We start from the raw sequence: 115343 nt of genomic DNA on the forward strand, positions 1-115343 counted from the left end.
GATTTCCTATTGAGGTCTATGACCACCTGAGGCGCTTTCACCCGCGTATTCTATCCACAGCACCGGATTTTCTCGTCGCGGATCGCGCGCTGTAATCATTGGCCTGACCCGCGTCGGCATAGCCTGATCATCGGACGTCCCGCCGGGTACGGGAGCTCACCGGCGGGACGGGATTGTCGGTGCCTTGCCTTACCTTCAAGCTAAGTGCCCTTCATTTGCCGGGGTTGGGGGATGTGTCAGGGCACATTACTCTGAGCTGAGTTGATGCTCGGCAGTCGCCGAAGATGGGGGAACACAATGGGGCATACCAACCGTGAGTACGTCGGCCGTGCTCTGGACACCTTGGCGGCCAGTCTGGGCTCGTACATTGAGTCCGCCTTGGCACCACTGGCGCCGGGCGTGGCTTGGCCCAGGATTCTAGAGCACAAGGATGTCACCGCGGGTAGAACTACGAGCAATTACTCACCCCACGACTTGAGCGTGCAGCTCCGGACGATGACTGAACCTTTGGGATCCCTTGGTTATCCATTCAACCTCTCCCACGACGCTCGGAGCTACACGTCCGAGCTCCGCCAGACCCGTAATCTCTGGGCCCATAACGAGGCATTCGACGACGCAGACACTTACCGTGCGCTAGACACGGCTGGCCGGCTAGCCAAGCACTTGGAATTAACGGGCACTGCCCAGGAGCTCGGCGCTCTCCTCGATGAGTTCGAGAAGCGAGAAGAATTTGTTGTAGTTTCCCAAAGGACGGATCCCATCAGTGGAAGTGAAGCCGAAGAATCCCCAGGCCAACCCGACCTTGAAGTCCACAAGTTCACGCAGCATGCGGTCACCGTTGAGATCACGGCAGCGGAGTCGCTGAGCTATGCCATGGTGCACAACGGCTTCAAGTTCGTGCGGCAAATCAAGATTACGAACCCTGGTGTCGAGATCCGCGGCGCCGTCGTCCGAATCGAGGTCCATTCCAGCGCCGGCAAGATTTCAGAAGACTTCCAGCAATACGTCGATCTTGCGGCAGGCCAGTCCATGGTCCTTGACGATGTCGACGTGCAGGTTGCCGCCACGACCGTGTATGAGCTCAACGACAAACAGCCAGGGCGCGTACTGGTGACGATCGAGTCCGCAGCTGCAGGAGCGGAAGCCGCCGAAATCGGCAAAGCCGAGGCTAGCCTGCAGCTCCTCCCTGCCCAGCTCTGGATCGCAGGCAAGGGCCTCGTCTCCTATGAGTTCCTTGCAGCATACGTCCAGCCGCATCATCCGGCGATCTCGACGCTTGTCTCCGAAGCTGCGGATGCCCTGGGAGAAGTCACTGGCCGGAGCAGCTTGGACGGCTACACAGAAGGTGCAGAGCGCGTGGACGAAATCGTCTTCGCTCTGACCCAGGCAGCTAGCAACCGCGACATCCGATACAGCATGCCGCCCGCGAGCTGGGGTGTGCAGGGCCAGCGGGTGCGTACGCCCGCCCAAGTCCTTGAAGGCCGCTTAGGCACCTGTCTGGACACCACAGTGGTGATGGCAGCGGCGCTGGAGTTCTGCGGAATCGCACCGCTCCTATGGGTCGTTAACGGTCACGCCTTCCTCGGATACTGGCGCGAAGACAGGACGTTGCCGACGGCAGCATCAGAGGACGTCCTCGAACTTGTGAGCCTCGTCCAGCGGGGCTTCATTGGCCTCGTCGAGACAACGATGCTCACCGGCGGCCACCCGATCACGCTCGCACTGCTGAGGAGTCGCCCTGAATCTGAGTACATCGAAGCGGGTCATGAGAAGATCCAAGCCAAGATCCAAGCCGTCACCGACGTCCGGCGTGCGCGATTGGACGGAATTTACCCCCTTCCCGCGCGGACAACCAACGAGACCGGGGCATCCGTAGTCACCAACTACGTTGCGGAAGCCAAAGCCGCGCCAGTGGTGCCCGAAAAACACGGCCGAGGCTCGGCGCCCGGCCGTTCGACGTCGAGCATTCCGCCCCGGGTTACCCAGTGGAAGAACGCGCTCCTGGACCTCAGCCTCCGCAACCGGCTGATCAACTTCACGGACACAGCCCGATTCCCGCTCGCAGTTCCCAGCTCGTGGATTGGCCGGTTTGAAGATCTCGTAAACAACGGCACTCCCATCAGCCTTCTTCCGTCGAACCAGCTGAGCGCCATCCATCAGGAACGGGGTATCCGGTTCGGCAGGGATCTCCCTCAGGACGAGCTGATTAGCCTGCTGAGTTCGAAGAAGGCAGTCTTCGCCGAGGTTTCCGAGGACGCCTACAACTCCAAGATGCGGGGGCTGGCGTACAAAGCCAAAACGCAGTTGGAAGAGACCGGTGCCAACAACCTCTACCTTGCCCTCGGCAGCCTTCTCTGGGAACTCGATGGCCGCACCCTGCGCTCGCCGCTGGTTCTGGTGCCAGTGAACCTGACTTCCGCTGGCAGGCAGGGCCTCTACCGCGTCACCCTTGACGAGACGGGTCAGTCAACGCCCAATTACTGCCTGCTGGAGAAGCTCTCCCAGGCTCACGGGCTTAAGATTCCAGGGCTCGCCGAACCCTCAGAAGATGGATCCGGCATAGACCTCGATGCCGCCTTCCATGCCGTAAGGGAAGCCGTCTCCGCCAAGGGCCTCGCTTTCCGGGTGGAGAACACGGCAGACCTGTCCATGCTGCAGTTCGCAAAGTTTCGGCTCTGGAAAGACCTGGACGAGAGCTGGGAGCAATTCGGGAAAAACCGCCTCGTGCACCACCTCATCACCAGCCCGACCGAGCTCTTTCACGACCCCATGACAACGGCCGAGGAGCCCGCCCTCGACGCCCTCGCCGCGAAATGCCCAATCCCCGCAGACTCATCCCAACTGCAGGCGGTTGCATCCGCCGTAGGGGGCCAGACCTTCGTGCTTGAAGGACCTCCGGGAACAGGGAAGTCTCAAACCATCACCAACCTCCATACGCGGGCCATCGTGGAAGGCAAGCGAGTCCTCTTCGTTGCTGAAAAACGGGCCGCGCTGGACGTCGTTCAGAAGCGTCTCGAAGAGGTGGGCATGGGTCCCTTCTCTCTCGACTTGCATGACAAGGGAAGTAAACCAGCCATGGTCCGCGCCCAAATCAAGCATGCGCTGGAGCTTAGCCTCAGTTCCGATCAGCAGCGACTGGATACGGCTTCCACAGACTTGGCCTCTGCACGCAGGGGACTGGTCCGCTACGCCAGCCACCTCCATGAGGAAAACGGTGCCCAACTTTCTCTGTACAGCGCCCGTACTAAGGCACTGACTTTCGATCCAACCGACCCCGTGCTCCCGCTGAGCACGGCCTTCACTTCCACGGCCAATGACAACGTGCTGGAACCGCTGCGGACGCTGCTCCGTGAGCTGCCCGAGTTCACGGACCGCGCACGTCCCGCGCAGCACCATCCCTGGCGCTTCATCGCCACTGTCCCCGATACAGCAGCTGCTGATCAGATTGTCGTTGCCGGCCGTCGCATTGATGCAGCGCTTGACGCCGTCCGTTCAGTTCATGAACTGCCTGCAGTGGTGTCGTCGGCGAGGTCGTCCGCAGAGATTCGCGTCCTTGCCGCCCTTCTTGAGGACCGCAGCGTCCCGATTGGCACGCTCGACGATGTTTGAACGGGGCAGTGGTCAGCTGGGGCGCAGCATCTTGAAAACCTGGTGGCAGCGTTCGCCGCTGTGAATCATCCCGGCTTGGATAAAGTAGGCCCAGAGGCCATGGATCTGCCCCTTCCGGAGATTCTCGGACGCGCGGAACAGGCGTTGGCCAGCGGTTTCTTTGGTCGGAAAAAGAGGCTGCTTGCGGTGGCTGCTGAGCTCGGCGCCGTTCTGCATCAGGGGGCGGCCATTCGGCATAAGGAACTTGTGCCCCTGCTGCAGAATCTTGCGAATGCGCAGCATCAGATCCGTGGGCTTCAGGCCGAGGCTCAGGGAGTCCCTGGTGTGGCGGTGCCGGAGGGCTGGAACCCGCTGACTGAATCCGGTCAGGAGGCTCTCAACCGGAGGCTCGGCTGGTTGCGTTGGGCCGCGCACGCTGTCCAGCCAGGTGCCAGCAACGAGGCGCCATTTCAGACCCGGCTGCGAGCCTTCCTCGAGGGTGGTCAACCGGTGCATGCAAACCTGATCGCGTGGCTGTACGAGCTGGCCGCTTCCTGGGACGCCCTGACGGGAATTCCTGCCGTTGACGCTGCGGAGCTGAACCGGTGGACAGGAACCACTCCGTTCTTGGAGGTCTGGGCCAGTTCGCGTCCCATACGGGCCATCGACGCCACAGGATCTCGGACCTTGGAGCGTTGGCTTGAACTGCTGCGCCATGTTGAGCAACTGCGTTCCGTAGGCCTCCACGATGTCCGCTCGACCATATTGAACGGCGAGTTGGAAGCCGACGACGCCGCCACAGCCTTCGAGCGCGGACTCGCCGAAAGCTCGCTCGAAGAACGGAAGCTGGCAACCGGTCTTCAGGACTTCGACGCCACCTCCCACGAGCGCACCATTGACCGATTCACGACGCGGGCCACGCTGGTACGTGAGCTTCTGAAGCGGAACCTGGCAGCCGGCGTCGTAAATTCCCGGAAAGTATCCTCGTCCTCGACCTCCGGCCGGATGGGGGAGCTGCAACGACAGCTGACTAGGCAACGCGGTGGCCTCACCGTCCGCAAGCTGATGGAAGGCTATGCCGACCTGATCACACAGATCATGCCGTGCACGCTCGTGAGCCCTGATTCGGTGGCGCGGTTCTTCCCCGCCCGATCCGATCTTTTCGACATCGTGGTGTTTGACGAGGCCTCACAGATCCGTGTGGCAGATGCTGTCGGAGCCATGGGGCGGGGCGCATCTGCGGTGGTCGTCGGGGACAGCAAGCAGATGCCGCCTACATCGTTTGCCGAATCGTCCAGCGATTCCTTGGATGATGTGGAGACTGAGATCACAGCCGTCGAGGATATGGAGTCAATTCTCTCCGAGTGCGTCGAGGCCCGGGTGCCAAGGCAGTGGCTCTCCTGGCACTACCGCAGCCAGGACGAGTCCCTGATTGCGTTCAGCAACCAGCAGTACTACGACAGCAAACTCTCATCATTCCCCGGTCCGTCGCATGGAGCACCCGAACCCGGGGCTATACGGTCATGGCGTGAACTTCGTTCGGGTCAACGGCCAGTTCCATCGCTCGGGTCCTTCCAAAGTGCTGCGCACCAACCCAGTGGAGGCAGAGGCCATCGTCGAGGAAGTGCGGAAGCACTTCAACGGTGCCGGCGATTCGCCGTCGGTTGGCGTAGTCACCTTCAATCTGCAGCAGCGGGCTTTGATTGAGGGGCTGCTACGAGACACAGACGACCTTCAGATTATCAAAGCCCTCGACGAAGATCCCGAAGGGTTGTTCGTCAAGAACCTTGAAAACGTCCAAGGTGACGAACGCGACGTCATTCTCTTCTCGACGGGCTTTAGCAAAAACGACAAAGGCTACCTCCCGCTGAACTTTGGACCGCTGAACCGTGCCGGGGGAGAGAGGCGGCTCAACGTCGCCGTGACACGTGCGCGCCGGCAGGTCATTGTGTTCTCCAGCTTCAGCCCTTCCGAGTTGAGAGCCGAGGAGACGAGTTCCGTGGGTATCAAGCACCTGCGCTCCTATCTTGATCTTGCCGAGCAAGGGACGGGTGCATTGCCCTATGACGGACGCCGAAGCCCTGCGGTGGACCTTCACCGGGAAGAGATCGCAGACGCGCTGCGGGACCGCGGTTTTGTAGTAGCCACCGATGTGGGTTTGTCGGACTTCAAAGTGGATATTAGTGTTGCCACTCCGGACAGGCCTGACCGACCGATGATGGCTGTCCTGCTGGACAGTCCGGCGTGGGCGGCCCGCCGAACGGCGGGAGATAGGGATGGCCTTCCGGGCGATGTCCTGACCCGGATGATGCGCTGGCCCGCTGTTGAGCGCGTGTGGTTGCCAGCATGGATCGGCGACAGGGACGCAGTATTGGACAAGCTGGAGGCTGCGTTTGCGAAGGCCGCCGTGAGCTCCACTGGCCACGCACGAGATTCTGAGGCCGGTGGGGACGACGTGCTTCAAGCCGAAGAGGTGCCTCAGATTCTGGGTTCTTCGGACTCTGTGGAGGCGGTTGGGGATCACGACGTCGTTGGCGGGGGACAGCTTTTGAAAGCGTCCGGGGGGCTCCGGAACGACGAGAACCTAACTGTGGAACCGGCACGTGCAGGCTACAAACCCTGGGTGATCGGGAACTTCGGAACTATAGACGTCCTGGACAATCTGCAGTCCCGAAGGTCCGTTGCGGCCCTCCGGGAGGCGATGCAGTCCATCGTCGAGGCCGAGGGGCCGATCCACGTCGAACGCCTGGCAAAGCTGACCTGCGCCGCGTTCAACCTCAACAAGGTGAATACACAGCGGATGAACTCAGTACTGCGGCTACTTGATAAGAACGCCCATCAGCGGGACGCTGACGGGTTCGTGTGGGATGCAGCAATCGACACGGAGGCCTGGGTAGAGTTTCGTCCCAACGGACCCGAAGAGGTCCGCAAACTCGAGCACGTGAGCGTCGTTGAGATCCGCAACGCTATGGTCGAAATTGTCCGGTTCTCCGGCGGAATATCGGTTGACGAACTTCACCGAGACACGATCCGTGTCTTCGGAGGGAAACGACTGACGGCGGGCATCACAGCACGACTGAACGAGGGGCTGCAGTACGGCGTAGACACAGGCCGACTTGAACTGCGCGGTGAGTTGGTGCACCTTGTGGGGTAGCTCAAGCGAGCGGCACTGGCAACCTCTGCTAGCCGTTGCCTTGGCATGTTTGGCCGGTTGGCTCTTCGGGCGCGGGCGAGAGCAGGCGGTATCTACGGCTCAACGGGCCTCCCCAGAGGATGTCCAACGGCTGGAAAGAGCGAAGCCTTCACCGGTGACGCCCGGTCCAGTATTGACGCCAACAACAGTGCCGACGGCAGGGTCAACAGGCGTCGAGGCGGCCAAGACGGTAGACGCCCCAGAGCCTCTGCGGCGGTTGGACAAGCCCGTACCTCAAGTGCCGCGGCTCCGTTCCTCGGAGGGTACAAAAAGGCCCAGCGCCCCGGCGATCGTGACGAGAACCTCGACTAATGACTCTGGCGCCAGGCTCCTCGACCCCTATGCCGGAACTGAACGTCGCTGGACTCGCAGTGACCAGGTGCAGCTTCTGGATCACTATGAGCGAGGACGTGACATACCCGGGATCGCCGCAGAAATGCGGATAGATCAGAAGGAAGTAGCCATTCGGCTCATTCGATTGCTGCTTTCTCCCTCTGGAAACATCGAGGACGAAAGCGGCTGTCCCCGGCACGGCAAAAAATACGCCACAGACGAAGTTCGAAAAATCGAAGATCTCCACAAGGGTGGCCTCAGGCTCCGCTCGATTGCAAATGAGGTCGAGCGAACCCAGCTGGGAGTTGGGTGGAAGCTATTGAACCTCCATATGCCGAGCGTCCCAGCAACTCTGCGAGGGGACGTCCGCTCCGACATAACAATCTGAATTTGCAGACGAGGTCGGGGTAGGGCGGCTTGCTGGGGCGGCCAAGACGGCGCAATATCTAGCTACCCACGAGTCCTTAAGATGTGAGGTTATTTCTTCCGTGCCCTCTTTATGATTTCAGCTGCCTGACGGTAGGCCTCTTTGGCCTCGGGGCTTGTGGCTGCTCGATAAATCTTTTTACCGTCTTCAAGCAGTTTCTTGGCTTTAGCGTGCGTGTCGGGGTCCTTCGCATAGGAGTAAACCTTGGCTCCGCTGGCTTTGGCTTTGACCTTGGTGTCTTTAAATAGGGCTGCGGCTTTGTTTACCTTTTCAGCCATGCATTACTCCGTATCGTCAGTCGTTCGTCAGGTGAGATTAGCACTGCGGGAGAATGTGCCTGGCGCCTTTAGATGTCGTCGCCGTTCGGGGAAGCTGTTGGTTTCACGTCATCACGACGAGACTCCACGGCCTCCACTTTTTCCGAACCGTTAGTCCGCTGCGCTTCAATCTGGCCAGCAACGCGGATAACCGCATCTCCACTAACCTTCGCGATGCCCACCGGCACGGCTCGGGCTCCTGAGGAGACCACCGTTGTGGTGGTTTTGGCGAAGTCCGTCAATGACTTGCGCCAGGATTCCCGTTCCACTTCTCCGGTAATCAGGCCGTCCAAACCGTAGATCTGAGCGAAGACGCCTATCAGCGCTCCAGCACTCTCGGCTGAGTCCAACAGTATTCTGGTTTTCTGCGGGCTGCGGACCCGATTGAAGTCACTCACATTGGCTGCTGAGGCCAAGGCATCAACCAGCTCCTGGATCCTGCCGGTGACAGCAACGGATCGATTGGCTGCAGCAGATCGGATGGCAGCAGCGTGCGCCTCAACTGCGTCGGCATCGTGCTGACGTACATGAACAAGTTCGAGGGTCTCGAGCCGCTGTTGGTTTGCCTGGGCTGCGGCAAGGATAACGAGCCACGAGCGCAGCTCTTTGGCGGCAATAGTTTCCGCAGCGGAGGCCTTTTCGGCCAGCGACTTGGCGTTGAGCGACTGCGTCATGGTATCGATCTGGGCCAGGGCATGAGAGCTGGCCTGGGCCAGAGACGTGGCGTGACCGGCAATCTGAGACCATGCTGTTTCGCTGATCCGTCCCGTCGCCTCATAAAGCTCGAATGCGCGAGTCAGAACCACCGTAAGGCCCTGCACGTCTCCCAGTGCTTTGGCTCTGTTGTCGTCGAGCAGCCGATCCAGCTTGACGTCCATGGCTTCCGCCAGATCTTCCAACCGGGCAACTGCGCTCCTCAACGCCATCGTTGCCGTCAACGTGGCGAGGTTCGCCATGGCTACTGGATTGATGCCGCCCCTGGTGAACTGCGCAAACGAATCAATGCGGCCCATGGAACCGCGAAAGACACCGGTGAACAAGCCATCTTGGGACAGATTAAACTGGGCAAGTTCTGCCAGCTTGCGGGTGGACTCCGGGGTGAGTTGCACCCAGCTTCCGTCTATGGCGGCTACTACTGCGGCCATCCCCGTTGCCTGGGCCAGGAGGTCAGCAGATCCTTGCCCCAATCCACTTGCACGCGTGGTGTCAACGTCCATCCTTGCCATCAGGGATTCCAACAGGGCACGGTCACCGGTCAGGACAGCTGCGTCGCCGGAGACATGGATGCCAACTTCAGTCGTTTCGTTCATGTGAGCATTCTGGCACAGCGAGCAGCCGACGACGGCAGGCCGGTAACAAGCCGGGAGAGCGGCGTCCACGTGAACGCGTTGGCGAAGCATTTTGCGATCCACCTGGCGCCCTTGACTCGGAGCCGTCCTGTTCCTAATCCGTTGCGCCTTTTGTTCGGGGGATGTGTCAGCCTGCTCTGACGGCACTGTAACCTCGGCATGCAGACGCCATTCGAGTCGAGTTCACGGGCTACACTAAGGCTGAATTAGCCCGCCCGGCACCCGCCGGACGGGCAAAACGGATCGGAACGGCTCCTGGGGCGTTTCAAGGGGGCAGGGGTCGATGATCGGCAAGCTTATTAAGGCGATCGCGTTGGTTGTGGTTGGTGCGCTCGCTGTGGTGCTGGCAGTTGTCGGTGCCAACATGAGTGGATTCAACCCGTTCCAGTCGCTTCAGACCGACCGGAGCCAGCCCGCGCTGCTGAAATCGATCAAGGACGTCAGTCAGTACCACGCAGCCGTCGGCAACTTTGAGGTGGTGATCGACGTCGAGGACGGCGTCGAGTGGATGCCCGAAATCATCGCCGGACGGCGAACGCTGTTTGTCGCGGCGGGCACAGTCAACACGTATGTCGATCTATCCGGCGTCGCCGACAAGGATCTGACGTTGTCCCCGGACGGCAAGTCGGTGACGGTGCGGCTGCCCGAGCCGCAGCTCGACAAGCCCAACCTCGACCACGACCGGTCCTATGTGTTCAGCCAGGACCGGGGCGTTTTAGACCAGATCGCCGACGCGATCGAGGTGCCCCAGCAAGCGCAGTTTTTCAAGCTCGCCGAAACCAAGATGACCACCGCCGCGGAGGAGTCGGAGTTACGGGAGCAGGCTACCGACAACACCAAAGCTATGCTGACCGGCATGTTCGGCGCTCTGGGAATCCAGGCCACCTTCCTCGATAATTAGTCCGGCTCGACCGTGTTGATCGAGTCTTCAAGTCGAACCCGGCCGGCACGGACGAGGGCCCGCAGAGGTATGTTCTCGTAGTACGCCACGCCTGGAACCACTCTGCTTTGTTCCAAAAACTTCAATGTCAGCGTCGTCAGAGACGGGCGTCTGCCCTCCTACGTGCCAGCCGATGATGTCTAGCGCACGCAGAGGTGTGATCGCCGGTGTCGGCGCTAGTGCCCCAACCTCTTTCCACTGATCCATCTGGCTTACAAGTAATGCCTGAGTGCGGGGATGAAGAGTCCCGCAAGTTCCTGCCAGCTACGTTTGCGCGATCTCGGGATCTTCCCCTTTTCTACGTAGCACGTCCATATATTCGTATCGTAGAGCGGTATGAGTTCCGGGCGTTTTCGGTGAAGTATCTTGGACAGCTTGATGAGGCTGACCTGGCGCGTGGGCTCGTCAAGGACTCGGAAGAGTCTGACCAAGGCCTTGATAGTTCTTTTCTCTGCGGTTGCAGGTGTTCCAGTCAGTGCTCGATCTGCGAGCCGCCCGTTGAGAACTGGGATAAGCGGCTGAAGCCCGTTGTACGACTCCATTGGGTGATGATGGGCATGTAGCAGTGCCGGTGCCCGTAGGTCGGCGGGCCCAAGGTTTGGGCCGGAATGGCCTGGATATTCGTCGTAGGCGGGATAAGCCCAGGCTTCACCTTTATTGGTGAGGTAACGACCTGCAAATGCCCGAATTCAATCCGTGCCCCACCCACTTGCAAGCAATCTGGCATGGAGTGATTTTAGCTAAGGGCTAGGGCTGAAACCCAGGAACTGGGAGTAAATTCCGGCGTTGAACGGCAGATAATCACGTGGTCGTTGAATAACCAGGTGCCATCGCCACAGACTGCGAACGTCGCTTGCGCGGCCATCAACTGACTGTTGGGTGTAGGGTCCAGTTCCAGAACCGGATCGGAGCGGATCCTCCCGTGGCCGCCTGCGATGCAGTGAGTGACCGAAACTGCCGACGACGCGAAGCTTGGGCCGGCTCCGGCTCTAGTTTGAATTGCATGTCCACGAGATCTCGACGGACCAATACGAGGTCACCCACCCTCCCCTCCGCACAACGCTCTCACGTCCTCAAGTGAACGCGATAGCGGTGCCGCCCGCGTGGGCGGAACGGTTCATCGTCGAGTTGGCACATGAATTACCTGCCTGAGTCGTGACAGTGGCAGCTGAAATCAAGTACAGGTACGTGTGGCGTACGGGCTGCCGACCTGCAAGGCTCTGAACATCGAACGTGTGGGGCCACGTTTTTTTGCTGGGAGGGACTGAATGCTTCTGTTACGGCTGCAGGGGTGGTCAAGCAGCGGACGCCGCTGGCGAGGCTGTCCACTGGAGCGACATCCAACCGTGGAACGAACGCGGCATATAAAGCCCTCTCGTGGTTCGCTCCCGATGCCGAGGTCGGATACCGCTAGGGGCACGAAGTGATGTCTCACGTTCGATGTCGTCGTGATCTGGGGGCAAGCTTGCATCGCAGCATCGATCGAATCAAAGTCGAAAGCCGCGCTCCATAGGGAAGGCACGAGGGAGACACCAGGCATGTCAAGCAGACCAGAATTGCACGGCGGTGCGGAGCAGTTTTTCGGGTATCACCCGGACTACGAAAATGTACAAGTCGCTCTTCATAGCGCCAGCTTTGCACGGGCACTAGTGATTGAAACGCCGGTGAAGGCGCTGGTGGATAGTGTGCCGGATTGTAGGATCCTCTGGAATCCCGACGTGGCACTGCCCGAAGGACTGTACTGGTTCTGTGGAATCCCCGAAGGTCCGATGTTGCTCCAAGTCGGCTCAGGCGAAATGCCAGGGGATGCGATGTTGACGGCCATCGCGACACTCACGGACGATCACCCACTAATTGAAGCCTGGAGATGGGCCGAAATTTTGTGGAAGTCGGCCAGCCAGGTACCACACCCTCAGTTCGCCCTACAAGAAGGTGTGGTCACACAGCCAACAGGGATCGATGCCATCGTCCGCGATCGAAAGTTCGCGGGCAATCGCTGGTCGTACACCGTATGGGTCGACGGGCGCGTCCAAGACGTCGTTGAAACGGGCCTCGTGCGCCGCCCAGAATTGGACGGCCCGCGTTCCTGGGTCGCAGCCGAGCCAACACCTGCCGCCCGGTTCAGCGCAACCCTAACGCGTGCGAAGCTGAACGGAAAGTTCTCCAATACGCTGTTCTCGTTCCGGGCAACGCGGACGACCTTTAGACCCTATCAATTCAAGCCGGTCCTGAAATTGCTGCAGACAGGAAAGGCACGTCTCCTGATTGCTGACGAGGTCGGTTTAGGCAAGACGATTGAAGCTGGCCTCATCTGGACAGAATTAGAGGCACGCCATGAAGCCGACAGCGTGCTCATCGTTTGCCCTTCAAGCTTGGTCGGCAAATGGCAGGAGGAGATGGAGGATCGCTTTGAATTCAGCCTGACAGAGTTGGACGGCACGGAGCTCGAAAGATTTCTCGAACGACACCGCGCCAACCGTCTACCCGAGCGGCGTGCCTACATCTGTAGTCTCGAGCGGCTGCGGACCTGGCAAGGCATTGACGAGCTGAAAGACTCTCCACCGACATTTGACCTTGTCATCGTCGACGAAGCTCATTCGATGAGAAATTCGGACACAAGAAGCTACGCCCTCGGCTCAGAAGTAACCGGATGGGCTGACAACGTCGTGTTCCTCACGGCGACTCCGATCAATCTGAGGCAGGAAGATCTCCTCAATTTGCTCGAACTGCTAGCCCCAGAGGACTTTGGCGACATCAACGATCTGGAGCTTCGTCTCGAACCTAACAAGGTGATCAATTCGGTCGCACGACGCCTCGTCGAAAAGGGAACTGCTCCAAGCCAACTCTTGAAAAGTCTTCAGGAGCTACGGACGAGCCGGATTGGCGCCACCTTGCTGGGCCGTCCGGAGTTTGCTCTGCTCACAGAAAAACTCTCGAAGGAAGCCCTCAGTCCGCGCGACGTCGTCGAGGCCAAGAGGTACCTAGCAGACCTGAACACCCTGTCCACAGTCATCACACGAACAAAAAAAGTCGAAGTTGATGACCGGAAGGCGAAACGAACGGAAGATCGCCGACAAGTCCACTGGACCGCTCCTGAGCAAACCTTTTATATGGAGTATCTGGCGTGGTGTCAACAACGAGCAGCGGAAGTCGGACGGCCTCTGCACTTTGCAATGCAAATGCCACTGCGCCTAGCAAGCGCATGCCTGCCCATGGCACGTCGTGCAGTCTTGGATCCGTATTCTTTCGGAGCACTCACTGACGCAGATTCGGGCGAATCCCTTCTGCGCGTCGAACCCCACGAGGAGCTCATCGCTGCTGCTCTTCAACTTTCTGAGGGCATTGACACAAAGTTGGACATGCTCGGCGAGGTTCTAAGTTCTCTCCACCACCAAAGGCGACAAGCACTGCTGTTCACCCACTCACGCCCGACTCTCGCATATCTATCATCCAAACTCTCGGCCAATTACCGGATCGCCCAGCTACATGGAAGTGTCCCGCGCAAAAGACGACGTGAGATCATGGCTGAGTTTCGGAATGGAATCTTCGATTTTGTCTTTGCAAACCGAGTGGCGAGCGAAGGTTTGGACTTCGAGTTTTGTTCTGCCGTGATCAACTATGACCTTCCTTGGAACCCGATGGAAATCGAGCAACGTATAGGTCGAATAGACCGTATCGGCCAGAAGGAAGAAGCGATTCTAGTCGTCAATTTCGTGAATGAGGCGACGATAGACGAACGCATACTCTCACGCCTCCTAGACCGCATCGAAATCTTTGAATCCTCGATTGGGTCGCTCGAGCCAATCATTGCGGCGAACGCACCCAAAGCCTTGCAAGTGGGGTTCGATTTCACTCTTTCTCCCAAACAGCGAGAGCAAAAAATCGTCGAGGTCCTGGCAGCATTGGAAGAACAGAAGGCCGGGCTGAAAGATGTCGCGGACTCGTCGAGCTCCCTGCTGATCAGCAATGACGTAGACGTTGCAGGCCTAGAGGACGAGCTGGTCCGGACTGGCCGATACATAGGTCAACGAGAACTCGCGCTTCTCTTGGATGATTGGGCTCACATCGATGAAGGGCCCGCCACTAAACTGGCGCCGGACGGCCAAACTCTTGAGCTCCGAGGCAATGCTCGCATGGCCTCACGCGTGGACGCTCTAAATCGAAGCGCACGGAGAACGCGCGCGGAGACGGGCAGACTATCCGCACAACTTCGCAGCGAGCTACCTATCCATCTCGTATTGGATCAGGAGCTGGCGCGCACCAGCGGCGGCACGCTCCTCACGGCCACGAGCCCTTTGGTGATGGCCGCTGTGAATGTTCCGGGTCATCACTACGCCCGGTTCGCGTCGCTCCGATTGCTGACGCCCGCTCACGACGTCCCATCCGGCACCTATATAGTTGTGCTCGCCAAAGCCGTGTCGGCTTCACGCGGAGGCGACGAGATATGGGGAGCTGCCGTCTCAGACAGTGGTCGTCACTGCGGCGACGGGCCCGTAGATGCGTTGCTTGCCGCACTTGCAAACGGAACGCTAGCGGATGCACCTCTCCCTGATCTTGAAAGGCTTCCACAGCTTGCCGAGCGGGCGCTGAATGATCTGCATCGGAGGCACGACCGAGAACAAGACACGCGAGACCGGGAATTCAAGGCCCTCCAGGAAACGCGCGTAGTAACTCTTGTTGAACAGCACAAGCGACGGGTGAACGCTATTCGCACTCGTGTGGCGACTGCTGAAAAGAGAGGCCGAGACCCGCGTATGATCGCACTCTTCCAGAGCCAGATCAACCGGGCTGAACAACGTTTCTCACACCTGTCCCAGTTGTTGGCAGAAGAGAGCCAGCCCGAAATCCGACTCGAAGCTTTTGCCGCCTGTGTCATAACGGTCGCTGCTCAAAAGGAGGGGAAATGAGGACAAGTCGAGAACTCGAACTTGAGAATGAACGCGCTGCCCAGAAACGGTACGCCCAAAAACTCGAAGAGGGGCGCCAATATCCCAACAGCTTTTCGGGGCCCCGCAACAATCAATGGACCGGGACTGGATTTCGTCCCCAGCCTCTAGTCTTTGACGGCCAGCTAGTTGGACGAATCGCATTGGCGCAGCCTCACCCGATAATCGACGGTAACTCCGAGTTCTACATTGGTGAGCGTCATTGCAGCGACCTGAATGGAGTTGAGGTTTTCGGTTGGGCTGCACCCGTGGCTTGCACGTTTTTCCGCGGAAAGGAGCACCATGCACTGTGCGATGAGGTTGCAGTGGTCCGGGCTTTCGTGCATCGCAAAGGCGAGATTGTGAACTTCGACGACGAAAAGGTCCGCGACGACGCTCCCGCCGAACCATTTCGCAGGCGTGGGCTATCCGTGCCGCTTGCGCCCAAGAAGCCAGGCTCCGGAGACTCTGAGCTTTCCGTCGGCAACTTGCTAAACCCGACCAGTCCCCCTGTAACTCCTGTGACGCGGGTGGACCTGCGTACAGGAGATCTGAATAGCCAAACCAGTCAGCAAACTCCATTGAGTGAACGGGGTATCCGAGTCGAGACGCTCCTCATGGGGCAGCTTCAATCTCCTCGTACTGAACGCCTTGTTCCTGTACTCAGTACGCTGCAACCGGACCAATACGAACTTGTAACCCTTGCTGCTGGAGAAAGCATCATCGTGGAGGGGAAGCCGGGAACAGGCAAGACAATCATCGCTTCACACCGGGCCGCCTACTTGGTGAACGAAGAGACCCCCACTCAAAGCGCGCTCGATGGCGACGTCCTGATCATCGGACCTACACGGGAGTACAGCAGCCATGTTCGAGAGGCCATCCACCGCTTGTCGAGAAACTCTTCGCACATAAAGATTCTCGCCATGCCCGAGCTAACACAGCAGATTCTCGGACTACGAGGGGAACTCCAAGGGCGGGTATCCCGTAATTGGCGTGAAGTTGATACACAGCTGGCGAAGTACGCGTGGTCTGCAATTGAAGAGCTAATTAGAGGCGGCGGCAAGCCCTCGGTGCAGGCCGTTTATGAGCACCTTCGTGTGAACGGGACAACGAATAAGAGGATCACTCACGATGACGAGTGGTCTTCTTATCTAAAATCGATCCCTGTTTACAGCGAGGCGATCAGATATCGGGCACAAAATGCGTTGCTGGCCTTCATTCAGTGGAAACTTCAAGCAATCAAGGACTTAGTCAACATCCAGCACATCATCGTGGACGAAGCTCAGGATGTCACCCCTCTCGAATGGTATCTGCTTGCTGCAATCAATGACCACGGCTCTTGGACCATCATGGGCGACCTCAACCAGAGGAGATCCGATCACACCTGGTCGAGCTGGCAGCACGTCATTGACGTGATAGAAAAGGACTCGAGCGAGGTACCTGTTCGAACTCTCGACCGCGGCTACCGTAGCACCAAACCAATCCTCGCTTTCGCCAATCGTCTCCTGCCACGGTCCGAGCGAAGGCTGCTCGCTTTCCAGCACGAAGGACCACCCCCGTCCGTTCACAAAGTGCGCGCCGAAGACCTGGGCACGTCCAGCATTGTCGAATGCGAGCAGCTGCTGACCAATTATCCTCATGGAACTGTCGCTGTCATCGACTGCAATCCGAGGCGCGTGCCGGATGGTTTTAGAAAGGCTGGCTGGGTTTTGTCCCGAAATAACCCTTGCATCTGGGAACTCGGTGAGAAACGTGTTGTCGTCCTCCAGCCCGATGCCAGTCGCGGCCTTGAATTCGACGGCGTCGTTGTCATCGAACCAGCGGACTTTCCTGAGAATTTTGGGCGGCATGGGTTACTCTATACCGCACTTACCCGGGCAAACCGAGCAGTCAGCGTGGTGCATACCAAGCCGCTACCTCGGCCACTTCGGTAATCTCCAGCATGCCGAGCAGTCACTGCACTCTGCCGCTTTCGCCTGGCAGCATATGCAGATTGGAGATGCGTAGCCCTCTGCGCTACTCCGGCCCGTCCGGTGAGAGTATGCGTGACTTAGAAGCGACATCCGCCACCTCACCCGTGACACTCACGTCCCGGAACTCTACCTGCTCGGGGTCGGAGCCGTGGTCCAGAGTCTACCGGTGCGCCAGCCGGCCGAGGCGTGGAACGGCCGCAGCCCGAGCTTGGAGGAGTCCCAGGACGTATACTGACAGGCTGTGGCGGGCAATGTGTTCCTTGAGGGCGGGCCTAGGCGTGGTCGACTTCGCGGACACCGTCCTCTACACGCAGGAAAGCGCGATCAAGGCTCACCCGCCCCAGCGTGGACTAGGCTAGGCCCCGGCAAAGTTTTGACTTGACGCTGAGGAGCCAGCCACACCGGCAGCCCATCTTGACGCCCTCGGAGTCGGCCAGTTCCTGGTTGGTGTTGATGCTCGAGTGGTGACGGACAGCTTCTCGAAACCGAAGTTCATGAGCCAGGGCACCCACGATGGAGCTGGTGTCGAGGAGGATATTCTCCTCGATGGTCGTGGTACATGGCCACCACCAAGGTTGTAATCGCCCCAAGCCGGCGACTTTGGGCCGATGGTTGACCCGATAGAGGGTGTTGCGCTGGTGCTGTGGTGGACGGCCATTACCCCGTCGTCGGTGGGGCCCGAGCCGGCTGGGTCTGGCGATCAAGAAGTGTGATTTCGAAGGGCTCACCCCACGTTCCAAGCCTGCACCCAGACTCCGTTCAGGGGAGTTACCGAAACGTTATGTAGGCTGGACGGATGGATTTTAGGTCGAGCAGCGGAAAATTGTCAGTCCAAGAACGTCCTGTATCCCCTGCAATGGGGCTGATCTCGGGGCGGAAGCATGCCCTCGACGGGCTTCGCACGGTGGCTGTGGTCGGTGTCTTCTTCTTTCATACGGCAACGGAACTCGTTCCGGGCGGCTTCATCGGTGTGGACGTCTTCTTCACGCTCAGCGGCTTTGTAATCACTCTGCTGATCATGAAGGAGCGGCTCGCCACCGGCCGTCTGCGGCTGCGCGTTTTCTATGCCAAGCGGCTGGCACGGCTCTGGCCCGCACTCCTGGCGTTGTGCGCGGTGATCCTGGTTGTCGGTTTAGTATTTCCGGACTCCGGGTGGGGAGGTCAAGCGGGGTTTGTCCTGCCAGCGGCCGCGTACGTGATGAACCTGGCCCACGTCGGCGTGTTCGGAGGCTCCATCACCGGGGAAACCCTAGGTCCCACCTGGACGCTCGCCGTGGAGGAGCAGTTCTATCTGCTGTGGCCGCTGCTCCTGCTGGTGATGCTGCGGTTCTGGAGGGTCCGCACCGTCGCCTGGGCTACTGCCGGCCTGGCCGCAGCCTTCCTGCTGGAACGGTCCCTGCTGGTTCTGGCCGGTGCACCGCTGGGGCGCTTGTACAACGGGCCGGACACCAGGGCCGACGAGTTGCTGATCGGATGCGCGTTGGCCCTCCTGTTCACCAGTATCCGCCCAGGCTCCACGCTCCACCTGTCCTTGCAGTCTGCCGCACGGTGGGGTGCGCCGCTGGCTGCCCTCACGCTGGTGGCAGCGCTGTTCGTACTCAAGGAACCGGACACGCCCGGCCGCTGGTTCAACGCCTTTTGGACCGCCGGGCCCACCGTGCTTTCGCTGTTGACCGCGATGCTGATCGGCTCGCTTGTCCTGCAACCCGCCGGCTTCATGGCACGGGTCCTCAGCCACCCCTGGCTTGCCGGACCAGGCCGTGACCTGTCCTACGCCATGTATCTCTGGCACATTCCGGTGTACCTTCTGCTGATTCCTTTGATCCCGGATTTGCCGCTACGCATCGCGCTGGCTGCGGCCCTGACCGTGCTGATGGCGTGGGCGTCCTTCGGCCTGGTGGAGCAGCCCCTGCGCCGCTGGGCAAACAAAAGGCTGGAGCCCGAGGGCGATCGCCCGGCCCGTGAGCGCGTGCCGGAGCGTGAACTGGTGTCTGCGGGCCGCGGCGCGTAGGTTTCGACGGACTCACCCACCGGATGGCCGCACAGGGAATTTGGTCGCCCTGCTCGATCCCATGCTGCAAAACGACAACGGCGGGGGTCCGCCGTCCTGTGAAGTGCCTCCGGGTAGGTCAACCCGCCCCGCATGTCGGGACCGCGCCGCTGCTGACATCCAACCTGTGAATTCGGCCGTGAGGATTGTCCAAGCAGTCCAAATGTCAGCCCAAGACCTGAGTGACGCCCCTCATTTGGACCAGGTTTGGATCTGGCTGTTTGCCGTCAAGGGGAGCCACGAAGGCCAAGCGGCGGAGGGTGGCAACAAAGCCAGCAACCGCCGTCGTCATGAGCGCGCCGTCGTCACGTGGATTGTCGTGGCGGTATGTCTTGCGGTGAGCTGATGGCAGCAACGAGCCCCTCTTTTCGCCACTCCCACCTGGTCAGTTCAGACCGGCACCAAATGAAATGTAGGTGGAAGTCTGATAACCGCGTGCTTCAAAGTCAATTTCACGAAATGTTGCGCCATCAATGGTCGACGCGGCAGGCACCAGAAAAGCCCAGATCATTGGAGATTCGAAACCCGGCTGCAGTTGGGCATTGCACTCCGGATTGCCCTTGATTTTATAGAGTTCCTGAACCGGACTGTAAACCTGCGAGGAAGAGTTGACCACTTTGAAGTCGATGGGGTAACTGCAGGTCAAATCTATCGGCGCTGTCGCATTGTTAGTCACCATCGCCTCAACAATTACGTATTTCCCGCCGGCCTGTGCAGGCACATTTTCATAAGTTTCACTGCCAGTGCCCGACCTATAGCGGGAGGTATTGAGTGTCACAGTAGGGGAAGCCACAGCCGAAATGATCTTGATGTGGATTCCTCCATTGATCGCAACGTCCCCGATCCCCGCCATCCGAGTGAAGGTGGGAGTGGGCGTCGGAGCAGATGGACGCGTCGCGGTAGTCGTCGGCGTAGGTGTAGCAGGAACCGTCTCCGCCGTGGTGACCGCAGATGACGTGCCAGAGGCGGACACCGAACCTGAGACGGGCGTCGCAGACGTGCAGCCTGTCAGTGCGAGAATGACAGTGAGCAGGGCAAGAGCTTTGTGATTCAATTTTCCCCCAAAGGATTGACGCCCCGTTCTGGTAGACGGCGATATGCCTGGACGCTGATTCATCCTAGGGATCCCGTGGGAAATAAATAGGAAAGAGTCATGCAAGTACTCGTCAAGATTCGTTCTGCACCGGAAAAGGGCTGAAGACGAAAAAGGTTTCTACCGCTTCGACATCAGTGCAGTATTCCGGCATGCTTGCCATGATGAACGACCAAACACAGCTCGGGGTCACCGAAAGGAATCCCTCCGAACTTGGTCCTGGCGCGCTGCGCGGTCATCACCGGGCGCGCGCTCCAATCGAAAGTTTTTGCTGGGCCCAGTCCCACCGGATCAGCTCCTGCTCCAGCCGGACAGCTTGGCCAAAGGTGCGATTGCCCAACGCCTGGTACAGTGCGGACTCATCTTCGGTCAGCCGGGTCAGTGCAGCCGTGGTGGGTTGCGGCTCGTTGCCCCACACGTTCCGGTGCTCCAGCAAGGTGGCCTCATCCATCAGGACACTCACCACGTGATAGTGCACCGCCCGAAGCTCATCCAGAATGCGAAAGCCGTGGGTATCCAGGTCACCCCAGTACAGGACTTCGCAGTCACGCAGCCAAGCCGCATCGCGCAGGGAAGAGAATCCGTAGCCCCCGCCATAGATTGCCAGCGTGCCTGTTCGCTCCGGCAGGGCCAGGAAGTTCACCAGGTTCTCGGTGACGATCACGGACGCCACCGGCAGCCGCAGCGAGCTGAACGCCGCCGCTGTAACAGTAATGTCCCGGGCACCACCGAGCATGGGAACCGCGGAGTCAAGCATCCGGAAGCGGACCAGCTCGGGTGGATGCAAGAACCCGTGCCGTACCGCGAAACGGGCAGCGGGAGTCCGGGCGGCAACCTGCCCCAGCAGGGAATCCGATTCCGCCGGGAATTCCGACAGGTCCTCGCCAACGGGCGTTACGTCCGGGGGCGCCACAGGACGCAGGGCCTCCGCCAGTTCATCGATCACCCTTCGGTGGTTCTCGATGAACTTGGTGTGCACTCCGGGCAGGCTGAGCTGCCGGACGTATACCCCTGGATCAGGATTGCCCCGCAGCCACAGCGCCACCCGGGCGGCGGTCAGCGCATCGGCTCCGAGATCCAACAGCTTGAGCGGCCGCCGCAGCACCCACTGACGAAAGGCGGGGGCCAGGTCAGCCATGCGCGCGGCAAGCTCCAGGAACCGGGCAGCGTCTTTTGACTTCCCGGCAAACCCAACCTCATCGCCGACCGATGCGAAAACTGCAGCGGCCGGCAGCTGATTGGAACCGATCGTGCTTCGGCCCACTTCGGCGGTCTCCAGGCTGAACGGACGGGCGGCGGCAACCAGCTCGCCGGCCCATGCGCGGGCCGCAGTGTAGTCATTGAGGAGGGCCGCCGCCGTCGGACGCTTCAACGGACGGCGCCGGGGATACAGGCCGGTGGGCTCCAGCAGCTCGCGGAGGAGCGAACCGCTGTTCCACGCCTTCAGGGACAGGGCCCTCAGGTCCGCTAGCGTGGTCCAGGATTCAGCCGACATACCGGTCCTTCTCCTCGCGGTACTCCTGAATGGTCATGTTGCGGAGCTGGGAATCGTCGCCATTGGTGTTCGCCACGAACCCCACATGCGAAACGAACGGCTCGATCACGTGGATTTTCTGCAGGGGAGTGACGATCAGCAGCTGCAGTTTCATCCGCTGGAACAGCTCCAGCCCGTACCGGGCGGACTCGTCAGAGCCGCGACCGAACGCCTCGTCAATCACCACGAACCGGAAGCTCCTGCCGCTGCCGGCATTCCTGCCCGCTCCCTTGCCGGACCCCAGCCCGAACTGGAACGCTAGGGCCGCTGCCAGGATGGTGTACGCCAGCTTCTCCTTCTGTCCGCCGGATTTCCCGCCGGAATCCGTGAAATGCTCGTACTCCTCGCCGGTTTCCGTCCACTTCTCCGAAGCCGAGAACGTGAACCAATTCCGCACATCGGTCACTTTCGTCGTCCACTTCCGGTCGAGGTCCGTCAGCCCTTCGCGGCCGCGGAACCGGTCAATCAGCCGCTCCACCTGTAGGTACTTCTGCTCAGAGTACTGGTCCGTCTCGCCGATGGTCCCCTCCGAGCACGCACGCAGATCGCTGCCAAACTCGCGTACGTCCTGATCCGAGGTGGCCTGGTGCTCCAGCTGAATATGCCGGCCCGTGTTGTAAGGAATACCTGCCAGGGACTCGTTAATCTCACCAATCCGGTCAATGATGTTCTGCCGCCGATTATCCAGGAACGCATTGAACGCGACCACCTCGCGGATGGTGTTTTGGTTCAGCAGGTCCTTGAACTGATTCTCGAACCTGGGCAGGTCGTTGCCCACAAGCTGCTCCAGCAGCTGGTTGTAGTCCGACGCGGCCTCCAGAGAAGCGTCGATGTCAGTGGTTTCGTTCGGGTACTTGTTGCGGAAGTCCGCCATCAGCCGGACCGTGCTCTCCGCTGCACGGGCGATCCTCTTCGACAGAGCGTCGATGGTGTCCGTTAATCCGTTCCGTACGGTGCTTTCCACGGTCGCCGTGTTCTTGTACGTGAGCGGCTTGGCGTCGAGCGCTGCTTCGGCGAGGCGTTCGACGGCGGCCAGCACCCCGGCGTCGCCCGTCAGCGGCGTTTCACCCAAGCTGGCCCGGCAATCATCAATTGCCTCGCCGATGTCCCTGGCGTCCTTCTCATTGGCGCCCAACCGCTCCCGCAGCTTGCCCGCCTTGTCCTCTAGCCGCTCCAGCTCGCCCGTGACCTGCTGTTGCTTGGTCATGAGCTGCTGCAGGACGTCACTGGTGGTTTCCAGTGCCCGCTTCTCCGCCTTCAGGTCCTCGATGCTGCGGGCCGTGGCCTGCCAGCTGATCTCGCCGAACTCCGTGACGGAACCCACCATGCCGAGTTGCCGGTTCCGCCGGCCCAGCGACCCCAGCTCCGCGGTGACCCGGTCCAACTGCCGGGCCACGACCTTCAGCTTGCCCTGTACCTCGTCCTGTTCGGCTCGGAACCCAGCGATCTTGTCGTGGTTGTCCCAGCCCAGCACGTACGTGCGCCGGTCCGCCAGGTCCTTGCGATCGTCCTTCTCATGGCGGCCGCGCCCACCTTTCAGCTGGCCGTTGGCCGTCACCGCTTTGGGGTAACGGCGGAAATCTGCCAGGTTCTCGCAGCAGAAGTAGTCGAACCGGCTGTTGAGCTCGTTCTGCAGGAATTCGCGGAACGGAGTGCCCTGCTTGATAGCGATCTTCGCAGCCAGGGTCCCAGGCTCGGGTTGATGGCGGTTGTGCCTGTCCGAGCCTGTATCTGACTCGCCGATTCTCAGGTACACCAGCCGGCCGCGAAGGTTATTGGCGTCCACCCAGCTGCTGACGGCGGCATAGTGCTCCGCGGGGACCAGGAGGGAGAGGGCGAACCCGTGGAGCGTCCGTTCAGCAGCACCCTCCCAGCCGGCCTCGCCGTCGCGGATCTTGAGCAGCTCACCCACGTAAGGCAGGTCGCTTTCGGTTATTTCGGTGCCTTCGCAGAGGCGGCGGCGAATATCCAGCTGGGGGAGCGGGATCAGGTTGCGCCGGGCCTGGAGGCTGGTGAGCTCAGCTTTAATCTCCTCCGACCTGGCCGTGCGTTCACCCTGCTGCATTGACAGCGGGGTGAGCTCCTTGTGCAACGCGTCCGACCGGGCCGCCAAATCCTGCTCCACCCTGGCGAGCCCGGCCCGGTTCGCGTCGAAGAGGACACGGTCTTCCGGGGTCTGCAGGCCAAGGTCCGCTGCGGCCGAAGAGTAGGCATCGAACCGCTGCTTCTGCTCGGCGGACTTGGCGGACAAAGCGGCCAGCTCGGCGTCGATCGCAGCAAGCCGGCCGCCACCGTTGGTTCGGATGTCCTCCTCTACCCCAGCCAGGTCCCGGCGCAGTTGCTTGATCTCACAGGTCAGCCGATCCGAATCCTCCTGCAGCCGCACGCCCGTGCGCTCCAGCTCGGTCTGGTGCTCCAAGCTCAGCTGAAGCTTCCGTTCCGTGAACCAGGGGTGCAGCTGGTCGCGCTGTCGGCGGGCCAGTTCGTCGTTTGCCGTCAGTCCGGCGTGCAGCGCTGCGCCCTCTTTGATGGGTGTCAGCAGGGCGACCTGGTCCTTGGCCCGGAGGACGGCGTCGTGTGCTTTCTTCAGATCATCGAAGTGGTGGATCAGGTTGGTGATCCGGGAGGCGACGTCGTCGTCCTCCAGCATGTTGCCGCGCACGAACGAGGTGATGTTCTCCACCTGCTTCATGGACACCGTGCGGTGGAACAGCTCCATGGCCTGATTACCGCTGATCCCGAAGTGGCGCTTGAAGGCCGCGGCATACGGATCGAATGAGTCATGGACTGACACACCGGCGGCGCGCAGCTTCTTCTTCAGCTTCAGGGGGTCCTGGCCGAAGTTGCTGAAGTCGACAGCGATGCTCTGGTCCGTTTCCGCCAGCGAGTAGAAACGGTTGGGCTGCCCCGCCTCCCGCGTGGCCCAGAGTGTTATGCCTAGCGTGACCCACTTGCCCAGCACAGCGTTGTGGAAGACACCCAGCACCACTGTCAGCTGCCCCGAACCGCGCAGTGCCACCGGCTTGGAGTACTCCCCGCCCGCACTCCGGGCGCTCTTGTGGAAGCCTTGGACGTACGACATCAAGGAGCGTTCCTTCTTCTGCGCTCCCGCGGCCTTGTTGTACTCGATTTTGTGGGCCGGAAGCAGCAGCGTGGTGATCGCATCCACCACCGTGGACTTTCCCGAACCGATATCGCCCGTGAGCAGACTGTTGGCGCCGTCCAGCCGGAACGTGCGCACCCCCTTGTGGAACGTGCCCCAATTGAGCAGTTCCAAGCGGTGCAGCCGGAAACCCGGAGGAGTGCCGCCGTCGGCTGCCGTGTCGTCGAGACTGAACAGGCTCTCCTGCAGGTCCGATGTGAGATCCGCCATTACTGGCCCTCCCCAGTGCCGCGTCCGGCTTCGCGTGCTCCGGCGGTCTCCGCTGTGGTGGGCGGCTCACCGGCGAGCGTCGCACGATAGTCAGCAAGCCGCGCGTCGAACTCTTCCAGCCACTGCGCATCCACGTACGCCTTCAAGATCCGGGCCACCTCGTACGTGTCCGCCTGCCCTTTGAGTTTGCGCAGGAAGCCGAGTTCCACGACCTTCTTGATGTCAGCACCCAGCCGGTCCAAGACACGCGCCTCGTTGCTGGATTCAGGCAGGAACACGGAGACGATGTCCGCGATCTCCTGTTCGGTCATGATGAGCCGGACCTCACTGCTGTTGATATCGAACTCCATCATGCGGCGGCGGAGCAGGGCCAGCAGCAGGCTGACGTTGAAGGTCAGGGTGCGGCGGGCGATGAGCCGGGGGAGCGTGCCGTCCGGATCATCCTTGGACCGCAGGAACGCGTAGCCCTCAGATTCGTCCAGGACGAGGTCCAAACCCAGCACCGAGACGTAGTCGCGCACATGCGAAGTCAGTCCGAGCAGGGACTGCCACACCTTCTCATCGTTCTCCGCGTACAGCACGCCCTTGAAGAGCCGGGTGACGACGGACGGAAGCTCCTCCGGCGTGCGGGATTCAGTGTCAGCTGTGGCTGGGGTGGCGGGGTTCATGCCGGCCTTCCGAAGATGATCTGTTCGATGGTGGCTTCGCGGAAGGTGCCGTCCGGAAGCTGCCAGGACAGCTCCTGGGTCTGCTCTGGATTGATGGTGGCCCAGTCCGATTCGGTGGCCAGCTGGTAGTACCCCACCACTTCCGCCAAGCCTTGGGAGAGAGGGTAGACCTCGGTGATTTCGGTCAGGGTGGCCTGCTCCGCCTCGGCAAGGACTGCGTCAACGTTGGCCCGCAGGCGTTCTTTGTCCACGAAGAACTGACCGAACAATGCCGATGCGTCCACATCGGTGTCGTCGGCCGTTTCGACGGCGTCGTATACCATCACTTTGCGGCTGGGTTCATAGAGGGGCCGTTCAAAGGGCAGCACAACGTCCACCGACGGCGCCTCAATCTCCATAAAAGTGCCTGACGGCCGTGCCTCCCGGAAGCCCAGTGCACCGGATTCGATGCGGCGAATCAGCTGCATGATGCGCTTGTTCTCCAGAAACACCTTGTCGTCCAGGAGTCGGCGCATTTGCTGGGAGAGCTGGCGGACCGTGGCCTGGGTCTGTTCGACGGCGGGCAGCCAGTCCTGGTGGAGGTTGGCTACCGCGTTCAGGCTTTCCGTTTCGGCCAGGGCTTCGATCCGAGTGGCCCGCTGGAGCAGGTCCTGCAGCTCGTTGCGCAGCTGGGGGGACATAAGGTAGTCCCAGAACCCTTGAAAGGTGCGCCCTTGGAGGGAGCTGCTGATGTCCTGCTGGTTGTCGAAAATCGATTCCAGCAGTTCACCTTGGGTACCGTCCCACGTGGCGATCTGCTCGCGTACCTGTCGGTCCAGCTTACGGAAGTTCTGCTCCACCTCCCGGAAATCGGAAAGCAGGTCCTTGGCCAGGGCCGTGAGCTGCTGCAGGTGGTCCAGCGCTTCCGGGCCGGTCATGACGCGGATGTTGCCGTCGCGGATCCGCTGCATCTCGTCGTCTATCCCGTCCCGCTGGCGCTGCAGCTCAGCGAGCCGCACTTCCGGGTCCGTCTCAGACTGCTGCACGAGCTGCTTCAGCACCGCGAAGATGCTGGTGAGGCGGGACTGCGTGGCAACGAAGTCCCGTCCGCGCAGGTTCTCCACCCAGCGGACCACGTCCTCCGCAGCAGCCGTGAGATCGTAATGCGGTTCGTCCTCGCCGGGGACGTAGTACTTCCTTAGCCATTTGCGTTCGTCCGCGGCCCAGTCGTCCAGGTATTCTGCTGCGGTGCGGGGGAACCTATCCTCGCCCTCACTGTCCCGGAGGCCGAACAGCACGTCATCCAGGACATCGATCAGCTCCTGCCGGCCGAGATTGCGCTGATTGGGTCCCGTGAACGCCGCCATGAAAAACGTCAATGCCAGGGGCGCATTCTGGGCACGGAGCAGCGACCAGCCTGCATGGTTTTCCCGGAGGGAATTGATGGCGTAGAAGTCCATTGGGTTCCCGTGTTTAGCGCGTCACGTCGTCCAATTCACTCTAGGCGATGGCTACGACATTCTTTTCCCAATTGCCGGGCAGTACATCCATTAGCTCATTGAACACGATCGGCTCGACGTCGCTGGCCGCTGTGGCCCGCGGCAGATGCTGCTCCTCTTGGGCAGCGCTTAGCCCGCACGCTGACGGCTACAGCGTCTCCGGAATCGGGCGCCCGGGAAAGAGCGTCGCGTACTGTTTCCGGAACATCCTGCGCCCGACGAGACGGTAGCCCAGCCGCACCGGGGCGGGGATGTCCTTGATCATTTCCTTCTGGTCCTGGCGTGGATTCGTGGCCAACACCATCCCGAGGTAGCCAACCAGGAACTTCTTGTCGAGCTGATCGATCCCGTGCGTCGCGCCCTCCTGCAATTCCTTCTCGGTCAGCACCCTGTCCACCACCGGCATCACCTCGGTGACTTCGCGGCGCAGGTGAACGTTGAGGACGGTCTTCAAGTCCTCGTAGCGCTCAGCGAGTTCCCGGGCAACCTCTGCATCTGCCGTCTCCATCCAGCGGAGGCGCACCGGCTCAATGCGTTCGAGCCGCTGGGTCACCTGCCGGTGCTGCTCAAGCATCTGCGCCACGTGCAACGCACATGCCGGTGCCCTTTCCGCGAGTTGCGGGTACATGAGCTGGTCCTCGCCATCGTGGTGCAGATGGAGTACCTTGTCGAAGTTCCCCAGCACGTCGCCCACGTAAGCGGCGCGGGCGGTGTCACCGGCTGCAGCGGAGCGCACCAGTCCCGGCGCCTCCTCGTACGCCCACAGAAAAAAGCGGTGGATGCGCCGCATGCCGGCCGTTCCCCTACACAGGACGGGCCCCGGTGGCAACGGCGCTGCGGTCTCGCCGGGCTGCATGGTGAAGAAATCAGTCATTGGACGTCCCTAACGGTCGATGTGCGAGACAAGGACCTCTCCCCGCCAGCATCGTATCGCCGGGCCCAATCCCGCACAATGACCGGTTCGCCAGCCACGGCTGACTGAACAACAGCGGCGGGACGGCAGCTGAAGAGCCTGCCGTCCCGCCGTCGTCGGCTCCCTATTACCGCGCCTGCAGCCCAGGCACACCGTCCCGGATCTCGAACGACGCTTTCGTGCTGACGGGGGAGCCGGGCGTGGTGACGTAGTCCAGCACCCTGAAGTCGGCGGTCATCGCATCCTTCATGATGCGGGTGTTCACGTAGCCGCGGTTGTCGTTGTAGAACTTCAGGTGCGGGTTCCAGGCCATCACTGGGTCCGTGGTGGAGCCGGTGCCATCGCCGGTGGAGGTGATGGAGGTGCAGACGAGTTCCGAGCCGACCACGGGGGAGGCCGGGTCCTTGTAGTCCACCTTGAGGTCGTTGGCCCAGTTGCGGTGCACGTCGCCGGTGAGGACCACGGCGTTTCGCACGTTGGCGTCCACCCAGCCCTTTGTGATCCGGCGGCGCGACGCGGCGTAGCCGTCCCACCCGTCCATGGAGACGTCGTCGATCTCCGGAGCCTGGTTCCTGTCCCGCTCGGCGAAGAACACCTGCTGGCCCAGGATGTCCCAGCGCTGGGTGGAGTTCCTTAAGCCGTCCAGCAGCCACTTCTCCTGCTCCGCCCCGGTGATGGTGCGGTCCTCGGCCAGGCGTTCGGCCACGTTCTTCCTCCAGCCGTCCCCGGCGAGCTGGTCGTCGCGGTACTGCCGTGTGTCCATCATGTGGAAGTTGGCCAGCTGGCCCCACTGGATGGTGCGGTAGATTTTCATGTCGAACCCGGCTGGCACGGACGAGGTCCGCAGCGGCATGTTCTCGTAGTACGCCTGGAACGCCGCGGCGCGGCGCTGCCGGAAACGCTCGGTGGTGTCGTTCAGCTGGGCCGCGTCTGTGTTCTCGGGGACCTCGTCCGCCCAGTTGTTGTCCACCTCGTGGTCGTCCCACACCACCAGCCACGGTGCGATGGCGTGCGCTGCCTGCAGGTCGGCGTCGGACTTGTACTGCGCGTGCCGCTGTCGGTACCCCTGCAAGGTGGAGGTCTCCGGACCCTGGTGGTCGCGCGGGTTGCCGCCGCCGATCACGTAGCTGTCCTTCTTGTACTCATACAGGTAGTCACCCAGGTGCAGCACCAGGTCCGGGTGGTCCTGGGCGAGCCGCGTGTAGGCGGTGAAGTAGCCGTGCTCGTACTGGGAGCAGCTGGCGAACGCCATGGCCAGCGCCGCAGGGGTTTCGTGCGGCGCCGGGCTGGTGAGCGTGCGGCCCACAGCGCTCATGTGCTTGCCGGTGCGGAACCGGTAGAAGTATTCGCGCCCGGGCCTGAGACCCTTCAGCTCCACGTGGACGGAGTGGGCAGTTTCGATCCTGGCCTGCTCGACGCCGCGGGCTACTACCGTGCGCATGCCTGCGTCTTCGGCGACTTCCCAGGCGACCGCGACGTTGCGGGAGGGCATTCCGCCCAGCCCGTCCTCGGCAACAGGATCCAGCGCCAGCCGGGTCCAGATCACAAAGCCGTCCGGCCACGGCTCGCCGGAGGCGATGCCCAGCAGGAAGGGATCGGTGCGGAGACCGGCGTCGTCCGCTGTTGAAACAGCGACGGCGGCACCCGGCAAGGCGGCGACCAGTCCGGCCCCGAGGCCGACGGAAAGAAGGGACCTGCGTGAAATGTTGTCCATGGCTTCAACCGTAGGAAGGCCGGTTGGACGGGTCCTAAGGATGATGTGAATGATCGGTTAACTGCGTGGCAACTACGCCCTTGTCAGGAATTCCGCCCACGAGAAGACTTGCCCTACATCGTCCTCGATTGCTTTCGGGGCAAGGGCGGGATGAGCGGTTCCCAGCGGGGGCGAGTTGCCCGTGGGGTCGGCAGAGCGGGGCAGCCATGGACGGGCCTGGTTTCAGGAATGAGTTCATCGTCGTCAACGGTGAGGCGGCGGGGAGCAGGATCATCATTCCGCACGGGAACATCACCATCGGAAGCGGGGAAGGCTCCCGCCTCCGCCTCCCCGTCTCCGGAGTCAGCCGCCGCCACGCGCTTCTGACATCAACGGACGGCCGGACCATCCTTGCCGATCAGCAGTCCGGGAATGGCAGCTGGGTCAACGGGCACCGCATCACCCTACCGACAGAGCTCGCCCACGGGGACCTGGTGCAATTCGGGCAGGTCCGGCTGCGACTCATTGACAGGAACGCGACGGCGCCCAGGGCGCAGCCTCCGGGGGCGGCCGAATGAAAACGAAGAGTCCGGCTCCGCAGCCGCCCCGGGAGCGGCTGGGTACCGCACTGCTGGTCGCCGCCGGTATCAACGTGGTGGGGATTTTAGGCAACAGCCTCGCAGCGTTCCTCACTGAACTGACGCCCACCTGGACGTGGTTCATCACTCCCTTTATGGGATTGCTGGTGGCCTTGGGCATAGAAATGCTGGACTATTACCGGAGCGTTCAAGGCGCGCCGCCCGGGCCTTCAGGTCACCCCGACCCGAAACTCCCTGTCAGGCCCGCGCCCCGGATGCCGGTGGGGGTGACAGTCCTGGTCACGTTGCTGGTGCTGGGCGGCGGCGGCTGGCTGGTCACCGCGGGGGTGAGCTACGCCGTCGGCTACCTCTCAGGGAACGAAGACAGGGTGCAGCGGCTGGAAAGCCAGGTGGCCACCGAAGACCAGGGAGTTACGGTGACAATCCTGGGCGTCCAGAGCACAGCCCACTTCACCAGGGTGGAGATCCGCGTCCGCAACGGGACCAGCAGTTCGATGTCCCTGCCCCTTTTTGCCAATGCTGTGCTCACCGCCCCTGACGGCACCACCTTCGACGCCGATCCCTTCCGCAGCAACTGGCAGCCCCGGATCCCGGCAGGTGGCCAGCGAAAGGGAACAATCAACTTTCCGGACCAGCTGCCTGGCGACGCGACCTCGATCTCACTCAGCTTCGGCACAGTCTTTAGGCCGGGCTTCGACGGACCAAGGTCCATCAAGGTTGAGTACATCCCGTTGAGGCCCCTGGCCAGTCTGGCCCGGGGGTCTACCTTGTATTTATAGTTGTTTCGCTTCAGAGGCTTCGGGCGTTGGCCAGCACGGGCAGCTTTGCGCGGACGTCTTCCACCACCGTCGGATCGATGTCTATAACGGCCAGTTCCGGCTGCTGGCTAGGTGAGGATTCGCCGGTGGAGGTTTCGGGGCGTCAGGCGTCAATCGGTCAGGGGAGCGGCTGCCGTTCGCCCACGCTAACCGCTTCCTCCAGCGCGAAGTACGTCCGCCGTCGTCCTTCCAGTCTTTCCTGCCGGCCGGGCGAGGGAATCCTGGCGCTCTTCGCCCGGTTGCACCGACTGCAGGCGGCGACGAAGTTCTGCAGGCTGGTGGACCCGCCTTTTGACCATGGATAGAAATGGTCGCCGTGCTCAGCGGGCCGGGAACAACGACGGCGGAAGCCGGCTTCCATCTCGCACTGACCGCCCGCCCGGACCATGCCTTCGCGGCGCTGCTGCCGGGTGAAGCGGCGGACAGGATCCCGGCGTCGGACGTCTTGGAAACGGATGATGACCGCCGCGATCGTCAGGACGACGGCGAGTATGCCAGGAAGCGCGACGGCCGCCAGCACGCCGTCGAACATCCCTGTAAAAACGGCCGTCACGGTACCAGGCCGTCCGCCCGCAGCTATGTTCCCGGAACGCGGCGCGAGCGACAGGATGACAGCGGCGAAGATCCACACTGTCAACGCACCCCTGGCCAACAGGAGTAACTGGCGCGTCCAGTAGATGCGCTTCAATTCAAGCATTTGGTCTCCCCCAGAAGACTCCGCAAAGTGACGTGTGCATTTGTCCCGCTCGCTGAGACAGATCGTACCTTCACCGGCGCCAGGGGGAGGCGGTTCCGGTCCACGTGGAGTGTTCGCCGAGGGTATTCAAGTTCAGGACTGACTGCACTACCTTTTTCCTATGGCCATGGGCAAGCAACGGTGCTCTGACCGCCGGCAGGAATTTCTACTCAGAAGGAGTGGGAAAGGTCATGAATCAACGAACCAGAATAATCTTTGCTCTCGTCGTCGTGCTGCTGCTGATTGGTGGCGGGACGGCGCTTTTTCTCTTTGACAACACCAAAAGGAGCAGGGCCGCGGAGTACACCCCCCAGATCAACCCTGCCGATTTCACCACTAACATCACCAATCAATACTTCGCCCTCCCTGTCGGCAAAAAAATGACGTACGAGACCACCGAGCAAGGAAAAGTCACCGAGAGGATCGAAATCGAAATCCTGGCGGAGACCAAGACCATAGAGGGCGTTGAGGCAGTGGTCTACCTGGATAAGGAATACAAGAACGGGCAGCTCGTGGAGGAAACCCGGGACTACCTGGCGCAACACAAAAACGGCGATGTGTGGTACTTCGGCGAGGACGTGAACAACTACTGGAACGGGATACTGCTGAACCGCGCCGGCAGCTTCCTCCACGGAAAAGACGGGGCAAAAGCAGGCATCTGGATGAAGGCCGAACAGCGCATCGGCGATTCATACAGGATGGAATTTTACATTGGCCATGCCGAAGACATCAGGGACACCGTAGCTACCGGCGAGACCGTCACCACGAAAAACCGCACCTACACCAACTGCGTCAAGGTTTATGACTGGACGCCGCTGGAAAAGAATGCCCGGGAGCATAAATATCATTGCCCCGAGGTCGCTGCGCTGGTCCTTACCGAGGACCTGGAGACAGGAAGCCGGTCAGAGCTCGTGAACGTGGTCCAGCCCTAACCCCGCGCCACCAGCCCCGGCACTCCGTCCCCGATCTCAAAGGAGGCCTTCGTGCTGACGGGGGAGCCCGGCGTGGTGACGTAGTCCAGCACGCGGAAGTCAGCGGTCATCGCATCCTTCGTGATGCGGGTGTTCACGTAGCCGCGGTTGTCGTTGTAGAACTTCAGGTGCGGGTTCCATGCCATCACCGGGTCCGTGGTGGAGCCTGAGCCGTTGCCGGTGGAGGTGATGGAGGTGCAGACGAGTTCCGAGCCGACCACGGGGGAGGCGGGGTCCTTGTAGTCCACCTTGAGGTCGTTGGCCCAGTTCCGGTGCACGTCGCCGGTGAGGACGACGGCGTTGCGCACGTTCGCGTCCACCCAGCCCTTCGTGATCCGGCGGCGGGACGCAGCGTAGCCGTCCCAGCCGTCCATAGAGACGTCGTCGATCTCCGGCGCCTGGTTCCTGTCCCGCTCGGCGAAGAACACCTGCTGGCCCAGGATGTCCCAGCGCTGGGTGGAAGTCCTGAAGCCGTCCAGCAGCCACTTCTCCTGCTCCGCGCCGGTGATGGTGCGGTCCTCGGCCAGGCGTTCGGCCACGTTCTTCTTCCAGCCGTCCCCGGCGAGCTGGTCGTCGCGGTACTGCCGTGTGTCCATCATGTGGAAGTTGGCCAGCTGGCCCCACTGGATGGTGCGGTAGATCTTCATATCGAACCCGGCTGGCACGGACGAGGCCCGCAGCGGCATGTTCTCGTAGTAAGCCTGGAACGCGGCCGCGCGGCGCTGCCGGAAACGTTCCGTGGTGTCGTTCAGCTGGGCTGCGTCCGTGTTCTCCGGGACCTCGTCCGCCCAGTTGTTGTCCACCTCGTGGTCGTCCCACACCACCAGCCACGGTGCGATGGCGTGCGCTGCCTGCAGATCGGCGTCGGACTTGTACTGCGCGTGCCGCTGTCGGTACCCCTGCAAGGTGGAGGTCTCCGGACCCTGGTGGTCGCGCGGGTTGCCGCCGCCGATCACGTAGCTGTCCTTCTTGTACTCATACAGGTAGTCACCCAGGTGCAGCACCAGGTCCGGGTGGTCCTGAGCCAGCCGCGAGTAGGCCGTGAAGTAGCCGTGCTCGTACTGCGAGCAGCTGGCGAACGCCATGGCCAGCGCCGCCGGGGTTTCGTGCGGGGCCGGGCTGGTGAGGGTGCGGCCCACAGCGCTCATGTGCTTGCCGGTGCGGAACCGGTAGAAGTATTCGCGCCCGGGCCTGAGACCCTTCAGCTCCACGTGGACGGAGTGGGCAGTTTCGATCCTGGCCTGCTCGACGCCGCGGGCTACTACGCTGCGCATGTTTGCGTCTTCGGCCACCTCCCAAGCCACCGCGACGTTGCGGGAGGGCATGCCGCCCAGCCCGTCCTCGGCGATCGGGTCCAGTGCCAGCCGGGTCCAGATCACGAAGCCGTCCGGCCACGGCTCGCCGGAGGCGATGCCCAGCAGGAACGGATCGGTGCGGAGACCGGCGTCGTCCGCTGGTGAAACAGCGACGGCGGCACCCGGCAAGGCGGCGACCAGTCCGGCCCCGAGGCCGACGGAAAGAAGGGACCTGCGTGAAATGTTGTCCATGGCTTCAACCGTAGGAAGGCCGGTTGGACAGGTTCTAAGGATGGTGTGAATGCGCGGTTAACGGCGCGGCAAAAGCTGCTAACCGGGTACTGGCCCATTTGGGGTGCCATCAATTCTTATACGCGGTTAGATACTATTCAATTCGTTGCGTGAATTATAAGTACCGCATATAAACCATATCAGAATAAATTCTGATACTCCAGTCACATGCTTTTGTGATGCAGCTGGTTTTGCAGTAGCCAAATAATGGGCGATGTCCAATTGGCCAGTGGTATGAATATGTGTTTGCCTGGTAAGGTCAAATTCTGTAATTGGGGGTACTATTTTGTCGAAATATATCAAAGCCGGTCTCGTAGCCATTTCTCTGTCCGCCTTGATGGCGGCGGGGACAGTCGCTCCCGCGTACGCAGACACCTCGCGGGAAGCAGCTGGGAAGGTTGCAGCAGCTCCGTCGGGGGTGGCAGCAGAGAACCAGGTTATTGCTGAGCTGAGGCAGAAGCTGACTTCAGCGGCGAATACAGGAGACGCGGCAGCTACAAGCTCCCTGGCAGCGCTGGACAGCCTCGGGAAGGACAAGAAATCAGAACTCGCCAGGATCATCCTGGGTGAAGGAGTGGTTCAAGCCTCACAGCGTGCTGGTAGCGGCGTTGAGGTTCTGCGGACGGGCGACTGCACATCCCCTGCTGCAAGGGCCAGTGGGATGTTCTCGATCCAGTCAACATACAGCGTGACCGCCAACTGCGACGCCGACTTCAGCTTTGCGGGAGTCAGCGTGACCAAGGTACGCCTCACCGGATCGTACGTCACGGGAAGCGGTGTGGTGTTGTCAACAAGCAACGCAACTGCCTATGTGATGCACTCCTACGAACCCGGGTCGAGTGTCTCCTTTAGCAACTTCAGCCACTCTGCTTCCGGCGGACGAGGTCAATTCCAGACCACCGTCACCGTGACCCGGAGCCTTTTCGGGTGGAACCACTCCACACGGTCCGGTAACCTCAGGCTGGTAACCAGTGGCCCCGGAGTCGTCTCCTGCGGATGGGTGTGATTTAGAGTTATGGACCCTGTAGTTCCTACTTTCTCGGAAGCAGTCCTTTCCTTTGGCCCGCTGATCTTGATGTTTCTGGCGGCACTGGCCATTGTCTTTTACTACGTCTCCAAGGCGTATCGAAAGGCTAAGTCTAAGGCGCTTTTATCTAGCCCTCATGGTGAGACTCCACCGCAGGACGACAAGAATCTGAAATAGGCTGTCTGTCTATTCTTGAATTTCAATGTGGCAAGGATCCCATTCTGTAAAGGCTGGAATCCTTGCCGCATTTTTGTTTAGCTCGCCCCTTTTGCGCCCTCCCCGAACTCCGACTTTCCCGTGCGGACGATCAGTGTCTCAATACGTCGTCATCTCCAGGGGCTTCCGCACCCTTGATGTGTCTCAGAGGAGCGACCGCCGTTCGCCCACACGACCACCGCTAAGTACGCCAGGCGGAGGCATAGCCTGGTCCAATAGATGCGCTTCAGCTCCAGCATTCAGTCGTCCCCCCATGGAGTCGTGAGTGACATGCAGTAAGCAGGGCTAGGGGGCCTGGGCGGACTGGTGCGCTGCCCACAGCAGGATGATGCCCCCAAGGAAGTACGCGAGCAGCAACACGTAGCCGATAACCAAGGCGACGATGGCCACGCCTCGTCCGCGTTCACCAGTGGTCTTGATCTGGCTCAGGGCGATGTGCCCCACGACGATGCCCACCGGGTAGATGAACAGCACTGAGATCAGCCCTATGATGGCCAGCGCATTGGTTTTGGCCGGCGTAGGGGCGTAGCCCTGGTATTGCGGCCGGTACTGGGGTGTGCTCATGGGCGATGCCTGCCTTGTCCGAATATGGGTCCCCCGGCCCGCCATCGCGGAGCGGCAAACACAACGTACCAACACAAAGGTCAAGAAAGTTGGTTTGTAAAGAACAAATCCGTTGGACGGCAACGCTGCGACACCATTAGGTGGCGGCGCGGGAAGTAGCCGCCAGGTCCACTGCCGGGAAGACGCAAAAACCCCCGTCCGGCAGATGCCGGACGGGGGCGTTTGAAGTACGGTCAGCGCTGGGAAGCCGCGGCTCCGAGGACAACGATGACGACGATGATCCCGACGACCACGGACAAGTAACCGATGATCAGAGCGGCGATAGCGAGGCCGCGACCCCCTTCACCTGTGGTCTTGATCTGGTTCAGGGCGATGTGCCCCAGGATGATCCCGAGCACGTTGATGAAGAACACTGAGATAAGTGCCACGATAGCCAGCGTGTTGGTCTTGGCCTGCACGGGTGCGGGCGCGTAGCCCTGGTACTGCGGAGTGCTCATGAATAGTGCCTTTCAATTTCCGAATGGTGGGTCCCCCCGGCCCGCACATTGCGGAGCGGCAATCAAAATTTATCAAACAATTAGGCGAACCCGAAGATCAATCAGGCGGGGGAAGATGGTTGTGCTTGATATTTCTCAGGGAACGGTGCAACGGCCGCCCGCTTCTTACGGGCGGTTCCCCGCACCCGGTGACAGGACGCTGAGGCCCACCTCAACGGCCACGTCCAACAGCTCAGCGGCGTAAGCCACCAAAAGATCTGACTGCAACCGTATCGCCGTGGACAGATGGATCGCGTCCGCGCTTCGAAGTCCGCTCGGCAAGGCGGCTGCGTACATGAGGTCCGATCGTGCAACGTCTAGGAGATTGATGCCGCCTACGACCGCATTTACGAGCTCGCCGGGAATCCCGCGGCGATGCCCTGCGCAGTGGAGCTCTGTGTAGAGAAGCATCGACGCCACCAGCTGATGGCCATCGGCTGCGGCATTTGTGAGATACTCCGCGGCGGAGGACGATTCCTTTTCCTCGACTACCAGTTTCAGGACAGCTGACGTGTCCACGTAAATGATCAACGGTCCCCGCGAAGATCATTCAGAATCTCTGCCGTCCTAGTTGCAGACGTGATTCGTGGCAGAACTCTGAAGTCCACGGCGTCCTTAGCGGCTGGCCGTATTTGTCCCGCCTGCAAAAGACGTTCAAACGGCGATGCTGAAGGCGGGATCAACGTTGCCGCTATTTCACCGTTGTTCGTTACATCGATCGTCTCGCCGTTCTTGACGCGGTCCAGGATCTTGCTGCTCTGGTTGCGCAACTCACGGTGCGGAATGGTTGTCATGGCTGCCTCCGTAGCAATCGTAGCAAGCGGAAGGCTTGAAAGAAACGATCCGGCAGGGAGGCGGATGCTAGGTCCGCATGTCAATGTGCCGGCAGGCCCTATTTAGCCGATGGTGTCAGGGAGCAAAATGATGAGATGAAGAAAGTTGTCCTGGCCGGATTCGCCGCTTTGACCATGGGCTTTGGCGCGATCACTTTTGCAGCCCCGGGCAACGCGGCGGTTGCGCCGCCGCCCGTCGACGGGCAAATCATCGTCAAGTTCCGCGACGATCATGCTGCGGCAGGCGCCCTCCGCCAGCACGGCCTTAGCGAGGGCAAGAGTATTGGCAGTACCAGGGCGAAACTGATCAACGTACCGGCGGGCAAAGAACGTCAATTGATCGAAGCTCTGAGCCGCAATCCGGCAGTTGAGTACGCCGAGCCGGACGAGCTAGTGACCGCCGCCACGGCTGACGAATACTTCCCCCGCCAGTACGCGCTGCAAAACACCGGCCAGTCATTCACTAATACCGCGGGCACGCTGACTCAGCCAGGGGGCAAAGCGGACGCCGACGTCGACGCCGTCGAAGCGTGGAACGTCACCACCGGTGCCGGCATCAAAGTTGCCGTCCTCGACTCGGGTGTAGCAAACGACAACCCCGACATCACGCCGAAAGTTAACGCAAGAGCCAACTTCACCAGTGGCGAAACAGGTGACGACAACTACGGCCACGGCACGCACGTTGCCGGCATCGTCGCCGCCACCTACAACAACACCCAAGGCGTAGCCGGTACGTGCCCCGGGTGCAGCATCCTGGACGGCAAAGTACTGAACGACAGCGGGATCGGATCGACGTCGGCCCTTGCCAACGGGATCAACTGGGCCGTCAATAACGGGGCCAAGGTGATCAACATGAGCCTCGGCGTGCGGGCATCACGCACCCTCGAAGCTGCCGTCAACAACGCCTGGAACAAAGGCGTTGTGCTGGTTGGCGCAGCAGGCAACGGCGCCAATCAGACCAAGATCTACCCGGGCGCCTACCCCAACGTTATTGCCGTCGCAGCTACCGACAACAACGACGCCAAGGCATCGTTCTCGACCTACGGCGCCAGCTGGGTGGACCTCGCAGCGCCCGGCGTGAACGTCTACTCCACCTTCCCGAACCACACCTTCGTCCTCGGCACACAGAACAAGCGCTCATTCGGTTACGACGTGGGTAACGGAACCTCGATGTCCTCACCGATCGTCGCTGCCACTGCCGCGCTTGCCTGGAGCTCCACTCCAAGTGCAACGCACACGATAATCCGCTCAAAGCTTGAATCAACCGCCGACAAGATTGCCGGCACGGGCACCTACTGGGCAAACGGCCGCGTGAACGCTGACAGAGCCGTTCGGTAGTTACAGCCACCGCGCGCCGCGTGAACGGCGCGGCGCACGGTGCCGTGCAGGCTAGATCCGCGCGGATTCCTTCTCGGCGCGGGCCGTCTTGTAGGACTCCCAGAAGGTGGCCCCGGTGATGTCGAGGGGCTGCGGGTCGAAGACCGGGTCAAGGCCGAGCTTCTGCTGCCTCTCGAAGTCGTTGAGCGCCTTGAGGGCAGGCTTCTGCAGGATCAGGATGCCCACGATGTTCAGCCAGGCCATCAGGCCGACGCCGATGTCGCCCATCACCCACGCGTCGGCTGCTGTGTTCACGCAGCCGTAGGCGACGGCGATAAGGATCAACACCTGCAGGGCGGTGGTGGTCACGCGGCCGATGCTGGCCCGGACACCCGGAATCATCTTGTTCGAGGAGTTGCCTACGAGGAAGCGCAGGTTGGTCTCCGCCATGTAGTAGTAGGCGATGACCGTGGTCAGGCAGAAGAAGATCAGCGTGATCGCGATGAATGCCGCGCCGACGCCGGGGAAGACGGAGTCGAACCCGGTCTGCACGAACTGGGGGCCCACAGTGGCCGTGGCCGAAAGCAGCCCGCCCTCAGCGAGGATCTCGCCGTCTTCAGTGCCTCCGGAGAAGACGCGGTAGGCGCCGGTGGAGAGGATCAGGAAGCCGGTGGCCGAGCACACAAACAACGTGTCGATGTAGACGGCGAAGGCCTGGACCAGGCCCTGCTTGGCGGGGTGCGACACCTCGGCGGCGGCCGCGGAGTGCGGACCCGTTCCCTGGCCGGCCTCGTTCGAGTAGACGCCGCGCTTGACGCCCCACATCACTGCCAGGCCGATGATGGCGCCGAGGGCGGAATCCATACCCAGGGCGCTGCGGAATACCAGGGCGAGGATCTCCGGCAGTTGGCCGGCATTCATGAAGACGACGATCAGGGCGAGGACGATGTAGCCGACAGCCATGAACGGCACAACGAATGCCGCGACGCTGGCGATCCGCTTCACGCCACCGATGATGACAAACGCCAGGAGGATAACGGAGCCAACGGAAACCATCCACGGCTCAATGGTCCAAGCGCCGCCGATTGCCGTGGCCATCGAGTTGGCCTGGACACCGGGCATCAGGACGCCACAGGCCAGAACGGTCACGGCGGCGAAGACGTAGCCGTAGACCTTGAAGAACCCGGCGCCCTTGGTGTGGGCGAACGCGCGGGAGAAGTAATAGGCCGGGCCGCCGCGGTACTCGCCGGTCAGCGGGTCGCGGGTCTTGTAGATCTGGCCGAGGGTCGACTCAATGAACGACGTCGACGCGCCCAGGAAGGCGACTACCCACATCCAGAACAGGGCGCCCGGTCCGCCGAAGGCGACCGCGGTGGCGACGCCGGCGACGTTGCCGGTGCCGACGCGGCCGGACAGGGACATCGCCAGAGCCTGGAACGAGGAGACGCCGGAGGCGGACTTCTCACCCCGAACCAGCTGCTGGATCATTCCCTTGACGTGCCGGACCTGCAGGAAGCGTGTGCGGATGGAGAAGTAGACGCCGGTGGCGAGGCAGAGATAGACAAGCCAGTCGCTCCAGATCACGCTATTGATGGCTGATAAGACATCGCTCATAAGTGTGGGTTCCCTCCAGGAAGAGCGCGGGTGATGCGGTTGGTGCTGCGCGTGGCCGGTGGACGCAGTGGCGCGCACCACACCAAAACCTGTGAAGCTTCTCACAACGTAAAGGTGTTAGTCCATTTGGCGTTGCCTGGGAAACCCCGCTTACACTTCCGGGTTTGCTTCCTCTTTTACGGCGGAGCCGTCTACTTGGGAGCCTTCGGGGGCAGTCGGGACACATGGGCGTAGGCCTTCGAAATCCATGCCCTTTCCCTTGCGGAATCATCGCCGCCGTCGCCGTTCCACATTTCCGGCAGCCCGACATAGCCGCCCATCGGACGGTCAGCCGGACCAAACGGAACAGTCCGCTCGGTGCCTTCAAGCTCGGCACGGTCGGCGTCGGAAAGCCTGACCCCGATGGTCGGGCCGAACAGGCCGGCGAACATATTCCCGTTGACGAAGGCGCCGAGATTGCCGAACATCGGCTTGACCACAATGTCGGCGTCCTGTGGCAGGACGGAGCGGAAGTGTTCCTTGTCGGCGTCGGACGCTTTGGGCATCTGCATGTGAACTTCTCCCCGGGTCGCGAAAAGGCGTGATGGCTGGCTCTGACTTGCTTGCAGAATATGCCTGTTAGCCAGGAGGGGCTAGACCGTCAGGAGTCAGGCAGAGGCCGCTTCCGCCTGTTCCCAGTGCCTCCGCAGCAATTCAGCCAGCCGCTGGGGCTCGATCCGGTGGGGCGGGTCGAAGTGGTGGCGCTTGGGGAACACCTCCAAGTGGAAGTCCGGGAAGAACACTCTTGCCAGACGGCTGGCAATCTCACCGTAATGATCCGGGTTGCTGAGGCCGCCAAGGGCGAAGAACACGGGCCGGCTAAAGGAAGCCAGACTGGGCCTGTCCAGGTCGTAGCTCTTAAAATCCTGCAGGAACGCCCTGATCCCCGCCGGCCGTTTGGCCATCCACGGCGGCGGGTCACCCACTGGCGGAGGCGGAAGGACGACGTCGGGCCTCACTCCCAGCCTCACAAAGGCGGGCATGAACTGCTCGGGCGGAAGTGTTTCCAGCGCTTCGAACTTTTTCCAGAACTCCGCATGCGCCGGACTCCAGTCCCAGTTCCCGGCCCACGCCGGTTCGAGCAGGGTCAGGCTCAGCAGGCGTTCGGGATGCTTCGCAGCCAAGGCCAAGGCAGCCGCCCCGCCGCCGGAGTACCCGGCGAGATGGAACGTCTCCCAGCCCCGCGCGTCGGCTTCGCGCAGGACGCCCTCGATCTCGGTGTCCAGGCTCCAGCCGGGTGGAGGCTCGTCGTCAGCGTAGAGTTCCAGGTCCTTGGCAACCGCCTCGACGTCGGATCCCAAGGCCCCAATCAGCGCTTCGTAGGCAGGCCGGGCGGGGAGCACGCCCCCAGGAAGCAGGATGGCCCTAATCGGTCCCATGGAAGAACCATACGCCCGGCCGCTCCGTTTACAAGGGGAGCTGGGAGGCAGATTAAGAGGGGCCGCTTGGCAACTTATAAACCTGCACGACGCGCCCGGGCGGAGAGGTTTTAAGCGTTACCGCAATATCTCGTGTAGAGTCGTTTTTGTTGTTGTGTTTTTAGCAGTTCGTAGTTCAGGCAGTACGCGCGGTCGAAAGTCCGCGTTCTTCTGAAGTAGCGGTTTTGAACACCCCACACCGGAGGACCCGAAAGTCGGGACTTTTCCTCCACCTTCACGAAGGACAAAAATAATGGCTACTGGTACCGTCAAATGGTTTAACGCTGAAAAGGGCTTCGGCTTCATTTCCCCCGATGACTCCTCACAGGACGTTTTCGCACACTACTCTGCGATCGCTTCCTCCGGCTTCCGCTCACTCGAAGAGAACCAGAAGGTCTCCTTCGAAACCGAGCAGGGCCCCAAGGGTCCTCAGGCCGTAAACATCCAGGCTCTCTAAGACTTAGCTTTCAGCTAACTCTTCTGAGTCCGGAGCCGTAAAGGTTTCGAGCAGGGCCGGTCATTGACCGGCCCTGCTTTTGTTTAACCCGCGGGTTCCACGACGGCGGCTCAGGCGGTCTTGAAGTCCAAGCTGAGAGACGCAGGGAGTGGGCCCTGCAGCATGTCATCCGTGATGCCATGAATTGCCTGGATTTTCTCCCTGAACCACTGATCGTGCGGATCGTCTGAGTTGGCCACCGCCTGGAAGGACCTGGTGAGGTCCTCGCCCTCATGGAACAGGCAGGCAAAGTCCCCCTGCGGCGTCTGCATGTGGCTCACTACTTCCCGGGTCAGACCCATGCGCTCACGCGAACGCCGGTGATCCTCCCCACGGGGGCCGTGAATCTCCTCGATGAGCGACTTCCACTCGTCCATCCTCCCGGGCAGGATCGGAGCGAACCAGGTGATGCATTCCATGACAATGTCCTTCCATGAAGTTGCTTCGGCAATCGCCGCTGTGCGGTGTCAGCACCGCACCTGCATAGTAGTCCTGTGAAATGCGGCAGGATAGAGCCGCTGTAAAGCGCTGCGGGCGAAGCCCCCCGGAACGAAATCAGCTATCGAGCAGCAGGGAAAGTTCGACGTCGACCTCGTCTCCGGCGCGGATGCCCGCCGCCGTCCTGACCGCCTTTTTCACCGGAAGCAGGTACGAGCTGGTCTTGGCGTCCGGGAACACCGAAGTGGACCAGCGGTGCCCGCCGATGGAAGCGTTGACCCTTACAGAACCGAAGCCCTTCCGGAACGGTGCTGAATCCTCCCTGAGCTGCTCCGCCAGGTCCTGCGGCAGAGTGACGAAGTGCCATCCGGCTTCCTCGGGAAGATGCCATAGCTCGCCCCGGAACCCGTAAGTCACAGTCACGCGCTACTTCTTCCTCTTCTTCCGGTGCGGCTGGACGCGCTGGTGGCCCTTGGCATGCGCAATGGCAGCTGCAGCGGCGGTCTCAGCGTGAGGGTCTTTTTTTCCTCCGGGGTTGGGCACGGGCGGAAGCCCCTTAGCAGCACGGCGCTCGGCGAGGGCCTTCGCGGCGGGGGATCCCGGCGTCGGCATCCGGCGGATCACAAAGAACTGCTGCCCCATGGTCCACAGGTTGGTGGTGGTCCAGTAGATCAGCACGCCGATGGGGAAGTTGATGCCGCCCACCCCGAACACGATCGGCAGGATGTAGAGCAGCATCTTCTGCTGCCGCATGAACGGGCTGGCCATGGCCTCTTCGGACATGTTCTTGGCCATGATCTGCTTCTGCGTGATGAACTGCGTGGCCGTCATAGCGAGGATCATCACAATGGTCAGGATCATGACCGCGGTGGGGTTGCCCTCTGGATTGTGAAGCAACGTGGCAGTCAGGGGCGCGCCAAAGATGGTGGACGCATCGAACTGTGCCACTTGCTCAGGGCTCATGGCGCCGATGCCCTCACCGGCTTGTTGGGCCGGGCTGATGCCCGCGAGCACAGTAAAGAGCGCGAAGAAGAACGGCATCTGGATCAGGAGGGGGAGGCAAGCCGAGAAGGGGTTGGTGCCGTGTGTCTTGTACAGGGTCATCTGCTCCTGCGCCATGGCCTGGCGGGACAGCTGGTCCTTTTTGCCTTTGTACTTGTCCTGCAGTTTTTTCAGGTCGGGCTGCAGGAGCTGCATTCCGCGCTGGGCTTTGATCTGCTTGACGAACACCGGGATCAGAGCCGCGCGGATCACCAGCACCAGCCCGATGATGGACAACGTCCACGTCCAGCCGCTGGCCGGCGGCATCCCGATGCTGCTCAGGCCCTCGTGGAAGCCGACCATAATGACGGACACCAGCCACTGGAACGGAAACATGATTGTTTCAAACAGGTCCATACATTATCCCTAATCGTTAGGCCGCAGGCGGCCGACGGAAGGCGTCATAATGTGAGCCTAGCCCAGCAGCGATCCGCATGGTTGGACTGGGGCCGGGGGAGAGGCCAGCGGCTGTGATCAGCAAGCGATGTCCTCGAGGAACAGCGCGCCTGTGCGGGCGCCGTCGGCCCTCCTGAGCCGCCGCCCCACAGTCGCGGCACCAAGATGCAGGCTCGCCGACTCCGCAGCTGTCCATAGGGCAGTGGCAATCTCCTCCGCAGACGCCGAGGGTTTGATCAACAGCCCTGCCCCGGCATCCTGCACAGCCTGGCCCACCATCCGCTGATCGAGCAGGGGATGCATCGGGGCGATCACCAGAGGCAGATTGTGCGCCAGAGCGAGCATGGTGGTGGCGTGCCCGCCGTGCCCGAGCACCGCAACGCACTCCGGCATGACCTCTCGGTGCGGAAGATAAGCGTGCGCGGTGACGTTCGGCGGTGCCCAGATTCTGGCGGCGTTGATCGCCGGTCCGGTTGTCAGGATCACCTCGAGCGGCAGGTCCGCCACCGCGTCCAGCGCCTTCTGCATAAACGCTTCCTGCCCGTTGAAGGCTGTGGTGCTCAGGCTCACCAGTACACGCGGTGTGGAACCGGGGGCGGGAGCAGATACCGGGCGTTCGACGTCGACCACTGCTCCCGACCACACCACCCTCCCGTTCTGGTCCCCTGCGCCCTTCCTGCCGGGGCGTCCGGCCGGATCAAGCCGCCGGTCGGTGCACACCAGGATGCGGTTGGCGCGGCTCATCACCCGGCGCGGGCCCAACCCGCGCATCGCCAACATCGTCGTGATGGGAGTCCGTCGGAACGGGCCGTCGAAGAACGCGTAGAAGCTGTGCACCAGCGCCACGGTGAAGAGCCCGGCCCTGGCGGCGGCGTCGAGGGCTCCCAGCAGCAGGCAGTCCACGATCACCACGTCAGTCCGTTCCCTCCGGGCTTCCTCCACCACGTCCTGGGCGATGCCGGCGTCGGTGAACACCGACACCAGCATGGAGATCTGCTGCAGCGTGGGCATCTGCTCCGCCAACGCCATCCTCGGCGAATGGCTGTAAGGCCGGAATTCCGCGCCCGATGCCTCAATCGCAGCCTCCTGCCGGGGATGGCCCAGGAAACGCACCCGGTGCCCGAGCCTCACCAGTTCGCGGGTGATGCCGACGGCGGGCGGCAGGTTCCCGCCGGCGTCGAGCGTTGCAAAGAGGAAGGTAGACACAGCATCCTCCTGGCGTCAGGAACGGCACATCCGGTGGGCTGGATTCTAGTCCTCCGCGCGCTTCCTGGGCAGAGCTCTGCGAAATCGGCGGATATGATCGAATCATGCCCGGACCCGTAGAAGTTCTTGGACCCATCCTGGAACTGATGACCTGGGTGGGCTTCATTCCCGGTATCCCGCTGCTGATCGCCGGCTGGGTGCTTGCGAGACGCCGCTGCCCGTGGACTGTGACCACTGCGGAGGTTGTCGAAGCCGGAGGGTTCAAGGGCTTCCGCTGGTCCGACGGGGACAACACCTCCCACTATTCCCTTCTCACCGCAGAGGAAACGAAGGGCCTCGAAACCGGCAGCGAAGTGGCGCTCCATTACGACGTGTGCCACCCCGGCAGATGGAGCCTCGGCCCGCACCGGCCCGACAACACCGTCATGACCATCGGGTGGATCCTAACCGCGACCGGGTTGGTCTGCACCCTGGGCGGGTTCGTTCTGCTGATGTTCTGACATTCCCGAAGATAAACAAAGTATGAATGTCGAGCGAATGAATTCTTGGCTTAGTTTTCCTTGCACGTATTGGGCGAAAATCATATGCACCTTTGCGGGAAATAAAAAACCGGTCGGTCGGAACGTTAGAGCGCACCTAAGGAACGGTTAGCGGGCAAGAGACCCTCCCTACTCAAAGACTGTGTGACCGAACTCTGGGCGCATGAGTCCTGCCAAACGGGCCCAGGCTGCAGCTTTGTTAGGACAAACCTGTGTTTATTATAAGTAGCCTTATTTTCCCAGAAGTGCTAAGCAGCCTTACATTTGTGTCTCGGTTGTTAGCGTTAATCAAGATAATTGACATGGAACTTTTTGCATCTACTATTCATACATGGGGGGGAGCAAATTCCAGCGCGTTCAGCTGCGAATGGTGTGACCCAAAGAACCATTGGGGTCGAGTTGTACCCTGATCCAACCGTCAGGTGGTAGTCCGTTGAACCTTTTACGCAAGTCGCTGAGTTTTGGGAAGTTCCGGGGTGGTGTGCCCCGTGCGGACGGTCCTCCCAAGGGGACAGGAAAGCAACGCGGACTCGCAGCCGGCGTGGTGACGGTTATTTCAGCTTTGACTCTGGCGTTGCTTCCGGCGGGTGCAGCGAATGCAGCCCCGGTATATGAGTTAACGGCTGCCTGGGAGGCTGGAACTCCCGCCTCGGTCACTTCTGGAGATGTCGTCACCGGCATCTGGCGGTTGAACGTCAATGACGACGCCGCCGCTCCATCGAATGCCCCAGTTGAGAACGTCACTTTCACGGCGACAGTCGCCAATGGGCGGTTCGATGCCGTTCCAACCCTGTGCCTGACCACCGGCGTCACCCCCGTCTCATCCATCTCGGCTGACGGAACTACACTTACCTGCAACCTGGGAACCCTTAACCAAGGCACCGCCGTCGTGATCCAGACGCCTATAGTGGCGGAAGGCCCCACGGGCAGCCAAGTCACCGCGGCAGGCACTATCGACAGCCAGACTGCCGACTTGAGCCCGATCAACATCGTCAACACCTTCGGGATGGACATGCGCTGGGGCGTTGGTACGCCGAACTTTTCCTTTGGCGACGGTGGTTTCCTGATTGACTACGAGTGGACGCTAAGTAAGGCGAAGGCAAGTGAGGCCGGGCCGCAGTCAATCACCTATAACCTGATTATTGCCTCCCCTCAGGGTGGTGCGATCTCCGTTGATCCGAAGGGCTGCACGCCTTTTGAAGGCCCGGGCGTTGCAGACGGTCACCCATGGTCCGGGGGCACCCATCCCGCCAATCAGATGACGGCGCCCGCGGGCACCTGCAACATCATTCAGACAGGTCCGACAACGTTCCAGCTGACGATCTCCGGTATCGACTATGCACCGGCCAATCCACCCACGCTTGATTCGGCCGGCAATCGGCTGCCCGTGGACCAGGTCGCGCTGGCGTCCGGTTCGATTTGGCTCCGGGTAAATACGGCGTCTTCAGGCTCAGCACTCCTGACGTCGGATGCGCCCACGTACACGTCGGTTTCCGGGCAGATAGCGCAGGATGACACGTCGAACAACACAGAGTCGAAGGCGTGGACAACGCCCGGGAGTTACTCGTCAGGCTGGGGCCGCGGCTACACCGGCAGCGGTGGCACCCAATGGGACGACACCTACCGCGTGGCCGCAGGTACGACAGTTGGGCAGTACATGGACACGGCCATGCAACTGCACACAGACCGACCTGACGACAGGATCGTGGGCATGTGCTCGGCCCTCGACACCAAGTACGTAACCTTTGCTGGATGGCATTGGGGACAACCCGCCGCCGCGGGCATCGGAACGACGACCGAGTACTACGTCGGCAACGACCCCACCCTGGATCCAGCCAGCCTCTCCTATGACCCGAACGTGTTCGATTGCGGTTCCAGCAGTGGCTGGACGACCAGCCAGCCGGCAGACCTCACCACTGTCAAGGCAATGCGCATCACGGGCACCCAGGGACAGTTCGAGCAATTTTCGAGCTACCCGCACATCACCCCGGTGGTCACCCAGACGATCCGGCCGGGCACGCCCGCCGGGACGGACGTGTGGTCGTTCTTCTCGGGCGTTCTCGATGCCCCGCTGAATAACTGGTGGAACGGGACCGGGTGCATTACGCCCACGTCGGGATCGCGGTACCCCTGCACCACGGGCTTCCGGGACGTGCTTCGGATCGTGACGGCTGCGCCCGCGATCGCCAAGTCCGTTGATCGGAGTGTGGTGAGCCCGGGTGCCGCGGCGACCTACACGCTCACGTATTCGGCGAACGGTGCAGGTGCTATCCCGGCGACTGTGGATGGCTACCAGATCGTGGACACCCTCCCGTCGGGAGTGACTTATGTTGCCGGATCAGCCACTCCGGAACCTGTTGTGAGTGTTAATGGTTCGGGACAGCAGGTGCTGACATGGACGCTGAACGGGGTGGGCACGAATGCTGATCACGCCCTGACCTACCAGGCTGTTGCTGACAGCACGGTCACGCCGGGGCAGACGCTCACGAACTCTGCAACTGCCTCCCTTGGCGGCATTACAACCGGGCCGGCAACGGCGCAGGTCACTGTTGCGACAAATGGTTTCACCTCGATAGGCAAGACCGCTGACGAGGCGTTCATTCCGAACGTGAACGGCGACGGCGTTGGCGAGGGCTCGTGGACTGTCACGATGAAGTCTTTTGACCCGTTGCCGCAGTCTTTCACCGACACCATCGATATCCTGCCCTACAACGGTGACGGCCGCGGCACCTCCTACAGCGGCTCGTACGCGGTAACGGGAGTCACCGCCGTCGCCGGTTCCACGGTGTACTACACCACGGCTGATCCGGCCTCGCTGAGCGATGACCCGGCACATGCGGGAAACGGCGCTGCCGGAAACGTCACCGGCAATACCGTCGGGTGGACCACAACCCAGCCGGCCAACCCGACCGCGGTCCGCGTGATCGGTCCGGAACTGGCACCCGGGGCTACCCAGGCCTTCACTGTTGCCATCGAGACCGCCGGTGTCACCGGCGGGGATGTGCTGGTGAACCGGGCCCAGGGCCGGGCCGAGCACACCGAACTGGTGATGCGCACCTCAGCGGCGATCACGGTCGCTAACTACTACTCGGCATCGCTGAAGAAGGAAGTCAGGGACTCCAACGGTGTCTGGCACGACGCGAACGACGCGGTGGACTACCCGACCTTCCGTACCGGCGATACGGTCCCGTACCGGATCACGGTCACGAACATGGGCCAGGGCACACTGACAAACGTTGTCGTCTCCGATGACAGGTACCCGGCGGAGGGCGGATTCACCATTGCTTCCCTGGCTCCGGGCGCGACCCAGACCCATGAATTCGAAATCACCCTGGGAGCAGGCGTGGCGTCGACGTTCGTGAACACGGCCTCGGCGACCGCGGACACCCCGGCTGACTCGCAGGTGCCTCCCACGATCAACTCCGACTCCGCCGGGATTGAGGTTGCCAACTACACCACGGTGAAGACCTCTGACCCGGCCACCGGATCCACCGTTGTCCCGGGCCAGAAAGTCACCTACACGGTCACGGTGACCCAGACCGGTTCTGTTCCCGCGAACGCCATGCTCACGGACAACCTGACCGCTGTTCTGGATGACGCCACCTACAACAACGACGCCGCCGCTTCCGTAGGCGCTGTCTCTGTTGCTGACGGCGGACTGTCCTGGAACGGCACCATCCCTGTCGGCGGCACGGCCACGATCACCTACTCCGTGACGGTCAATACGCCCCCGGCAGGAGACCAGATCCTGACGAACGTCGTGACCTCCCCGGGATGCGTTCCGGTCAACGGTCAAACCCCGGACTGCACCACCACCCACCCGGTGGGCGCTTACACGGTGGACAAGTCCTCGGACCCCGGTTCCGGCGCCACCGCCACCCCCGGTCAAAAGATCACCTACACGATCACTGTGGCCCAGACCGGACCCGGGGCTTTGACCGGGGTGAGCATCAGCGATGACCTCTCAGCCGTTTTGGATGACGCCACGTTCAACAACGACGCCACCGCGTCCGCGGGAACCGTGAACCTCACCTCACCCACCCTGGCCTGGACCGGGGACCTCCCGGTCGGCGCCGTGGTCACCATCACCTACTCCGTCACCCTCGCCCCGCAGGGCACCGGCGACGGAACCATCACCAACACGGTCACCGCCGAAACACCCGGCGGGACCACCCGCAACCGGAGCACCACGCACTTTGTCTCGGACCTGACTGTCACAAAGAGCGTTGATCCGGCATCCGGCACAGCCGCAGCCGCCGGAAACAAGCTGACCTACACGCTGACGTTCAAGAACACCGGAACCGGCCCGTCTGCCGTGGACTACACCGACCTGATCGCCGGTGTGCTCGACGACGCGGACATCACCACGGCCCCCGTATCCTCGGATCCGGCCCTGGCTGCTTCGGCCATAACGAACGGCGCGTTCACCATCACCGGTGAACTCGCAGCCAACCAGACCGCGACCGTGACCTACACCGTGCAGGTCAAGCAGGACGGCGCCCGCGGAGACAACACGCTGGCCAACTTCCTGTTCCAGACCGGCGGCCAACCAGCAACGGCGTGTGTGACCGGCGATCCCCTCTGCACCACCAACCCGATCAGCACACCGCCCGCACCGGCACCACTGGCCAACACCGGAGCCACCATCACCGGCGCAGCGCTGTTTGCACTGCTCGCACTGCTCACCGGTACCGTTCTGGTTACCGTCAGGCGGCGCCAGGCAACACAAACAAAGGAAAGGGCAACCCCCACAATCTAAAACTTCGGTTCACCGCTACCCCCGATATAGCGGTGACCGGAAACGGCGCTGATAAGAAGCGGCCGTAACAACAGATGCAGGCTCCCCCTGAGACAGGGAGCCTGCATCTGCTTTAAAACGCCTTTTCCGGATGACATGGCCAGGGCTCATGGTGCCCGTCTGTGTCCTACGTTACGAAGAATTTTTCGGTGACAGACCACTTTTGATAATCTGGACGTGGTTATGCAGGCGGCCACCCGGTTTTCCTTGAGGTATTTTCTATGGCCACCAAGCTTGCTGTCACTGTTGCAGTTGACCTGGATGTTACGGCTGTCACGCTGAAAACTGCCGGCACCCTGACTCCCGAAAATGTGCGTGGACTCATTGCAATTGCACGCCGCGCTCGGCGCATGCTTCCAAGCCTGACCGTCCACGTTGATTTGGGCCGGCTGCGTGCCGTTTCCCCTGAGGCACTTCAAGCCCTGGCTGACGCTGGCCTGAGTACGCTTCGGCCAGGTCCAGTGGAGACGCGTCATGGCTCACGGTTCCTTCGACGCGAGGGACGGCTGGCCGCATGACCGGCAACGGCACGGCCTCGCAGGGCCAGCGCATGTTCCACAAATACAGAAGGTGGCCGCTGTTGCCCACCGGAGACCTCCTGAAGTTACAGCGCTGCCTGCGGCAATCCCAGGACCTGTACAGACCGGATGCGTCACGGGACCTTCTGCGCATCATCGATGACGAACTCCAACTCCGCGCATATTGTCACGACATGGAGCAGCAGTCAGATGGATGCGTGGGCAACAACTAGGCTGCGCGGACATGGCGTATGGGCTGTTGGGGGCCATGTCCGCGCTTACTATGGCTTCCTCAGTGAGTCCGCCCTGCGCCACGTTTGAGGAAGATGCCGGTGGTGAGCTTGGCGGGTGCGTCGAGGTTGGCGCCGTCGTCCACTCCCACTCCCAGCCGGCTGACAAGCTCGCCACCCAGCCAGGCCGTGCCGGTGGCGATAACAATGGCCACCAGTTCAAGCACGAAAGGCAAGGCGGTTGGCACGTAGTCCTGGGTGCCGCCACGGAGGAACCAGCTGACTGCGAATAGCACCAGCATCAGGGCGTTGCCGATTCCGTGGAGCCGGCCGACACGTTTGGCCCGGGACTCGCCAGGCACTGCGAGGTAGTCGATGAGTCCGAAAACCGCTGCAAGAAGGCCCATCAGGACACCTGCCGCGATCATCAGGTACCCGGCTGTGGTGAAGCGGCCGTCGTTCAGCACCAACCCGATGATGTCGAAGACAACCGCTCCCGTGAGCAACCCCAGCGGGAAGACAACCAACTGCTGGTGAATTGCGTGGCCTGCTGCCTTTGCCCTGCTCTCCATGCCCGCCTCCCTGGAACCATACCGTGGGAGGCGAAGACGATCCCGGCCTCCAACTCCAAGACTAGCCTCGGCTGCTTTTAGAATCTAGGGTGGAGTCACAACGGAGGGCCTGCCCCTAAGAATGGAGAAATCGTGAACGCCAACCCAACCACTCCTCTCAAGAACAGGGCGATCACGCACCTCACCGCAAGCTCTCTGGGCGGGCGCTTGAAGGAGCACTACGACAATCTCCCGCTGCCTTTGCCTGTCGTGGTGGCAATGTCCTTGGATCTTCTCCTTCACCGGCTCCGCCCGCTGCCGCTTCCCGGCAGCCGCTCCCTCCACCGAACAGCCGGGGCAGGATTAGTGCTTGCCGGCGTCGGCCTGAATGTCTGGGCGCTGGGGGAACGGCGACGTCATTCAACGGGCCCGTTTGCATTGGAGCGGCCGGAGGAGCTGGTGATCACCGGCCCGTATGCAATCACCCGCCATCCCATGTATGTGGGCTGGTGGCTCATCCAACTGGGGGCGGGAGTTCTTGCCGGGACATCCTGGGTCCTCGCGACGCTACCGGCGGAACTGTTTGTGGAGCACCCCAGTGTCCTCAAAGAAGAGGCCGACGTCGCCGGGCTCTTTCCAGAGTCCTACCCGGAGTACGCGGAAAGGGTTCCGCGCTACCTCGGGTTTCTCAAACGGCACGGCTAACGAGGAGCGAAAGCTGCACTGACGTTCACGCCCCATCCACCGGCGGTTCACTCCGGCGGTCAAGGATGAACCCATGACTGCTTTCACCCGCCGAAACATCCTCAAGGGTGCCCTTGCCGCTGCCGGTGGTGCCGCCGTCGTTCCCACCACGGCTGGAACCGCCGCTGCGTACGCTCCCCGCCCGTCCGCCGTCGCACTGGTCCGTAACAGGCTGCTGCTCCCATGCGGGATTGCCACCGGCGATGTCACCGCCGATTCCGGTGTCCTCTGGTCCCGCGCGTCGGGTCCGGGCCGGCTGGTGGCCAGACTGCTGGCGGTCGACGACGGCGGGTCGCCCCTCCGCGGCGGCCGCGCCTTCCAGCGGGTGCTGCGGGGGAGTACCGCCAGCGAAGCCACGGACTTCACATCGAAGATCAACGCGCAACAGTTGCCCAGCGGTACGCGGTTCGCGCTGACCATGCACTTCGAGGATCCCGAAGGTAACGCCGGGGAAGCTGCGCAGGGCTCGTTCAGCACGGCCCCCGGTCCCAACGTGAACGGCCGAGGCGTTGGCGGCGGGGTTGGCGGCGGCCGGGCGAGCCGCGGGCAGAGCTTCGTCTGGTCCGGCGACACCGCCGGCCAGGGCTGGGGCATCAACGAGGACATCGGCGGGATGCGCGGCTACGCGGCCATGCACGCCACCCGCCCGGACTTCTTCATCCATGCCGGCGACACTATCTACGCAGATGGACCCATCGCCGCCCAGGTGACCGAACCGGACGGGCAGATCTGGCGGAACCTGGTTACCGAGGAAGTGTCCAAGGTGGCCGAGACGCTCAGCGAGTTCCGCGGCCGGCACCGCTATAACCTCATGGACCGAAATGTGCGGGCGATGTACGCGGAGGTTCCGGTGATCGCCCAGTGGGACGACCACGAGACCACCAACAACTGGTACCCGGGGGAGATCCTCACCGACGCCCGCTACACCGAACGCAGGGTGGACGTGCTCGCGGCGCGGGGCCGCCAGGCGTGGCAGGAGTACCAGCCGATTGCTGCTTTGAGCGACGGGAGCACAGGCTTCGAGCCCGCCCGCATCTACCGCAAGATTTCCCGTGGCCCGCAGCTGGACATCTTCTGCCTGGACATGCGCACCTTCAAGGACCCGAACACGGACGGCAAAGAAACGCACCTCACCCACATCCTGGGCCAGGAACAGGCCGACTGGCTCGTCAAGGAAGTCAGCCGCTCCAAGGCCACCTGGAAGGTCATCTCGGCAGACCTGCCGCTCGGACTCATCGTGCCTGACGGCCCGGTGAACCAGGAATCTCTCGCCAACCGCGACGCCGGAGCCCCCTTGGGCAAGGAGCTCGAGATCGCGGGTGTGCTGTCGGCGTTCAAGCGCAACCGGGTTAAAAACGTGGTCTGGCTGACGGCCGACGTCCACTACTGCGCCGCACACCACTACTCTCCCGAGCGTGCGGCCTTCCATGATTTCGATCCGTTCTGGGAATTTGTGGCTGGCCCTATCAACGCCGGAACCTTTGGCCCCGGCCAACTGGACGGCACCTTCGGGCCCGAGGTGGCCTTCTTCAAGGCAGGCGCCTACGCTAACGAATCACCTCGAAGCGGCGAGAGCCAGTACTTCGGGCACGTGGAGCTGAGCGAGGACGACGTCTTCACGGTCAGCCTCCGCAACGCCAACGGCGGTGTCCTGTGGAGTAAGGAGCTGCGCCCGGAGCGGTGAACGCCGAGAGTCATTGCCGGCTAGACGATATGAGGCAGGAGGGGCTCGCTGCCGAGGGGCGGTCCTTCTGAATGCCATTGTCGCCGGGGCGGATCCGGATCGCCAGGTTCGTGGGGGCGCTTGTAAAAGTGTAGTGGCGTTCCGGATCCTGGTCCCGGCGCTGATGGCCTCTGCCAGAAGGACCAGGAAGTGTGGCCCGAAGGGGCTGGAACCTCCTTTTCAAAGCAAGGCGTGGGTTGCCTGCCACACTTGGCGGACAGGTAGAGCCACATTTGAAAATTGGAGGTTCCAGCTATGTTCGAGCGTACAAGCGTTGGCTTGGATGTCCATGCCCGTACCGTTGTCGCATGCGCGTTGGACGGGCAGACCGGTGAAGTCATTCCGCACCGGATGACTCCGGACCATGGCGAGATTCTTGCCTGGATCGTATCCCTGCCTACCCCGGTGAGGGTGGTCTACGAGGCCGGCCCGACGGGTTTCGGTCTGGCCCGGTTCCTGCTCGCGGCGGGGATCGACACGGTGGTCGCGGCTCCGTCCAAACTCCAGCGCCCGTCCGGGGACCGAGTGAAGACCGATGCCAAGGACGCACTCCATCTGGCCCGGCTGCTGAAACTCGGCGAGATTACGTCGGTCAGGATCCCGTCAGCGGACCAAGAAGCGGCACGGGACCTCGTGCGCGCCCGGGAAGATGTCCGCGGGGATCTGATGCGGTCCCGGCACCGGATCTCCAAGCTCCTGCTTCGCCAGGGCATGGTGTATTCGGGCGGGCAGGCCTGGACCGGAACCCATCAGCTCTGGTTGGCCCGGCAGCATTTCGATGCCCCTGCCCGGCAACTGACCTACGAGTCTTCTCTTGAGGCGATGCACGAGATCTCGGACCGCCGCGACCGCCTCGATGAGGCGATCACTGCGATGGCGTACGGGAGCGAATACACATCCGTTGTCCGGGCGCTGCAGTGCCTGCGGGGAATCTCGACCCTGACTGCCTTCGGATTGGCTGTGGAGATCGGTGACTGGCATCGCTTTACCGGCGCCACGATCGGGGCTTACCTCGGGCTGGTCCCGACAGAGCATTCATCGGGAGCGTCCCGGTCTCTGGGCTCCATCACCAAAACCGGCAACACACACGCCCGCCGGCTCCTCGTTGAAGCCGCTTGGCACCACCGCAGACCATACAACAATCCGTCACGGCTGATGCGGTCACGGTGGGAAGAAGCCAGCTCTGAAGCACGGACCCGCGGCCATGCCGGGAACCGGCGCCTGCACAACCGCTGGATCAACTATCTCGAACGCCGTAAGCGTCCGGTCATCGCCAACGTCGCCGTCGCCCGCGAGCTCGCCGGCTGGTGCTGGTCCCTGGCCACCGGCGCACATCAGGCCGAAGTCGGCCCCCGCTCGACAGCTTCCGGCCCCTGATCCAGGGGGCAAGGAAAAACCCGGGAAGTGAAAGTCGTGAGAGGTCCTTGCAGCGCGTGGAGTAAACCCGCGATACACCTATGGGCAACCGGAAACGGACCACGCCCGTCATTGCTAGACCAGCGGTAACCTCCAGCCGAACACTTCGTCCTGCGGTAACCAACCCGCGCATATCAGTCTGACCGCGCCGTCGCCAACGACACGCTGACCACCCATCGGCTGCCCATCCCGGCCAAAAAGGAAGCGGTCCCAGGCAACTCAACCCCGGGACCGCTTCCCCATGCCTATTGACAACGCAGGACTACATATCAGGTGTAGTCTTTGGTTTCGGCGCGCTATCGGGTTGGCGACCTCGCCTTTGTTGATGCTGATCGTTGCCCCGGGAGTGAGACTCGCACAGTACTCCGAGTTGGCGCGGATGACGTAGCTGTACTCGCTACCGTCAGGCAAGCGGACGTCAATGATGATGCGCGCCAGAAGTGTCTTGCCCTTCCTCGGCGGGTGTTCGGGGGCCAAGGAATTGCTCATGCACGCGGTCCTTCTCAAGTCGGAACGCAAGGGCAAGGTGGCGGAGTCATTAGCCCAGATTACTGGGGGTCCGTGGCTATCATTCCTCGCTCGGAGCGCTGTGGCGTCGTTAGCCGGGGATGTTCTCTTCGCAGAGCCCGTACAGGGCCTCCAGCAGGGCTGACTCCAGTTGGTCCGTCCATAAGCCGCGCTTGTTTTCAGCCTCCGGGTCCTCAAGGGGTGATGGCAGGGGCGGAGGGACCATAGTCATTGTTGCCTGATACCGGCCGTCAGCACTGCTGATGGCAACCGTGCGGTAGGTCAGGTAGCCGCCCCTGCCGCCATATCTGTGAGCGCCGGTACAGTCCCGCGACCATTTCCAAAGGCCTAAACCGATGGAGGGCTCACGGGTGGTCTTCTTCATCTCCTCCAGCGAGCCGGGCGACACCACCTTGCCCTGGAAAAGTGCCGCGAGGAACGTATTGACGTCCGCCATGGTGGAAACGACGCCATGGGCCGGTGAACCGAGCTGGTCAGGTGTTGGTCCGCCGCCCACGCGCTCGCCCCTGATCGTGACATATCCCTGGATCATGTCGGGAGCCCCATCGAGGGGGTTATCGACAGTTGTGTGGGTCAGGCCCAGCGGCTTGATGATGTCGTCGTCGAGAACCTGGGAGAAGGGCTTGCCTCGCAGCTTCTCCAGAAGCTGGCCAAGGGCCAGGTAGTTCGAGTCTGAATAGCGGAAATTACCAACGTACTCCCATGGGAGTGTGCCGGTGATTTGAAGGCCCCGCTGCAGGCTCAGCCTCTGTTTGGTTGCGGGAAGGATGTCGTCGACGGTTTTGAACATTGCGTCCTGGTACGAGGGCATCCCTGACGTGTGGCCGAGGAGTTGACGGACCGTGATCGGACGCGGGGGCTTCAGCACAGTCGTGAAGCTCTCCAGGATGTCATTGACAGGGTCATCGAGTTTGATCAGGCCATCATCGACCAGCTTCATGACCGATACCGCGGTCATTGTTTTTGTGACACTTGCTATGGACACCCTGTCCCCGGGCTGCGCGGGGCTCCGGGAATCCAGGTCGCGGACGCCGTAGGCCTTGGACCATTCCCCTCCAGGCCAACGGACCTGTGCAACGACAGCAGTCGCGCCCTTTTCGACGACGGACCGCATGGCCATATCGAGGGACTCTGCCTCTGCCGGGGGTGGAGCTGCCGGCGGCGTCGGAGACGGGCTGGGACTGGTGCAAGATGTCAGCGTCCCCGCGAGCACCAGTACGGTTGCCGTGATGAATGCCGGGAAGAAACGTGTCTTGGGGTGCATGGCAACCGCCGGGGATCGACACGAACAGGGAAAGACCGCGCGACGCCGCCCCCGGTCAAGGTTCGCCCGGCGCCCTAGCCCCAGCATCACAATCTTAGGGTTCACAACCGCACAGGTCGAGGGCCCAGAAGGACCCCGCTGACCCGCTAGGCTTGGCTCCGGACACTTTGGGGGTTGGCAATGGACATTTGCGGTTTCTCAGACATCAGGACGTGCGGGTCAAAGGGCTGGGGAGTTGCTGTACTCGCAATTTTCCTGGCATCAGGACTGGCAGCGTGCACGTCCGCTGGGGCCTCTCCGGAACCGACGACGGTGACACCCACTGCCACCGCTGCAGGGACAGCACCGGCCCATCCTGGAAAGCCGTCACTGGCCGGGCCCACAATTACTGATTCCTTCGGCAACGCGGATTTCTACACCACCGTCTCCGGGGACACCTTTGCCGTGGTTGCGGCGGCCTTCGGGATCTCCGAAGCGAAACTTAGTGAGTTCAATGGGATGGAGCCAGGGACCCCGCTGGCGCCGAATACGAAGCTTCGCCTCATCCCCGCACCAAGCCCGATCCTCGGCGCGAAGGGGGCCGCTACATTTGACGCCAATGGCATTCCCGTCACCTATGTGATCGAAGCCAATGACACTCTTGACGGCATCATCTACCGGTTCGGACTTACCAAGGAGCAGTTGGCAGAAGCGAACAAGGTCCCATTCGTCTATGAGCAGGGCAACCAATATTTTGTCCGCGCCGGTAAGCACATCCAGCTGCAGAAGAACCCTGTGGACAGCAGGTCCGGCAAGGGAAAAATGGTCAATAACTCCTTTGGCCACACCATCTTTTACACCACCGTGGATGGCGACTCATTCGACAGTCTCGGCTACCAATTCAGATCCACTACTGCGCAACTGCTGCAATACAACCCCTTCCTCGTGGCTGACAAGCCGATTCCCGCGGGCACCAAAGTGAGTCTGATGCACGGCGATCAAAAGATCGATGGCGCCCAAGGCACCTTCACTGCCGATGCCGAGGGGACCCCGCTCACCTACACCACCGCACCGGGGGACATCGAGAAGCAAATAGTGTTCCGTTTCGGCCTGACGGGCCAGGCGGACCTGGGATGGGCGAACCGTCCACTCACTGGCCACGGCAGAGTCTGGTACGACTACAATGACGTGCCGTCAGGAGAGCTCGCACCAGGACAAACCATCAGCTTGGCTTTGAATAAACCGATCAACAAGTAGGCCCTAGCCTCGAGGATTCCAGTATCAGTGCGTCGAGTACTGAGCGATGATGACGCCCGTCGTCGTCGTGATTGAACGTTCCAGAATCAGATCGATCCGTTCGCCCTGATCAAACAGCTTTGTGCCGGAACCGAGCAGGATCGGGTGGATCTGCAGAATGTACTCATCGATCAGCCCGTCCGCCTGCAGCGTCCGGACGAGCTCCCCGCTGCCCAGGATGGTGAGATCGGCGTCGTCGTTCTCATGAAGTGCCGCAACAGTCTGGGCGGCCTCGCCGGCGAGCAGAGTCGAGTTGGCGTATTCCAATTGAGTGTTTAAGGACCGGGAGACCACGTACTTCTGCGAGTTCAAGAGGACGTCTGTAAACGGATTTGGCTCCGGCGTTGTCGTCCATAAGCCGAGCAGGTCTGCGTATGTGCGGTGGCCGAACAGCAGAGCACCCCCGGCCGCCATTCCCTCCGCCGCGAACTCCATCGAAACCGAATCCTGGTAGCCGTTGGCCCACCCGCCATGTTTGAAGCCACCCCGGGTGTCCTCATCCGGCCGTCCGGGAGCCTGCATAACGCCGTCGAGGGTAATGCTCTGGAAAACACTGATCCTTGCCATGCTCTTCTCCGTCTCAACCGGCTGGGCCCCGCGCGAAATCCGGGGTTTCCTTCAGAATCTGAAAGGGACGGGTCCTTCCCCCGTGCAATGAGGAAGGGCCCGTCCGGCTTCGATCACACCTAAGGCGTGGGGCTGCCGCCGTTGACGTTAAGGGTCTCGCCGATCACGAAGCTCGACTCCGGTGACGCCAGGAACACATAGGCAGGGGCGAGTTCCGCCGGCTGCCCGGCACGGCCCAGGGGAGTGCTCTGCCCAAACTCCGGGAGCGCCTCCTTCGGCTGGCCGCTGCTCACCTGCAGTGGCGTCCAGATTGGCCCGGGCGCCACAGCGTTCACGCGGATGCCCTTGGGGGCCAGCTGTTGCGCGAGGCCCTTGGTGAAGTTGTTGATGCTGGCCTTGGTGGTGGCGTAATCAAGCAGCGTGGGCGACGGGTTGTACGCCTGGACCGACGTCGTGTTGATAATCGTGGAGCCGGCAGGCATGTGCGGCACCGCGGCCTTGGTGAGCCAGAACATGGCGTAGACGTTGGTCTTCAGCGTATGGTCGAACTGCTCGTCGCTGATCTCACCGATATCTTCCTGCGCCACTTGCTTCCCGGCGTTGTTCACCAACAGGTCCACTCCGCCAAGTTCGCGGAGGGCCGTCTCCACCAGATCGCGGCAGACCGTGGAGTCCTTGAGATCCCCTGGCACCTTGACCGCCTTGCGGCCGGCCTTCTCGATCAGGTTGGCGATTCGGGTTGCGTCCTCTTCCTCTTCGGGAAGGTAGGAAAGTACGACGTCGGCGCCCTCCCTTGCGAAGGCAATGGCGGTCGCTGCTCCGATGCCAGAGTCCGCACCGGTGACGATCGCCTTCCGGCCGTCCAGGCGGCCAGTGCCGCGGTAGGTGTCCTCGCCCAGGTCGGCCTTCGGCTGCAGCTTGGCGTCCAAGCCGGGTTCGGGCTGGTGCTGCTTGGGCGGTTCGATGTGCTCGTAGGCGGTGACAGGGTTCTGGAACGTGTACTGATCGGTCATGGTGCTCCTCCGCAAAGATTGGTCTGAACACGGACTATGGCTGGAATCCAGCGTTTCGGCATGACGCTAAGCATGCTTACCTTTCCAGCGTAGCGAGAGTGCTTCCATGCCGCAAAGAGGGTGGGCGAAGCTTTTGGTTGTGTGAACATTCGTGCACGCCGCGTGAACGGCGCGCGCTGCCGCGCTGGCCACACTAGGCTCTACTCGCCAGTAACTTAGCCGCCAGAGGTCGAGCGGGCTGTCGAAGCGGGCGCCCAGGGCTTGGTCATTTCTTGCCGCACGTTCGTGCAAGTGGCATCGAGAAAGCGGCCGCCCTCCCTAATATCGAAACACCCAACCTTCGATGACGAGGCTCACACTCCCGCCCGTCCTCAGTTCTCACCCCGGCACCAATAGACACTAAAACGATGAGGTTTCAATGTCGCTGTCAAAGCAGACCCAGGCCAGCAAATCACCGCTGAAGAAATCACCGCTGAAGAAGATCACGTCCCTCGCCGCTGGCCTCGTTCTGGCTGCCTCCCTGACGGTGGTCCCGGCCCAGGCCGCCGTCGTCGAGATTTCCCCTCCTGGCGCCAATGATTGGTCCTGTAAACCGAGTGCGGAGCACCCCTATCCGATCATCCTGGTTCCCGGAACGTTCGAGAGCATGGCGAAGAACTGGATCACGTTGTCGCCCTATCTCAAGAACGCTGGCTACTGCGTTTTCGCCCTCAACTACGGCGAGACGAATGGCGTCTACGCAACGGCGCCGGTGGCTGACTCAGCCAGGGAACTGGCCCCGTTCGTGGATGCCGTCCGTGCCGCAACCGGAGCCAAAAAGGTGAATCTGGTGGGCCACAGCCAGGGTGGAATGATGCCCCGCTACTACTTGGGCTTCCTCGGCGGAGCGAAGTACGTTAATCAGCTCGTCGGCATTGCCCCCTCCAACCACGGCACTGAGGGTGTGATCGTGCCGCCGCCAAGCTTCCTCCCGGAGGCGGACTTCGACGCCCTCGACTGCGCCGCCTGTGCCGACCAGCAGGCCGACTCGGCGTTTATGCAGAAGCTGAACTCGATCGGCGATACCGTGGCGGGCCCGTCATACACAGTGATCTCGACCAGGTACGACGAGATTGTTATCCCCTACAACAGCCAGTTCCTCACAGGCCCCGCCCGCCAGGTCACCAACATCACCATCCAGGACAAGTGCCCCGCCGACGTGTTCGAACACGACCAGACACCGAACGATCCTGTAGTCCACCAGCTGGTCACCCATGCCCTCGGCAGGACTTCCGGACCAGCGGATCCGGCCTACCAGCCACGCTGCCTCTGAGGATGCGGGTGCCCGTTCCGCCCGCCCGGCGCCAGGGGAGGCGGAACGGATCCGGCGGCGCCGTCGTTGTAACAGCGCCAGCACGCCCGGAAACCCATCCCAAAAGCCCCAAATAAAAGGACCCCATGAGTCAGCACACCATCGTCATCACCGGAGCCAGCGATGGCATCGGCGCAGCAGCCGCGCGGGCGCTGAGCAGGGCGGGGGAGCGGGTTGTCGTCGTCGGGCGTTCACCGGAGAAGACACAGGCGGTGGCCAAAGAGCTCGACGCCGACTACTTCGTGAGCGACTTCGCGGACCTTTCCCAGGTGCGGGAGCTCGCCGCGGCGTTGAGGAGTAACTACCCAAGGATTGACGTCCTGGCCAACAACGCCGGTGGCATCATGGGCAGGCGGGAACTCACCGTCGACGGCTACGAGAAGACCTTCCAGGTGAACCATCTCGCCCCGTTCCTGCTGACCACCCTGCTGATGGACGTGCTCACGGCCAGCCAGGCCACCGTCATCAACACCGCAAGCGCAGCCAACGGCTTCGGCAAGCTGGACCTCGCCGATCTCGACTCCTCCCGCAACTACTCCACCAACCGCGCCTACGGCTCCGGCAAGCTCGCCAACATCCTCTTCACCAGCGAGCTCCACCGCCGCTTCGGCGCTCACGGAACCGCATTGGAAGGAACCACCACAGGAATCACGACGGCGGCGTTCCACCCCGGCGTCGTGGCCACCAACTTCGCGGCGGAGTCCACCAGCCCCTTCAGGCACGCCTACAAAACCATCCTGCACCGGTTCCTGCTCACGTCCGAGCAGGGCGCGGACACGCTCGTCTGGCTCGCGACGTCAAAGCCGGGGGAGGACTGGGTCTCGGGCGCATACTACGCCAAGCGGGCGCTGGCGAAGGCTAACAAGCAGGCCTACGACGCCGACCTGGCTCGCGAGCTTTGGGACCGCAGCGAGCGCATGGTCAGGCTGGACAGCTAGCGCCGAACTCAAGGGGATCTCAGGGAACCGAGAACGCGTGACAGAGCACGTTCCGCCGATGCGATCGGAAGATTTCGGGCAGCGTCACTTCATCCTTATAGGACCCGATCAAGTACTCATCGACGTGATCCAGCCCATTGAGCCCTCAGCTGAGTTTTCTGCCCAGTACGTTCAGAGCTGACGCGTAACGGCCAGGGAGCGTCCCAGGCTACGGCTTCACCCGCAGCTTGTGGATCAACTCGAACGCGTGCAGAGTCCGCAGGGTGGCCATTTCCAGGCCGGCCTCCGGCTCCGGGTGCGAGAAGTAGAAGCCCTGGAGGGAATCGCACTTCAGATCCAGCAGGTACGCGGCCTGCTCCGGGGTCTCGATGCCTTCGGCAGTCACCAGGAGGCCGAGGTTATGCGCCATGTTGATCATGGAGCTCAGGATGGGCAGCTTCTCCGCCCCGGTGCGGACCATGGACACAAACGACTGATCGATCTTCACGGCGTCCACGGGAAGCTCCTGCAGCCGCCCCAGCGACGAGTACCCTGTACCGAAATCGTCCAGCGCAACCTGTACGCCGGCGTCGCGCAGTTGGTTCAGCTGCTCCAGCACCCCGCAGTCAGCATCGAAGAACACGCTCTCGGTGACTTCGATGACCATCTGCCCAGGATCCACGTTGCAGGAGGCAGCAACGCGTAGCACGCCTTCGGCGAAGTTCGGTTCCTGGATCTGCACGCCGGAGATGTTCACGGCAAGGGAGCGGGTACTGTCCTCGGCCAGCCACGGGCCCATCTCGGTGCAGGCACGTCGCAGCACGAGCGCTCCGATGGCCCCGATCAAACCGCTGCGCTCAGCAAGGGGGATGAACTGGGTGGGCGGGATGATCTCGCCGTCGCGGTCCCAGCGGGCCAGCGCCTCAAACTGCACCACAGCGTCAAGCCGCGGAGTCAGCACCGGCTGGTAGTTCACATAGATATCGCCACGGTCCACGGCCAGCCTCAGGCTTGCTTCCATGTCGGTGCGCTGGACGAGGGCCGCCATCATTTCCGGCCGGAACCGCATGTAGCGGTTCTTGCCGGCAGCTTTCGCCGCGTACATCGCGACGTCGGCCTGCCGGAGCAGGTCTGAGGGCTCAACCGGCTTCTCGCTCAGGGAAGCCAGCCCCAGGCTCAGGCTCGGCCGGAGCATGGTGCCGTAAAGGAAGACGGGAACATTGAGGGAATCGACAATCCGCTCGGCCACGTCCTCAGCGTTCTCAACATCGGTCAGCAGCACCACAAACTCGTCACCGCCCAGCCTGGCCACGGTGTCGTTGGGTCGCACACAGAAGCGAAGGCGGCGCGCCACTTCAATGAGCATCTGATCCCCGGCATGGTGCCCGAGGATGTCATTAACTTCCTTGAAATCGTCCAGGTCAATCAGCAGGACGTCCACGGAACTGCCTGCCCGATCCCGCAGGGCTTCGGTGAGCTGGTCGTTAAACAACTGCCGGTTCGCCAGCCCCGTCAGGGGGTCCTTGAAGGCTAGATCCTTCAATTGTGCGGCCTGTTCGGCCAGGTCATTCATAGCCTTCCTGGCCTGCTCCTGCGCCTTCCGCCGGAGCGTGACATCGCGGAAACTCCAGACGCGTCCGACAACCTCATTCGCGACTTTTTGTGGGCGGGAGTACCTTTCAAAGGTCCTGCCGTCGAGGAACTCCAAAACGTCGTGGCTTTCAGCATCCGGATTGGTGTAGAGCTCCTTGACCTTCTCCAGGAAACTCTCTGGTTCGGAAAGCTGCTCCAGCACAAACTTCATCACGGCTTCGTCGTCGTGGGTGTCCAGCAATTCACGGGGGATGCCCCACATGGACACAAACTGATCGTTAAGCCCGGCGATCTGGCCGTCGCTGGTGACCACCAGGATGCCGTCCGCCGTCGACTCAAGCGTAGCCGTGAGCAGCGACATCGCTTGGCGGAGGCTGGCGTCCGTTTCCTTCCGGTGGCCGGCGTCGCGGACCGTGACCGTCATATAGGTCCCGGTCGAAGTTTCAAAGAGGGAACATGCCACCTCGCCGGCGAACTCGCTGCCGTCAGCCCTTAGACCGTACGCCTCGAACGGCTGGAGGGGAGTATCCGGCGAGCTGCGCCGGAGGGCATCGAAAACTTTGAGGAATCCATGGCGGTAGTCTTCAGCCAGCAGTATCCGGTGATCTGCGCCAATCAAGTCAGCCCGTGAATGACCAAACATGCGTTCAGTTGCCGAATTCACCAAACTGATGGTGCCGTCCGCGGACAGGACGAGGACCGCGTCCGGGCTAGACTCCAGCACAGAGCGGTGTTCAATCCCCGAAATGGGAATTACCTCACCGCTGATATCGGCAGCTCGGCGTAAAGACGGTTCCATAGAGCCCTTTTTTTGAGACCTAGAATTATTCATAATGCGCCTTCCCCCAAGCACATCATAAGGTGCAAAGGTCAATTATCAATGGCGGCGAATCAATTCTGCGTTCCATTTCTTCGGGTTCTCCTGTAGCCATTCCAGCTTCACCTAGGGCCACCAACGCGCAGCCCCCGCACAGAAGCCATGGCCGTCTCTGCCCTCGTCATGGCCATGTCCAATCTGTTGTCAGAAACCGGGCGCGAGAAGAGATAGCCCTGCAGGAAATCACAGCCCAGGTCCATCAGGTACTCAGCCTGTGCAGGGGTCTCGATGCCCTCAGCAGTGACGGACAGGTTCAGGGCGTGCGCCATGGTGATCATGGAACTGAGCAGCGGAAGTTTCTCCGCGCCGGTTCGCACCATGGAGACGAAACTGCCGTCGATCTTCACTGAATCAACCGGCAGGTCCTGCAGCCGACCCAGTGACGAATAGCCCGTGCCGAAATCATCGAGCGCCACCCGCATCCGTGCCCGGCGGAGGTGCTTCAGCTGGTCGATCACCTGCGTGCCAGGATCCAGGAAAACACTCTCCGTCACCTCGAGCACCAACTGTGCAGGATCAACCCGACAGGAGGAAGCGATCCGCAGCGCGACGTCGGCGAAATCCTGCTCGTGCAGCTGGCCGCCGGACACGTTGAAGCTCAGGGAACGGGATTTGTCCGCGGCAAGCCACGGCTGCAGCTCAACGCAGGCGCGCGCCATCACGCTGTTGCCCAGATCGCTGATCAGCCCGCTGCGCTCTGCCATGGGAATGAACTGCCCCGGAGGAATGAATTCGCCGTCGCGCTCCCAGCGGGCCAACGCCTCCAGCTGCACTTCCCGCCCTGAACCTGTGGCAACAACAGGCTGATACTGCACCTTCACTTCGCCATGAAGCACCGCGACGCGGAGCCTGGCTTCCATGTCGTTGCGCTGGGCCAGGACCATAAGCATCTCGGGCCGGAACCGCATGTACCGGTTTTTGCCCCCGGCCTTGGCTGCATACATAGCCACATCCGCCTGCCGAAGCAGGTCCGAAGGCTCCATGGTGGTTTCACTCATGGACGCGAGGCCCAGTGAGAGGCTCGGCTTGAGGTGCGCCCCGCCGATGCTCACCGGAGCGTTCAGCGTTTCCATGATGCGTTCCGCCACTGCAGCCGGATCCGCGACGTTGGTCAGGAGCACCACGAATTCGTCCCCGCCAAGCCGCCCCACCGTGTCATTGGGCCGGACGCAGGAACGCAGCCGGCGGGCCGTTTCGATCAGCATCTGATCGCCCGCCTGGTGGCCATGGATGTCGTTGACCTCCTTAAAGTCGTCCAGGTCCAGCAGGATGAGATCGACGGCGATGTGCCGAGGCCGCCGCATCGCCTGCGCCAGCTGGTCGTTGAACAACTGCCGGTTGGCGAGCCCCGTCAGTTGATCCTGGAATGCCATCGCCCGCAGCTGGGACGCCTCCTCTGCCAGCGCGTTGCCCGCCTTCCGGTACGTGGCATCCCGCACGGATACTGCCAGCGACGGCGCCGCATTTCCGGACGGAGTCGGCAGTTGTGATGCCGGCAGCAGTGAGCAGACGATTTCGGCCGGAAACTCGGAACCGTCACCGCGCAGGCAAACGGGCTCGATCGGCGGATTCCCGAGAACCGCATCAGAGCTTTTCCGCAGGACGTCGTATTCCCAGACGATGGCTTCAAGGAACCCGTCGGCGAGCAGGATCCGGTGGTCCGACCCCACTAGCTCTTCCCTGGACCGTCCAAACAGCCGCTCCGCCGCCAGGTTCGCCCGGCGGATGGTGCCGTCACGGCCAAGAATCAGCAGCGCGTCCGGGCTGAAATCGAGCTCTGAAGCGGACGCATCCCCTTGGGCATCCGACATCATTCGATAGAAACAAGGTATTCGGTACTAAATCGAGCCATCTTGTTTTCCTCCCCCTTGTGGAAATCATAGGGGGCAGAGACTAAAGCGCAAGGGAAGAGCTCTTCAGCCCTGCATTCCTCCCCAAACCACGAAGGGTCCACCCTTCCGCCTGCCACAACCCGGGGTCCAGGACGTTGCGCGCATCCAGCACCACCCGGCGTCGTACGAGCTTTCCGGCGACGGCGGGAGACAGCCTGCGGTATTCATCCCACTCCGTGAGCAGCAACACCAGCTCGGCATCATCGAGTGCAGCTTCGAGGGAAGGCTCGAAACGCAGCTGCGGGTAGCGCATCCAGGAGTTGTTGATGGCCTTTGGATCGGTCACCGTCACGTGGGCTCCTGCCACCGCGAGCTGCAGGGCCACGTCCAGGGCGGGGGAGTCACGGATGTCGTCGGTGTCGGGTTTGAAGGCGGCGCCCAGGATGGTAACGGTCCGGCCCGACAGGTTGCCGCCGCACAGCTCGCGGGCGATCTCCACGGTGCGGGCGCGCTGGCCGACATTGACGGAATCCACCAGCCCCATCCACTCGTCCACAGAGTCCACGCCCAGCCCCACGGCCTGCGTCCGGAAGCTGCGGATGTCCTTGGGGAGGCAGCCCCCACCGAAGCCCAGCCCGGCATGCAGGTACCGGCCGCCGATCCGCGGGTCCATGCCCATCGCTTTGCTGAGCTCGTTGACGTCAGCGCCGGAGGCATCACACAGCTCGGCCATGGCGTTGATGAAGCTGACCTTGGTGGCCAGGTACGCGTTCGACGCCGACTTGATGAGCTCCGCCGTCGCGTAGTTGCAGACGAGCCGCGGGATCCCGGCGCAGAGCAGGGGTTCGTATACGGTGTCCAGGGCGGCCGTTACGCCCCGGCCTTCCACGGAGTTCTTCCCGCCAGGCACGCCGTACACAAGCCGGTCCGGCACCAGCGAATCCTTCACCGCGGTTCCCTGCCTCAGGAATTCAGGGTTCCAGCCGAGGAGCACGTCAGGGCGTCCGGACAGGATACCGCCGAGCACGTCGACAGTGCCGACGGGCACGGTCGATTTACCGACGACGACGGCGCGTCGGGCCAGATGGGGGAGCAGCGCCTCGGTGGCGGCGAGCAAGTAGCTGAGGTCGGCGTCGCCGGATGTTTTGGACTGCGGTGTCCCGACGCAGAGGAAGTGCACCTGGGCGTCGGCGGCGTCCGCGAAGTCGGCGGAAAACCTCAGCTTGCCCGTGGTGAGCCCGTGCTGCAGGAGTTCGTCCAGGCCGGGTTCGTAGAACGGTGCGAGGCCACGCCCCAGGTGGTCAACTTTTGCGGCGTCGACGTCGATTCCCACCACGCTGTGGCCCATTGAGGCCAGTGTGGCGGCGTGGACAGCGCCAAGGTAGCCGCAGCCAATCACGGAGATATTCATGCCGGGTTCCTTACTGTCGGAGTGGTTGGAGTGCTCTGCCCGGCCATGACCTGCCGATAGTGGCGCACCAGTTCGGCGCTGAGCGCGGGCCACGTCCTGCCTTGGACCGAAGAGTGGGCTGCCGCTGAAAAGGCGCGGCGCTTGGCGTCGTCGCCGGTCAGGTCCACCACCCGACGCCGCAGCTCCGCGAGGTTTCCCGGCTCATAGAGCCAGCCGGTGCGGGAGTTTTCCACCAGGTCCAGGGGCCCGCCGCGGCCGGTAGCCACCACCGGTACTCCCGAGGCCATGGCTTCCTGGATGGTCTGGCAGAAGGTTTCCAGCTCGCCGGGATGGACGAAAAGGTCAAAGGAAGCCACCACGCGGGCCAGCTCGTCGCCGCCGAGAAATCCGGTGAACAGAGCTTGGGGGAGGGCGTCCTGGAGGGTTTCGCGCTGGGGGCCGTCGCCGACTATCACCAGCCTGCAGCCGGGGATATCGGCCAGGACGGCAAGGTCTTCCACCTGTTTTTCGACCGCCAATCGCCCCACATAGCCGATGATCCTCTCACCGCCGGGTGCCACCGAAGCCCGCCAGCCGTCGTCGCGCTTTTCAGGGCTGAACCGCGCGGTATCCACACCGCGCCGCCACAAATCCACCCGCGGAATCCCGCGCCCGCGCAACTGGTTCAGCGCGAAAGTGGAAGGCACCAGCGTCCTGCTGGCGAGGAGATGGATGTTCTCCACGCGGTTCCAGGCCCAGTTCTCCATAAACGGGACGCCGTAGCGGGCTGCGTAGCTGGGGACCTCAGTCTGGTAGATGGCCACTGACGGGATGCCGAGCTGGTGTGCCGCCTGGACGGCCCGCCAACCCAGGACAAATGGAGAGGCGAGGTGGACGACGTCAGGCGCGTAATCGGCAAGGATTCGCTTGACCCGATTCACACCTCCCAGCGCCACCCGCACGTTGGTGTACCCGGCCAGCGGTACCGAGGGAAGCCGGTGAACATAGGCGCCATGGACAACATCGAGGACTTCCACGTCCTGTGTTGACGGCGCAATGACCAGCACGTCATCCCCCCGTTCCTGCAGATGCTCCAGCACCCGCAGGATGGAGTGCGTAACCCCGTTCATCAGCGGCAGGAATGATTCGGCAACAATTGCGATCCTCACCCCTCCACCGTGCTGGCGGCGGCTTACCCGGCGGGGGAGGGAGCGTGACGGCGAGGGGAAGATTTGGTTAACAAGGTCTGCTGCCGACCGGAATGCGTGACTTTTAGGGCTGTGCCGGAGAGAGTTCCGCGCGATCTAGGGGTTGGCCTGGGCCGCCGGGCTCAAAAGTTACGCATAAAGAGTGCCGCTTATTCTCTGCGTCTAAGGGCCGTCAGCTTTTTGGGCTGGTTATGGATACGTTGCCGCCGCCCGAGCTCTGTCGAAGGCAGTCTGCGATTCGCTCAGCGTCCTCCTGTGTCGCTGCTTCCTTGAACTTGATGCTCAAGTGCGTCGATGGCAGATTCGCGCTTTCAATTGATTCTTCGATAATTGGATCTTCCAAACACTGGTCTATTGGCCCTATACCCCTCGAGTCGAACAGGCTCACGAACCAGCGGTCAGAGGTTCCGGGAGTGATGTCTGTTTCGCCTGGAGCAGTTCCGCAGCCTCCCAAGGCAAGGGTCAACAGGCACAAACTCAGCAATTGATATCTCTGACGCTTCAAGGTGAGGCCCCTTCTTTGGAACTTCCAGCGTGACCAGAGCTCATCGGAAACGGCTGGGGTTGGTTTCCTGCTATACGCCGACGACGGCGTACAGGCCGTTCAGTTCCTTGGCCAGGTGTTCAATGTCCCTCGTCGACGGCTGGCCGGTCGACATTTCGCTGTGATCCACAACCATCCAGTTCTTGCCGTGCACGAGATGGACTTTGCCCTGATTGGAGTCAGACAACATCCTGTAGCTCTCCTGAAGGGCCTTCTGGTCCGTGTAGACGTCTATCTGGACATTTTCAAAGCACAGTTTCTGCCCTGACGTCAGCGGGACGCCATCGCCCATCGGGACAATTGGCTCGCCAACAGGATCCGGCGTGCAGTCCAGTAGCTCATCGACGGCGGCGTAGGCCTCATCGATGGAGCTGAATGCCTGCAGGTTTTCGCCTGGCGTTTGGGCTTGGGCCGCACACCCCGTGAGTGCTACTGCTACAAGAAAAGTCGGTACTGCGATGTCCAGCCAACGCCTGCGTTTCTTCATTTTTATTCCCCCATTTATTGATGGCACTATTCCACATGCGCACGAACAGGTGAAGCCCAAGCTTTACGAAATGCACTGTACAGCTTTGCGTGAATCCAGCCATCCCTGTACGTTTGGCTGTCATGGAGACACTCACGCACTCGGCAGTATTGGCAAGATTCGGGTATGCCTTGTCGGACCCGACACGGGCGAAGATCCTGCTGGCGTTGCGGGAGGCTCCTGCCTATCCGAGTGACCTTGCCGAGCTGATTGGGGTCAGCCGCCAAAGCATGTCGAATCACCTGACCTGCCTGCGTGGATGCGGGCTGGTGGTTTCAGCCCCCGAGGGCCGCAAGGCGAAGTATGAACTGGCGGACCCCAAACTGGGCCACGCGCTCACCGACCTGCTCGGCGTCGTTGCCGTGGCGCCCGAGTGCAGCTGCGGCGGCGACTCGAAGGACTGCTGCTGATGAGCGCTGAGGCACTGCACCCGCCGGCATCCACCGTGGAGCGCCGCGCCGTCCTGTCCCGGCGGATCAGGTTCTTTGTCGCGGCAACAATCACCTACAACATCATCGAAGCGGTGGTGGCCATCAGTGCGGGAACGGTGGCCTCTTCTGCCGCCCTTGTGGCCTTCGGTCTTGACTCCATCGTCGAGGTTCTTTCCGCGGCCGCAGTTGCCTGGCAGTTCGCCGGCCCGGACTCAGAGGCCAGGGAGAAGACGGCTCTGAGACTCGTTGCCTTCTCCTTCTTCGCGCTCGCCGCCATCGTGACGATCGATTCATCGCGCAGCCTGCTGGGCTTTGCCGAACCGCAGCATTCGCCAGTGGGTATCGGCCTGGCAGCCGTGAGCCTGGCTGTTATGCCCGTGCTTTCCTGGGCTCAGCGCCGTGCCGGACGGGAACTGGGGTCCAGATCCGCCGTGGCCGATTCCAAGCAGACACTGCTGTGTACCTACCTCTCGGCGGTCCTGCTCGCCGGACTGGTTCTGAACAGCACTCTCGGCTGGACCTGGGCCGACCCCATCGCTGCCCTGGTCATCGCCGGAGTTGCGATCAAGGAAGGCCGTGAAGCCTGGCGCGGCGACTCCTGCTGCCCACACTGAAATGTGTCGCTAAGGCCGGTACGGCTACCGCCGGTATAGCCAAGGCGGGCACGGCTACGGCGGGCCGAGGATTCGCCTGGCCTCGTTCTGCGCCTCCAGCTCCTCGGGGGTCAGGGTTTGGCCCGCGAGGAAACCGGCGCCGGAGATGATCCTCCTCAGCTCGGCGACTGTACGGGGGATGCCCACACCGTGATGGGCCATCGCATGGCAATTGGCACACAGCGGAACGAGATCTGTCACCGGATCCAGCTCGTAGTCCACCCCGAGCTGCGAGACCGGAACGATGTGATGGACGTGGATGAAGTCCTTCCCGATCTCGCCATACGTGATTTCGAAAGAGAACCCGCAGGCGGCGCAGGCCGTGCCGTGATGGGCAAGGCAGGCACGACGGGCTTCCGGGTCCCTCTCGTAGCGGTTCACCTCGACCCGGCTCAGGGCCTCTCCCGGATATGTCCCAGGCGCAGGAAGGGTGGGATCGGCGATTGGCGGCGGCCCCAACTCGCTCCACAGCAGACGGACTTTCAGCTCCTCGGACGGCTCGATGGTGAGTCCGGAACCAGAAATGCCCTCCCAGGGCACACCCTGGACTGCATCCAGGAGTACCTCCGGGGCAATTTGCTCACCGAAAGGCAAGAACGCGTCGAAGGCGACGTCAACGCTGAGGGACGCCTCGCCAGCAGTGGCGTACGGCTCAGAGAGGATTCTGCCGTGACCAATGAGCCCCCGGCCGAGGCGGCCCTGCAAAAGAAGCCACGCGTCTGCTCCCAGGGGAATGTCCTGGTTCCCGCCCACACTCCAGCTGCGCAGGAACTGGCCCGTTTCGGTCACCTGTTTCCTGACGGCCTCATAGTCCCAGTCGTGCCAGCGATCCGGATTCCATGCCAGGATGACGGCTGTCATGGCTCAACTCTCCACTGCCTCAAATCCAACTCTGCCCCTGATTGAACGCTTCCCCTAAGCGAAACCGGGGCGCCTATTCGAACCGGGATGGATCGCCTGCTCCGCGCCGAACAACTTCCGCGGTTCCTCCCGAAAAGTCCACCACCGTCGTCGGCTCCGTTCCGCAGTCGCCGGAATCAATGACGGCATCAACTTCATTGTCCAGGCGTTCCTTGATTTCCCAGCCCTGGGTAAGCGGCTCCGCCTGGTCCGGCAGCAGCAGCGTGCTGGTCAGCAAGGGTTCCCCCAGCTCGGCGAGAAGGGCGTGGACAAACCTGTGGTTCGGGATCCGGACGCCTACCGTCTTCTTTTTCGGGTGCAGGAGACGGCGGGGAACCTCCCGGGTGGCGGGAAGAATGAAAGTGAAGCTGCCAGGCGTCACAGCCTTGATCTGGCGGAAGACGTCGTTGCCGATGTTCACGAACTGCCCCAGCTGCGCGAAGTCGCTGCACACCAGGGTGAAGTGGTGCTTGCTGTCCAGTTGGCGGATGGTGCGGATCCGGTCCAATGCCTCTCTATTGCCCAGCTGTGCACCAAGGGCATAGCAGGAGTCGGTGGGGTAGGCGATGAGCCCACCGTCCCGGAGCATGTCCACTACCTGGTTAATGGCGCGCGGTTGGGGGTCCTCAGGATGAACATCAAAGAATCTGGCCATGGCACGAGCTTACGGCTGCGCCGCAGTTACGGGCAGGGGGACACGATGGGCCGGCCACGCAGGAAAGAGGACGCTCAGGCTCCGCTGATGCCAAAGAGCCCGATGATGAGGGCCATAACCAGGATGGTTACCAGTTCGTGGGCGCAGTTCAGTACAGTCAGCCCGGCTGGCCGGTTGTCGAAGGCGTCGTGGGTGATGAAGCGGGCAGCGGTGAAACCTGCCCACAGAATCGCGGCGGTGATCAGTGAGTTGGCCAGGAAACTGCCGCCGTAAAAACCCTGGGCAATGGCAACCGAACCGGCCAGAACCCAGGCCGTCACGAAGCTGACCACGAGGGTTATCGCGATGGGCCGGATGGCATCCCGCGAGTTCCCGCTGGGTTTGACGTTTGCCGTCTTCATCCAGTAATTGCCGAACACCTTGGGGGTATACCAGACGGAGCCAACCACCATGCTGGAAAGCGTGGCCAACAGCACGGCCCAAAAGTTGATCTCTGGAATCATGGCTTGCTCCTTGGATTCGATCTGTATTCGACAACTGCCAAATTCAAACGATGGCGCACTTGCTACCCCGCATAACCCTCATTGTGACTTATTCGGAAGTCTATCCATGCACACACAAAGTCGGTGCAGTTGCCTGCGGGAATCGCAGAACAACTGCACCGACCGGTAGTTACGAACATTTCAGATTGCTATGAATCTTTCCTCATTCGCGGCTCCTTATTCCCGGCTTACGAATATCCGGGTTACCTGCGGTCCTCGGCCAGATGCCGGGAGAGAATCCAGCCGGCGCCAATCATCAAAAGACCCAACACCATGAAGGTCCAGTTGTCAGGGGTGTTCAGCGACAGGAAATTGGCCGCCGAATCCACTCCGACACTAAGCCCGTAAATGCTGAGAACGATGTACAACGCACCAAATCCCATCAGGAAGTTCCGGGCGCCCATACCGCTGCGGCACATTCCCAAACCAATACCGCCGATAACCAGGTGCACGATATTGAGCAGCATGGAAACCTGGAACAGGTTAAGGAACATCGCTTGCGAATCGGGTCCAAAGAACCTTAGTTCGTCGTACTGCGTGGTGATACCCGGGATAAAGCCCAGGATGCCGACCACGATCAAGAGGATACCAACACCCATGCCCACGTTTTGGACGTCTGTTCGTCCAAAATGCATGCCGTGGGCATGTGGGGATGCGGTAGTCATTTCTGCCTCCAACCACTGACTTGCGGACACTACAAGTTTACGGCGCGTGGACGTAAAAAGCGCTGGATAGCGCCTCCTTCGGGACTGCCCGATGGGTACCTTTGCCCAGCGACAGATCCGGTCTCTTCTGCTGGACTGGCGCCGTCACCTGCGCCCACCTGCGGACCGGCCATGGATTCCTGATCAGGGGTGGACACTTACGAACTCTGGTAGTTGCCGGGGTGCCTGTCGAAACCGGGGGAAGTGCCCCCTACATGGCACGATGGAACACGATGAAACTGCGCGCTGATCAGACCGGAGAACGTGGCCTTCCCATGCCATTGTGGATGCAGGGAGCGCTCGAGTCGGCGCAGGCAGCCATCATTTCAGCGCTGGTGGTGGTTGCACCCATCGTGGCGGTCTGGGCTACGTCCGGCTTCCAAAACTCCGGCTTCGAGGTCCTGGCCCGCCTCGCAGGACAGGCATGGTTGTTGATTCACGGAGTGCCGCTGCACCTCACAACCGTTGAAGGTTCTGTAGCAAGCCAGGCCGACGGCGGTACGCTCTCCTTGACGCCCCTGGGACTGACCCTCATCCCGTTCCTGCTCGCCTGGCGTGCAGGACGCCGCCTCGCCAGAGCCTCCTACACCGATCAGCTGTGGCAGGCTCTGCTGGGCTCCTGGTTGGTATACGGAGCGTTCGGAGCCGCCACCGGTTTCGTGTGCCGGACTGCCGACGTCGCGATCAACCTCTGGTTCGCTGCCCTGATACCGCTTGTGCCTTTCGCCCTGGGCATGGTGGTTGGCGCCCGCCGGGAAGCAGGCTCCTGGAGCCGGCTGATCGGCGTCGACGCCGTGGCCTGGATCTCGCGGACCAGCCAGCATTCCCGCTGGGCGGGCTCGTACGTTGCATCAGTCGTCAAAGCAGCCACAGTGGCAGTTATTGCCGCCTTCGCCCTCTCCTCGGCGCTGCTGGCTGCGAATCTGCTGATCCATTGGGACCTGATCATTGCGGTGTATGAAGGGCTCGACGCCGGGGCGATCGGCGGTGCCGTGCTCACCATTGCGCAACTGGGATACCTGCCCAACCTTGCCATTTACGCGCTCGCATGGACGTCCGGCTCGGGCTTTGCCCTCGGGGTGGGATCCCAGGCCGGGCCGCTGGCCACCGCCGTGGGTCCCTTGCCGTCCATTCCCGTTTTCGCCGCCCTGCCTGCGGGCTACCTCGAGTACGGGTTTGTGGCGCTTGTGGTGCCTGTCCTGGCGGGGGTCCTGGGTGGTTGGTGGTTCCTGCGGGCAGGGGAGAACCACTTCGATGAATGGCTGGCTATCAAGATCCGGGCGCGTTGGTTTACTGCCACGGTTTCCACCCTCGCCCTGGGGTCCATGATCGGTGGCGTGGCCGGAGTCCTGGCAGGCGCATTGGCCTGGCTGGCACGCGGTTCCGCCGGGATGGGACGGCTCACCGACATCGGCCCGGACCCGCTGTGGACGGCAGTCTGGCTGGCAGCGGAAGTGGGCGCCGGCGTCGTGATCGGTTACGCGGCAGGACCCTGGCTGGAACGGCAACAGAACGTGCCGGAAGAAGATCTGCAAAGCGCTGTTTAGCGCCTTTTCCCTTCCGGCGATTTGTGCACCAGCAGCTCGAGCCGGTCAGGACATCCCGGGCAGCTTGTTCTCCAGCTCCGTGCGGCACTCAGAGGTGGCCCGCTGGGTCAGGGCTTCACGCTGGCACTGCTGGAAATCGCTGAACTGATTGAAGAACGCGCCCACCATGAGGAGCACCATGACCATGACGCCGGAAACCAGCAGCCCGGTGATGACCCCGAACAGCACCAGCTTGGATTCCTTCCGCGTGATGGCGCGGATCAACACGATGACACCCAGCGCAAGGCTGGCCGCCGTGAGGATGGCCGACAGCCAGACGTAGGCGATATCCAGCTGGATCACGAAGAGGGACCCCAGGACCACCACGATAAAAAGGCGGAAGAGGGTGTGCGTCTTGGCGAGCGAGGCCTGGGCGGCCTCGCTGAGCGGCTGCCTCGCGCGCTGCATGCTGCCGGGATCCTGTGTGGGGTTCATGTTTTCAAGCCTACGCGAGCGGCCCCTAAGCTAGAGCCATGCGCATCGTAGTCCTCGTTTCCGGCACCGGCTCCAACCTCCAGGCAGTCATCGACGCCGTCAAGGCAGGCGAGCTGGATGTTGAGATCGCCGCTGTGGGCGCAGACCGTCCCGGGACCTACGGCGTGGAACGCTCAGCCGCAGCTGGCATCGATACTTTTGTGGTCGATTTCAAGGCCTACTCCGACCGTGCTGAATGGAACGCGGCGCTGACTGACGCCGTCGCCGCTTACAACCCGGATGTTGTGGTCTCCTCGGGATTCATGCGCATTGTGAGCCCGGGATTCATCGAGGCGTTCGAGGGCAAATACCTCAACACCCATCCTGCCCTGTTGCCCGCTTTCCCGGGTGCCCATGGAGTGCGCGATGCCATGGCCTACGGCGTGAAGGTTACGGGCTGCACTGTTCACTGGGCCGATGCCGGCGTGGACACAGGCCCCATCATCGCGCAGGAGGCCGTGGCCATCGAGGACGCCGATACCGAAGAGAGCCTCCACGAGCGGATCAAGCTGGTGGAGCGACGGTTGCTGGTGTCGACCCTGGCCATGCTGGCAGCCGAGCACAAGACCGGCCAAGTGGCGCCCCGCAGCTAAACAGCGGGGTTTTCACTCACAAGGGCGAGCCCAGGCGGGCGAAGCGATCCAGGACTTCCAGTACCGTTTCGACCATGGCTGGATGACCGGTACCGTGACCGGCCTCGTCGATCAAATGGAGTTCGGCGTCCGGCCATGCCTGGGCGACGTGCCAGGCGATATCTGCCGGGCCGCTGATGTCCAATCGGCCATGCACCAGTGCGCCCGGGATTCCGGCCAGTTTCCCCGCTTCCCGGATCAGGACGCCATCCTCAAGCCAGGCAGCGTGGCGCCAGTAATGAGTGACCAACCGGGCGAACACCATCCGGAAATGGGGATCTTCATACCGCGCGTCCGGTCTGTAATTCGGGTGGGTTGCGACATGCGTGTCCTCCCAGCGGCACCAGTCCTTTGCCGCCTGTTTGCGGACCAGAGGGTCGGGATCCTCCAGCAGTCTGCTGTACGCGTCGACGAGGCTTCCGTCGCGGTCTTCTGCCGGAACGCCGTCGCGGAACATAGACCACTCGGCTGGAAAGATGCGGCCCATATCCCGCGTAACCCAGTCCACCTCACGACGGGACGTGCTGGTGACACTAAAAAGCACCATCTCAGAGACGTGGTCCGGATGGGTTTCGGCATAAGCCAGGCCGAGAGTCGCACCCCATGAGCCTCCCAGCACCAGCCACTTGTCGATGCCGAGATGCACGCGCAGCTGTTCGATATCCCGGATCAGGTGATGGGTTGTGTTCACGCTGAGGTCGACGCCGTACTCGCCCGCGTCCGGCTCGCTCCGGCCGCAGCCACGCTGGTCGAACAGGACCACCATGTACGCAGAGGGGTCGAAGAACTGACGCCAGCCAGGGGTGCAGCCGGAGCCAGGTCCGCCATGAAGAACGACGGCGGGTTTGCCGGCCGGATTGCCACAGACCTCCCAGTAGACCCGGTTGCCGTCGCCGACGTCGAGCAGGCCATGGTTGAAGGGTTCACTCAAGGGGTACATAAGGCCGCTCGCTCAGATTGGAGATGGGGGAGAGGGGGCGCTTACTCCAGCCGGCGCTGCTTCGTCTCGGGGGAGAAGAACACCATCCACAGCACGGCCAGCACCACGAGCCCGCCGGCCAAGGCGAACGATGAAGCCAGCCCCAGCTCCGGCCAGAAGTAGCTCGCGAAGATCAGCGGACCCAGGCCTGCCCCCACCCGTGAGAACGTGGACGCCCAGCCGAAGCCGCTGCCGCGCAGTTCCGTCGGATAGAGCTCGGATACGTAGGCGTACAGGACGGGGATGGCCACCTGCACCACAAAGCCGAAGGCCAGCAACCAGAACACCGCCGCCGAGGGAATGTCCACCACAAACGCCACAATCACCAGGATCAGAGCCGACAGCGGCCCCGTGATGGCGAGGATCCATTTGCGGCCCACCTGCTCGACGAGCGCTGCCGCCACCACTACACCGAGAAGTCCGACGGCGGCCATTCCCGCCGTCGTCAGGAACGCCTTGTACTCCTCGAAACCGGCGCCGATCAGGATCCGGGGCATCCAGGTCAGCGACAGGTAGTACACGAGGAGGATGCTGAAGAACAAAGCCCAGGCCGCCGTCGTGATTTTCCAGTTGAACTGCCACACCAGGCGCAACTGCTGCCAGGCGCTGCCGGCGGAAAGCCGTGGAGCTTCCTGGGCATCCGGAAGGCTGTAGGCGCGCTGCTCCGCGCCGGTTGCGAGCACTAGGTCGTCGATGACCTTTGCGGCTTCCTCGCGCCTGCCCTTGCGGATGAGGAACAGCGGGGATTCGGGGACGCTGCGGCGGACCCAGAACACGAGGAGCGCCGGCAGCACCATGACAAGCATGGTGAGCCGCCAGTCGGCGAAGAGGGCGATCAGTCCGGCCGAAACAAAGCCGCACAGAGCCGCGCCGATGGGCCACCAGCCGTCCATGGCCGTGAGGACCTTGCCGCGCTGCTTCCGGGGCGTGAACTCACCCACCAGCGCGTAATCCACGGGAATGCAGCCGCCCAGGCCGAAGCCGGCCATAAACCGGAACGCGCAGAACCACACGAAATCAGGGGAGAAGGCGCCCAGGACGGTGAAGAGCGAGAAGATCAGCAGGGTCGCGGTGAAGGCCTTCTTGCGGCCGATCGTGTCCGCGATGGTGCCCCAGGCGAAGGCGCCCAAGGCCATGCCGATGAGGTTGGCGGTGCCGATCCAGGCGGCTTCACCGGGAGCCAGGGCCCAGTGCGTGGAGAGGAGCGGAATGAGGATTCCGTTGAGAGTGACATCCCAGGCATCGAACATAAAGCCCAGGCCGCCAATCAGGAAGATCCGGCCCTGTACTTTCCAACGCCACGGCAGTTCCTGGACCACCTGTTCGCCGCTGGGCACAGTGGTGTAAGTATTCATCTCTCGGCCTCCTCCAAGGAGAACTTTACGTTGCAGATGAGCGGGCCCCGCAACACGATAAACTGGCTTCATCCCACCCACATACGACGGAGACTTTTGTGAGCTTCACGCAGCTTGACCGTGTTCCCATCCGCCGAGCCCTCATCTCGGTCTACGACAAAACCGGTCTGGAGGAGCTCGCACGGGGCCTGCACGCAGCAGGCGTCACCCTCGTATCCACCGGCTCCACCGCCAAGAAGATCGCCGCCGCAGGCATCCCGGTGAAGGAAGTCGAAGAAGTCACCGGTTCGCCGGAAATGCTGGACGGCCGCGTCAAGACCCTGCACCCCCGCGTGCACGGCGGCATCCTTGCCGACCGCCGGGTCCCGGCCCACATGGAAACCCTCGCGGGCATGGAGATCGAAACCTTCGACCTCGTCGTCGTGAATCTCTACCCCTTTGTGGAGACCGTGAAGTCCGGTGCGGCACCGGACGACGTCGTGGAGCAGATCGATATCGGCGGTCCCGCCATGGTGCGCTCGGCCGCGAAGAACCACGCCGCCGTCGCCATTGTGGTTGACCCGAAGTTCTACGGCGAGGTGGTGGCCGCGGCAGCCGACGGCGGTTTCGACCTGAAGACCCGGCGCCGCCTGGCCGCCAAGGCCTTCGCGCACACCGCTTCCTATGACAACGCGGTGGCCACCTGGACTGCCAGCCAGTTCCTCGATGAAGACGGCGACGGCGTGATCGACTGGCCTGCCTACGCCGGCCTTTCCCTGGAACGCTCAGAGGTGTTGCGCTACGGCGAAAACCCGCACCAGCAGGCCGCGCTCTACGTGGACAAGGCAGCTCCCGCCGGCATCGCCCAGGCGGACCAGCTGCACGGCAAGGCCATGAGCTACAACAACTTCGTGGACGCCGACGCCGCCCTCCGCGCCGCCTACGATTTCGCCGAGCCAGCCGTCGCCATCATCAAGCACGCCAACCCGTGCGGTGTCGCCGTTGGTTCCGCCGATTCGGCTGACCCGCTCGCCGACGCCCACGCCAAGGCCCACGCCTGCGATCCGGTGTCCGCGTTCGGTGGCGTAATCGCCGCCAACCGCACCGTAACCGCAGGCATGGCCAAGACCGTCGCAGGCATCTTCACCGAGGTTGTCATCGCTCCGGGCTTCGAGCCGGAAGCCGTGGAAATCCTCTCCAAAAAGAAGAACATCCGCCTGCTCGCCCTGCCGGAGGGCTACGGCCGCTACCCGAGCGAAATCCGCCAGGTTTCCGGCGGCGTACTCGTCCAGGTCACCGACAAGGTGGACGCCGACGGCGACAACCCCGCCAACTGGACCCTCGCCGCCGGTGAGGCAGCCGACGAGAAGACCCTGGCCGACCTCGCTTTCGCCTGGACGGCCTGCCGCGCAGCCAAGTCCAATGCCATCCTGATCGCGTCCGACGGTGCCGCCGTCGGCATCGGCATGGGCCAGGTCAACAGGCTCGATTCCTGCCGCCTCGCCGTAGAACGGGCCAACACACTGGGTGTCAGTGTGCAGTCGGATGTCGAAGGGGCCGGGGGCGCCTCAAACGCCGACGCCACTGGAGCGCCGGAACGTGCCCGCGGGGCCGTGGCTGCTTCAGACGCGTTTTTCCCCTTCGCTGACGGCCTGCAGATCCTGATCGACGCCGGCGTCCGCGCCGTCGTCCAGCCCGGCGGTTCCGTCCGGGACGACGAGGTCATCGCCGCGGCCAACGCCGCCGGCATCACCATGTACTTCACCGGCGCCCGCCACTTCTTCCACTAATCCCCACCGCCTCCCTAGCCTCGCTGCGCTCGGCTAGGGAACCCGGGCGGCGTGGGCCCAGCACCGGGCACCACCCGGGAACAGTACGACGGCGACTGCCCCTTCGCGGGACGGTCGCCGTCGTCGTATGTTCAGTTGTTGACCTCAGCGTTCCGTGCCGTCCTGATCCTGGGCCTGATCATGGGCGGAGCCGTTCGCAGGGTCGGGTACCTCAAGGGTCCGCCCTGCCGGCTTGGCTTGCGCCATCCGTTCGGGAGTCCAGTACTCAAGGACCTCCTCAGGCGTCTCCTCTACCTGATGGGAAGTGACCTGGGGATGGCCTGAGTCGTTGGACTCACCTGGCTGATGAGGCATCCGAGTACGCCTGACGGATGACTGATCCCCAGTACGGGCCGTACATGATGGGGTACTTCTTCCCGTAGCCGTAGCTGTTGACTGAGTTTTGGACGCCGTCGGACCCCGAGCCGATAAACCAGGGGCCGCCTGAGGACCCGCCGGTCATGTCACAGGAAATGCCCTGGGAGTTGAACTGCGGGTTGAAAGGATCATCGCTGGCTGTCCCGGTGCAGCTTACCAGGGACGTGCCGTCGAAGGGCTTTGCGGCAGGGTAGCCGTAAGCCGTGTAGCTCAGGCCGCGGGGGGCGTTGAATTCGACGCCAGAGGCTCCAACGGTATCCGCCAGGGTCTTGCCATTAACAGGGGCGACGACGGCGAACCCGGTGTCGTACTGCATGTCACCTGCAGAGCTCCACTGGGTGGGCGTGTGCAGGGAGGTGGCAGCGAACCTGCCGTACGGTTCCGCGCCGTTCAGATAGGCGGGAACGAAAACGAAGTTAGTGGCGAAAGCGCCGGGGCCTTCGTTAAGGCAGTGGCCCGCGGTGGACACAGTGCTTCCGTTGGCGGACGCCACGGAGTTGCCCGAGCAGACATAGTTCCCGCTGGGCAGAGTGAAGAAAACCTTCCCGATGTGGGACACCGGCGCTTCGTCAGTGTGCAGGCTGGACTTGCTCGGCGCCTCCTGGCCGGAGATTTTGGTGCTTGAGCCCCTCTCCACGGTGGCTGCGCTGGACCTGTTGCCCCGGGCCACGGCCTTATTCGCCAGAACGTCGCCAGGGATGGCATTACGCATCCGCTCCGGGGTCCAGTATTCGGCGGCACCTGAAGCATTAACCGCTTTGCTTGTTACGCCGCTCGAACCGCCTTCGTCCACCGCGGCAGGTGCAGCCGTAGCCGCCCCTCCGGCTGATATAACAAGGAGCGCTGCAGCCGAAAGGCTGAGCAAACTCGTGGCGAGAGACCTGGACCTGTTCATCATTTTCCTTACACCCGTGGAAGGGCGGCCCCCAAATAGCCGCCCGAGTAGTGAGCTTGAACCTATCCAGATATGACCACTTTGTAAACGAAGGTTTCGCGCCTGTTTGCTCAAGCAATGCTCAAGGAAGCTTCCGCCCCATATTTCAAAGTCGGTCGTTGAAGAACTCTTCAGGGTGGAAGTCACGAACTCCGCCGCTCCACATACGCCTGGCGCAGCAACGGAGTGGCTTGGGCTTCACGCACTGTCTCCGCGCACTACTCCGCCATGCATTCCACCGGAACCAGGATATCGGCGAGGGCGGGATCGTGGCGGCTATCAACTATAGGATTCAGCAATGACCCGGCCCCGCACCACGGAGATCCCGCCGCCCGGAGGCCTCGAGCGGCTGTTGGGAAGTCCCCTCGTAACCGAGATCGAATTCCTGACGGCGCGTGCACGGGCGCTGGGGAGTGCCAAGGCCAACGCGCTGCTGGCGCCACTGGACCTGAAGATCAGGTCGTACGCCGTGCTGTCATTAGCTTGCAGCGCCGCGGCGCCGTCACAACGCGAACTCGCTGAATTCCTGCTGCTGGATCCGAGCCAGATCGTGGCCCTGGTGGACGGGCTGGAACAACGGGGGCTGGTCAAACGGGAAACTGACCCCCAGGATCGCCGCTCCAAGGTCATCAAAGGCACGGCCAAGGGCCGGCGGCTGCTTGCCCAGGCGGCCGTGGCCACACAGCAGGCGGAAGACCAGGCCATGGGTAATTTCACCGCAACCGAACGTACCCAGCTCAGGGACCTGTTGCGGAGAATTGCTTTCTAAACGAGGTCCTTCCGGGCCCAGGCGGCCGCGCGGCGGTAACGCAAGTGCTTTTGGACACAGGCGTGGGCGCCAACCTCGCGTCCTCGGGTAAGTTAGACCTGTTGAAATAACACAGACTCCAGCTATACGCATACACCAGGGAGACACCTGAATGGCCAAGATTATCTATACCCACACTGACGAAGCGCCCATGCTGGCCACCTATTCGTTCTTGCCCGTGATTGAAGCGTTCGCTTCGACTGCCGGTGTGGAAGTGGAGACCCGGGACATCTCGCTCTCTGGTCGTATCATCGCAGCATTCGGAGACTTCCTCGCTGACGAGCAGCGCATCAATGATGATCTCGCCGAACTCGGCGCGCTGGCAAAGACCCCCGAAGCAAACATCATCAAGCTCCCCAACATCAGCGCGTCACTGCCGCAGTTGAAGGCCGCCATCGCGGAGCTGCAGGGTAAGGGCTACCAGCTCCCGGATTACCCGGACAACCCCACCTCGGACGAAGAGACCGACATCCGGTCCCGCTACGACAAGATCAAGGGTTCGGCAGTAAACCCGGTCCTGCGCGAAGGCAACTCGGACCGCCGGGCTCCGCTCTCGGTGAAGAACTATGCCCGCCAGAACCCTCACTCCATGGGTGCCTGGAGCCCCGACTCGAAGACCAACGTCGCTCACATGGAAGCGGATGATTTCCGCTCCAACGAGAAGTCGGTGGTTATTCCTGCCGACGGCACCATCCAGATCCAGCAGGTCCGCGAAGACGGCACCGTCAAGGTACTCAAGAAGGCCTTCCCCGTCCTCGCCGGCGAGGTCATTGACGGTACGGTTATGCGTGCGGCGGCCCTGGACGAGTTCCTGGCTGCCCAGGTAGCCCGCGCCAAGGAAGAGGGCGTGCTCTTCTCCGCCCACCTGAAGGCCACCATGATGAAGGTCTCCGACCCCATCATCTTTGGCCATGTAGTGAAGGCCTACTTCGCAGAACTGTTTGAGACATACGGCAAGCAGCTCACAGCCGCCGGCATCAACCCCAACAACGGTCTCGCGGCTATCCTGAACGGGCTCGAAAACCTCCCCGAGGACGTCCGTGAAGGCGTTCAGGCTGCCATCAAGAAGGGCCTGGAAGATGGCCCTGCACTGGCCATGGTCGATTCGGACAAGGGCATCACCAGCCTCCACGTTCCCAGCGACATCATCGTGGACGCTTCCATGCCTGCCATGATCCGCTCCTCCGGCCACATGTGGGGCCCGGACGGCAAGGAATCCGACACCCTGGCGGTCCTGCCGGACAGCTCCTACGCAGGCATTTACCAGGTGGTCCTGGACGATTGCCGTGCACACGGCGCCTTCGATCCCACCACTATGGGCACCGTTCCGAACGTAGGCCTCATGGCCCAGGCCGCCGAGGAATACGGCAGCCACGACAAGACCTTCGAAGTCCAGGCTGCCGGCACCATGCAGCTCGTGGACGGCGAAGGCAACGTCCTGATCGAACACCAGGTATTTCCCGGCGACATCTGGCGCGCCTGCCAGACCAAGGACGTGCCCATCCGCGACTGGGTCAAGCTCGCTGTCACCCGGGCCCGTGCCTCAGAGACTCCCGCAGTGTTCTGGCTGGACGAAACCCGCGCCCACGATGCAAACCTGATCGCTAAGGTACGGGAGTATCTGCAGGACTTCGACACTGAAGGCCTGCAGATCGAAATTATGTCGCCGGAGAAGGCCACCGCCTTCACTTTGGAGCGCATCCGCAAGGGCGAGGACACAATCTCCGTCACCGGAAACGTCCTCCGCGACTACCTCACGGACCTGTTCCCGATTCTCGAACTCGGTACGAGCGCCAAAATGCTGTCCATCGTTCCGCTGATCAACGGTGGTGGCCTCTTCGAAACCGGGGCCGGCGGGTCCGCCCCCAAGCACGTCCAGCAGCTCCTGAAGGAAAACCACCTGCGGTGGGACAGCCTTGGTGAGTTCCTCGCCCTTGCCGTCAGCTTCGAGCACCTTGCCACGAGCACGGGCAATGCCCGTGCCCAGGTGCTGGCTGACACCCTGGATCGGGCCACCGGTACGTTCCTGCTGGAAAACAAGTCCCCGAGCCGCCGCGTAGGGGAAATCGACAACCGTGGCAGCCACTTCTTCCTGGCTCAGTTTTGGGCCCGTGAACTGGCAAGGCAGACCAACGACGCCGAGCTCGCCGAGTCCTTCATCTCGATCGCCGAGGCGCTGACGTCCAACGAGGACGCCATCGTAGGCGAGCTGCTCGCTGTGCAGGGTTCTCCCGTGGACATCGGCGGTTACTACCGCCCCGACGTTGAGAAGGTAGCCGCCGTCATGCGTCCCTCTGCCAAGTTCAACGAAGTCCTCGCCGCGCTGAAGTAGCCCGGCCGGGTTAATAACGAAAAACGCCTCGCTGCTCCTTGGGAAGCAGCGAGGCGTTTTGTTGTCTTAGTACCTTTTAGCGGTCGGTTGGCCGGCCGTAGGGAGCGTCTGGAGCCATATCCGGATCAGTGTTCACAGGACGCTCGGTTGGGACGGCGCCGTAGCCCATCTCTTCCTCCATGGGCACGGTGGTTCCTGATGTGCTCGAGGCGGATGTCATGCCGGAAGCCGAGGCGGAAGAACCGCTCACCTCGCCACCGCTTACACTTTCGCGCCATGCACCGGTTTCCACTTCCCGTTCCTCAATGAACTTCTTGAAACGCTTGAGGTCTGCAGCTACCTGGCGGGAATCCAGCCCGATGGCTGCGCCAATGTTCTCGGCGGCTGAATCCGGTTCCCAGACGAGCTCAACGGTGACCTGCGTTTCTGTTGGGCCAAGCGCCTCAAACCAGACGGTTCCGGCATTCCTTGGCTGGTCCAGGCTCTCCCAGGTGACGCGGTTGTCTGGTTCCTGGAGCGTGATCGCGGCATCGTATTCCCGCTTGACGCCGGCGATGCTGGTCTTGAAATGGACGGTGGTGTCGTCAATCTGCGTGACAGAATCGACGCCGCTCATGAAATGCGGGAAGTCCTCAAACTGCGTCCATTGGTTGTAGGCCTGGCTGAGCGGGACGTTGACGTTGATGGATTCCTGAACTGTTGCCATGCGTAGTTCACTCCTTCAGCTGGCGGACCTGCGGTCCGCGGTTCTGATTCCGCAGGCTTCATGGGCCTGCTTAACCAACGTAGCCGGAATGAGAAAAAATAGTAAGCTAGCTGAGCAAAAGTGCCAGGCTGTAGCCGGAGGACAAGGCTAGCCGTCCTTGCCTTTGCCCTGGTCGCCGCCCTTATTATCGTTTCCGCCGTCGTCCTTCTTGGGCCCCTCTACTTGCGCGTCCTGCGGGGGAGCGGTCGGTATGGGAGAGGACGATGCTGCAGCCGCAGCAGCATCGGCGGCGGCCTTGGCTTGAGCGGCTGACTGGGCGGCAAGAAGATCAGTCCGCACAGCCTCTATGGCGGTAGTAATGCTTTGATGCCGTTTGAAGGACACCTCACCGTTGGCCCCGGCAGCGTCAAGCTGCTCTTCCAACTCCGCCAAGGCGACGAGGGCACCAGCCGGGTCGTTGGCAGCCGCAAGATCAGTCACGGTGAGGACCCGGGCCTGTAGCCGCTTGGCGGCGTCGTGCCCCAACTCAGGCTCTGTGGGTCCGCAAGCCGCCAGCGAGAACACCAGCAAGCAGCCTGTGACGGCGGCGCAAGCCCGCCGAAGTGCATGGCGGCTCATGGTTCCACGCTCTTCTGCAGCTGTTCGAGGTGTTCGCCGAGCGTTCCGGTGACGGTCGGGTACGGGACGACGTCGGGAGCCTTGGGGGCGGCGAGGGAAAGTCCGACGGCGGATACTGCGGCGATGACTGCCAGGATAAGCAAAGCCAGGGCAATCCGCCCGCGCTTCCCCAACTGCCGGATCCTGGACTTACCAGCTTCACGGTTGTCACCATTCCCCATCGAGGCAGGGGAGGGTGAGATATCGGAGACATAGTCCTGCGAATCCCCCTGCAAGGACAGCGGCGCGCGGGACGGAATGGCTGGGAGCATGCGGGTATGTTCTTCCACCAGCGGTCCCGGAACGGACTCAGTGGAGTAGAGGGCCTGCCGCAAAGCTACTTCGATGTCGGCGGCAGTAGGCCGCTCCAAGGGATCAAGGGCAGTCATTGCCCTCAGCAGATCAGCCCATTCCTTAGGAACATCCGGCGGGATTTCTGGTGCGCGGTAAAGCCGCGCCACAGCGGACTCCACAGCGCTGCCGGGATATTCCACGGTGCCTTTGATGGACTCCAGAAGCACCAGACCCAAGGAGTAAATATCGCTGGCCGGGCCCATTTCGGCGCCCTTGGCTTGTTCCGGGCTGAGGTATGCCGCGGTCCCCACCATGGTCCCGGTGGCAGTCAAACGGGTGCCGTCGACGATGCGGGCAATGCCGAAATCTGTGAGCTTCGGCCGATCTGGCTCGCCCGGCCGGCCTGGGACCAAGAGGATGTTTCCCGGCTTAATATCGCGGTGGATGATGCCAAGGCCATGGACGTAAGCAAGCGCATCGGCAATGCCTGCTCCGATAACGGCAAGTTCATCCAGCGTCACCGGGCCGCGTCTGATCCTTGTCCGGAGGTCCTCGCCCTCGATGAGCTCCATGGTGAGGAAGGGCCTTGGTTCGTCCGGGATGCGGTTATCAATTCCGGCGTCGAACAAGGTGACCAGGCCAGGGTGGTTAAGGGTGGCCAGCAGCGTTATTTCAGCTTCCTGACGCTTAAGCTCTTCGGCGTCCGGGGCCTGCGGGGCGAACAGTTTGAGGGCCACATCGCGGCCCAGATTCTCGTCCCGGGCGTTGTAGACGGAGGCCATTCCGCCGCGCCCGATCACCTCACCCAGTCTGTAGCGTCCGCCGACAACCTCGCTCTTGGTGTCGCTTGGCGAATCCACCACCGTCGTCCCCATCTCCTACTGGGCACAATGTCGCGCCGTACTTCAAGAATAATACGGTGACGGCTTTCAGCCCATTGCCGAGGGGTCCTCAACACCATTCTGTGACCCAAAGCGGGCATGCCGATGGTCCGACCGTGGAGAATCCAGGACCCTTCACGGTCGAACCGCCGACGCAACAAGGACGTAGGTGTTTTCTGACTTCTAGGCGCCTCCTTTCCTGCCATGGTTTCCCTCTAAGAGATGTGAGTAAACAGCCCCGTCACGCCTTCTTACGCCGAAGGATCATCAGCAGGCCCGCGAACAAGAGAAGCAGGGCTACCGGAACCAGCGATGAATCAACGCCTGTCTTGGCAAGGGTCTGCTGGCTTGTTGCAGCCGTACCGGCACCAGCAGCGGCGACTGCAGGAGCCTTCACCAGACCCGCGGTGTTCACCACCAGCCCCGAACCCGAGCCCGCGGGCACCGTTCCCGTGGTGCTTCCGGGAGTGCCGGAGGTGCCACCAGGCGTGGTGCCGGTATTGCCGCCGGGGGTGGTTGGCGTGCCAGTACCGCCGGTTGTTCCGTCATCGGTGCCGGGACCATCGGTGCCCGGACCGTCGGTGCCGGGAGCAGTTCCGCCACAATCCACAGCGGAGCCTAGGCCAAGTCGCAGGCAAAGATCCAGAGCGACGTCGGTGCCGGTGCCCGTGTCTCCGGTGCCGGCGCCCAAACCGAGGTCAACAGCGGCGTCAGCGGCGGCGGTGGTGTTGTCAAGGATGCCGGTTCCGGTTCCGGTGCCGAGGCCCAGGTTGAGGGCGGCGGCAGCATCAGCTACGACGGTGGTGTCGTCAACGGTGCCTGTTCCTGCGCCCACACCGAGGTCAACAGCGGCGTCAGCTACGACGGTTGTGTCGGCAACGGTGCCTGTGCCTGTGCCTGTTCCTGCGCCCAGGCTGAGGGCGGCGGCAGCATCAGCTATGACGGTTGTGTCGGCAACGGTGCCTGTGCCGGTGCCTGTTCCTGCGCCCAGGCTGAGGGCGGCGGCAGCATCAGCTATGACGGTGGTGTCGTCAACGGTGCCTGTGCCGGTGCCTGTTCCTGCGCCCAGGCTGAGGGCGGCGGCAGCATCAGCTAGGACGGTGATGTCGTCAACGGTGCCTGTGCCGGTTCCGGTGCCCAGGCTTACGGCGGCGGCAGCATCAGCTACGACGGTGGTGTCGTCAACGGTGCCTGTGCCTGTGCCGGTGCCTGTTCCTGCGCCCAGGCTGAGGGCGGCGGCAGCATCAGCTAGGACGGTGGTGTCGTCAACGGTGCCTGTTCCTGCGCCCAGGCTGAGGGCGGCGGCAGCATCAGCTAGGACGGTGGTGTCGTCAACGGTGCCTGTTCCTGCGCCCAGGTTCACGTCCGCTGCGACGTCAGCCACGAGTGCCGTTGAACCGGTGGTGACAGGAGCTGCCGTGCCCAATGCGAGATTTGCAGTGGCGTTCAGCCCGGATGAGGTTGACGGCGTTGAGTCACCCAGCAGGCCCAACGACGTCGTGTTTGCGGCCACAGCCGCTGAGACCGAAGCGGTTACGGACTCGTCCGCTGCGCTGGTGGTGTCCGCTGCATTGGCAGCGGTTGCGCCGAGGGCAAGTAGCCCGCCGGCAAAGAGGGTGCTTAGCAGCCCTCTGCGAAGATGTGCATGCATAGGAAGTTCTCCTGGAGAGTTGGTGTAGGGAGCCCATGGCTGCCCTGATGGCCGTTTCTGCCGCGAAAAAAGGCAGGAAGGATCCAACTAGTCAGGAGATGAACCGGTGTCGAGCGACACCGGAGCAGGAGCATGCTGAAGGGGTCCGTCGGCCGCCGTGCTTCCCGGCTGCGGAAGATTGAGGGAGACATCAGTCAGGCAGGCAGCACCGCCGGAAGACCCGCCGGATGATTGGCCGCTGCCTGATCCCGATCCGGGTACGGCTGGAACCGTCTCAGGTCCGCGAGGTCCATTGCTTCCGTCAGGTGGACCAGTTTGGCCGGAAACACCGCTTCCACCGGAGGTATGTGCCAGCATGGAGGCCGACCAGAACCTGCCAGTAGCTCCAGTGGCGAAGGCTGCAGTGACATTCGGGGCGGCAGCAGATGCACTTGGTTCAGCTATGTCCGGCAAAGCCGCTTCCGGGTCCCCTGCTGCGTCAGAAACGTCAGGGAAATCCGGTCCGGGTATAGCGGTCTGGCCGACAAACTCCGTTACGACACCTGCCACCGGTTCCGGTAAGGTCACGTGTCCACCCGAAATGACGTCGGCGACGGGGGCCAGGACGGGTTGCAGAACTGGAATTGCTTCGGTGACGGGCGGAATTACGGCTTCCGCAAGACCGCCGACTGCACCTTCGGCGGCTATGCGCACCGGCGAAGTAACGTTGGTAACTGCATCGTCCGGCGGCTGCAGCAACCCTCTCGAGCCAAACGCGGGAGAAGGCGCAGGAGACGGATCAGCCGCAGGCGAATGCGGAGGAACAGCGGACAAGGCATCAGCGGCGGCTGAGGTTACTGAAGAAACAGGTGTCGTGAGTCCGCCCAAAATTGAGTCTGGCTGAGAGCCTGCATCAGCGCTGGCTCCAGGCGAAGAAAGCGCGAGCCACGCGACGGCTGCTGCTCCGCCCAAAAGCAGGGAACGAAGGGACCGCAGGGATCGGGGCGCACGCGAAGAAGGCTCAAAAAAACCCATAGATGGTCGCCCCCCTCCCATTTATGACGACTTGGCAACAGCGTATGCCGGTACGCCTTCCAGAGTCCATAGCCACAGTGCAGAAATCTGTCGAATGGAAGAATCTGAGTCACAAAAGCCATCACGGCTCAGGAAACCGGATCAGCACACCCTGTCAGCACACCGAGTCAGTGCGCGTCGTTTGGGTAGGTGACGCCCAGCTGTGCTCGCACACCGTCGAAGAGCCTCATAACGTTCAACGAATCATCAAGCGGCATCACGGGGCTTTCCGTGAGACCTTGTTGGATGCACCGGGTGACCTCACGGAGTTCGTACGAATAGCCCCGCCCGACGACGTCGAAGTGCTCCATCCTCGGTGCCTCGAAGCCGATCTTCACGGTGAGCTCCCGCGGATTGTTGATGGATCCGATGGTGTGAAGGTAGCCGAGGCTGCCTGCGACAGTGGCGGCGCGTGGCCCATGAGCTAACAGTGATGAGGTGAGCTGGGCCTGGGCGCCATGGTTGTATCCGAGCGTCAGCGCGTTCTGGGCGTCCACGCCGTCGTCGTTCACTGAGCCGGTGGCGCTGACGGTTTGCGGGAAGCCCAAGGTGCCCAACGCCCACAGCAGGGGATAAACGCTAAGATCCAGTAGGGCACCGCCACCGTCTTTCACGGCCCAGAGGCGTGCGGTGAGGGAGTACTCCGCCGGGAAGCCGAGATCGGCGTTCACCCACTGGATCTGCCCGAGTTCTCCTGACGCGGCGATCTCGAAGGCTCGTTGCATGCTGGGCAGGAAACGGCTCCAGACAGCTTCCATCATGAAGAGATTCCGGGACCTTGCCAGGGCGATGAGTTCGGCAGCCTCCCTGGCGTTAATGGTCAGGGCCTTCTCGACCAGGACGTGTTTGCCGGCGTTCAAGGCAGCAAGAGTGATCTGGAAGTGATTGGCGTGGGGAGTGGCCACGTACACCACGTCCACTGACTCTTGGGCGAGCAACCGCTGGTAGCCGGTGGCGTCGTCGTCGCCGAAGGCGTGGGGAATTCCGAACTGGGCAGCGAATGCGTCCGCCGCCCCCTGGGTCCGTGAGCTGACGGCATGAATTTCGGCGTCGGCGAGCAGCGCCAGGTCCTTGGACACCGAATTAGCGATTCCGCCAGTGGCTATGATGCCCCAGCGCAATGTCCGGCCGGTGGCAGTGCGGGGATCCTGGTCAGGTTGGCTGAAGAGCCATGGCTTTGCGATCGGGGCAGTCATGGTGCCCATCTTCTCACTGCAGCGAGGAAAGCCTGGGCGTGGTGAGACCCGCGTCCATTGGCAGTCCTCGGCGAGGGTTAGGCTGTGAGGGCATCTCTCGCAGAGAGGTTCTGTGGGGAGTCACCGAATGGAGAAGAGATGAGAGTATTCAGGCGCGTCATTTTGCCCGTGGCCTGGCTGGCGGTGTTTTCCGTCATTGCCGTAACCCTGGTGAAAATCGCCTTTGTGGACGGCCTGAAGCCCGACGACGCCGTGGCCGGGCCAAGCGCCCAGGTCGCCATTCCGGTGGTGCAGGCGGCGCGCGCCACTGTCACCAATTCGGTGGAAATCAAGGCGACCGTCCAGAGCGACGCCCCTGCCGGCGTCCGAAGCACAGCCGCCGGTGTGGTGTCGCACATCTTCATGGAAGCCGGTGCCAAGGTTGCGCTCGGAGACCGCCTCTACCAGGTTCGCACTGAGCTTCCGCCCGAACCCACCGAGGAAACGGTACAGAGTACGACGACGGCGGGGGAGCCTGGTGCTTCCGCTCCCCAACAGATGACGGCCCGCGTTCCGCTCTACACGTACACCGATGTGCTGGCTCCTGTCTCCGGGAAATTGGAAACGCTGACCGTATTGCTGAAGCAGCAGGTGGGCGTGGGTGAAGCGACGGGAACGGTAAACCCCGGCACGTTCACGGTTTCCGGTTCCGTCAACGCCGCCCAGCAGTTCCGGCTGCTTGCCAAGCCGGGATCGGCGCTGGTCTCGGTTGTGGGTGGACCTGCCCCCTTCACCTGTCCCAGCGTTGTTTTGAAAAACAACGCTGCCGGTGGCACTCCTGCGAATGCCGGTGGCGGTCTCGCTAGTGCCGGCGGGGGAAGCGTGGGGCGTTCAGTGCCATATGCCCAGGCCGGTCCAGGCGGAGGAGGGGCGGCGCCTGAGCAGGACACCACCCCCACCGGGACCCTTAGCTGCGCCATCCCGTCCGGCGTCGAAGTATTTGCAGGTTTGGGCGCCACTATGACTGTGACGGCGGGGGAGTCCGCCAACGTCGTGACCGTGCCGCTTACTGCTGTTCAGGGCAGTGTTAAGGATGGAATTGTTTGGCTCGCTCCAGCCGGAAGCGCCCCAGCCCCAGGAGGCGAGGGCGTTCCGGCGGGACCAGGTGCTGATGGTGCTGCAGCAGGTCCGCCGCAGGGAGCGCCTGCCAATGCAGCGCCTCCGGAACAGCGGAAGGTTCAGCTCGGCCTCAACGACGGCACGGTGGTGGAGGTAGTCTCGGGACTGGCCGAGGGCGAGTCCGTGCTGGAGTTTGTTCCGGGTGCCCCCGCCCAGGAGCAGCCCGGAGCGCAGTTCGGCCCCGGCCCGATGGGAGGCTGAGCTGTGGAGGAACTCGTCTCCCTGCGCGGAGTAACGCGGACAGTTCTCTTGCCGGACGACCAGGAGCTCCACATTTTGCGTGGTGTGGACCTGACCGTGCACAGCGGTGACCACACCGCCGTCGTCGGGCGTTCCGGTTGCGGAAAGTCCACGCTGCTGAACCTCCTCGGACTGCTGGACACGCCGACAAGCGGGGAACTTCGGTTTCAGGGGACTCCGGTGGAGCAGATCCGCGGCAACGCCAGGGCGAGGCTCCGCGGGTCCTCCGTAGGCTTCGTCTTCCAGCAGTTCAACCTCTTGCCTGGGCGCAGCGCCTTGGACAACGTGATTACACCACTCCTGTATGCCGGCCCGTCCCACTTCTGGAAGCGCCGGGAACTGGCCATGGACATGCTGGACAGGGTTGGCCTGGCCGGCCGGGCAGAGACGTTTCCCAACATGCTCTCGGGCGGGGAACAGCAGCGCGTTGCGATCGCACGGGCGCTGGTCCGCGGACCACGGCTGATCCTCGCCGACGAACCGACCGGAGCGCTCGACGTCGACACGGGCCAGGCTGTGATGGCCCTTCTCGATACAGTGGCCACCGAATCGGGAGCTGCGCTGGTGACCATCACGCACGACGTCAATGTGGCTGCCCTTGCGCGTGCCAGCTACCGGCTCGACTCCGGTGTGTTGACGCCGACTGAGGTTCCCGTGGGAGTGCCCGCATGACCGGGGTTGTGTCCGCCCTCGTTGAAGCGTGGCAGGAGTTGCGCATCAACAAAACCCGTATTCTGCTCGCACTCATTGGCGTGGCTTTGTCCGTAGGGGCACTCACCTCGGTGGTAGGGGTGGGCGACGTTGCACGTGAAGGGCTCAAGGCAAGCTCCGAGCGCAACGGCGGCCGGTCTGCCACATTGGGCATGAGCGTTTTTGGACCTACGATGCCGGATCCCGTCAAACTCGAGGAAGCGTACAAGGGCATAATCCAGCGCTATGGGGTGGAGTATTACACCCACGTCGGCCACACTCAGCACGGCTTCCAGTTTCCGTATGGAGTGCAGCAAGTCCAGATGCAGCTGGTGGATCCTGGGTATGGAGTCATACACCGCGTGGACGTGAGTGCCGGATCCTGGTTCGCCGCCAACGACGAAGAGCGCCTTGCTCCAGCCGTAGTGGTGTCAGAGGCTTTTTACAACGCGGCCGGCCGCCCCAGCCTGGTTACTCACCCGAAGGTTGCACTTGCCGGCGATCCAAAAACCACAGCCGTCATGATCGGCGTAGTCGCGGACCAGCATCCCCAGGCTCCGCCTCAGGCCTTCATGCTGATGGGTGCTGCGGAACGGGCTGGAATTGCAACCGACGGCGGGCAATTCAAACTCTGGGTGCAGGACGCTCAGGCCGGACCCCTCAAGGCTGCCATCACCTCCGATCTCGAGCAGCAGTTTCCAGGCATGCAGATTCACGTGGACCGTATGGACTACGCCAGCTACGGAGATCCCTTCGCCGTGGCCCAACTTGCCATTGGTGGGGTGGCAGGCCTCGTGCTGCTGTTGGGCGCCGTCGGCATGCTGAACATCTCGATGGTCACTGTGCGGTACCGGGTGCGGGAAATCGGCATCCGGCGCAGCTTCGGCGCAACGTCCCGGCGGATCTTCCTCGGGGTCATGATGGAATCGGTAGTGGCGACGGCTGTGGCCGGCGTGATCGGTGTGATGATCGGCGTCGCCATTGTGAAAAACCCGTGGATCGAGTCCAAGATTGCGCCCGGGCTCACCGAATATCCGCCCTTCCCCATTGAGGCGGCGATGCTCGGCCTGGGTGCGGCGGTGCTGGTCGGGGCGCTCGCGGGTGCCATACCGGCAACGGTTGCGGTACGGGTCAAGGTCATCGACGCCATACGTTTCTAAGGACAAGGTTGGGGCGGCGGTCCGGAAAAAACCCCGGGCCGCCGCCCACCTTTTCCGGCGACCATGCTCAGCCGAATCCTACGCCCTGGTCCCTTAGCCCACGGTTGCCGTTGCCGCCACCGCCTTTGGGTCGGCGGCAGCCATGCCCTGAGCCTGTTTGGGTGCCGTTTCCTCCGTCAGCCGACCCTGCTGAAGCCGGAAACGCCTGTCGGTCTTGTTGGCCAGGGAACGGTCATGGGTGACTACCAGGATTGTGGTGTTGTGCTCCCGCCTTAGCGAGCTCAGGAGCTCAATGATGTGCCCGCCGGTCTGCTCGTCAAGGTTGCCGGTGGGCTCATCCGCGAGGATCAGTTTCGGCTCATTGGCCAAGGCCCGGGCGATGGCAACGCGCTGTTGTTCTCCGCCGGAGAGGCGGTTGATCCGGCGATCGTGCCTGTCCACGTCCAGCTGCACCTGTTCCAGCAACTCCTTAGCCCGCTTCGTCCGCACGGAACGGCGGACTCCCGCAAACTCCATCGGCAGCATCACATTGTCCAACGCCGTGAGGTTGGGGATCAGGTTGAACTGCTGGAAAACAAAGCCGATGTCCCGCCGTCGGTATTCCGTCAGTTTGCCGTCTGGCATGCCTGCCAGGCTGACGCCGTTCACGACGACGTCTCCGCTGGTGGGTTTGTCCAGCGCCCCTAGCAGGGACAACAGTGTGCTCTTGCCGCTTCCGCTCTTGCCAACGATGGACGCGAGTGTTCCCTCGGCGAGTTCGAAGCTGACGTTGTTGACGGGTTTAATGGTGCGTTCGCCGCTCTGGAACGTGCGGACCAGGTTCTTGACTTCGATCATGGCTACTCTCCTCGGAGGACTTCGATAGGACGGATGCGGGCGGTAAGCAAGGCCGGGACCAAGGCCCCGATGATGGCCACACCGAACACAGCGGCGATGCCGGCGGCTATTACTCCGGGTGATGCGCTTGCCGTGACGGAGGTCAGGAGTTGGTTGGCACCACCGAGCGCGCCTCCACCAGCGAATCCGCCCGCGGCGCCACGAATTGGAGGCGCCGCTGTTGTGGTTGTGCTCGAGCCGATGAGGGCGGTAGCAATGCTGCCGCTGGCAAAGGAGGCGACGGCGGCGCCCACCGCGCTGCCCAAGGTCACCAACACCAGAGCCTCGAGGACAAACTGCAGCCCGATGGTCCTGTTCGGTGCCCCTATGGCTTTGAGTACTCCGATTTCCTTGCGGCGTTCACGGACCAGCATGACCATGATCAGCAGGATGATGAGGCCGGCGGTACCGAGGGCGGCGACGAAGGCCATGAATGAAATGTTCCTGACGCTGTCCAGCGAGCTGACTGCTGTCTGCAGATTCTGGCTCTGGGTTACGTCTGCTTTGTCCGCGCCGAGCGTTGCCTGGAGGACGGTCTTCGCGGCGTCAACATTCTCCATGCTGTTGACGGTGACGATCATGGTGGTGAGCTCGCCGGGCAGCGCGGCCAGCGTCTGGGCCTGGGGGAGCGTGAGGTAGAGGGCATTGTTGCCGAAGGCCGTCCCGGCGTCGAAGAGTCCTGCGACGGTGAAGGTTTGATCGTTGATGGTAAAAGTGGAGCCCACCTTTAGGCTGTTTTTTTCCGCCAGCGTGGTCCCGAGCAGGGCGCTGGTAGAGGCGGTGTTGTAATCGCCGAGCCCTGTTCCTTCGGTTATCTGCAGCGCCCTCCCGGTGCTGTCCACCTCCGCTCCGATTCCTGTAGCCGTAATGGGCAAGGCGAACGTGCGCGGAGGCTGATTTCCGGTTGTTCCGGTCTCTTGGTTCCGGTTGCCGAGCGTCCCGGCGTCAACTGCCGGGGTGAGGCTCGTGGTCATTGTTGTTGTGGCTTGGCCCCCGAGACCTCCGCCTGGCCCGCCAGTCTGGCCTGTAGCTGCTTGAGCTGCCACCTCTGCGGCGTTTCGAAGCCGGAGGGCCATTGTGCCCACAACGTCAGTCACATTGGGAACTGCGGCGGCGGTGGCCGCCTGCTCCACGGTCAAAGGTTCCCCGCCTCCTTCAAAACCCTGACCACCGGCGGGGTTGACGGTCAGGACAGTGCCGACGGAGGCGTTCAACTCCGTGACCTTCGCGGCAACCGCCTGGTTAGCTACCAGCATGGCAAGGGCCAGACCGATTGCCACCGCAAGGACAGCAACGACGGCGGCTGTCCTGATCTTGTTTCTGAAGGCATTGCCTACACTTCGGGCAAGGACGCTCACAGTACTCCTCGAAAATTTGGGCCGGCCGAAGGCTTGGCATCTGGTCCAAGACTTCTCCGAACGGCTGTGTGAGGCACCGGGAGAAGCTATGGATTGCCTGTGAGGAGGGAGATGGTCATCTGGACAGGGGTGGTTTCCCGGGTGCCCTATGCGGCAGCAGGTTCCTTGTTGCGGGCGCGCTTCCGCGTCCTGGCGCGGTGGAGGAGATCGCGTCGTTGCCGGTGGGCCGCGCGTTGGGGAGCAGCGCGTTGGGGAGCACCGGGTAACGCTGTGCCCGGGAGTGGTGTGCCGGGGAGGGGTGGGGCGGTGGAGTGGTAGGTGTGGCCGGTGGGGGTGTGGAGTTCGGTGGTGTGTCGTGGGCCGGGGTGGGTGTGGGTGGTCCAGCCGGGGGTTTCTTTGGTGTGGTTGCAGGCTTCGCAGAGGCCTTGGCCGTTGGTTGTGGTGGTGGTGCCGTTTTGGTGCCAGGGGATGATGTGGTCCACGTGGCGGATGGGTGCGTCGCAGTAGGGGGTGCGGCAGGTGTGGTCGCGGGTCTGGATGAAGCGGCGGAGCCTGGGTGGGGAGAGCCGGGCGCGGGAGTCCATGGCGATGAGGTCGCCGGTGTCGGGGGCGGTGTAGAGCCGGCGGAGCCAGACGTTCAGGGGCTTGTTTGTGTTGGGGCCGGTGTCGGGAGTGGCCTCGAGAGCTTGCCCGGGGTCCGTGGGGTTGAGCGCGTTGTTCGTGGAGTTGAGAGCGTTTTGGCTGGGCCCCGTGTGCCCGGGGTCCGTGGGCTGCAGGTGTGTGGGGTGGATGGTGGTGCGGGCCCAGTGGGCGGGGACGATGCCGTAGCCGGGCAGGCGTGCGGGTTCGCTGTGGCCTTGGAGGAGGGTGCGGTCGGTCATGACGAGTTGGATTTCGATGCCGGTGATCCCGCCGGGGGTTCCGGTGATCCGTTCGACGAGGGTGTCGGCCATGATCTGCCCGCGGGACCGGGTATCCGGGCCGGTCTCCCCGCCGGTGCCGGTGTTGGTGGTGGTGAGGGTGTCGGCCCCGAGCCCGGAGAGCGCTCCGGTGTCTGCGGCGAGTTCTTCGTCGACCGCGCACCTGTCCTGGGCGGTGAGGCAGGCTGTTTCCCTGGCCAGGAGGGTGGCGCGCCATTCGTTGAGCTGTCCGGTCTGCAGGGCGGTGAGGGTGTGGGGCATTTCGGTGGCGAGGGCTTTGGCCAGGCCGAGGAGCCGGCCGCCGCGGGCGGGGGACTCGCGCCGGGCCAGGGCGATCTGCGCGGCCACGCCGCTGCCCAGTTCGGCAGCAGGCACCCCGGCCGCCCGCTGGGTGCGGCGCTGGTCGGTGTCGAACGCCACGGCGATGCGGGCCTGCAGCGCGGCCGCGGCGGACTTCAGGTCCTCCAGGTCCCGCAACTGTTCAATGAGCCCGGGGCCGTCACCGCAGGGACGAACCCCCGCCAAGGCCGACAGCACATCGCCCACAGACACGACGCCCACAGACGCGACACTCACGTGCGCGTGCCCCACAGACCTGCCGCGGCTGCCCGCCAAAGCCGGTACCGCCGCAGACCCCTGCATATTCCCCATGAAAAGAGTCTTTCAGCGACCACTGACAATAAAGGCCCATTTTCGGCGCTGTATCTCGTGCAGGATGTGATCCGGCACCAGACCTGCACGCTCCATTGCTGGAAGCAACTTCACTTCGAGATGTAGTGAGAATTCGTGGCGGTTAGCGCGTGGTTCGCCCGACAAGCAGGCGCCAGGGTTGCGACTGGAATATGCGGTTGCCGGTAATGACGGACTCAGCGCAGGCAGCTCCCTGTTGACGGAGATCCTGCTCTATTGTCGTGAGGCCCCGTTCCTGCCCACTGGCGGAAGCATCCCAGCCGGTTACGGCAAGGTCCGCTGGAATCTGGATGCCGGCTTGGGTAGCGGCATCGAGGACTCCTCGGGCCTGCTCATCACTCATTGTGAGGATCAGATCCGGTCGGTCGCCGCTGCTGAGCAGCCTTTCGGCGGCACGAACTGACTCGGTGGCGCTGTTGGTCGAACATACTGCAATGGGGATTCGGCTCCAGTGGAACCCAGCGGCGGTGATGGCGTCCTGGAATCCAAGCAGCCGGTTCCGGGTCACAGGGAAGGTGGCTTCTGCGGGGTGCAGCCCCAGAGTGAGCGCTTCAGCCCTTAGTTTCGAAAACGGAAAGCTCACGATGGCCGGGCGGTTGCTTTGACGGAGCCCCTCCTCGGCGACAGCCCGTGCCGCCGCCCGATCGTCGATACCTATCAGGCTGAATTCGCTTCTCAGCGGCCCGCCGTGGATGCTGACCGGGCGGCCTGTCATAGCTAAGGCGTCAAGGACCGGGTCATCATCCGTAGTCGTCCACACCACAAAGCCGTCGGCGGCCGCCGCTCGGATGCGCTGAGCGTCTTCAGTCGTACCGTTGGTGGGAAGGATGGTCATGGCTAGTCCGTGCCGGGCGCAAACATCGGCTATCCCGGCAAGGAATCGTGTTGCCTGGGAATCGTCGAATGCGTAGGGAAGGCTCTCTCCCAAGACCACTCCGAGCGCCCCGCTGGTTCCCCGACGCAAGGATCTTGCGCTGGGGTCCGGTCCGGGATAGCCCAACAATTCCGCAGCGGCCAAAACTTTTTCCCGGGATGCAGCAGACACTCGCGATGGAGTGTTGTAAGTGTATGAAGCCGTCATCACGGAGACCCCTGCTGTGCGGGCCACCTCACTGAGCGTGACCCGGGAGCCCGAAGGGGAAGATGGCATAAACCCAGCATACTTGTGTATCGTTACACAAATGAATCGCTTATCCATGTCTGCTGCTCCAAACCTGCCTCTGGCCTCCTATACGTCGTTCGCAGCATTTGGCATTTTTTGGGGCACTTGGGGCGCGTCGATTCCGGGCCTTAGAACACAGACTGGCATTTCCGACGGCCAGCTGGGGATGGCTCTGTTGTTCATTGGTGCCGGGGCACTGCCCGCCATGCTGCTGGTCGGCCGGGTGGTTGATCGGCTGGGGGTCCGCCTCACAGCCGCTTCGGCCCTTACTGCCCAAGGCGTTTCAGGACTGGTCATCGCACTGGGTGCGATGGACTTCACTACCCTATGTCTTGGCCTGCTCCTTGTAGGTGCGGCCAGCGGCGCGGCCGACGTCGCAATCAACGCCGCGGCGGGGGCTGCGGAGCAGGCAGCAGCAAGGCCGGTAATTACGCGATCCCACGGCATGTTTTCCGCCTTCGTGGTCGTCTCCAGCCTTGGCACCGGTCTGTCAGCCACGCTTGGTGCAACTGTCGTATTCTCCTTCACCGTGGTTGGTGTGGCGTCGGTTCTTGTCGGTCTGTTTCTTCTGCGCGCATTTCCTGTCCAGACTCCACCCGGTGCCGATCCAGGGGTGAGGGAAGAGGGAACTGAATCGAGAGACCGCGACAGTAACAGCGCCAGACCTGCTGTGGCCGTGCTACCCGTCCTCCTCCTCGGAACTCTCGGCGCCTTGGCCTTCGCGGGCGAAAATGCCCATCAGAGCTGGTCAGCTGTGTTCTTTGAAGACGAGCTGGGAACCGGTCCCGGATTGAGTTCCACGGCCCCTGCTGTTTTCGCGACCGTGGTCGCTATCACCCGTTTCAGTGCCGGAGCCGTGAAAGCAACCCAGGCGCGCGGCATGTTGATCCTTGGCGCGGTCGGCGCCAGCCTCGGCGCGGCAATTCTGGCCATTGCGACAACGACCAGCACCGCCTGGATCGGGCTGGCGGTCTCCGCTGCAGGCACGGCCGTTCTGTATCCGACGCTGTTGGGAATGCTATCCTGCTCCATCCGTGAGGAAGCCCGAGGCAGGGCCACATCCCTCCTCGCCACCGTGTCCTACTTAGGGTTTCTCCTTGGTCCGGTCTATGTTGGCCTATGGTCCGAAGCCGCCGGCCTTCGTGGAGCGATGCTGGCCGTAGCTGGACTTTGCGCGGCCTTGCTCGCATTGACCCCGGTCCTCCTACCGATCTGCCAGCGCCTCTCGCAGAAAGCCAGGAAGAAAGTGCAAAGCGACATCCCTATGCTGGAACAATGACGATCACTCTCCGCCGCTATGAGTCCCGGGACGCGGCAGCGACCCTGGACATCTTCTATCGGGCCGTTCATGTGACTGCTTCCTCAAGCTATTCACCTGAGCAGATTGCGGTGTGGGCTCCTGAGGATATCGATGTGGAGTCTTGGGGGCGCAAGCAGACCACACGCAATGGTGTTGTCGCTGAAGTGGACGGTGAAGTTGCGGGTTTTAGTGATGTTGACGCGCAGGGATACATCGACATGATGTTCGTGGCGCCGGAACATGGCCGGACGGGTGTGGGAACAGCTCTGATGTCTTGGATTTTTGTTGAAGCCTCCAGACGAGGGGCCAATAGCCTCAGCACCAACGCCAGTGAAGCTGCCAAAAAGTTCTTTGAAAAGCACGGATTTACGGTTGGTGAACATCGCCGGATCCTCCGTGACGGAGTCATCCTGACCAACTACGCCATGAGCCGGCAACTCTCCTAGCCCCTAGCCAGTCTTAAAGAGTCGCTCGTCTTAGAGAAAGGAGCCCCGGCCCCCTTAGCGAACCAGGGAAGCCAGGGCTCCGGTGCTACTTGCCTAAAGGCGAACTACTTGGTGATGGGTCCGAGAACCGGATCGTCAGTGTAGGCCGTCTTGACGTTGGCGGCGGTCACAATGACCGGCTCCAGCAGGTAGGCCGGGACCACCTTGACCTTGTTGTCGTAGGACTTGTCGTCGTTGATCTCAGGCGTCTTGCCTGCCTGGAGGTCCTTCACCATGGTGATGGCGTGCTCAACGAGCTTGCGGGTGTCCTTGTTGATGGTGGAGTACTGCTCGCCCGCCATGATGGACTTGACGGACTCAACTTCCGAGTCCTGCCCGGTGATGACAGGGAGCGGCTTGCCGGCTGCCTTGACCGAAGTCAGGACCGCGCGCGCCAAGGTGTCATTCGGGGACAGAACGCCGTCGAGAGACTCCGTGCCGTAACTTCCAGTCAGCAGAGTATCGGCCCGCCGCTGGGCGTTTTCTGCCTCCCAGCCCTGGGTGACTGCCTGCTCGAAGGTCGTCTGGCCGGAAAGCACCTTCAGGTTGCCGTTGTCGATTTCCGGCTTGAGCACGCTCATGGCGCCGTTGAAGAAGACAGCCGCGTTGGCGTCATCAGGCGAGCCAGCGAAGAGTTCGATGTTGTACGGGCCGGTGGGCTTCTTGGCCTTCATGCCGTCCAGCAGCGCCTTACCCTGCAGCTCGCCCACCTTGAAGTTGTCGTAGGCCACGTAGTAGTCCACGTTCTCGGTGTTCAGCAGCAGACGGTCATAGGCGATGATCGTGGCACCGGCGTCCTTGGCCTGCTTGAGCTGGGTTCCCAACTGAGCGCCGTCGATTGCGCCAACAATGATGACCTTGGCACCCTTGGTGATCATTGCGCTGATCTGGTTCTGCTGCTCGGACACGCCGCCATTGGCGAACTGGACGTCAGGCTTGAAGCCGGACTGTGAAAGGCCGTCGTTGAACAGCTTCTCCGCTAGTACCCAGTTCTCGCTGGTCTTCTGGGGAAGCGAGACGCCGATGGAGGAGTCCTTGGGGAAGGCCTCGCCTCCGGCGGTTCCTCCGGTGGTGGGAGTTTCGGCGCGGCCGCAGGCTGTCAGCGCCAGTGCCGCAATGGCAGCGATTGCTGCCGCCTTTCCTGCTTTACCAATCAGTTGCATTTCTTGGTTCACTTTCTATAGGGGGAGTGCGGAAGTGCTTTGCAGCCTGATTTCAGGCTTCTTTGGAAATGACCTCTTTGGTGGAGGTGGTCTCGTCGGGTTGGAGCGGGCTGCTGGGGCCGCCGGGGCGGCTGAAGTTCCTCGTCAGCAGGCCGATGATTGATGGCTTTCCCTGGGTCTTGTTGTAGACGTCGAACGCCACAGCAATGAGAAGCACCATGCCCTTGATGATCTGGGTGAGGTCGGCGCCGACACCCAGCAACTGCAGTCCGTTGTTCAGGACGGCCATCACAAGGCCGCCGACGATCGAGCCGATCACGGTACCCACGCCGCCGGTCACAGCGGCGCCGCCGATGAAGACGGCCGCGATTGCGTCCAGTTCCCAGCCCACGCCGTCGAACGGGCCGGAGGCTGTGGAGCGGCCAACGAAGATCATGCCTGCCAGCCCGGCCAGGACGGACATGTTCATCATGACCAGGAAGTTGACCTTCTTGGATTGGACGCCGGAGAGCTCTGCTGCGTGCCGGTTTCCGCCGACTGCGTAGACGTGCCTGCCGACGACCGTCTTGGAGGAGATGAACCCGTAAACCAGGACCAACACGGCGAGGATGAGGCCCGGGATGGGGAACGAGGTGCCTGGACGCCCGGTTGCGAACAGGTATGTGGCGTATAGGATGGCGCCGCAGATCAGTACGAGCTTCAGGACTGTGACCCATATTTCCGGGACCTCTGCGCCCAGGGCTTTTGCCCGGTTACGCGAACGCACGGCACCAAAAACCACGAAGGCGGCGGCCAGCAGGCCCAACAGCAGGGTCAGGTTGTTGTACCCGAGATTCGGGCCTACTTCTGGCAGGTAGCCTGAGCCGAGATACTGGAAGTCGGCCGGAACGGGGATCGTGTTGGACTTGCCCACAAACTGGTTGAAGCCGCGGAAGAGCAGCATACCCGCCAGGGTCACGATAAACGCAGGAATGCCCACGTAGGCAGTCCAGAACCCTTGCCAGGCGCCGATCAGCACACCCAGTCCGAGGCCCAGCAGCACACCGAGGTACCAAGGGATACCCCAGTCGCGGATGGCCAGCGCCACGGTGACGCCGACGAAGGCAGCGACCGATCCCACAGACAGGTCTATGTGGCCAGCAATAATCACCAGGACCATACCGATGGCGAGGATCAGGATGTACGAGTTGCCGTTGAAGAGGTTGATGACGTTGCCCGGGGTAAGCGTGATGCCCCCTGTGGCAATCTGGAAGAAGATGATCAGCGCGACCAAGGCGAAGATCATGCCGAATTGACGGGTGTTTCCGCCAAATAGCTTCTTGAGCGGGTTCATTGTTTCAGTCCTCTTATCTGGAAGGATCTGGAGAGTTCCATCGATCAGGCGGTCTTGCGGGCAGAGGTCATGAGTTTCATCAGGCTCTCCTGGCTGGCTTCGTCTTTGGTCAGGACCCCTGTGATGGAGCCTTCGAAGATGGTGTAGATGCGGTCAGAGAGCCCCAGGAGCTCAGGCAACTCTGAGGAAATGACGATGACGCCCTTTCCCTGGTTGGCCAGCTGTTGGATGATGCCGTAAATCTCGTACTTGGCCCCAACGTCGATGCCGCGGGTGGGTTCGTCGAGAATCAGCAGGTCCGGATCAGTAAACATCCACTTGGCGAGCACCACCTTCTGCTGGTTGCCACCGGAGAGCTTGGCCACTCCTTCCTGAACGGAAGGCGTTTTGGTCCGGAGGGACTTCCGGTACTGCTCGGCGACGGCGAATTCCTTATCGGTGTCCACCACGCTGTTTTTGCTGATTGCCTTCAGGTTGGCCGAGACGGTGGTGGTCTTGATGTCATCCAGCAGGTTCAGTCCGAGGCTCTTGCGGTCCTCGGTGACATAGCCCAGCCCGGCGTCGATGGCCTGGCGGACGCTGCGTAGATGGATTTCCTTGCCGTCCTTATAGACGTGCCCGGAAATGAACCTGCCATAAGAGCGGCCAAAGACCGAGCGCGCCAACTCTGTGCGCCCCGCCCCCATCAGACCGGCGAAGCCGACGATCTCGCCACGCCGCACGAAGAAGCTGGAGTTCTTGCAGACCAAGCGGTCCTGGATCTGGGGGTGACCCACTGTCCAGTTCTTGACCTCGAAGAAAACCTCACCGATCTTGGGCTCATGATCCGGGAACCGCGATTCGAGGGTCCGGCCTACCATTCCCTTGATGATGCGGTCCTCGTCCACGCCGTCGGCCTTCACGTTCAGCGTCTCGATCGACTTGCCATCGCGGATGATGGTGATGGAATCGGCGATCTGCTCGATCTCGTTCAGCTTGTGGGAAATGATGATGGACGTGATTCCCTTGCCCTTCAGGCCCAGGATCAGGTCCAGGAGATGCTGGGAATCCGATTCATTCAGCGCCGCGGTGGGCTCGTCGAGGATCAGGATCTTGACCGACTTGTTCAGGGCCTTGGCAATTTCCACGAGCTGCTGTTTGCCGACGCCGATCTCCTTGATGGGAGTATCGGGATCCTCGCGGAGCCCCACCCGCGCCAACAGTTCGGTGGAACGGATGCGGGCTTCCGCCCAGTCGATCACGCCGCGTTTGGTGGGTTCGTTGCCCAGGAAGATGTTCTCCATGATGGAGAGTTCCGGGATCAGGGCGAGCTCCTGGTGGATGATCACGATGCCGGCGTGCTCGCTGGCCCGGATGTCCTTGAAATGCTGGACCTCGTTTTGGTAAACGATGTCGCCGCTGTAGCTGCCGTAGGGGTAGACACCGGACAGGACTTTCATCAAAGTCGATTTGCCGGCACCGTTCTCGCCGCAGATAGCGTGGATTTCGCCGGCCTTCACACGGAGGTTCACATCGGCCAATGCTTTAACGCCGGGGAACTCCTTGGTGATGGAGCGCATCTCGAGGATTGTCGGTTCGTTGTCTGTGCTGAGGGATTCACCTTGCGTATCCAGGGACGTCATTTGCCCTTACGCCTCCAATGCATTGACTTCGTTGTCCGCCCAGCAAATCGCAGGGCCGTCTGATGAGAAAGTAAACTGGATCGCTGCCCTTGTCGTCAAGTAGTTAACGCAACAGGCCGATAACAAAAACGTTACTCCCTTCTGATTCCCGAGTGTTGGAATACCAAAGCCGCAGCTCCAAGCGCTTCTGCCCGGTTGCCCAGGGAGGACATGGTCAAGGTGGTGGTTTCGCCAATGACGGGTACTGCGTGCCGGACCAGCCCACGCCTGATGGGGTCAAGGAGCAGGGCGCCCAGTCCAGCCAGCGGACCGCCCACAACGATGACTTCGGGGTTGATCAGGTTGGCCACATTGCCCAAGGCTCGGCCCACAGCCAGGCCCGCATCATCGACTACCCGAAGGGTTGCCGAGTCCCGCGCCAGTGCCTTCCGGACGATGTCCTCCGGGGCCAGGGGCTTCTCCTCACCCCTGCTGAGGAGCTCGATCATGGTGGTGGTGGAAGCGATGGTTTCCAGGCATCCGCGGTTGCCGCAGCGGCAGATCAGCCCGTGTTCGTGAATGGTGGCGTGGCCGATTTCTCCGGTGATCCCAACGTTGCCGTAATAGGGGGCACCGTTGAGGATCAGCCCGGCGCCGATACCGGATCCGATTTTCATGAACATGAGGTTGCTGATTCCGCTATGAGGCCCCCACGTCACCTCGGACAGAGCGCCGAGATTGGCGTCGTTGTCAACAAAGACGGGGAAATTGAGGGCTTCTTCCAGACTGTGAAGGATATTGATCCCGACCCATTCTGGCAGGATGGCGCCCTGCGCCACGGTGCCCGTCCGCCGGTCGATAGGGCCGGGTATGCCGACGCCGGCACCCACCACTGCGCGGCGCTCCACGCCGCCTTCCTCGAGGAGTTTTCCCAGCAGTTCAACTGCTGTGCGGATGCCTTCCTCAGCACTGTGGCCCAGCGGCAGGAGTACCGTTTCCTCGGCAATGATGTGGTACCCGAGCGAGGCCAGGACGACCCGCAGGTGCCTGCGTCCGAAGTCGATTCCGACCGCCACAGCGCCATTGCTGTTGAGGCGAACATTCAGGGCCCGGCGCCCTGAACTGGTGGTCGGCTCGGTGGACGCCAGACCGGCGTCGAGCATGATCCTGACGATGTTGGAAACCGTGGCAGTGGAGAGCCCGGTCTGACGCGCGAGGTCAGCCTGGGTCGACGGACCATTCAGAAGGCACTGGATGATCCGCTGTTGGTTCAGATGTCTCAGAGCCGACTGTGAACCAGGGTTTTGGGGTCTGCTCTTCGTCGAGCGCGGTGTGCCGGGCATAAAATGAAGCGTGCACCATCACGGCCCTTGCAGTCAAGAAGTTAACGCAAACATCGAAGCCTGCGGTCAAGAACTCGTGGACAAACTGCCCACCTAGACGGCCGCACGGGTCCAAATGCACGCCCTTGGATGGCGGAAGCGTCGCTAGTCTGAAGAGGGAGATCCGACGAGGGAGCGGATCCACACAGGGAAAGTGGAGTGGTGCTGGTGCTGTTGGCCGTGATGCAGGCGAACTCGGTGGTGCTGGATGTTGACGCGAACTGCCGCACACTGGATGAGGTTGCGGGAAAAGCTGCTGCCGCCGGTGCCGACCTGCTGCTGACCTCCGAGCTCTTTCCGGTCGGCTACGCGCCCCTTAGGGTGCGGAACGAGCTTGATCCGGAGAGACTTCCCGCCATTCGGCGAATGCTCTCCGAAACAGCCCGGAAGCAGGGGATTGCGCTCGTCTACAGCCTGCCCGCGGTAACTGACGAGGGCCATTGGCGCATAGCTGCCACCCTCGTTGATGATCAGGGGAACGAGCTAATCAGCTATGAAAAGGTGCATTTGTTCGGAGCCGAGGAGCGCGAGGCATTCACCTCTGCAGAGGCGCCTCCCGGCGTCGTCGATTTCCTTGGCATTCCAACGTCGCTGTTGATCTGCTACGACGTCGAGTTCCCGGAGCCGGTACGCGCGGCGGCGGTCCGGGGCGCCGAACTGCTCTTGGTCCCTACGGCTTTGTCCGAAGGGTTCGACTCCGTACCCCAGGTTCTGCTGCGCGCCAGGGCCCTCGAAAGCCAGCTGACGGTGGCCTACGCCAACCACAGCGGCGTGGAAGACGGCTGCACATTCCTTGGCGGCAGCGTGGTGGCAGGTCCGGATGGCGCCCTGCTGGCCGCTGCTGGCTCAGACGACGAATTGCTGTTTGCCACCGTTGATCCGGGGGCAGCAAAGGCCGCCCGGTCTGCAGTTCCCTACCTTCGGGAGCGCAGGCCTGACCTTTACCGCTCCTGGGAGGGATGAGCCACAGAGGACTAGGCGGAAACCTCCGGCAGGCCGGGAACTTCGTGGGCATACTGGAGTGCGAACCAGAGTTCCGCACGTACGCGGGCCTGGTTAAGGTCCATGTCCAACAGCTCGCCAAGGGCGTTGATCTGCCGGCGCACGCTGTTCCGATGCAGGCCCAGGACCTTCGCTGTGGCATCCCAACTCCCGTTTTCGCCCAGCCACGCGCGCAGGACTGAAAGCTGTGTGGTGCGGCGCTCGGCGTCCTGATTGAGGATCGGCTCCAACAGCCGGGCGGCAAGCATCGTCCCGGCGTCGCGCCCCAAAAGTCCTTCAACTGACCAGCTGACCTCGTCCACCCTGGCGCTCCTGCCTGTGGTTTTGACCCGGGGACGAAGCGAGGTCACACGCTGATGGGCGGCAGCAAGGCCGGTCAATTCGGTGGCATCTCCGATAGCCAGACGCCAACCGAGCTTTTCGACGTCGGCCAAAAGGGCGTCGTCCACCTTCAGCCGCGTGATTGCGGTGAAGCCGTAATCGGTGATCTCCACGAGCTTGGTGTCCAGCATCCGCCGCCACTGCAGGAGCTCCCTGACAGGACTGTCGCCCGCAGGCCAGGAGGGGGAATCCCTCTTGATAGCCTGCTCGGTCTTGATCCCCTGAACCACGCGGAGAGATGCCGAGCGCGAGGAGCCTGTGCTTTGCGCCAGCAGGTCCCTCATGGCGTTTACGTGCCGGGTTCCCCCGGTTGCCAGGCTGTCCGGATGCAGCAGCAGCGCCGTCGCCAGCTGGCTTGGCGCCAGGGAACCGCTGGTCCGCTGGCGCACCAGAAGTTCCAGGAGGCCGACGGCGGATGACACCACACTGTTCTGCGCTGGCGTCAGGGGCTTGTCGCTGCCCAGGACCAGGCCGCCCAGATTGGCATCCCGCGTGCTGCGCAAGGGGTGTCCGAATACCTGGGAGGAGCCGGGGGAGTCCAGAGTATCCGTTTCCACCCGGGGTCCGCTCCCGGAAAGAAGGCGGCCCAGCAGTGGCTGGAGCTTGGCCAGCTCCGGGACTGCACCCGCACGTGCCCTGGCCCTTCCGTCAGCACCCACCAGAAGAGCCCACACGGGGACGCGCTGCACAAGGGCGGCGAGGAGTTCGTGCTCCGGCCGGGCGGAAAGCACGGCTCTCATCAGTTGCCTGTTGGTGTCCGCCAATTCCCGCAGCAGCCTGGCCTTATCTGATTCCAGCAGCTGGGAGAATTCAAGGCCCAGGGCCGCGAACGGCACCGTGTGCGGGATCTCCACAAGGGTCAGGTTGTGGCGGATGCAAGCCTGAACCACGGCGTCCGGAACCGCCTTGAAATAGGGTTCCAGGCCGAAGCCAAGGGCGGTCACGCTGGCCTGAACGAGCCTCGCCACATAGGCATCCACCTTCTCTGCGGCACCGCCTTCGCCCACGAAGGGTAGGCCGGAGGTGAGGAGGAACTCGCCATCGAGCAGATAGGGCGTTGGGTCCTCCAGCTCGCTTGGCTCAACCCACCGCAGCGTCGTGGTGCGGTTGCCGCCGTCGTGCAGGGTGCTTAACTCCGGCGGCAACTGCGCCAGGAACTGTTCGAGCGTAACGGCGGTCAGCCCTTCGGTTCCGGCGTCAGGCGACATTGGGGGCGCCTCTGTGGAGTTCCTCGTAATCAGGGCACTCGTAAGCACGCGGCAGACGGGGTGCTATCCGGTTGATGATCTCATCGCCATGGCTGCCGATTGCAGCTCCCCAGTCATCAGCGCTCGCGGCCCCGGTGCCTGGATCTCCAAATAGCACAGCCGTGTCACCAACGCAGACGCCGCCCGTTTCGGGGCCCAGATCCACCATGAACTGGTCCATGCAGACCTTCCCGATCACAGGAACGCGGCGCCCACCCAACTGCACCACGCTGCGACCCGAAATGCCCTTGGGAATGCCGTCGGCGTAGCCCATCGGGATCAGGCCAAGATACCGGGGTTCGTGTGTGATGGCCTGGTGTTCATAACTGATCCCTGTGCCGGCGGGCACCTTCTTCACCAGTACCACCGGTGCCGTAACGGTCAAGGCGGGGCGAAGCCCGAAGGCTGCGGGGTCGAGATGGTCAGCCGGGGCCAATCCGTAGATAGCCAGGCCCGCCCGGACCATGTCGAAGGCGAACTCCGGGCGGTCCAGGATGTTCGCTGAACTGGAAACGTGGCACAGTTCGGGTTCAAGTCCTGCTGTCCGTGCTTGCTGCACTGCGTCCTCGAAAGCGGCCACGGCTGCGGCATTTCCGGGGTGGGCAGGAACATCGGCCCAGGCCAGGTGCGTCCATACCCCGCGCACCATGAGGGTCCCCTCGAGCTCGGCCACGCGGGCAGCAGACACCAGTTCCGGCCAGTCCTCGGCGCGCGCACCGCCACGGCTTAGCCCGCTGTCCAGTTCGAGGTGCACCGCCACCCGCTGCTTTGCCAGACGGGCAACCCCGGCCAGCACGTCGAGCTGGGCAACGCTGCCCACTGACATGTCGACGTCGTGTTCGGCGGCTTCCCGGATGACCTCGCTGGAGGCTGAAGCCAGGTACAACCAGGACAACACCGGCGCGGTGATACCGTCCTTGCGAAGGGTGATCGCTTCTGTGAGCTGCGCCGTTCCGAGCCAGTCGACGCCGGCGGAAACTGCCGTTCTGGCGACGTCCACCAGCCCGTGCCCGTACGCGTTTCCCTTCACAACCGCCATGAAATGCCGTCCCGGTGAAAGCTCCCGGAGCCTACGGACGTTGCTTGCAATTGCCGAGAGGTCTACGCTGACCTGCCCTGAAAACACCGCGCCTGCAGTGCTTGCGTTCTGTGCATTTTGTCTCATGGCAGATCACTATAGGTCATTTTGCACAACTGTGAGAGGTGGCTCACATGCCAAGCTTGGTCGAGGGAAATTGGCTCACTACTCACGAACGGACGTCAACGATGACTCTGCCAACCATCACCGGACAGAAGCCCGCCGCCGCACCGGAAGGGGGTGGGCAGCGCACCGGGCTGACGGCGCAGCTGCTCCGCCGAAAGCCGATCGGTCAGATGCTTAGCGAGGCGGAAGGCAGTCAGGACGCTCCCAAGCTGGTCCGCAGCTTTGGCGTGCTGCAGCTGACCATGATCAGTGTGGGAGCCACCCTCGGAACCGGGATCCTGGTGATCCTCGGCGAATCCGTACCGCTGGCCGGTCCGGCGATCTGGATCTCCTTCGCCATCGCCGGACTCGCTGCGCTGCTGTCCGCCGTTTCCTACGCCGAGATGGCCGGCCTCGTGCCCGTCGCGGGCTCCAGCTACTCCTACAGCTACGCCACCATGGGCGAGGGCATGGCGTGGATCTGCGGCTGGTGCCTTGTCCTGGAATATGCGGTTTCTGTCGCTGCAGTAGCCGTCGGGGCGGGACAATACGTCAACGAAACCCTCGCTGTCTTCGGTAACGTCCTTCCGGATGCGATCTCACAGCCGCCGGGTGAAGGCGGGATGATGAACATCCCGGCCATGGTGATCGTGGTGCTTGCCATGCTGTTGCTGGTGCGTGGTGCCAAGGAGAGCGCGTGGATCAACACCGCGATCGTTGTCGTCAAGGTAGGCATCCTTGTCTTCTTCTGCGCAGTTGCTTTCACGGCCTTCAACGCCGGCAACTTCGAGCCTCTCCTGCCGATGGGGGCAGCCGGTGTTTCCGCCGCCGCTTCCAGCGTATTCTTCTCCTACATCGGTTTCGACGCCGCTTCCACCGCGGGCGAGGAAGCGCGGAACCCGAAGCGCGACCTGCCGAGGGCCATCATGCTGTCCATGGTCATCGTCACCACCATCTATGTCCTCGTTGCCGTGGCTGCGATCGGTGCCAGGCCCTGGGGCTGGTTCGACGGCACTGATGCCGCCCTGGTCCGCATCCTTGAGGAGACCACCGGCCAGCCGTGGATCGCGCTCGTCTTTTCGGTGGGTGCAGTCCTGGCCATCGCCTCCATTGTGCTCACCGTCCTCTATGGACAGACCCGCATCCTGCTCTCGATGTCGCGCGATGGGCTGGTTCCGAGGATCTTTGGCCGTGTTTCCCGCCGGACAGGAACGCCGGTGGCCGGAACGCTCATCGTGGGCATCGCCGTCGCCCTCACAGCAGGGCTCGTGCCGCTCGGGGCCCTTGCGGACGCCACCAGCATCGGAACCCTCTTTGCCTTTGCCCTGGTCAACGTCGCCGTCATCTACCTGCGGCGGACCCGGCCCGAACTGGAGCGGACCTTCCGTGTTCCGCTGTTTCCGCTGACTCCCATCCTCGGCGCGGCCATGTGCGGTTACCTCATGCTCAACCTCGGTGCCGATACCTGGGTGGTCTTCGGACTGTGGATGCTCGTGGGCATCGCCGCATACTTCAGCTACGGCCGCCGCAACTCACGGGTAGCCGCACTGAGCCAGGAGGAATACGGTGAACTAACACGTCACCGGTCCTCCGAATATCAGTCCTCGTGATTACCTCCGTATCTCCAGTCCAATCCTGAACTGACAAAGGCAAACCTCCCATGACCACCGCCACTGAATTGCCGGCTTCCGATCCTTCAAGCACCCTGGACACTCCGGGCCCCATCACCATGCTGAACCCGGATTTCCCGTTCAGTTACGACCACTATCTGGCCCACCCCAATGGCCTCGGCTCGGTGCCGCCGGAGCTGCATGGAGCAGAAGTGGCCATCATCGGCGCCGGGCTTTCGGGACTTGTCACGGCCTATGAACTGATGAAACTTGGGTTGCGCCCGGTGGTGTACGAGGCCGACCAGATCGGTGGGCGGCTGCGGACGGCCAACTTCCCGTCGGCCCCTGAGGTGGTGGCGGATCTGGGTGGCATGCGCTTCCCGGTTTCCGGCAAGGCGTTCTATCACTACGTGGACCTGCTTGGGCTGCAGACGCAGGATTTCCCCAACCCGCTTGCCCCCGGCACCTCCAGTACGGTGATTGAGCTCGCGGGGGAGAAGCATTATGCCACCACTTCAGCGGACCTGCCGCCGTTCTTCCGTGAGGTGGCGGAGGCCTGGAAGCATGCAGTGAACGACGGCGCCCGGTTCAGTGAGATGCAACAGGCCATTCGTGCGCGGGACACTGCCCGGATCAAGGAAATCTGGAACGATCTGCTCCCCGAGCTTGATGAACAGACGTTTTACGGGTTCATTGCGGAAAGCAAGTCCTTCAAGGACGCGGGTTTTGCACACCGCGAGGCATTCGGCCAGGTGGGTTTTGGGACCGGCGGCTGGGACACCGACTTTCCCAACTCCATCCTGGAAATCCTGCGGGTTGTTTATACCGACGCCGACGATCAGCACCGCATGATAAGCGGCGGCGCGCAGCGGCTGCCGGAGGCACTGTGGAAGCACGCGCCGTCGGGCATGGCCCATTGGCCGGAGGGCACTTCCCTTTCCTCACTGCATTCCGGATCGCCCCGCGGCGCCGTTGACTGGATCGTCCGTGCAAACAGTGCCGATCTCCCCGCTGGCAGCTTCCTTGTCCGGGAGCGGTGGGGCCGCGAGGCTGCCTACCCGGCTGTAGTCACCACCTGCCAGTCCTGGTTGCTGTCCACGAGGATCCATACCGAGGAGGCGCTGTTTCCCGCCCAGCTGTGGACTGCAATTGAACGCTCCCACTACATGCAGTCGTCCAAGACATTCGTGATGGTGGACAGGCCGTTCTGGAAGGACATCGATCCGGGCACGGGACGGGAAGTTCTCTCGATGACCCTAACGGACCGGCTGAACCGGGCCACTTACCTGCTCGACGACGGTCCCGACAAGCCTGCTGTCATTCTCCTGTCCTATACGTGGAATGATGACGCCCTCAAGTGGCTGGCCCTGGATGCGGACCAGCGTGTGGAACTCATGCTGCATTCGCTGCAGCAGATCTATCCCGGTGTGGACATCGCCAGCCACATCATCGGACAGCCCATCACTGTCTCCTGGGAAGCCGATCCCAACTTCATGGGAGCTTTCAAGGCGAATCTGCCCGGGCATTACCGCTACCAGCAGCGGCTTTTCTCGCATTTCAAGCAGGACAAACTCCCGGAGCACCAGCGGGGGATCTTCCTGGCCGGGGACGACGTCTCGTTTACTGCTGGCTGGGCGGAAGGCGCAGTCACCACAGGATTGAACGCCGTCTGGGGAGTGGTTAACCATCTG

Annotated in this window: 97 protein-coding genes and 1 pseudogene (1 of these 98 cut by a window edge); 41 read left to right on the plus strand and 57 right to left on the minus strand. The window is 62.3% G+C overall.

The annotated features are described in order from the left end of the window. Positions 1-297: 297 nt before the first annotated feature. The 3 genes and pseudogenes from M1D88_RS05065 to M1D88_RS05075 all read left to right on the plus strand — a co-directional run bounded on the left by M1D88_RS05065 (position 298) and on the right by M1D88_RS05075 (position 6742). Entirely contained in the window at positions 298-3609 is a 3312-nt protein-coding gene (locus tag M1D88_RS05065; RefSeq protein ID WP_458113481.1) for a DUF4011 domain-containing protein, read from the plus strand. A gap of 984 nt (positions 3610-4593) precedes the next feature. Next, positions 4594-4812: pseudogene (locus tag M1D88_RS05070) on the plus strand (hypothetical protein); the annotation flags it as partial. A 304-nt stretch (positions 4813-5116) separates the two neighbouring features. Further along, positions 5117-6742 carry a DUF3320 domain-containing protein gene (locus M1D88_RS05075; protein WP_458113482.1) on the plus strand — a complete coding sequence of 542 codons (1626 nt, stop codon included), beginning with the start codon at positions 5117-5119 and terminating at the stop codon, positions 6740-6742. A gap of 849 nt (positions 6743-7591) precedes the next feature. On the opposite strand, the gene M1D88_RS05080 is transcribed toward M1D88_RS05075, so the two are convergent. Both M1D88_RS05080 and M1D88_RS05085 read right to left on the minus strand, forming a co-directional pair. Further along, positions 7592-7819 carry a hypothetical protein gene (locus tag M1D88_RS05080; protein ID WP_458113483.1) on the minus strand — a complete coding sequence of 76 codons (228 nt, stop codon included), beginning with the start codon at positions 7817-7819 and terminating at the stop codon, positions 7592-7594. 68 nt (positions 7820-7887) lie between these two features. Beyond that, complete coding sequence (locus M1D88_RS05085; protein ID WP_458113484.1) at positions 7888-9168, minus strand: hypothetical protein; 1281 nt, start codon at positions 9166-9168, stop codon at positions 7888-7890. A 322-nt stretch (positions 9169-9490) separates the two neighbouring features. Between M1D88_RS05085 and M1D88_RS05090 the strand changes: the two genes are divergently transcribed. Next, complete coding sequence (locus tag M1D88_RS05090) at positions 9491-10108, plus strand: DUF4230 domain-containing protein (RefSeq protein WP_458113485.1); 618 nt, start codon at positions 9491-9493, stop codon at positions 10106-10108. A 251-nt stretch (positions 10109-10359) separates the two neighbouring features. Here the strand turns inward: M1D88_RS05090 and M1D88_RS05095 are convergent, their stop codons facing one another. Further along, complete coding sequence (locus tag M1D88_RS05095) at positions 10360-10836, minus strand: DUF6308 family protein (RefSeq protein WP_458114433.1); 477 nt, start codon at positions 10834-10836, stop codon at positions 10360-10362. 849 nt (positions 10837-11685) lie between these two features. Between M1D88_RS05095 and M1D88_RS05100 the strand changes: the two genes are divergently transcribed. The 4 genes from M1D88_RS05100 (at position 11686) to M1D88_RS05115 (ending at position 19441) form a co-directional block, all read left to right on the plus strand. Continuing rightward, positions 11686-15054 carry a DEAD/DEAH box helicase gene (locus M1D88_RS05100; RefSeq protein WP_458113486.1) on the plus strand — a complete coding sequence of 1123 codons (3369 nt, stop codon included), beginning with the start codon at positions 11686-11688 and terminating at the stop codon, positions 15052-15054. Further along, a complete protein-coding gene (locus M1D88_RS05105) occupies positions 15051-17006 on the plus strand; it encodes a UvrD-helicase domain-containing protein (RefSeq protein ID WP_458113487.1) in 1956 nt (651 codons plus the stop codon). Before M1D88_RS05100 ends, M1D88_RS05105 begins: the two co-directional genes overlap by 4 nt. 895 nt (positions 17007-17901) lie before the next feature. Beyond that, positions 17902-19056 (plus strand): acyltransferase family protein, encoded by a 1155-nt coding sequence (locus M1D88_RS05110; RefSeq protein WP_458113488.1) that lies wholly within the window; start codon positions 17902-17904, stop codon positions 19054-19056. Between the two features lie 202 nt (positions 19057-19258). Beyond that, positions 19259-19441 carry a hypothetical protein gene (locus M1D88_RS05115; RefSeq protein WP_458113489.1) on the plus strand — a complete coding sequence of 61 codons (183 nt, stop codon included), beginning with the start codon at positions 19259-19261 and terminating at the stop codon, positions 19439-19441. Positions 19442-19480: 39 nt separating this feature from the next. Here the strand turns inward: M1D88_RS05115 and M1D88_RS05120 are convergent, their stop codons facing one another. After that, positions 19481-19873: a hypothetical protein gene (locus M1D88_RS05120; RefSeq protein WP_458113490.1), complete on the minus strand. Its 393-nt coding sequence runs from the start codon at positions 19871-19873 to the stop codon at positions 19481-19483. Here M1D88_RS05120 and M1D88_RS05125 point away from each other — a divergent pair. Continuing rightward, the gene (locus M1D88_RS05125) at positions 19863-20144 is read left to right on the plus strand and encodes a hypothetical protein (protein WP_458113491.1); all 282 of its coding nucleotides are present in this window, start codon (positions 19863-19865) and stop codon (positions 20142-20144) included. The genes M1D88_RS05120 and M1D88_RS05125 overlap by 11 nt on opposite strands. Before the next feature lie 282 nt (positions 20145-20426). Here M1D88_RS05125 and M1D88_RS05130 read toward each other — a convergent pair whose 3' ends face one another. The 6 genes from M1D88_RS05130 to M1D88_RS05155 form a co-directional block, all read right to left on the minus strand. Next, complete coding sequence (locus tag M1D88_RS05130; protein WP_458113492.1) at positions 20427-21683, minus strand: Wadjet anti-phage system protein JetD domain-containing protein; 1257 nt, start codon at positions 21681-21683, stop codon at positions 20427-20429. After that, positions 21673-25095, minus strand: a complete 3423-nt coding sequence (locus M1D88_RS05135) for an ATP-binding protein (protein ID WP_458113493.1) — start codon at positions 25093-25095, stop codon at positions 21673-21675. Before M1D88_RS05135 ends, M1D88_RS05130 begins: the two co-directional genes overlap by 11 nt. Then, positions 25095-25763, minus strand: a complete 669-nt coding sequence (locus M1D88_RS05140) for a DUF4194 domain-containing protein (protein ID WP_458113494.1) — start codon at positions 25761-25763, stop codon at positions 25095-25097. Before M1D88_RS05140 ends, M1D88_RS05135 begins: the two co-directional genes overlap by 1 nt. Next, positions 25760-27202 (minus strand): DUF3375 domain-containing protein, encoded by a 1443-nt coding sequence (locus M1D88_RS05145; RefSeq protein WP_458113495.1) that lies wholly within the window; start codon positions 27200-27202, stop codon positions 25760-25762. Before M1D88_RS05145 ends, M1D88_RS05140 begins: the two co-directional genes overlap by 4 nt. Positions 27203-27389: 187 nt before the next feature. Further along, the gene (locus M1D88_RS05150; RefSeq protein WP_458113496.1) at positions 27390-28115 is read right to left on the minus strand and encodes a hemerythrin domain-containing protein; all 726 of its coding nucleotides are present in this window, start codon (positions 28113-28115) and stop codon (positions 27390-27392) included. Between the two features lie 166 nt (positions 28116-28281). Beyond that, a complete protein-coding gene (locus tag M1D88_RS05155; protein ID WP_458113497.1) occupies positions 28282-29868 on the minus strand; it encodes an alkaline phosphatase D family protein in 1587 nt (528 codons plus the stop codon). 206 nt (positions 29869-30074) lie between these two features. Between M1D88_RS05155 and M1D88_RS05160 the strand changes: the two genes are divergently transcribed. Continuing rightward, complete coding sequence (locus M1D88_RS05160) at positions 30075-30425, plus strand: FHA domain-containing protein (protein WP_458113498.1); 351 nt, start codon at positions 30075-30077, stop codon at positions 30423-30425. Further along, positions 30422-31225 carry a hypothetical protein gene (locus M1D88_RS05165; protein ID WP_458113499.1) on the plus strand — a complete coding sequence of 268 codons (804 nt, stop codon included), beginning with the start codon at positions 30422-30424 and terminating at the stop codon, positions 31223-31225. Before M1D88_RS05160 ends, M1D88_RS05165 begins: the two co-directional genes overlap by 4 nt. 157 nt (positions 31226-31382) lie before the next feature. On the opposite strand, the gene M1D88_RS05170 is transcribed toward M1D88_RS05165, so the two are convergent. Continuing rightward, positions 31383-31961, minus strand: coding sequence for an HNH endonuclease (locus M1D88_RS05170; protein WP_458113500.1), 579 nt, complete (start codon positions 31959-31961; stop codon positions 31383-31385). A gap of 230 nt (positions 31962-32191) precedes the next feature. Between M1D88_RS05170 and M1D88_RS05175 the strand changes: the two genes are divergently transcribed. Beyond that, positions 32192-32932 (plus strand): hypothetical protein, encoded by a 741-nt coding sequence (locus M1D88_RS05175; RefSeq protein WP_458113501.1) that lies wholly within the window; start codon positions 32192-32194, stop codon positions 32930-32932. Here the strand turns inward: M1D88_RS05175 and M1D88_RS05180 are convergent. Beyond that, entirely contained in the window at positions 32929-34518 is a 1590-nt protein-coding gene (locus tag M1D88_RS05180; RefSeq protein ID WP_458113502.1) for an alkaline phosphatase D family protein, read from the minus strand. The two genes, M1D88_RS05175 and M1D88_RS05180, sit on opposite strands and share 4 nt — an antisense overlap. 325 nt (positions 34519-34843) lie before the next feature. On the opposite strand from M1D88_RS05180, the gene M1D88_RS05185 reads away from it, so the two are divergent. Beyond that, a complete protein-coding gene (locus M1D88_RS05185; RefSeq protein ID WP_458113503.1) occupies positions 34844-35563 on the plus strand; it encodes a hypothetical protein in 720 nt (239 codons plus the stop codon). Positions 35564-36085: 522 nt separating this feature from the next. Here the strand turns inward: M1D88_RS05185 and M1D88_RS05190 are convergent. The 4 genes from M1D88_RS05190 to M1D88_RS05205 all read right to left on the minus strand — a co-directional run bounded on the left by M1D88_RS05190 (position 36086) and on the right by M1D88_RS05205 (position 37694). After that, positions 36086-36364, minus strand: a complete 279-nt coding sequence (locus M1D88_RS05190) for a DUF4190 domain-containing protein (protein ID WP_458113504.1) — start codon at positions 36362-36364, stop codon at positions 36086-36088. A 233-nt stretch (positions 36365-36597) separates the two neighbouring features. After that, on the minus strand, positions 36598-36861 hold the full coding sequence (locus M1D88_RS05195) for a DUF4190 domain-containing protein (protein ID WP_458113505.1): 264 nt from the start codon (positions 36859-36861) through the stop codon (positions 36598-36600). A 165-nt stretch (positions 36862-37026) separates the two neighbouring features. Continuing rightward, complete coding sequence (locus tag M1D88_RS05200; protein ID WP_458113506.1) at positions 37027-37419, minus strand: type II toxin-antitoxin system VapC family toxin; 393 nt, start codon at positions 37417-37419, stop codon at positions 37027-37029. A gap of 8 nt (positions 37420-37427) precedes the next feature. Next, positions 37428-37694, minus strand: coding sequence for a type II toxin-antitoxin system Phd/YefM family antitoxin (locus M1D88_RS05205; RefSeq protein ID WP_458113507.1), 267 nt, complete (start codon positions 37692-37694; stop codon positions 37428-37430). A gap of 135 nt (positions 37695-37829) precedes the next feature. Between M1D88_RS05205 and M1D88_RS05210 the strand changes: the two genes are divergently transcribed. Next, positions 37830-39071, plus strand: a complete 1242-nt coding sequence (locus tag M1D88_RS05210; RefSeq protein WP_458113508.1) for a S8 family serine peptidase — start codon at positions 37830-37832, stop codon at positions 39069-39071. Positions 39072-39122: 51 nt separating this feature from the next. Here the strand turns inward: M1D88_RS05210 and M1D88_RS05215 are convergent, their stop codons facing one another. From M1D88_RS05215 to M1D88_RS05225, 3 genes are all read right to left on the minus strand, one after another. Further along, positions 39123-40664: an alanine/glycine:cation symporter family protein gene (locus tag M1D88_RS05215; RefSeq protein ID WP_458113509.1), complete on the minus strand. Its 1542-nt coding sequence runs from the start codon at positions 40662-40664 to the stop codon at positions 39123-39125. Positions 40665-40855: 191 nt separating this feature from the next. Continuing rightward, positions 40856-41215 carry a TfoX/Sxy family protein gene (locus M1D88_RS05220; protein ID WP_458113510.1) on the minus strand — a complete coding sequence of 120 codons (360 nt, stop codon included), beginning with the start codon at positions 41213-41215 and terminating at the stop codon, positions 40856-40858. Between the two features lie 96 nt (positions 41216-41311). Further along, positions 41312-42082, minus strand: a complete 771-nt coding sequence (locus tag M1D88_RS05225) for an alpha/beta fold hydrolase (RefSeq protein ID WP_458113511.1) — start codon at positions 42080-42082, stop codon at positions 41312-41314. Positions 42083-42374: 292 nt separating this feature from the next. Here M1D88_RS05225 and M1D88_RS05230 point away from each other — a divergent pair, with 292 nt between their 5' ends. Next, complete coding sequence (locus M1D88_RS05230) at positions 42375-42578, plus strand: cold-shock protein (RefSeq protein WP_024365339.1); 204 nt, start codon at positions 42375-42377, stop codon at positions 42576-42578. Between the two features lie 110 nt (positions 42579-42688). Here the strand turns inward: M1D88_RS05230 and M1D88_RS05235 are convergent, their stop codons facing one another. The 4 genes from M1D88_RS05235 to M1D88_RS05250 all read right to left on the minus strand — a co-directional run bounded on the left by M1D88_RS05235 (position 42689) and on the right by M1D88_RS05250 (position 45698). Beyond that, on the minus strand, positions 42689-43036 hold the full coding sequence (locus M1D88_RS05235) for a hypothetical protein (RefSeq protein ID WP_458113512.1): 348 nt from the start codon (positions 43034-43036) through the stop codon (positions 42689-42691). A 136-nt stretch (positions 43037-43172) separates the two neighbouring features. Next, positions 43173-43478, minus strand: coding sequence for a DUF1905 domain-containing protein (locus M1D88_RS05240; protein ID WP_458113513.1), 306 nt, complete (start codon positions 43476-43478; stop codon positions 43173-43175). A gap of 3 nt (positions 43479-43481) precedes the next feature. Beyond that, complete coding sequence (gene yidC, locus M1D88_RS05245; protein WP_458113514.1) at positions 43482-44453, minus strand: membrane protein insertase YidC; 972 nt, start codon at positions 44451-44453, stop codon at positions 43482-43484. Positions 44454-44570: 117 nt separating this feature from the next. After that, positions 44571-45698, minus strand: a complete 1128-nt coding sequence (locus M1D88_RS05250; RefSeq protein ID WP_458113515.1) for a glycosyltransferase — start codon at positions 45696-45698, stop codon at positions 44571-44573. Between the two features lie 104 nt (positions 45699-45802). Here M1D88_RS05250 and M1D88_RS05255 point away from each other — a divergent pair, with 104 nt between their 5' ends. The 4 genes from M1D88_RS05255 to M1D88_RS05270 all read left to right on the plus strand — a co-directional run bounded on the left by M1D88_RS05255 (position 45803) and on the right by M1D88_RS05270 (position 51786). Then, positions 45803-46198 (plus strand): hypothetical protein, encoded by a 396-nt coding sequence (locus tag M1D88_RS05255; RefSeq protein WP_458113516.1) that lies wholly within the window; start codon positions 45803-45805, stop codon positions 46196-46198. 472 nt (positions 46199-46670) lie between these two features. Then, positions 46671-50996: a DUF7927 domain-containing protein gene (locus M1D88_RS05260; protein WP_458113517.1), complete on the plus strand. Its 4326-nt coding sequence runs from the start codon at positions 46671-46673 to the stop codon at positions 50994-50996. Between the two features lie 260 nt (positions 50997-51256). Further along, a complete protein-coding gene (locus tag M1D88_RS05265) occupies positions 51257-51553 on the plus strand; it encodes a hypothetical protein (RefSeq protein WP_458113518.1) in 297 nt (98 codons plus the stop codon). After that, on the plus strand, positions 51550-51786 hold the full coding sequence (locus M1D88_RS05270) for a hypothetical protein (RefSeq protein WP_458113519.1): 237 nt from the start codon (positions 51550-51552) through the stop codon (positions 51784-51786). The genes M1D88_RS05265 and M1D88_RS05270 overlap by 4 nt, the downstream gene beginning before the upstream one ends. A gap of 59 nt (positions 51787-51845) precedes the next feature. On the opposite strand, the gene M1D88_RS05275 is transcribed toward M1D88_RS05270, so the two are convergent. Continuing rightward, positions 51846-52355, minus strand: a complete 510-nt coding sequence (locus M1D88_RS05275; RefSeq protein WP_458113520.1) for a DUF2231 domain-containing protein — start codon at positions 52353-52355, stop codon at positions 51846-51848. Between the two features lie 132 nt (positions 52356-52487). On the opposite strand from M1D88_RS05275, the gene M1D88_RS05280 reads away from it, so the two are divergent. The 3 genes from M1D88_RS05280 (at position 52488) to M1D88_RS05290 (ending at position 56178) form a co-directional block, all read left to right on the plus strand. Beyond that, complete coding sequence (locus M1D88_RS05280) at positions 52488-53039, plus strand: methyltransferase family protein (RefSeq protein ID WP_458113521.1); 552 nt, start codon at positions 52488-52490, stop codon at positions 53037-53039. Between the two features lie 73 nt (positions 53040-53112). After that, entirely contained in the window at positions 53113-54762 is a 1650-nt protein-coding gene (locus M1D88_RS05285) for an alkaline phosphatase D family protein (protein WP_458113522.1), read from the plus strand. Between the two features lie 294 nt (positions 54763-55056). Beyond that, positions 55057-56178, plus strand: coding sequence for an IS110 family RNA-guided transposase (locus tag M1D88_RS05290; RefSeq protein WP_458113523.1), 1122 nt, complete (start codon positions 55057-55059; stop codon positions 56176-56178). A 258-nt stretch (positions 56179-56436) separates the two neighbouring features. Here the strand turns inward: M1D88_RS05290 and M1D88_RS05295 are convergent, their stop codons facing one another. Next, a complete protein-coding gene (locus tag M1D88_RS05295) occupies positions 56437-56706 on the minus strand; it encodes a hypothetical protein (RefSeq protein ID WP_458113524.1) in 270 nt (89 codons plus the stop codon). Positions 56707-56815: 109 nt separating this feature from the next. After that, on the minus strand, positions 56816-58009 hold the full coding sequence (locus M1D88_RS05300) for a serine hydrolase domain-containing protein (protein ID WP_458113525.1): 1194 nt from the start codon (positions 58007-58009) through the stop codon (positions 56816-56818). A gap of 312 nt (positions 58010-58321) precedes the next feature. Here M1D88_RS05300 and M1D88_RS05305 point away from each other — a divergent pair, with 312 nt between their 5' ends. Beyond that, the gene (locus M1D88_RS05305; RefSeq protein ID WP_458113526.1) at positions 58322-59245 is read left to right on the plus strand and encodes a LysM peptidoglycan-binding domain-containing protein; all 924 of its coding nucleotides are present in this window, start codon (positions 58322-58324) and stop codon (positions 59243-59245) included. A gap of 24 nt (positions 59246-59269) precedes the next feature. Here the strand turns inward: M1D88_RS05305 and M1D88_RS05310 are convergent, their stop codons facing one another. Together M1D88_RS05310 and M1D88_RS05315 are read right to left on the minus strand one after the other, a co-directional pair. Beyond that, entirely contained in the window at positions 59270-59851 is a 582-nt protein-coding gene (locus M1D88_RS05310) for a dihydrofolate reductase family protein (protein ID WP_458113527.1), read from the minus strand. Positions 59852-59970: 119 nt separating this feature from the next. Further along, complete coding sequence (locus M1D88_RS05315; RefSeq protein ID WP_458113528.1) at positions 59971-60864, minus strand: glucose 1-dehydrogenase; 894 nt, start codon at positions 60862-60864, stop codon at positions 59971-59973. A 418-nt stretch (positions 60865-61282) separates the two neighbouring features. Between M1D88_RS05315 and M1D88_RS05320 the strand changes: the two genes are divergently transcribed. Then, positions 61283-62176, plus strand: coding sequence for an esterase/lipase family protein (locus M1D88_RS05320; protein WP_458113529.1), 894 nt, complete (start codon positions 61283-61285; stop codon positions 62174-62176). Positions 62177-62301: 125 nt separating this feature from the next. After that, complete coding sequence (locus M1D88_RS05325; protein ID WP_458113530.1) at positions 62302-63153, plus strand: SDR family NAD(P)-dependent oxidoreductase; 852 nt, start codon at positions 62302-62304, stop codon at positions 63151-63153. Between the two features lie 208 nt (positions 63154-63361). Here M1D88_RS05325 and M1D88_RS05330 read toward each other — a convergent pair whose 3' ends face one another. The 5 genes from M1D88_RS05330 to M1D88_RS05350 all read right to left on the minus strand — a co-directional run bounded on the left by M1D88_RS05330 (position 63362) and on the right by M1D88_RS05350 (position 71063). Further along, a complete protein-coding gene (locus M1D88_RS05330; protein ID WP_458113531.1) occupies positions 63362-65524 on the minus strand; it encodes a putative bifunctional diguanylate cyclase/phosphodiesterase in 2163 nt (720 codons plus the stop codon). A gap of 140 nt (positions 65525-65664) precedes the next feature. Next, positions 65665-67416: a putative bifunctional diguanylate cyclase/phosphodiesterase gene (locus M1D88_RS05335; protein ID WP_458113532.1), complete on the minus strand. Its 1752-nt coding sequence runs from the start codon at positions 67414-67416 to the stop codon at positions 65665-65667. 79 nt (positions 67417-67495) lie between these two features. After that, positions 67496-68845 (minus strand): UDP-glucose dehydrogenase family protein, encoded by a 1350-nt coding sequence (locus M1D88_RS05340; protein WP_458113533.1) that lies wholly within the window; start codon positions 68843-68845, stop codon positions 67496-67498. Continuing rightward, on the minus strand, positions 68842-69993 hold the full coding sequence (locus M1D88_RS05345) for a glycosyltransferase family 4 protein (protein ID WP_458113534.1): 1152 nt from the start codon (positions 69991-69993) through the stop codon (positions 68842-68844). The genes M1D88_RS05340 and M1D88_RS05345 overlap by 4 nt, the downstream gene beginning before the upstream one ends. A gap of 614 nt (positions 69994-70607) precedes the next feature. After that, positions 70608-71063 carry a hypothetical protein gene (locus M1D88_RS05350; RefSeq protein WP_458113535.1) on the minus strand — a complete coding sequence of 152 codons (456 nt, stop codon included), beginning with the start codon at positions 71061-71063 and terminating at the stop codon, positions 70608-70610. Positions 71064-71185: 122 nt separating this feature from the next. On the opposite strand from M1D88_RS05350, the gene M1D88_RS05355 reads away from it, so the two are divergent. Continuing rightward, positions 71186-71512, plus strand: coding sequence for an ArsR/SmtB family transcription factor (locus M1D88_RS05355; RefSeq protein ID WP_458113536.1), 327 nt, complete (start codon positions 71186-71188; stop codon positions 71510-71512). Further along, on the plus strand, positions 71512-72147 hold the full coding sequence (locus M1D88_RS05360) for a cation transporter (protein ID WP_458113537.1): 636 nt from the start codon (positions 71512-71514) through the stop codon (positions 72145-72147). Before M1D88_RS05355 ends, M1D88_RS05360 begins: the two co-directional genes overlap by 1 nt. A gap of 54 nt (positions 72148-72201) precedes the next feature. Here the strand turns inward: M1D88_RS05360 and M1D88_RS05365 are convergent, their stop codons facing one another. From M1D88_RS05365 to M1D88_RS05380, 4 genes are all read right to left on the minus strand, one after another. Continuing rightward, complete coding sequence (locus tag M1D88_RS05365; RefSeq protein WP_458113538.1) at positions 72202-73047, minus strand: HNH endonuclease; 846 nt, start codon at positions 73045-73047, stop codon at positions 72202-72204. Positions 73048-73120: 73 nt separating this feature from the next. Then, positions 73121-73741 carry an L-threonylcarbamoyladenylate synthase gene (locus M1D88_RS05370; protein WP_458113539.1) on the minus strand — a complete coding sequence of 207 codons (621 nt, stop codon included), beginning with the start codon at positions 73739-73741 and terminating at the stop codon, positions 73121-73123. Between the two features lie 74 nt (positions 73742-73815). Continuing rightward, the gene (locus tag M1D88_RS05375) at positions 73816-74244 is read right to left on the minus strand and encodes a DUF1761 domain-containing protein (RefSeq protein ID WP_458113540.1); all 429 of its coding nucleotides are present in this window, start codon (positions 74242-74244) and stop codon (positions 73816-73818) included. A 242-nt stretch (positions 74245-74486) separates the two neighbouring features. Continuing rightward, positions 74487-74948: a DUF4383 domain-containing protein gene (locus tag M1D88_RS05380; protein ID WP_458113541.1), complete on the minus strand. Its 462-nt coding sequence runs from the start codon at positions 74946-74948 to the stop codon at positions 74487-74489. 272 nt (positions 74949-75220) lie between these two features. On the opposite strand from M1D88_RS05380, the gene M1D88_RS05385 reads away from it, so the two are divergent. After that, positions 75221-76534: a cell division protein PerM gene (locus tag M1D88_RS05385; protein WP_458114434.1), complete on the plus strand. Its 1314-nt coding sequence runs from the start codon at positions 75221-75223 to the stop codon at positions 76532-76534. A 45-nt stretch (positions 76535-76579) separates the two neighbouring features. Here M1D88_RS05385 and M1D88_RS05390 read toward each other — a convergent pair whose 3' ends face one another. Continuing rightward, entirely contained in the window at positions 76580-77008 is a 429-nt protein-coding gene (locus M1D88_RS05390; protein ID WP_458113542.1) for a hypothetical protein, read from the minus strand. Between the two features lie 38 nt (positions 77009-77046). On the opposite strand from M1D88_RS05390, the gene purN reads away from it, so the two are divergent. Then, complete coding sequence (gene purN, locus M1D88_RS05395) at positions 77047-77640, plus strand: phosphoribosylglycinamide formyltransferase (RefSeq protein WP_458113543.1); 594 nt, start codon at positions 77047-77049, stop codon at positions 77638-77640. A 16-nt stretch (positions 77641-77656) separates the two neighbouring features. Here the strand turns inward: purN and pip are convergent, their stop codons facing one another. Both pip and M1D88_RS05405 read right to left on the minus strand, forming a co-directional pair. Continuing rightward, entirely contained in the window at positions 77657-78619 is a 963-nt protein-coding gene (pip, locus tag M1D88_RS05400) for a prolyl aminopeptidase (RefSeq protein WP_458113544.1), read from the minus strand. A gap of 41 nt (positions 78620-78660) precedes the next feature. Continuing rightward, the gene (locus tag M1D88_RS05405) at positions 78661-80013 is read right to left on the minus strand and encodes an MFS transporter (RefSeq protein ID WP_458113545.1); all 1353 of its coding nucleotides are present in this window, start codon (positions 80011-80013) and stop codon (positions 78661-78663) included. Between the two features lie 98 nt (positions 80014-80111). On the opposite strand from M1D88_RS05405, the gene purH reads away from it, so the two are divergent. Both purH and M1D88_RS05415 read left to right on the plus strand, forming a co-directional pair. Next, entirely contained in the window at positions 80112-81782 is a 1671-nt protein-coding gene (gene purH, locus M1D88_RS05410; RefSeq protein ID WP_458113546.1) for a bifunctional phosphoribosylaminoimidazolecarboxamide formyltransferase/IMP cyclohydrolase, read from the plus strand. Between the two features lie 51 nt (positions 81783-81833). After that, positions 81834-82106: a hypothetical protein gene (locus tag M1D88_RS05415; RefSeq protein ID WP_458113547.1), complete on the plus strand. Its 273-nt coding sequence runs from the start codon at positions 81834-81836 to the stop codon at positions 82104-82106. 10 nt (positions 82107-82116) lie between these two features. Here M1D88_RS05415 and M1D88_RS05420 read toward each other — a convergent pair whose 3' ends face one another. Next, entirely contained in the window at positions 82117-83094 is a 978-nt protein-coding gene (locus M1D88_RS05420) for a trypsin-like serine peptidase (protein ID WP_458114435.1), read from the minus strand. A gap of 337 nt (positions 83095-83431) precedes the next feature. On the opposite strand from M1D88_RS05420, the gene M1D88_RS05425 reads away from it, so the two are divergent. Then, positions 83432-83902, plus strand: a complete 471-nt coding sequence (locus tag M1D88_RS05425) for a MarR family winged helix-turn-helix transcriptional regulator (protein WP_458113548.1) — start codon at positions 83432-83434, stop codon at positions 83900-83902. Between the two features lie 151 nt (positions 83903-84053). Further along, positions 84054-86273 carry an NADP-dependent isocitrate dehydrogenase gene (locus tag M1D88_RS05430; protein WP_458113549.1) on the plus strand — a complete coding sequence of 740 codons (2220 nt, stop codon included), beginning with the start codon at positions 84054-84056 and terminating at the stop codon, positions 86271-86273. 76 nt (positions 86274-86349) lie between these two features. Here M1D88_RS05430 and M1D88_RS05435 read toward each other — a convergent pair whose 3' ends face one another. From M1D88_RS05435 to M1D88_RS05460, 6 genes are all read right to left on the minus strand, one after another. Further along, positions 86350-86979: an SRPBCC family protein gene (locus tag M1D88_RS05435; RefSeq protein WP_458113550.1), complete on the minus strand. Its 630-nt coding sequence runs from the start codon at positions 86977-86979 to the stop codon at positions 86350-86352. 147 nt (positions 86980-87126) lie between these two features. After that, the gene (locus M1D88_RS05440; protein WP_458113551.1) at positions 87127-87597 is read right to left on the minus strand and encodes a mucin-associated surface protein; all 471 of its coding nucleotides are present in this window, start codon (positions 87595-87597) and stop codon (positions 87127-87129) included. Next, a complete protein-coding gene (locus M1D88_RS05445) occupies positions 87594-88805 on the minus strand; it encodes a serine/threonine-protein kinase (RefSeq protein ID WP_458113552.1) in 1212 nt (403 codons plus the stop codon). The genes M1D88_RS05440 and M1D88_RS05445 overlap by 4 nt, the downstream gene beginning before the upstream one ends. Positions 88806-89052: 247 nt before the next feature. Next, positions 89053-90462, minus strand: coding sequence for a hypothetical protein (locus M1D88_RS05450; protein ID WP_458113553.1), 1410 nt, complete (start codon positions 90460-90462; stop codon positions 89053-89055). A gap of 87 nt (positions 90463-90549) precedes the next feature. Next, the gene (locus M1D88_RS05455) at positions 90550-91329 is read right to left on the minus strand and encodes a hypothetical protein (protein WP_458113554.1); all 780 of its coding nucleotides are present in this window, start codon (positions 91327-91329) and stop codon (positions 90550-90552) included. A 314-nt stretch (positions 91330-91643) separates the two neighbouring features. Then, positions 91644-92711: a Gfo/Idh/MocA family protein gene (locus M1D88_RS05460; RefSeq protein ID WP_458113555.1), complete on the minus strand. Its 1068-nt coding sequence runs from the start codon at positions 92709-92711 to the stop codon at positions 91644-91646. A 138-nt stretch (positions 92712-92849) separates the two neighbouring features. On the opposite strand from M1D88_RS05460, the gene M1D88_RS05465 reads away from it, so the two are divergent. From M1D88_RS05465 to M1D88_RS05475, 3 genes are read left to right on the plus strand one after another with little or no spacing between them, the layout of a single operon-like run. Then, positions 92850-94070 carry a hypothetical protein gene (locus M1D88_RS05465; RefSeq protein WP_458113556.1) on the plus strand — a complete coding sequence of 407 codons (1221 nt, stop codon included), beginning with the start codon at positions 92850-92852 and terminating at the stop codon, positions 94068-94070. Positions 94071-94073: 3 nt separating this feature from the next. Beyond that, entirely contained in the window at positions 94074-94781 is a 708-nt protein-coding gene (locus tag M1D88_RS05470) for an ABC transporter ATP-binding protein (RefSeq protein WP_458113557.1), read from the plus strand. Continuing rightward, entirely contained in the window at positions 94778-95959 is a 1182-nt protein-coding gene (locus tag M1D88_RS05475) for an ABC transporter permease (RefSeq protein WP_458113558.1), read from the plus strand. The genes M1D88_RS05470 and M1D88_RS05475 overlap by 4 nt, the downstream gene beginning before the upstream one ends. Before the next feature lie 93 nt (positions 95960-96052). On the opposite strand, the gene M1D88_RS05480 is transcribed toward M1D88_RS05475, so the two are convergent. The 4 genes from M1D88_RS05480 to M1D88_RS05495 form a co-directional block, all read right to left on the minus strand. Further along, positions 96053-96796, minus strand: a complete 744-nt coding sequence (locus tag M1D88_RS05480) for an ABC transporter ATP-binding protein (protein WP_458113559.1) — start codon at positions 96794-96796, stop codon at positions 96053-96055. Between the two features lie 2 nt (positions 96797-96798). Beyond that, positions 96799-98193, minus strand: a complete 1395-nt coding sequence (locus M1D88_RS05485) for an ABC transporter permease (RefSeq protein ID WP_458113560.1) — start codon at positions 98191-98193, stop codon at positions 96799-96801. 146 nt (positions 98194-98339) lie between these two features. Next, positions 98340-99764: an HNH endonuclease gene (locus M1D88_RS05490; protein WP_458113561.1), complete on the minus strand. Its 1425-nt coding sequence runs from the start codon at positions 99762-99764 to the stop codon at positions 98340-98342. Between the two features lie 142 nt (positions 99765-99906). Further along, the gene (locus M1D88_RS05495; RefSeq protein WP_458113562.1) at positions 99907-100884 is read right to left on the minus strand and encodes a LacI family DNA-binding transcriptional regulator; all 978 of its coding nucleotides are present in this window, start codon (positions 100882-100884) and stop codon (positions 99907-99909) included. Between the two features lie 115 nt (positions 100885-100999). On the opposite strand from M1D88_RS05495, the gene M1D88_RS05500 reads away from it, so the two are divergent. Next, positions 101000-102244: an MFS transporter gene (locus tag M1D88_RS05500; RefSeq protein WP_458113563.1), complete on the plus strand. Its 1245-nt coding sequence runs from the start codon at positions 101000-101002 to the stop codon at positions 102242-102244. Beyond that, positions 102241-102711, plus strand: coding sequence for a GNAT family N-acetyltransferase (locus tag M1D88_RS05505; protein ID WP_458113564.1), 471 nt, complete (start codon positions 102241-102243; stop codon positions 102709-102711). The genes M1D88_RS05500 and M1D88_RS05505 overlap by 4 nt, the downstream gene beginning before the upstream one ends. Before the next feature lie 104 nt (positions 102712-102815). Here M1D88_RS05505 and M1D88_RS05510 read toward each other — a convergent pair whose 3' ends face one another. From M1D88_RS05510 to M1D88_RS05525, 4 genes are all read right to left on the minus strand, one after another. Continuing rightward, the gene (locus M1D88_RS05510; protein WP_458113565.1) at positions 102816-103913 is read right to left on the minus strand and encodes a substrate-binding domain-containing protein; all 1098 of its coding nucleotides are present in this window, start codon (positions 103911-103913) and stop codon (positions 102816-102818) included. 52 nt (positions 103914-103965) lie between these two features. After that, a complete protein-coding gene (gene mmsB / locus M1D88_RS05515) occupies positions 103966-105246 on the minus strand; it encodes a multiple monosaccharide ABC transporter permease (protein WP_458113566.1) in 1281 nt (426 codons plus the stop codon). A 44-nt stretch (positions 105247-105290) separates the two neighbouring features. After that, positions 105291-106868, minus strand: a complete 1578-nt coding sequence (gene mmsA, locus M1D88_RS05520; RefSeq protein WP_458113567.1) for a multiple monosaccharide ABC transporter ATP-binding protein — start codon at positions 106866-106868, stop codon at positions 105291-105293. Between the two features lie 131 nt (positions 106869-106999). Beyond that, a complete protein-coding gene (locus M1D88_RS05525) occupies positions 107000-108190 on the minus strand; it encodes an ROK family transcriptional regulator (RefSeq protein WP_458113568.1) in 1191 nt (396 codons plus the stop codon). A gap of 207 nt (positions 108191-108397) precedes the next feature. On the opposite strand from M1D88_RS05525, the gene M1D88_RS05530 reads away from it, so the two are divergent. Then, positions 108398-109192 carry a carbon-nitrogen hydrolase family protein gene (locus tag M1D88_RS05530; RefSeq protein WP_458114436.1) on the plus strand — a complete coding sequence of 265 codons (795 nt, stop codon included), beginning with the start codon at positions 108398-108400 and terminating at the stop codon, positions 109190-109192. 11 nt (positions 109193-109203) lie between these two features. Here M1D88_RS05530 and M1D88_RS05535 read toward each other — a convergent pair whose 3' ends face one another. Both M1D88_RS05535 and alr read right to left on the minus strand, forming a co-directional pair. After that, positions 109204-110820, minus strand: coding sequence for a PucR family transcriptional regulator ligand-binding domain-containing protein (locus tag M1D88_RS05535; RefSeq protein WP_458113569.1), 1617 nt, complete (start codon positions 110818-110820; stop codon positions 109204-109206). Beyond that, positions 110810-112024 (minus strand): alanine racemase, encoded by a 1215-nt coding sequence (alr, locus tag M1D88_RS05540; protein WP_458113570.1) that lies wholly within the window; start codon positions 112022-112024, stop codon positions 110810-110812. The genes M1D88_RS05535 and alr overlap by 11 nt, the downstream gene beginning before the upstream one ends. Before the next feature lie 101 nt (positions 112025-112125). Between alr and M1D88_RS05545 the strand changes: the two genes are divergently transcribed. Beyond that, a complete protein-coding gene (locus M1D88_RS05545; RefSeq protein WP_458113571.1) occupies positions 112126-113652 on the plus strand; it encodes an amino acid permease in 1527 nt (508 codons plus the stop codon). Between the two features lie 50 nt (positions 113653-113702). Next, positions 113703-115343, plus strand: the 5' portion of a protein-coding gene (locus tag M1D88_RS05550) for a flavin monoamine oxidase family protein (RefSeq protein WP_458113572.1). The gene runs 75 nt beyond the window's last position; only the first 1641 of its 1716 coding nucleotides appear in the window; the start codon lies at positions 113703-113705; its stop codon lies beyond the right edge, outside the window.

The organism is Arthrobacter sp. R1-13 (genome assembly GCF_054161475.1).

What these genes read in the sequence shown, in the direction of transcription:
- M1D88_RS05230 (WP_024365339.1), top strand. Translation starts at nt 42,375, where the DNA reads ATGGCTACTGGTACCGTCAAATGGTTTAACGCTGAAAAGGGCTTCGGC.
- M1D88_RS05215 (WP_458113509.1), bottom strand. Translation starts at nt 40,664, where the DNA reads ATGAGCGATGTCTTATCAGCCATCAATAGCGTGATCTGGAGCGACTGG.
- M1D88_RS05265 (WP_458113518.1), top strand. Translation starts at nt 51,257, where the DNA reads ATGGCCACCAAGCTTGCTGTCACTGTTGCAGTTGACCTGGATGTTACG.
- M1D88_RS05220 (WP_458113510.1), bottom strand. Translation starts at nt 41,215, where the DNA reads ATGCAGATGCCCAAAGCGTCCGACGCCGACAAGGAACACTTCCGCTCC.
- M1D88_RS05270 (WP_458113519.1), top strand. Translation starts at nt 51,550, where the DNA reads ATGACCGGCAACGGCACGGCCTCGCAGGGCCAGCGCATGTTCCACAAA.
- M1D88_RS05080 (WP_458113483.1), bottom strand. Translation starts at nt 7,819, where the DNA reads ATGGCTGAAAAGGTAAACAAAGCCGCAGCCCTATTTAAAGACACCAAG.
- M1D88_RS05480 (WP_458113559.1), bottom strand. Translation starts at nt 96,796, where the DNA reads ATGATCGAAGTCAAGAACCTGGTCCGCACGTTCCAGAGCGGCGAACGC.
- M1D88_RS05165 (WP_458113499.1), top strand. Translation starts at nt 30,422, where the DNA reads ATGAAAACGAAGAGTCCGGCTCCGCAGCCGCCCCGGGAGCGGCTGGGT.
- M1D88_RS05505 (WP_458113564.1), top strand. Translation starts at nt 102,241, where the DNA reads ATGACGATCACTCTCCGCCGCTATGAGTCCCGGGACGCGGCAGCGACC.
- M1D88_RS05370 (WP_458113539.1), bottom strand. Translation starts at nt 73,741, where the DNA reads ATGGCCAGATTCTTTGATGTTCATCCTGAGGACCCCCAACCGCGCGCC.
- M1D88_RS05180 (WP_458113502.1), bottom strand. Translation starts at nt 34,518, where the DNA reads ATGGACAACATTTCACGCAGGTCCCTTCTTTCCGTCGGCCTCGGGGCC.
- M1D88_RS05355 (WP_458113536.1), top strand. Translation starts at nt 71,186, where the DNA reads ATGGAGACACTCACGCACTCGGCAGTATTGGCAAGATTCGGGTATGCC.
- M1D88_RS05545 (WP_458113571.1), top strand. Translation starts at nt 112,126, where the DNA reads ATGACTCTGCCAACCATCACCGGACAGAAGCCCGCCGCCGCACCGGAA.
- M1D88_RS05285 (WP_458113522.1), top strand. Translation starts at nt 53,113, where the DNA reads ATGACTGCTTTCACCCGCCGAAACATCCTCAAGGGTGCCCTTGCCGCT.
- M1D88_RS05490 (WP_458113561.1), bottom strand. Translation starts at nt 99,764, where the DNA reads ATGGGGAATATGCAGGGGTCTGCGGCGGTACCGGCTTTGGCGGGCAGC.
- M1D88_RS05290 (WP_458113523.1), top strand. Translation starts at nt 55,057, where the DNA reads ATGTTCGAGCGTACAAGCGTTGGCTTGGATGTCCATGCCCGTACCGTT.
- M1D88_RS05380 (WP_458113541.1), bottom strand. Translation starts at nt 74,948, where the DNA reads ATGACTACCGCATCCCCACATGCCCACGGCATGCATTTTGGACGAACA.
- M1D88_RS05115 (WP_458113489.1), top strand. Translation starts at nt 19,259, where the DNA reads ATGTCAGCCCAAGACCTGAGTGACGCCCCTCATTTGGACCAGGTTTGG.
- M1D88_RS05445 (WP_458113552.1), bottom strand. Translation starts at nt 88,805, where the DNA reads ATGGGGACGACGGTGGTGGATTCGCCAAGCGACACCAAGAGCGAGGTT.
- M1D88_RS05475 (WP_458113558.1), top strand. Translation starts at nt 94,778, where the DNA reads ATGACCGGGGTTGTGTCCGCCCTCGTTGAAGCGTGGCAGGAGTTGCGC.
- M1D88_RS05110 (WP_458113488.1), top strand. Translation starts at nt 17,902, where the DNA reads ATGGGGCTGATCTCGGGGCGGAAGCATGCCCTCGACGGGCTTCGCACG.
- purN (WP_458113543.1), top strand. Translation starts at nt 77,047, where the DNA reads ATGCGCATCGTAGTCCTCGTTTCCGGCACCGGCTCCAACCTCCAGGCA.
- M1D88_RS05525 (WP_458113568.1), bottom strand. Translation starts at nt 108,190, where the DNA reads ATGCCCGGCACACCGCGCTCGACGAAGAGCAGACCCCAAAACCCTGGT.
- alr (WP_458113570.1), bottom strand. Translation starts at nt 112,024, where the DNA reads ATGAGACAAAATGCACAGAACGCAAGCACTGCAGGCGCGGTGTTTTCA.
- pip (WP_458113544.1), bottom strand. Translation starts at nt 78,619, where the DNA reads ATGTACCCCTTGAGTGAACCCTTCAACCATGGCCTGCTCGACGTCGGC.
- M1D88_RS05450 (WP_458113553.1), bottom strand. Translation starts at nt 90,462, where the DNA reads ATGCATGCACATCTTCGCAGAGGGCTGCTAAGCACCCTCTTTGCCGGC.
- M1D88_RS05155 (WP_458113497.1), bottom strand. Translation starts at nt 29,868, where the DNA reads ATGGACAACATTTCACGCAGGTCCCTTCTTTCCGTCGGCCTCGGGGCC.
- M1D88_RS05170 (WP_458113500.1), bottom strand. Translation starts at nt 31,961, where the DNA reads ATGCTTGAATTGAAGCGCATCTACTGGACGCGCCAGTTACTCCTGTTG.
- M1D88_RS05500 (WP_458113563.1), top strand. Translation starts at nt 101,000, where the DNA reads ATGTCTGCTGCTCCAAACCTGCCTCTGGCCTCCTATACGTCGTTCGCA.
- M1D88_RS05210 (WP_458113508.1), top strand. Translation starts at nt 37,830, where the DNA reads ATGAAGAAAGTTGTCCTGGCCGGATTCGCCGCTTTGACCATGGGCTTT.
- M1D88_RS05085 (WP_458113484.1), bottom strand. Translation starts at nt 9,168, where the DNA reads ATGAACGAAACGACTGAAGTTGGCATCCATGTCTCCGGCGACGCAGCT.
- mmsB (WP_458113566.1), bottom strand. Translation starts at nt 105,246, where the DNA reads ATGAACCCGCTCAAGAAGCTATTTGGCGGAAACACCCGTCAATTCGGC.
- M1D88_RS05350 (WP_458113535.1), bottom strand. Translation starts at nt 71,063, where the DNA reads ATGAAGAAACGCAGGCGTTGGCTGGACATCGCAGTACCGACTTTTCTT.
- M1D88_RS05140 (WP_458113494.1), bottom strand. Translation starts at nt 25,763, where the DNA reads ATGAACCCCGCCACCCCAGCCACAGCTGACACTGAATCCCGCACGCCG.
- M1D88_RS05190 (WP_458113504.1), bottom strand. Translation starts at nt 36,364, where the DNA reads ATGAGCACACCCCAGTACCGGCCGCAATACCAGGGCTACGCCCCTACG.
- M1D88_RS05300 (WP_458113525.1), bottom strand. Translation starts at nt 58,009, where the DNA reads ATGCACCCCAAGACACGTTTCTTCCCGGCATTCATCACGGCAACCGTA.
- M1D88_RS05440 (WP_458113551.1), bottom strand. Translation starts at nt 87,597, where the DNA reads ATGAGCCGCCATGCACTTCGGCGGGCTTGCGCCGCCGTCACAGGCTGC.
- M1D88_RS05225 (WP_458113511.1), bottom strand. Translation starts at nt 42,082, where the DNA reads ATGGGACCGATTAGGGCCATCCTGCTTCCTGGGGGCGTGCTCCCCGCC.
- M1D88_RS05205 (WP_458113507.1), bottom strand. Translation starts at nt 37,694, where the DNA reads ATGACAACCATTCCGCACCGTGAGTTGCGCAACCAGAGCAGCAAGATC.
- M1D88_RS05465 (WP_458113556.1), top strand. Translation starts at nt 92,850, where the DNA reads ATGAGAGTATTCAGGCGCGTCATTTTGCCCGTGGCCTGGCTGGCGGTG.
- mmsA (WP_458113567.1), bottom strand. Translation starts at nt 106,868, where the DNA reads ATGACGTCCCTGGATACGCAAGGTGAATCCCTCAGCACAGACAACGAA.
- M1D88_RS05425 (WP_458113548.1), top strand. Translation starts at nt 83,432, where the DNA reads ATGACCCGGCCCCGCACCACGGAGATCCCGCCGCCCGGAGGCCTCGAG.
- M1D88_RS05150 (WP_458113496.1), bottom strand. Translation starts at nt 28,115, where the DNA reads ATGACTGATTTCTTCACCATGCAGCCCGGCGAGACCGCAGCGCCGTTG.
- M1D88_RS05325 (WP_458113530.1), top strand. Translation starts at nt 62,302, where the DNA reads ATGAGTCAGCACACCATCGTCATCACCGGAGCCAGCGATGGCATCGGC.
- M1D88_RS05235 (WP_458113512.1), bottom strand. Translation starts at nt 43,036, where the DNA reads ATGGAATGCATCACCTGGTTCGCTCCGATCCTGCCCGGGAGGATGGAC.
- M1D88_RS05105 (WP_458113487.1), top strand. Translation starts at nt 15,051, where the DNA reads ATGAGGACAAGTCGAGAACTCGAACTTGAGAATGAACGCGCTGCCCAG.
- M1D88_RS05435 (WP_458113550.1), bottom strand. Translation starts at nt 86,979, where the DNA reads ATGGCAACAGTTCAGGAATCCATCAACGTCAACGTCCCGCTCAGCCAG.
- yidC (WP_458113514.1), bottom strand. Translation starts at nt 44,453, where the DNA reads ATGGACCTGTTTGAAACAATCATGTTTCCGTTCCAGTGGCTGGTGTCC.
- M1D88_RS05510 (WP_458113565.1), bottom strand. Translation starts at nt 103,913, where the DNA reads ATGCAACTGATTGGTAAAGCAGGAAAGGCGGCAGCAATCGCTGCCATT.
- M1D88_RS05335 (WP_458113532.1), bottom strand. Translation starts at nt 67,416, where the DNA reads ATGATGTCGGATGCCCAAGGGGATGCGTCCGCTTCAGAGCTCGATTTC.
- M1D88_RS05385 (WP_458114434.1), top strand. Translation starts at nt 75,221, where the DNA reads ATGAAACTGCGCGCTGATCAGACCGGAGAACGTGGCCTTCCCATGCCA.
- M1D88_RS05460 (WP_458113555.1), bottom strand. Translation starts at nt 92,711, where the DNA reads ATGACTGCCCCGATCGCAAAGCCATGGCTCTTCAGCCAACCTGACCAG.
- M1D88_RS05295 (WP_458113524.1), bottom strand. Translation starts at nt 56,706, where the DNA reads ATGAGCAATTCCTTGGCCCCCGAACACCCGCCGAGGAAGGGCAAGACA.
- M1D88_RS05495 (WP_458113562.1), bottom strand. Translation starts at nt 100,884, where the DNA reads ATGACGGCTTCATACACTTACAACACTCCATCGCGAGTGTCTGCTGCA.
- M1D88_RS05320 (WP_458113529.1), top strand. Translation starts at nt 61,283, where the DNA reads ATGTCGCTGTCAAAGCAGACCCAGGCCAGCAAATCACCGCTGAAGAAA.
- M1D88_RS05330 (WP_458113531.1), bottom strand. Translation starts at nt 65,524, where the DNA reads ATGGAACCGTCTTTACGCCGAGCTGCCGATATCAGCGGTGAGGTAATT.
- M1D88_RS05135 (WP_458113493.1), bottom strand. Translation starts at nt 25,095, where the DNA reads ATGGCGGATCTCACATCGGACCTGCAGGAGAGCCTGTTCAGTCTCGAC.
- M1D88_RS05360 (WP_458113537.1), top strand. Translation starts at nt 71,512, where the DNA reads ATGAGCGCTGAGGCACTGCACCCGCCGGCATCCACCGTGGAGCGCCGC.
- M1D88_RS05090 (WP_458113485.1), top strand. Translation starts at nt 9,491, where the DNA reads ATGATCGGCAAGCTTATTAAGGCGATCGCGTTGGTTGTGGTTGGTGCG.
- M1D88_RS05535 (WP_458113569.1), bottom strand. Translation starts at nt 110,820, where the DNA reads ATGTCGCCTGACGCCGGAACCGAAGGGCTGACCGCCGTTACGCTCGAA.
- M1D88_RS05160 (WP_458113498.1), top strand. Translation starts at nt 30,075, where the DNA reads ATGGACGGGCCTGGTTTCAGGAATGAGTTCATCGTCGTCAACGGTGAG.
- M1D88_RS05375 (WP_458113540.1), bottom strand. Translation starts at nt 74,244, where the DNA reads ATGATTCCAGAGATCAACTTTTGGGCCGTGCTGTTGGCCACGCTTTCC.
- M1D88_RS05420 (WP_458114435.1), bottom strand. Translation starts at nt 83,094, where the DNA reads ATGAACAGGTCCAGGTCTCTCGCCACGAGTTTGCTCAGCCTTTCGGCT.
- M1D88_RS05310 (WP_458113527.1), bottom strand. Translation starts at nt 59,851, where the DNA reads ATGGCAAGGATCAGTGTTTTCCAGAGCATTACCCTCGACGGCGTTATG.
- M1D88_RS05405 (WP_458113545.1), bottom strand. Translation starts at nt 80,013, where the DNA reads ATGAATACTTACACCACTGTGCCCAGCGGCGAACAGGTGGTCCAGGAA.
- M1D88_RS05275 (WP_458113520.1), bottom strand. Translation starts at nt 52,355, where the DNA reads ATGGAGAGCAGGGCAAAGGCAGCAGGCCACGCAATTCACCAGCAGTTG.
- M1D88_RS05390 (WP_458113542.1), bottom strand. Translation starts at nt 77,008, where the DNA reads ATGAACCCCACACAGGATCCCGGCAGCATGCAGCGCGCGAGGCAGCCG.
- M1D88_RS05430 (WP_458113549.1), top strand. Translation starts at nt 84,054, where the DNA reads ATGGCCAAGATTATCTATACCCACACTGACGAAGCGCCCATGCTGGCC.
- M1D88_RS05100 (WP_458113486.1), top strand. Translation starts at nt 11,686, where the DNA reads ATGTCAAGCAGACCAGAATTGCACGGCGGTGCGGAGCAGTTTTTCGGG.
- M1D88_RS05315 (WP_458113528.1), bottom strand. Translation starts at nt 60,864, where the DNA reads ATGACCGATCAGTACACGTTCCAGAACCCTGTCACCGCCTACGAGCAC.
- M1D88_RS05340 (WP_458113533.1), bottom strand. Translation starts at nt 68,845, where the DNA reads ATGAATATCTCCGTGATTGGCTGCGGCTACCTTGGCGCTGTCCACGCC.
- M1D88_RS05365 (WP_458113538.1), bottom strand. Translation starts at nt 73,047, where the DNA reads ATGACAGCCGTCATCCTGGCATGGAATCCGGATCGCTGGCACGACTGG.
- M1D88_RS05175 (WP_458113501.1), top strand. Translation starts at nt 32,192, where the DNA reads ATGAATCAACGAACCAGAATAATCTTTGCTCTCGTCGTCGTGCTGCTG.
- M1D88_RS05130 (WP_458113492.1), bottom strand. Translation starts at nt 21,683, where the DNA reads ATGTCGGCTGAATCCTGGACCACGCTAGCGGACCTGAGGGCCCTGTCC.
- M1D88_RS05145 (WP_458113495.1), bottom strand. Translation starts at nt 27,202, where the DNA reads ATGGACTTCTACGCCATCAATTCCCTCCGGGAAAACCATGCAGGCTGG.
- M1D88_RS05065 (WP_458113481.1), top strand. Translation starts at nt 298, where the DNA reads ATGGGGCATACCAACCGTGAGTACGTCGGCCGTGCTCTGGACACCTTG.
- M1D88_RS05255 (WP_458113516.1), top strand. Translation starts at nt 45,803, where the DNA reads ATGCCCGGACCCGTAGAAGTTCTTGGACCCATCCTGGAACTGATGACC.
- M1D88_RS05195 (WP_458113505.1), bottom strand. Translation starts at nt 36,861, where the DNA reads ATGAGCACTCCGCAGTACCAGGGCTACGCGCCCGCACCCGTGCAGGCC.